This window comes from Pseudomonas sp. BIC9C, from assembly GCF_034541995.1.
Lineage (GTDB): Bacteria > Pseudomonadota > Gammaproteobacteria > Pseudomonadales > Pseudomonadaceae > Aquipseudomonas > Aquipseudomonas fluorescens_CC.
Map to the genome: position 1 here is coordinate 1 of NZ_JAWDGM010000001.1, position 115,343 is coordinate 115,343.

Consider the following 115,343-nt stretch of genomic DNA (forward strand, 5'->3'; position numbering starts at 1 on the left):
CTTAACAACTTCAACCACTTGCGCTTTCGATCTCTCGTCAGCGGGAGGCGAATTCTACAGCGTTACACGCTGCTGTCAACACCTCTTTTTCAACTTCCTTTCGACTTCGATGACCTGAAGCAACCTGCTGCCGAAACCTGCATAACTCTTTGTTTTCCAAGGAGTTTTCCGTTTCGACTGCGCCGGAAGTGGGGCGAATTATAGAGATCTGAAATCTGCCGTCAAGCACTGATTCCGGTTTTCTATCAATCACTTGCAGAAAGCACCGGCCCCTCCCTGTTTGAGCTTGATAGAGGAGCCAAAACGCTCCTTCTATATAGAAGGACCTCCTCATCGACTGCCATTGCCCATGACATAGGCAAAAAAACGAGAGCATCACGGGAAGATGATTGACTGGCCGCCAAAAATCAAAAAAGCACCCAAGGTGCTTTTTTGATATCGCCATCAACTGAATAAAGCCGCCACGCTGGCCCGCGCCGCGTGCAATTTCTTGTAGCTGTCGATCAGGCGCAGGTGCCTGTCGAGCCCTTCCAGTTTCATGCTCGTCGGCGTCAGACCGTAGAAACGCACACTGCCATCCACGGACCCTATCGCCGCGTCCATCCGCTCGTTACCGAACATCCGGCGGAAGTTGGCTTCGTAATCACTCAGTTCCAGATCATCGTCCAGCTGCATTTCCAGCACGACGTTCACAGCTTGATAAAACAAGCCGCGCTCGACGGTGTTGTCGTTGTATTGCAAAAAGGCTTCCACCAGATCCTTCGCCTGATCAAACTTCTGCAAGGCGAGATAAATCAGCAGGCGCAGCTCCAGGATCGTCAACTTGCCCCAAGGCGTGTTGTCGTCGAACTCGATGCCGATCAAGGTGGTGATGTCGGTGTAATCATCCAGCTCGCTGTTTTCCAGCCCCTTGGCCAGCGTTCTCAGGCCGACTTTGCTCAGGCTGTGCAGGTTGAGGATGTCGGCGCGGAACTGCAGCGCTTTGTTGGTGTTATCCCAGATCAAATCTTCTACCGGATAAATTTCCGAGTAATCCGGCACCAGAATGCGACAGGCCTTGGCGCCGATGTGCTCATAGACCGCCATGTACACTTCTTTGCCCATGTCTTCGAGAATGCCGAACAACGTCGCGGCCTCTTCAACATTGGAGTTTTCGCCCTGACCGGAGAAATCCCACTCAACGAATTCGAAATCCGGTTTGGCACTGAAGAAACGCCACGAGACCACACCGCTGGAATCGATAAAGTGCTCCACGAAGTTGTTAGGCTCAGTCACCGCCTGACCTTCGAAGGTCGGTTGAGGCAGATCGTTCAAGCCTTCAAAACTGCGGCCTTGCAGCAGTTCCGTCAGGCTGCGCTCCAGCGCCACTTCCAGGCTTGGGTGCGCGCCGAACGAGGCAAATACGCCACCGGTACGCGGGTTCATCAAGGTGACACACATCACCGGGAACTCCCCGCCCAGCGACGCATCCTTGACCAGCACCGGGAAGCCCTGCTCTTCCAGGGCCTGGATACCCGCCAGGATGCCCGGGTACTTGGCCAGCACTTCCTGCGGCACATCCGGCAGGGCCATTTCGCCTTCCAGGATTTCGCGCTTCACCGCGCGCTCGAAGATTTCCGACAGGCACTGCACCTGCGCTTCGGCCAGCGTGTTGCCGGCGCTCATGCCATTACTCAGGAACAGGTTTTCGATCAGGTTGGACGGGAAGTACACCACCTCATTGTCCGACTGGCGCACAAAGGGTAGCGAGCAAATACCGCGCTGGGTGTTGCCGGAGTTGGTGTCGTACAGATGCGAGCCACGCAACTCGCCGTCCCGGTCGTAAATCTTCAGGCAGTACTCGTCGAGGATTTCAGTCGGCAGTTCGTCCTTCGGGCCAGGCTTGAACCAGCGCTCGTCCGGGTAATGTACAAACGCCGCGTTGGCGATGTCCTCGCCCCAGAATTGATCGTTGTAGAAGAAGTTGCAGTTGAGCCGCTCGATAAACTCGCCCAGTGCCGATGCCAGCGCGCCTTCTTTGGTCGCGCCTTTGCCGTTGGTAAAACACATCGGCGAGTGCGCATCGCGAATATGCAGTGACCACACATTGGGAACGATATTGCGCCACGAAGCGATTTCAATCTTCATGCCCAGGTCGGCCAGGATGCCCGACATGTTGGCGATGGTTTGCTCCAGTGGCAGGTCCTTGCCCACAATGTAGGTGCCCGCCTCGCCAGTCGAGTGCGGCATCAGCAACGCCTGGGCATCGGCGTCGAGATTTTCGACCTCTTCAATCACAAACTCAGGCCCGGTTTGCACCACCTTCTTTACCGTACAACGGTCGATGGAGCGCAAAATCCCCTGACGGTCCTTGGCGGAGATGTCCGCCGGCAATTCGACCTGAATCTTGAAAATCTGGTTGTAGCGGTTTTCCGGGTCAACAATGTTGTTCTGCGACAGGCGGATATTTTCGGTGGGAATATTGCGGGTTTCGCAATACAACTTCACGAAGTACGCCGCACACAACGCCGACGAAGCCAGGAAGTAATCGAACGGTCCCGGTGCCGAGCCATCGCCCTTGTAGCGAATGGGTTGATCGGCAATCACCGTGAAGTCGTCGAACTTGGCCTCAAGTCGAAGGTTGTCGAGAAAGTTGACCTTGATTTCCATGCGTGCTTACCAGAATAACGAGCTATACGATTTGGCCGCCATTATCCGGTTTTTCAGCACGGACCGTTAACTTTCCACTATTTTTCGACCAACACCACCCCGCGCTCCTCAAGCAAGCGCACAAACATCGTCAGACTCTGCGACACCGTCCCCCTGCGCCACACCAGCCAGGTGCGTAAATAGCGGAACGACTCCGACAACGGCCAGACGCTGACCGTCGTGCATCCAGGCATGCTTTCGAGCATGCTGCGAGGCATCAGCGCCAGGCCGGCACCGGCGCTGACGCAGGCCAGCATGCCGTGATAGGACTCCATTTCGAAAATCTTGCCGGGCACCGCCGCGCCATTGGCGAACCAGCTTTCGAAATGATGGCGATAGGAACAGTTGGAGCGGAATGCATAGATGTTTTCGCCATTCACATCCTTCGCCCGAAGAATCGGGTCATGATTGAGAGGCGCGATCAAGACCATTTCCTCCTCGAATGCAGGTACCCCCTCCAGCGCCGGATGCAACACCGGACCATCGACAAATGCAGCGGCCAACCGTCCTGACAGCACCCCATCGATCATCGTCCCGGAGGGGCCGGTGGACAGATCCAGTTCGACCTTGGCGTGCTTCTGGTTATAGGCGGCCAATAGCTCAGGAATACGTACCGCTGCGGTACTTTCCAGCGACCCCAGGGCGAATGCTCCTTGTGGCTCTTCACCCGCGACTGTGGCGCGAGCCTCCTGAACCAGGTCGAGAATGCGTCGAGCGTAATCCAGAAAGCTCCAGCCGGCCGGGGACAGGCGCAGGCGACTCTTCTCGCGGATAAACAGGTCCACCCCCAAGTCCAGCTCAAGCTGCTTGATTCTGGTCGTGAGATTCGATGGCACCCGATGGATATGCTGGGCGGCCACGCTAATGCTGCCGTGCTCGGCGACAGCCTTGAAAATTTCCAGCTGAACCAGATCCAAGTCATTCTCCAATCGTGAACGTTATGCTCAGTATTATTCAGTTTCCATAAAACATATACCCCCATAACCTGAGCACATCCCCACCTTGCAGGACGGTGCCATGACCAACGTTTCCAGCCTTACCCATGCCATTTCGATCAACCCGACTACCGGCGAACAGATCGGCCAGTACCCTTTCGAATCCGATTCAGCATTGCAGGCCACGCTGACGCGGGCGGCTACCGGGTTTCGTGGCTGGCGCAGCAAACCGGTTGAACAACGCGCACGGCTTTTGATCAACCTTGGCCAGGCCTTGCACAACAATGCAGAGGGCATGGCGAACATGATCACCCGGGAAATGGGTAAACCGATCACTCAGGCCCGCGGTGAAATTGAAAAATGCGCGCAACTCTGCGAGTGGTACGCCGAACACGGCCCCGCCATGCTGAGCCCGGAGCCGACCCTGGTTGAAGGCGGCAAGGCACGCATTGAGTATCGCCCGCTCGGCCCGATTCTCGCCGTCATGCCGTGGAACTTCCCCATCTGGCAAGTCCTGCGCGGTGCGGTCCCCACCCTGCTCGCCGGCAATACCTACGTGCTCAAGCACGCGCCAAACGTCATGGGCAGCGCCTATTTGCTGCTGGAAGCCGTCAAGCAAGCGGACTTTCCTGAAGGTGTTTTCGAGGTCATCAATGTCACGCCGGAGGGTGTATCCAGGGCGATCGCCGATCCACGTATCGCGGCTGTCACCCTCACCGGTAGCGTCCGTGCGGGCATGGCCATCGGTGCTCAGGCTGGAGCAGCACTGAAGAAATGTGTATTGGAACTGGGGGGCTCCGATCCATTTATCGTGCTCGACGACGCGGACCTCGATGAGGCGGTAAAAGCCGCCGTGATCGGGCGCTATCAGAACACCGGTCAAGTCTGCGCCGCCGCCAAACGCCTGATTGTCGAGCAAGGCATTGCCCGGGAATTTACCCGCAAGTTCGTCGAGGCCACCCAACAACTGGTCGTCGGTGATCCACTAGCCAGCAACACCTACATCGGCCCGATGGCTCGCTTCGATCTGCGCGCCGAACTGGATCAACAGGTACGCGACACACTGGAAGAAGGCGCGACATTGCTGATGGGTGGGAAGAAGGCTGAAGGCCCCGGCAATTACTATGAGCCCACTGTACTCGGCGACGTGACCGATCAGATGACATCATTCAAACAGGAATTGTTTGGTCCTGTGGCTTCAATCATCACGGCCCGAGACGCAGCCCATGCGCTGGAACTGGCCAATGACAGTGAATTCGGCCTCACCGCCACCCTCTTCACGCGCAATGTCGAACTTGCCCGGCAGATGGCCGGCGAACTTGAAACCGGCGGTGTGTTCATCAACGGCTACAGCGCCAGCGATCCGCGTGTCAGCTTTGGTGGAGTGAAGAAGAGTGGCTTCGGCCGGGAGCTCTCGCATTTCGGGGTGCGCGAATTCTGTAATGCACAAACGGTTTGGCTGGATCGGCACTAAGGGTTCTGTAGGAGCGAGCTGGCTCGCGATGGACGTGAGGGCGCCGTGTTTATCCAGGCAGCCATCATTATCGTTAACGACCATCGCGAGCCAGCTCGCTCCTACAGAAACAGCACTAGCTCAATGAGCAGGAGGGATCAGGGCGGAAATCATCCGCCCTGAAAGAGACGATAAAAGTATCAATCGTCTCTGTCGTCGCGGTCGCGATACTGACGGTGGTAGCGATCATAGTCGCGACGATCATATCGACGATTATAACCTTGATCATCGTCATTCCCTTGGTCGTATCCACGACGATAATCATGATCATAATCTCGGCCGTACCGCCCTCCGTCTTCCCAGTGAGGGCCGCAGCCTCCCAGCAAGAGCGAACCTGAAATGGCCAAGATCATCATTACTGCGCGCTTCATTTGAACGTCCTGAATGGTCAGAGCTACAGAGGCGGTTGTCACTCTCCGAGAATTTCATCCGGGCAGTATTCAACCGTAATTATGACCACTCGGTAACTCAATGATTCATTTTTGAAGTACAGCAATCCAAAAGCTGTCGCCTCAAGGCACGCAGCCCCTACCAGGAGCGGTCGGTGCAACAGGGCCGCTACTGTCTCCATAAATGGGGCATTACACCCACCCCACCGAGCGTTTACCACCTGATTTGAGGAATATTCCCCACTCAACCTTTCTCTGGCTCGAAACGCCCAGAAGCAGTTTATTAATTAAGTTGAACTTTTTTCGCCCCGTTGAAATGGCTCATTAGTTGCACTGCCCCTCGTACCCGCAATAGCTGTCGTCCCGGCCACCAAGGTGACGACGGGGTTTGCCAGATTCGGCATGACGGGAGGGGTGAAACATGAAACACGCAACGCCACCATGCGGCTCCGTCGCCTTGCTGCTCAGGTCAAGCCTGCGCTGTCCAATGCACCTTACCCTGACCACCGCCAATGCCATGCCGCTGGATGCCTTGCGGACCTTGTTGGACGTTTGTGTTCACCCTGGTGCTGATGCTCCTCGGTTACATCGGCCTGGTACTGTTCATCCTGCCGGTGATCCTGACGTACACCTTCTGCAGCTATTACGTGTTCCCCAGAAAAGTGAGGATTGGTGATGGCCTCAACTAATAAATCAATTGCTCGAATCACGAATAGGCCGATACCCCGTTATAAGCAGGTCGCTCAGTTGAGCCTAATGTTTATCGCGTTGCTGATTGCGCTGGCGTTGTCCACTGCACTGGCGATGGAATTGACCCTCGGGGCGCTCTGACGAGTCTGGTAGAAAATCAAATCATCCTATTGGTATTGTCGAAACCTGTAGTTGATAGTTATTTGCATTACTATTTCAACACATATATGAAAATCACAATACCTGTAGAAGGACAACTTTGGTAATTGGCTATTGTTAATTTCGGAGGCGAACGCCTCGAGCAGCCGGGAACGTGGCCGAGTTGGCGCGCAATCCCGGAGACCTAACGAGCAATACTCGGTGATTGTTTTGTCCAGAGGAGGTTTATGGCATCTGTTTCAAGCGTCAGGCTGTTACCGACCCTGAGCCAGAACAGTATGTCGTTAGGCGTTGACACACTGAAAAAGATCCAGTGCCCCGACCCATCGGCCTTTTCCTCTACCTCTGCAACGTACAACGCAACCTCGCTTTCGCTAAGTTCCAGGGCATCGGAGATTTCTCGCTCTGTCGGTTTTCTTACGCTGCTCATAGGGAAATCCATTTCTTGAACAAAGTGCTGAAAGCATAGCTGAACACCAAAACCTGGAATCTCCACCTGTCGCCTCCGGACACGGAGGGCGATGCCTGATTGCTGAGACAGGTGCCAGGCGAGCGGCACGATTTCGAGCAATGGCAGGAGGCGGTGTCGAGTTCTCAGCGAAAACCTGCCAACTGGGACCGCGTACTTCCATTGCTGCTTTCGCAACCTGGCGCCCATAACTCGACACCTGGCAACAACGGAAAAATACTATTTTTAAACTACCATTACGCCTTAAAAAAATATCAGCCAACCTCTTTAATACATAACCCGGCATAAAACCATCGAAGTCGATCAACACTCAAACGCCATAGCGCCGCAAGTTATTTCTCACGACAAACACACCCATTACCTATCGTCATATTACACTTCATTGGACAGTCATTATTGGGCGCACTCTAACACTCAAACTTTCCACGAGTGACATAACACCTTGATAACACTCAGATCGCCCCCATAAACATCGCTGACTTATTATAACAATCGTTGACACTAATATTCAGACACCCTAAATTAGTGGCACTCTGCCAACATCCAGACAACGCATCAACTTTTGAAGTTAATGAAATGCTGAGTTTCTGAGCTATTTCATTCCTGGTACAACGCATGAAATATGTAGACGATATTGCGAAACTCTTTACACGTTTTGGCGCCAATGCGGAGAGCTACCAGGAAATACAACCGAACTACAAAGATTTCAAAGACGACCCGGTTACACCAGCGCTGGCCGAGCCAGAACCGTCGGTGGTCTTGCCTCCCCAAACACTAACATCCCCTGTGTTTCTACTGGACGCGCCACAGCCTTCTTTGTTGATTGGCGCGCCGGTCGAGCCTGTGAAGAATGCTGCCCTTTCGCAACCTTCGCCCAAATCCCCTCCCCTGACCAAGCCATCTGCGAGCTCTGCTACGGGTGACCGTCAACGACTGAGTGACCTGTTGCGCGAACTCAACCAGGTTCGTCGAGACGGTCTGCCAGAAATGACTCGCAAGCGGACCAGGGCGAAGGTCATTGCTATCGTTTCGGCGAATGGTGGGGTGGGTAAAAGCACCGTCGCCGCGGGCCTCGCAAAAAAACTTCGGCGCCCTGGCGGGCGAACCATCGCGATTGATCTGGACCCTCAGAACGCACTGTCCAGCCACTTGGGTATCACCCGGCAGGTTCCCGGGCTGATCCAGCTCAAAGAGCAGGACGCCGACTGGGGCGCTCATCGCCTGTCGGGCTTTGGCGACAGCGAATGCCTGCCCTTCGGCACTGGCGAGGTGAACGATCGCCGATTGCTCAAGCAGTTGATGCTTGAGGATTCTGACTGGTTGAATCAGCACCTGGCGTCAATGAACCTCAGCGAAAACGATACCGTGATCCTGGACACGCCTTCGGGTGCGACCGTCTATTCGCAACAGGCACTCGATGCCGCCGATCTGGTACTGGTGATGACGGTGGCCGACGCGGCCTCCTACCTGGCACTGGACACCATGACCCAGTGGCTGGAAACCAGCCGACGGCGCGCGCAGCGGCAGCGCTATGTGCTCAACCAGCGGGATGACTCGCGTTCGTTCTGCAGGGACATGGGCGTGCTGTTTCGGCGGCGGCTCGGCGCCAACCTGATCGGGACGATTCGCCTCGATCACCAGTTCAACGAGTCACTGGCCTATGGTCGGGACCTGCTGCAGTACGCACCTGAGAGCATTGGCAGCCAGGACATTCTCTCGCTGTCAGGCGCGGTCCATGCACTGCTTTGCGCGGATGATTCCAGCCAGCAGGGCACGCCATGACCGCCCGGCTGAATCAGGCACCCGCGAAGGCGTGGTGGCTGGAGAAGCTATTGGATACTTTCCAGGCTCGCGTCAGTCGATGGCCCCTGCTTTGGCGCCAAGGCCTGAAGCTCTCGGCCGGGCTGATCGCCGCATTGTTGGTGCTGGGTATCCTCATTGCGCCGCTGAACCTGTATTCCCAGGCCGCGTTTGCCGCCGTCTGTTTCGCCACCAGCCTGATCATCCGCAAGCAAGCCGGGCGTCTGGCGATCCTGACCCTGATCACCCTCTCGCTGATCGCTTCGCTGCGCTACATGTACTGGCGCCTGACCGACACCCTGGGCTTCGACAACTGGCAGGATGCCGTATTTGGCTACGGGCTGGTGCTGGCCGAGCTGTATGCCTTGCTCGTCCTCGTCTTCGGCTACGTACAGACCGCCTGGCCGCTGCACCGCAAACCGCAGTTTCTGCAACAACCGCCCGCTGAATGGCCGACGGTGGATGTCTTCATTCCCACCTATAACGAAGCGTTGGGCATCGTCAAACTGGTGGTACTCGCCGCTCAGGCCATCGACTGGCCCGAGGGCAAACTGCGGGTGCACATGCTTGATGACGGACGCCGGGAGGAATTCAAGGCTTTCTGTCAGCAGATTGGTGTCAACTACATCACCCGCGACAACAATCAACATGCCAAGGCCGGCAACCTCAACGAGGCACTCAAGGTCACCGATGGCGAGTTCATCGCCATATTCGACGCCGACCACGTGCCCACCCGCTCCTTCCTGCAGATCACCATGGGCTGGTTTTTAAAGGACCCGAACCTGGCGTTGCTGCAAACGCCGCACTTCTTCTATTCACCCGATCCGTTCGAAAAGAACCTCGATACCTTTCGCTCGGTACCCAATGAAGGTGAGCTGTTCTACGGCCTGGTGCAGGACGGCAACGACCTGTGGAACGCGGCATTCTTCTGTGGCTCCTGCGCGGTCATCCGGCGGACTCACTTGCAGGAAGTCGGCGGCATCGCCACCGAAACCGTGACGGAGGATGCGCACACGGCACTCAAGCTCAATCGCCGAGGTTTCAATACCGCTTACCTCGCCATTCCACAAGCGGCGGGCCTGGCCACCGAAAGCCTTTCCCGACACATCAGCCAGCGCATACGTTGGGCGCGGGGCATGGCGCAGATTTTTCGGACCGACAATCCGTTGTTTGGCAAAGGACTGAACCTGGGGCAGCGCATCTGCTACCTCAACGCCATGATGCACTTTTTCTACAGCCTGCCCCGCCTGGTGTTCTTGACCGCACCCTTGGCCTACCTGTTTTTCGACGCGCAGATTTTCCATGCCTCGGCGTTGATGGTCACGGTCTATGTACTGCCGCATATTTTGCATTCCAACCTGACCAACTCCGCCATCCAGGGGCGTTTCCGCCATTCCTTCTGGAACGAAGTGTATGAGTCGGTGTTGGCCTGGTACATCATGCGGCCGGTACTGTTGGCCCTGATCAGCCCTTCGCTGGGCAAGTTCAACGTGACTGACAAGGGCGGCACCATCGAAAAGGACTATTTCGACTGGAAGCTCGCACGGCCTTACATCGTGCTGCTGACCTTGAACATGATCGGTCTGGTGATTGGCGTGGTGAAGCTGATCGGGAGTGATTCGGCGGAGGTCACGACCCTGCTGATCAACCTGGCCTGGACCCTGTACAACATCATCATCGTCAGCACCGCCATAGCGGTGGCCACTGAATCCTCTCAGGTGCGCAACGAACCCAGGGTGCCCGCTGACCTGCCCATGCGGGTCTACCGCGAAGACGGTACCTGGTTCGATTGCAAAACCCAGGACTTCTCACAAAACGGCGTGGGTCTGGCACTGCCACCGCAGGTTCAGCTCAGCGTCGATGAGAAGCTGCGGCTGTGCATTCTGCGCACGCCGCCTTCAAGCCTCTTTCCCGCAACAACGATCTTCAGCAACGACGGCGTTGCGGGCGTGCAATTCGAGGGTTTGACCCTGCGCCAGCAAAGTGAATTGGTGCGACTGACCTTTTCACGGGCCGACACCTGGGCCAATACCTGGGGTAACGGCCGCCTCGACGCACCCATGTCGGCGTTGCGCGAGGTCAGCAGCATTGGCTTGCGCGCCATCCTGCGCCTGTTCATTGCAACCCTGAAGGACGGCCAGGCGCTGCTGCGCAAGCGCCCGGACGCGCCATCACCTATCGACTCCACCGCGGACACGCAACGATCTTGAAGCCTTCCACTCGCCGGACCTTTCCTCCTCGTCGCTCACTCATGCTGATTGCCTGCTCGCTAATGGGCTGGAGCGGCTGGGCGTTGAGTGCTGCCACCCAAATCAGCGCCACAGAGCCGGTGGTGATGCTGGTCGAAACGTTGCCAGGGACCAATGCCCCGGGCAACAGCTATACCCGCACCCTCAAGGAACTGGGCAAAAACTATTCGATGACCCTTAAAGGCGTGGAGGCTACCGACAGTGTGAATTTCGATGTGCGCGCCGATGAAGTCGTCACGGCTGCCCAGGTCACACTGCAGTACAGCTACTCACCGGCGCTGCTGGCCGATCTTTCGCAAATCAACGTGCTGATCAACGATCAAGTGGCCGCCAGCCTGCCCCTCCCGAAGGAAGAGGCCGGTAAATTGCAGATCCGGACCGTGCAGATTCCGCCGCAGACCATCACCGAATTCAATCGGCTCAGCCTGCAGTTCATCGGTCACTACACGATGCAATGTGAAGACCCTTTGCACTCCAGCCTGTGGGCCAGGATCGGCAACGAGAGCCAGTTGAGCCTCCAGGTGTCCTCGATTAAACAACCCAACGACCTGTCCGCTCTGCCGCTGCCCCTGTTCGATCGTCGAGACGCCTCGCCCCTGACGCTGCCCTTCGTGTTCGCCGCGCGCCCGGGCAGCCCTGAGCTTGAAGCCGCCGGTATCCTGTCGTCCTGGTTTGGCGCCCTGGCCAGCTACCGCGGCGCAACCTTCCCTGCCAGCCTCACCAGCCTGCCGGCCAAAGGCAATGCGGTGGTGTTCGTCAGCGGCAGCGAATCAACGGCCTTGAGCGGCTTGCCGATCAAAGAGGCCACGGGGCCGACATTGACCCTGGTGAGCAACCCGAATGATGCTCAGGGCAAACTGTTGATCGTCTCCGGGCGCGATGGTGCCGATCTCAAGGCCGCCGCGACAGCGCTGGCCCTCGGCGGCTCGGCCTTTTCCGGGCAGAGCGTGGTGATCGACCGGATCGACTCGCTCAAGCCACGCCAACCGTACGACGCGCCAAACTGGCTGCCCTCCGATCGCCCGGTTCGCCTGGGTGAACTGGCGAAGCCTGCGGAACTCAATGTGTCGGGATATAACCCGGGACAAATGACGGTTGCCCTACGCCTGCCACCCGACCTGTTCAACTGGCGTGAGCCCGGTGCGCAACTGGACCTGAAATACCGCTATACGCCGCAACCGGTCTCCACCAACTCTTCGTTGTTGGTCAGTTTCAACGACACCTTCATCAAGTCGATCGACCTGCCTTCGATCGAGAAACTCGGCAACAGCGACAGCCTGCTGTCGATGCTCAAGACCGACGACGGCCTGGCCCGCACCTCGCGCATGCTGTTGCCGCTCAATTCAGTCGCACTGCAATCGCGCCTGCAATTTCGCTTCATGTATGACTACATCAAACAGGGCGAATGCCGCGACATCATCATCGACAACATGCGCGGTGTGATCGACCCGGACTCGACCCTGGACCTCAGCCAGTACGAACATTTCATGGCCATGCCCAACCTCGGAGTGTTCAAGGACAGTGGCTTCCCGTTCACCCGCATGGCCGACCTGTCTGAAACATCGGTGATCCTGCCCAACGAGCCAGGCCCGGCCGATCTGAGCGCCTATCTGACGCTGCTGGGCCGCTTCGGCGACTCCACCGGGTATCCGGCCACCGGGGTGAAGGTGGTCCACGCCGACCAGGTGGCCGAGCAAAGCGACCGGGATTTGCTGGTGCTCGCCTCGGGCAACAATCAGCCACTGCTGGAGCAATGGCAAAGCCTTCTGCCGGCCAAGGACGAAGGTGCTGCGCAGTACTTTGAACTGTCTGACCTGCCCTTGCGCCTGCGCAACTGGATCAGCCCGGATACGAAGACCAATCTGCGAGAAGCGCGCAGCAGCTTCAGGTTCAGCGCCGAGGACGGCAGTGCTTATCTGACCGGATTCGAATCGCCGCTCAAGAGTGGGCGCAGCGTGGTGTTTATCGCCGGCACAAGGCCCGGCGGCCTGGCCGACGTGACCAACGCCCTGCTCAGCAGCGAAGAAAACGCCCGGGATTTGCAAGGCAGCCTGGTGGTGGTCAGGGGCAAGCATGTCGAATCGCTGGTCGCCGAACAGGATTACTACGTCGGGCGCCTGGGTCCGTTGCGCTACCTGCAGTGGTACCTCTCGCAGAACGTAATGGCGCTCATGCTGTTCACCCTCCTCGGGGTCCTGCTGCTGGCTTCGATGGCCTACCTAGCCCTGCGCCTACGGGCCAAACGTCGTCTTGGCCAATGAGCCGCGCAGGCCTGTGTCGTCCATGAGCAGCCGGGGTACTTCACTTCGCCAGGGCCTGCGCGGTAACGCGCGCAGGTTGAGCGCTGTGCTTGCGCTTGCCCTGCTGGCGCCGGCGATAGCGGTCGCAAACTCCTGCGAGTCGCCAGCCTGGCCTCTTTGGCAAACCTACGCAACGCGCTTTGTCCAGGACGACGGCCGGGTTCTCGAATCGAGCCTTGCGAACAATCACAGCACCTCTGAAGGGCAGTCCTACGGCATGCTCTTCGCACTGATCGGCAACGATCAGCCACGCTTCGACACGCTCTGGCGCTGGACCTCGGCCAACCTCGCCGGCGCCGACATCGCCACACGCCTGCCAGGCTGGCTATGGGGGCAAGGCACGGACGGTCAGTGGCGCCTGCAAGACGCCAATTCGGCCGCCGACGCCGACCTGTGGATCGCCTACGCCCTGCTCGAAGCCGCACGCCTGTGGCATCGACCGGACTATCACCGAGACGCCCTGCACCTGTTGGCGACGATTGAAGCGCAGTTGGTCGTCAACCTGCCCGGGCTGGGCCCGATGGTATTGCCTGGACCACAGGGCTTCGTCCAGCCGGACGCACTCTGGCGCCTGAACCCCAGCTACCTGCCACTGCCGTTGTTACGGCGGCTGGCCAAGGAAGCACCGTCCGGGCCCTGGCAAGCGATTGCCCACAACACCGCGACGATGATTGCCCAATCCAGCCGCCACGGCTTCGTCGCTGACTGGGTCGGTTATCAAGGCACTTCAGCGCAATCGGGTGTCTTCGTCAGCGATCCGATCAACGGCGACACGGGCAGCTACGACGCCATTCGCGTGTACCTCTGGCTGGGCATGAGTGATACCTCCGAACCACTGGCAGCGCTGCTGCTCAAGCGGCTGGACGGCATGGCCCGCAGCACTGTCGCGACGGGTTCCCCCCCGGAAACAGTCCAGGTTCTCCACGGCAGTGTTCAGGGTCAGAGCCCGTTCGGATTCCGGGCTGCACTGATTCCCTACCTTCAGGCCAAGGGGCAACCCAAGTTGGCCGATCAGCAACGAAGTCGCGTGGAACTTGCCTTGCGCGAAGCGCTGGCCAGGCCTGATGCCGACGCCGGTGCACCGCGTTACTACGACTTGATGCTCAGCCTGTTCGCGCTCGGCTGGGCCGATAAACAATATCGATTCCGGGAAGACGGAACGCTGAAACTCTCCTGGGAGACCGCATGCACCCGCACCACCGCACGCTAGCCATCGCCGTCATGAGCGCATGGACGGCCGCTGCTGCCCACGCTCAAAGTCCGACGCCACAGACATTACTCGTCGAGCAAGGTCAGTACTGGCAGTTGCACAACAACCCTCAACGCGCTGCGGAAGTCTGGCTGAAAGTCCTGCTGCTGGACCCGGTCCAGGTTGACGCACTGTATGGCCTGGGCTTGATCGGCGTGCAACAGGGCAAGCCACAGCAGGCGCAGCAATACCTCGCCCGCTTGCAGGCCATCCAGCCAGCGCCTCGGCAGGCATTGCAACTGGCGCAGGACATCGCCCTGGCACAACCGCAGAACCAGCAGCGTCTGGAAGAGGCTCGGCGCCTCGTCGATGCCGGTGAGCGTGACAAGGCGACCGTTGTGTTTCGCGCGCTGTTCGATGGCCGTCCACCTCAAGGTACGATCGGCCGCGAGTATTACAACAACCTTGCCTTCAATCAGGCTGACTGGGCGCAAGCACGCAGCGGATTTCAGCGCCTGCAACGTGAGATGCCCAACGACTCGATCGTCGCGCTGTTTTACGCCAAGCATCTGGTGCGCCATGAAGACAGTCGTGCCGAGGGCATCCGCGCCCTGGCCGCGCTGACCCAGCGTACCGACATTGCCGGTGATGCCGACGAAAGCTGGCGCCTGGCGCTGACCTGGATCGGCCCACCCAATCCGGCACAAGTGCCGTTGTTCGAGGCGTACCTCAAGACGCATCCGGATGACGTGGAAATCCGCGCGCAGATGAACAAGGGCAAGCAACAGGTGGCAACGACGGCCAGCAAGGCATGGCAACCGCCGGCCGAAGTCGCGCGCGGCCTGAAGGCGCTCAAAGAAGGTGATCAGGCCACCGCTGAGCAGGCTTTTCAAGCGCGCCTGAAAACCCGGCCCGACGATGCCGACGCGCTGGGTGGCCTTGGGGTTGTTCGCCAGCAGCAACACCGATTGGCCGAAGCGGAAAAACTCCTGGGTCAGGCTACTAGACAACCTGGCGGCAACCAGTGGCAAGTCGCGTTGAACGAAGTGCGCTACTGGTCTGCGTTGCAGCAGGCTCGGGACGCCCAGGCCAAAGGCCAGACCGCCCAGGCACAGGCCCTGGTAAACCAGGCGCTGCGTCTGACCCCGAACGGGGTCGACGCTCGCCTCGCCCTGGCGGACATTCAGGCCAGCGCGGGCCAGTTCGATGACGCTCAGGGCAACTATCGCCAGGTGCTGAGCCTGCGCCGCGACGACCCGCAAGCACAGGAAGGGCTCGTCAACGTGCTGCTCAAGAGCGGCAAGAACGATGAAGCCCAGCAACTGATCAACAGTCTGCCAGCCACTGGGCAGACCAAGATCGGCCAGTCCGCACGCCTGCAAGCCTTGCGCGCGACGCAACTGGCCGCCCTCGCCGAACAGCGTAACGATCTGCCCGCTGCGCGCAACGCCTTGCAAGACGCGCTGCGCTACGAACCGGACAACATCTGGACACGTTTCGCGCTGGCCCGCCTGAACCTGGCGATGGGCGAACCGCAAAAGGCTCGGGACCTGATCAACGCCATGCTCCAGGCCCACCCCGACAATGCCGATGCGCTTTACGTCAGCGCCTTGCTGTCGGTCCAGATGGGTGAGTGGAAAGCCGCCCAGACCACCTTGGGACGCTTGCGCCCCGACCAGCGCACCCCGGACATGCAAGCGCTGGCCGCAGATATCAGTCTTAACCTGCAACTCAGCCAGGCCATCGACCTGGGCAAGCGCGGACAGCGCCAGGAAGCCCTGACCTTGCTCGAGCGTATCCAGCCGATGGCCAACAACAGTCCAGACCGCACGGCGAACCTGGCCACGGCCTATGTCGCGGTCGGCGAGCCAACCCGTGCACTGGCCCTCATGCGTGACCAGTTGCAACACACTGCTGCACCCTCGGCGGACTTCATCCTGCAATACGCCACTGTCCTGCTTGAATCCGGAGAAGACGCACAGGTCAACGAGATTCTGCGCGACCTTCAGAACAGACCCTTGAACGCGCCGGCTCGCAAGCGTTTCGACGACCTGCTGTATCGCTATCGCATCCGCCAGGCTGACCAGCTGCGTGAACGCGGCGAACTGGCCAGCGCCTATGACACGCTGGCGCCCGCACTGGCGCAACGTCCCGGTGACAGCGCTGCCGTCGCGGCCCTGGCGCGGATGTACTCGGCCAACGGCGACACGGCAAAAGCCCTCGAACTCTACAAACCGCTGTTGCAGCGCCAGCCAAGCGATCCGCAACTGCTGCTGGGTGCTGCCGACGCGGCGGTGCTGGCCCATGACACGGCATTTGCCGAACAGGCGCTGCAACAGCTGCTCAAGACCGAATCCGGTAACCCTCAAACGCTGACCGAGGCCGCACGTCTCTACCAGAACATGGGCAAGACCGGCATGGCGGCCGATCTGCTGCGCAAGGCAGTGGCCATCGAACAGAGCGAAAAACGCAGAAACCAGAGCGGCCAACTGGCAGGTTCGACAGTGGCACCCAACCCTTTTGCCGGGGTGTCGGGTTCACGTAACGAAGTCAGTCGCGACACCTTGCTGGCAGCCATCCCGCCACCGGTTCAAGAGATGCCGGGCCGCATGACGTCACGCCCCCCTTTTGCCGTCGACGCCCCGCCAAAGCCGCAGCAGGCGAGCAATCCATTCGAGTCGCAGCTGCCGCGCGCAGCACTGGTGAGCGAGGACATCAGCCCCGCGCAACTGGCGCTGAATAAAATCCTTCAGGAGCGCAGTGCCTACGTCACCCAGGGCGTGAGCATTCGCAGCAACAACAGTGAGTCGGGGTTGAGCAAACTGACCGACGTTGAAACACCGCTGGAAATCAGTATTCCGCTGGATGAAAGCCGCGTCGCCCTGCGCGTGACACCGGTCTCGCTGAACGCCGGCGGTGCCAGCAGCGAGGCGCTGTCGCGTTTCGGTAACGGTGCGCAGAGCGGCAGCGTCGGCTCGCAAAAAGCCGAGGGGGTTGGCCTTTCCGTCGCCATGCAACGGCCCGCGGATGGACTCAAAGCCGATCTCGGCACCACCCCGCTCGGCTTCAAATACACCACCGCCACCGGCGGCATCAGCGTTGATCGCCCCATAAGCGACGCCTCTAATGTCCGCTACGGGGTGAGCGTTTCCCGGCGTCCGGTGACTGACAGCCTCACCTCGTTTGCCGGCGCCACGGACAAACGCAGCGGGCAGTCCTGGGGCGGTGTGACCGCCAACGGCGGGCGTGGCCAGTTGAGCTATGACGACAACGAAGTCGGCGCCTATGGCTACGCCTCCTGGCACCAGCTATTGGGCAACCATGTCGAATCCAACAGCCGCAGTGAACTGGGCAGCGGTGTGTACTGGTACCTGCAAAATGCAACGGACAGCAAGCTGACCGTCGGCCTGAGCATGACCGGCATCAGCTACGCCAACAATCAGGACTTTTTCACCTACGGCCACGGCGGCTATTTCAGCCCGCAGACGTTCTTCGCCCTGGGTGTGCCGGTGACCTGGGCACAACGCACCGGGCGCTTGACGTATCAAGTCAAGGGCTCGGTCGGCGTGCAGCATTTCGAGCAGGACAGCGTCGACTATTTCCCGACCGACAAAGCCCTGCAGGCGGCCTCGGGCCTGCGCTACGCCGGGCAAAACAAAACCGGGATCGGCTACAGCATCGCCGCAGCGGCTGAATACAAGGTCGCTTCGAAGTTCCTGCTGGGCGCAAACCTGGGCCTGGACAACGCCCGCGACTACCAACAACTCAGCGGTGCCCTGTCCTTGCGCTACCAGTTCGAAGAGATCGGCGGCCCCATGAGCCTGCCGGTCAGCCCGTACACCTCGCCTTATTCCAACTGATCACTCTGGAGCTTTCGATGCCCACTTCTGCCCTTGCCGGTCTGACTCTCCTTGTCCTTGGGGAGAGCCATATGAGCCTCGCGGACCATTTGCTGGAGCCGCTGCACGACAACCTGACTCGCCAAGGCGCCCAGGTCCATTCCATCGGTGCCTGCGGCGCCAGCGCCGGTGACTGGCTGATCAGCAAAAAGGTCGACTGCGGTGCCGAGCGCAAAGGCAACGACAAGCTCGTGATCAAAGGGCGCGAGGCAACCACCACACCGATCCAGGACCTGATCGCCGCCGACAAGCCCGACCTGGTGGTACTGGTCATCGGCGACACCATGGCGTCCTATGACAAGCCGGTGTTCCCGAAGGCCTGGGCATGGCAAAGCGTCACCGGCCTGGCCAAGGCCATCGCGGCCACCGGGACCCGTTGCGCCTGGGTGGGCCCGGCCTGGGGCAAAGCCGGTGGCATGTACAAGAAGAATGATGCCCGCACTCAATTGATGTCGCAGTTTTTGGCCGCGAACGTGGCGCCTTGTACCTACATCGATTCGCTGACGCTCTCCAAACCCGGGCAGTGGATCACCACCGACGGGCAGCACTTCACCGTCGCCGGTTATCAATCCTGGGGCAATGCGATCGGTGATGCCCTGGCCAAACTGCCCGCCGAGCGCGTCAGCAGCACAGGAGCCGGCAAATGACCCGATCCGCATTCAGCTGGGCGCTGTTCGCGCCCTTGATGCTCAGCCTGCACGCCGAGGCTGCCGACATTGCCCTGTACCCGACGGGCCCGGATCAGGACTCGGCCTTCCTGCGTTTTATCAACGCCGCCGATCGCCCCCTGCAGCTGCTGGCCGAAGGCTCGCGGGCCAGCCTCAAACTCGAAGGCAGCAATGTCGTGTCCGACTACCTGCCCGTGCCCGCCAACCAGCCGATCAAAGGCACCCTGGAACGCAACGGCAAAAGCCAGCCGCTGGACATCCAGGTGGCGGCAGGCGAATTCGCCAGCGTGATCGCCTTGCCAGACAGCGCACAGGGTATCCGCCAGGTCGTCATCCGTGAGCAACCCGACGACTTCAATAGCCTGAGAGCCTCGCTGGCGTTTATCAGCGCCGATCCAGCGTGCACCCGGGCCGGTTTGCGCGCTGCAGGGAAGAACGCCGAGCTGTTCAAGGAGGTGGCCGACGGCAGCGTGCAACGTCGCGCGATCAACCCGGTCAACCTTTCGGTTCAATTGGTCTGCGCCCAGACCAATGTCGGTGCCCCGCTTGACCTGGGCCAGCTCAAGGCCGGCGAGCGCTACAGCGTTGTGCTGCTGCCTGGCGCAAATGGCCCTTACCTGTTGCTCGCGACTGACGTCCTGGCCCACTGATCGGATCGCGCCACCACCATGGTTTTTGCTTCTCTCGAGTTTCTGACGTTGTTCCTGCCGCTGTTCCTGTGTGCCTATGCACTGTGCCCGGCCGCCTGGCGCAACGTCACGCTACTGATCGGCAGCTGGCTGTTCTATGCCTGGTTGAGCCCACGGTTCCTCGCTGTGCATGTGGCGCTGACGATCACGGCATGGGGCGGCGGCTTGCTGATTGACGCCTTGCGGGAAGAAGGCAAGGGCCGCGTGCGGCTGCTCGCGACGCTGATCGTGTGCAACACGGCGGTGCTGTGCTGGTACAAGTACGCCAACATCGTCGCCGGCACGTTGATCGATGCCGCCACCTGGTACGGCGCCATGCCCCTGGACTGGCAGCGGGTCATCATGCCGGCCGGGCTGTCGTTTATCGTCTTGCAGGCGATTTCCTATCTGGTGGATGTGCATCGCCATACCGTGCCGGTTGAACGCAGCTTCATCAACTACGCCACCTATATTTCGATGTTCGGCCATTCGGTCGCCGGCCCCATCATTCGCTATGACTGGGTTCGGCGTGAGCTGAATCAACGTTACTTCAACCTGCAGAATTTCTCCCTGGGCGCACGCCGGTTCATGGTCGGGATGTGCATGAAGGTCCTGGTGGCCGACACCCTGTCGCCCGTGGTCGATGTGGCGTTCAGTTTGCCGAACCCCAGCTTCTTCGACGCCTGGGTTGGCTGCCTTGCCTATTCCTTGCAACTGTTCTTCGACTTCGCCGGCTACAGCGCCATGGCCATTGGGCTGGGATTGATGCTGGGCTTTCACTTTCCCGAGAACTTCGACCGTCCGTATCTGGCCAACAGCATCCAGGACTTCTGGCGCCGCTGGCACCTGTCGCTGTCCAGCTGGTTACGCGACTACCTGTATATTCCGCTGGGCGGCAATCGCAATGGCACCTGGAAAACCTACCGCAACCTGTTCCTGATCATGGCCATCGCCGGTCTCTGGCACGGTGGCGACAGCTGGAACTATCTGCTGTGGGGCTGCGCCCATGGCCTCGCGTTATGCGTTGATCGTGCCTGGAGCCGTTCCACCCTGCCCTCTGTACCGCCGGTGCTGTCCCATGGGCTGACACTGCTGTTCGTGTGCCTGGCCTGGACACTGTTCCGCGCCCCCGACTTTCATGGCGCGCTGAGCCTGTACGCCGGACAGTTCGGCCTGCAGGGCATCGCCCTCGGTGACGAACTGTCCGCGACCCTGCGCCCGGTACACGGCCTTGCGGGGTTGCTGGGTGTGTTCGGTATCGTCGCACCGCTGCTGCGCCCGTACTGTGAGAAACGACCGGGCGGCCTTGTGCTCTTCGCCGCCGCCCTTTGGCCCATCGCCGGTTTCATGCTGTCGTTCGCCCTGATCGCCAGTCGCGAAACCGTACCCTTCCTGTACTTCCAATTCTGATGACAATCCCAAGGCACACCCCGCCCCCCACTCAGCCAGATGATCTGGCGACACGCAGCAGTCGGTTGGCAGGCGTGGCGCTGCTGATATTCCTGTTCGTCGGACTGCTGTCCTCTGGCCGTCTGATCGTTTCAGGGCAGATCTCGCTGCTGGCCGATAAAGTGCTGGCTCCGCCGTTTTTTGACGGCGATATCACGCATCGGATCGCCAAGGAACTGTCGAACGCTCAACTCCCCACGACCTTCGCCGAGCTGGAGCGCGGTGTCAGTTGGCTGCTCCTCAGTGACACCGGGCCGAGGGTTCGCTCGGGTTGCCCTGGCTGGTTGTTCCTGGCCGATGAGCTCAAGGTCAATCATCAAGCGCAGCGTAATGCCGATGCCAAAGCCCAGGCAGTGATTGATCTGCAGCTGCAGCTCTCCCAACGTGGTATCAACCTGCTGGTGGTCATCGTTCCAGACAAGAGCCGCATCGCTGCTGAGCAGCGTTGCGCGCTGCACCGCCCAGCCGCTCTCGAAGGGCGCATCCAGGCCTGGACCTCGAAGCTGGATGTGGCTGGCGTGTCGAATCTGGACCTCACCGCTACGCTGACGCCACTGGGCGCCAGTGCCTGGTTGCGCACCGATACGCACTGGAGCGAATCCGGCGCGAAGGCGGCGGCCGATGCAGTCGCACAGCGCCTGAAGACCCTGGGCATCAGCGCAACGCCACGCCGGTCGTTCAACGAAAGTCATGCCCCGCTCGCGGTGCGACCTGGCGATCTGGTCCATCTGGCGGGCATCGACTGGCTGCCGCTCAAATGGCAACCCGCCCCCGAAATGGTCGCCCAGACCAGCACCCACGAACTGCCCGTTGCGTCAGCCACCAGCCCTGACACAGAGGCAGACCTCTTTGGCGATGCCGACCTCCCCAATACCGTGCTCATCGGCACGTCATTCTCACGCAACTCCAACTTCGCAGGGTTTCTGCAGCAGGCACTGGGCGCCCCCGCAGGTAACTTCGCCAAAGACGGCGGAGCGTTCTCTGGCGCTGCAAACAGCTACCTCAACAACCCGGCCTCCAAGGAAACGCCGCCAAGGCAAATCATCTGGGAAATCCCGGAACGGGACCTGCAGTCGCCTTACGTCGACCCCATTACCTATCGCTCGCTGCGGTAGCCAATTGCATCCGGCCGAACCGACTCCTGGCACTGGGCTTTTCGTATCTGCCCTGTCACACCTTCGTCACACCTGCCAGGCACAATGCAGTCAGCCAAAGGGATTTGGCCCATCTACAAAAAGCCCGGCCAGTGCCGGGCTTTTTCGTACTCCTCCATTAGTCGGGCAACAGGCGTCCCCCGTCCTTAGGTCGTTGACGACCCCGTCCCGCTGACGTTGAATTTTCTTGCAGCTCATGCAGGGAGGTTACCAAATGGCAAAAATAAATATTCTGGCCGGGGATTTCCTTGATGGAAGTGCAGTATTTGAACCTGGCTTCATAACAATACAAACGGCTGTTTATCCATGGCCGGGCCTGAAGATTGCCACCTCCGAAATACTCGACACCACGGTGGTCAGTGAAACTTCGTACCGGGACGTATCGAGTGCTGTCGGTTTGGGGTTGGCTGGTGCATTGGCTCTCGGTCCGATTGGCGCCGTCGCCGGTGTGATGTTGGCAGACGATGAGGTCGAGCTGACCTTTTCGATGCAACTGAGGGATGGAAGGTCGCTTCTCTGCGCCGCGGAGAAACGCACTTACCGAGACATCGAGGCCGCAATAGGCAAGCAGGCGATAACAAAACACTTCAAATAGCATTGAATGCGCAGTCCGCATCATTCTTGAGCCCGGCCCGGCGCCGGGCTTTTTCGTTTCTGGCCCATGCCCCCCATACCGGACGGGTGATTCAATTCAACCCGGTCTGATGTTGCCCGGCGAATTGCCTCTGGAACCAGTCCGAGAGCATGGCCTTCTCGGAGTAGAGTCTGTCACTTCTGTTGGCGCGCCCCGGACGCTGGAGGTAGAGCTGATCCATGACCCTGGCGTCGGCCTGGCTCACGATCTGGCCGTTTTGTTTGAGCACGTAATGCAGATCGATGCTCGGCCAGGTAATGTCACGCATGAAGCGCACCTGATAGGCATTTGGCCTCCAGGGTTCATAACGACCGGCCAGATCGATGTTACGTATTTCAATTTGCAACTGCTGGCCGGCTGGCAGGTACCGCTCGCCAAGCTTCTGGATGTAGCTGCGCAGCTCTTTCATGACATAAGCATCGGCACCACGTTCATAACCCGGACTATCCAGGCTGGCATCGCTGAATTTTTCGGGGTTCTTGAAGTCGACTTCGACCGAAGACGCTGCGCTGGCAAGTGGCACCATAAACAGCGCAACCAGTGCGATCGAGGTGCAACCGGGTATTGAGCGCATGGCTCTCCTCCAGGTGCAGCGCTTTTCAATGCATGCTGCACCGCGTTTAGTTTACGCCTGAGCTGCATGCCTGGGCACTGACATGATCCATGGTCCTTCTCCCTGGTGGCGACCTCGACTGACGGATCAGCACTAAATCGTAGACAAGCGGCCCCTCAGCAGGCTTTTTCATTCCAGCGACATGCTTTTCACGAAACGCTCACAGAATGGAGCGCAGATTAAACGGACAAAAGGATTTGACCCCAAACAAAAAGCCCGCCACTGCGCGGGCTTTTTGCTGCCTGCTAAGCTTTTCCTCACTTAAGGAGGATCAAGCCATGCCAACCAACGACCTCGTCCCTTCCCTGATCTACAAACTCAACGAAAACCAACTCGCCATAGCGGCGGCTGTGGAAGATCTGTCCGTTTGGATTGAACAGCTGCATGGGCCTGCTGAAGACGGAACCAGAATCCGCAACTCACTGACCAAGCTGGATGAAAACCTGGAATTCATCACCCGCGGGGTCGCCGAGTTGTTGAATGATCGATAGCTCTATTGGGGCCTTCCCTCCTCGGTATGCTTCCCCCTATTAACCGGAGGACCCGCCATGTCATCCTATGGCTGAGTCTGGGCCTCTCGCGCAGCCTCACCTGCGCGAAACACTTTCGGCCATGCGTTCCAGAGTGATCAGTTGCCCCCGGATCGTCATTCCCGGATTCAATCAAAAAATCCGGGACGGCAGATTCGTCAATGAAATAATGACCGGGTTCATGCTCGCGGCGGTCGATGACTTGATCGGTGAAATCAATCTTCTGACATAGCCGTTCGCACCTTGCAGTCACTCCAAACCCCACGCATCAGCTCCTTCAACATCAACGCCTCCGCCCAGCGATCCGTGATGTCACGCCCATCAGCCCCCGTGATCGCATAAGGCGGCGGGCCGAGTTCACAGGTGAAGGACAGGCTGGCGGGTGTGTTCGGGCGGGCCAGCCAATCCTCGATCCCGTAGCGCCACCAGCCCAGGAATCGCTCAAGCCAGGGTCGATGCCGGGCGAAGCTCAAGGGCACCTGGACCTGTTCGCCATTGGCGACCCGACCGTGAAAGCCCCAACTGTGGCGCAGGATCGTGTGGATCTGTTCGTCGTCTTCGGCAGTGGCCGACTCAGGAAATTCCCGGCCCACAACGTAGTGAGACAAGTCGGCCAACAGTTTGAGGTCGGGCATTTGCGCGAGGATGTCGAGGGTGAACAACAGGTCGCTAGTGAGGCGATAGCGGTGGGTTTCCAGCAGGATCGGAAAGTCCACCTGCTCGGCCAGACGCTGCCAGCCTTCGATCAGTTCAATGGCTTGCGCCAGCGTTCGCGGCCGGACGTCTGCCTGTAGCGTGAGGTGGTGGCAGCCGTAGCGGGAGACGACATCGAGCGCGGCCGCCAGATCATCGACGGTTCGGGGGAACAGTTGACCTTCGATTTGCAGGCCTTGCGCCTTGGCGGCGGCGCTCAGGCGTGCAGCCTGTGGTGCGACCCAGAAATGGTCGGTGATCCCGTCGAAACCGGCGGCGGCGATTTTCTCCAGTTGCGCTTCAATGGAAAGGTCGCATTGGCCACGGTGATCTTGCATGGCCCACAAGGACTGAAACACCAGAAATTCGCGCATGTCAGTTCCTCAACAATTGTTTGAGCGATACATCGGCATCGGCTAAAGCGACCACCGAGAGGGGGTTATGGTGGGTGATCAGCCGTTCGCACAACTTGATGTCCCTGGCGACGCTATTGCCCTGACCCCAGCCGCAAGCCCCTAGCAGACGTTGTTCGACATCGAGGTAGAACAACAGGAAACCACCACCGGGGGTTGTCCGGCTCGCCGTCGGTTCGGTGGTTGCGATGACGCCCACGGTTTGCAGTCCCCAGTCGTACTGATCGGACCAGAAGCCGGGAATGACGTCGAAGGGCTGCTCGCCCCCCAGCAGGTTCAGAGCGGCGTGACGACCCTGGGTTTCGGCGTTGCGCCAGGTTTCCTGACGCTGGAAAACCCCTTGCGGGTGCAGACGAAACTCACAGACGTCGCCTGCCGCAAAGATGTCCGGCGCACTGGTGCGCAGCTGCGAATCGACGCGAATGCCCTGCCCGACTTCCAACCCGGCGGCCATGGCCAACTCGGTATTGGGTTGCATGCCGATGCCCACCACGATCAGATCGCAGGGCAACGACTGGCCGTCGACCAGTTGCACCGCCTCGGCGCGAGTGGTGCCCTGTACCGTTTCGATGGCCACGTTCAGCCGGACATCCACGCCCTGACGGCGATGCAGTTCCAGCAGGACACTGGACAATCGCTCCGGCAGGACACGGCCTGCCAGGCGCGGCCCGGCTTCGAGCAGGGTCACCGTGCAACCCAGGCCACGGGCGGTCGCGGCGACTTCAAGGCCGATAAAACCACCGCCGATGATCACCAATCGGGCACCTGGCCGCAGCGAATCGCGCAGTGCGAGCGCCTCGTCATGGGTTCGCAGATAAAGCACGTTGGGCAGATGCTCGGGAACCGAGGGCAACAGTCGCGCCCTGCCCCCAGTCGCGAGCAACAGTCGGGCGTAATGCAACCAACTGCCGTCGGCCAACTGCAATCGATACTGCTGCGGATCGAGGTTTTTCACCGGGTTGCCGGCCAGGTGCTCGATGTCCAGTTCGTCGAGTTGAGCGCTATCGCACAAACTGCAACCCGTCAGTTCAACCGTGCCCTGTAACAGCCCTTTGGACAGCGGCGGACGTTCGTAGGGCGGGTGGGATTCGTCGCCGATCAGGATCAGACGACCGCGATAACCTTCAGCACGCAGGGTCAGCGCCGCGCGGCCACCCGCGTGCCCGGCGCCGACGATGACCAGTGGAGCATTGATAGAACTCATGGCGCAGACTCCCTGCAATTAAACCGTGATTGCGAGCAGGACACGCCCCGCCTCGACCCGCACCGGATAAGTCTTGAGATTGACGCACACCGGTGCGCCAAGGGCTTTGCCGGAGCGGTAGTCGAAGCGCCCGTTGTGCTTGGGGCACTCGATGACATGCTCCATCACCAGGCCATCGGCGAGGTGGATGGACTCGTGGGTGCACAGGCCCGCGGTGGCGAAGAACTCGTCGTCTGCAGAGCGGTAGACGGCATAGGTGTGCGGGCCATGGTCGAAACGAATGACATCCTCTTCATTTATTTCGCCCACGGCACAGACATCGATCCATTGGTCGGTCATGGCGTTTTCTCTTGTAGTGGTACAGCAGGAAGGTGTCAGGCCGGCGTTGTTTCAGGTTCTGCCTGGGCGGTGGCGGCCGGCGCTGCGCGTTGTGGTAAAGGGCGACGGACGTAATGAGTCGGGTCTTTGCGCTGCTTCCAGATAGTCGGGAGGACTTCGCGCAATGCCTCGAAAAGACTGGTGTAAGGCGACGGGCAGTCGTGGCGGATCTCTTCGTGAAGCTGCGCCAGCGCATGAAACGGCACCATCGGATACATGTGATGCTCGAGGTGATAGTTCATGTTCAGATACAGAAAGCGCAGCAGCGGGTTCATGTAAATGGTCCGGCAGTTGCTACGGTGATCGAGCACATCCTCGGCCAGGCCGACATGCTGCGTCAGACCGAACAGGTAGGACAGCCAGCCGCCGTACAGGGTCGGCAAACCGATAAACATTAGCGGCAACCAACTCTGCAGATACAGCGCAGCCGCCAGAGTCAGCCCATAAATCACCAGCCAGATGCGCGCCGCCGTAAAGACCTTGGGCCACTCGGATTCGGGGATGAAGGTCTGCTCTTCTTCAGCCATTCGCCCGGTCGCATGCCGGCAGACCGACCACATCGTCTTGATTGCATACGGCATCCTGAACAGACTCAGCACCATCATGATCAGGCTCGGCGGGCGCGGTTCGACGATCTCCGGATCACGCCCGACGATGATGGTGTCGGTGTGATGCCGGGCGTGACTCCAGCGCCAGACATGGGGTTCGAACATGAACATGAAGCTCGACAGCTGGTAGACCGCATCATTCATCCAGCGGGTCTTGAATGCCGTGCCGTGACCGGTTTCGTGCCAACGGGCATTGGACGCCGTACCGTAGAGCAGCCCATAGGCGAAGAAGAACGGAATGCAGGCCCAGGAGCCCCAGAACCAATAACCGCCGAACCCGGTGACGACCATCGCCAGCAGCCAGATCGCGGTATCGCGCAAGGCCGGGCCATCGCGGCGCTGCATCAGTTCCTTCATGCGTTTACGGGGAATGGGTGATTGATACCAATTAGCCGAGACCAGGCCTTTTTGCGCTGCTTTAGCGGCTTCGGGCCCCATCAACCGATAATCCCGAGGCACGGGTTTACCGGGTTTTTCAGATGCTGCGTGTTGTTCAGGCATTTTATTGTTCTCCGCAAGCTCGATGGTTTATGGCACTGGCTTCGATGCGGGATCACATCGTTGGAGAAACGATAGAGAGCACAAAGATTACCCTCAAGCCCTTGAATACATTCCCTATCAAGCTATCATCCAGGCCCATTGAAGCTTGATAGTTTTCTATCAAAGCGCCCGGGACTCGCCATGAACAACGCCAAACGCCCAACCATCGCCACTGTCGCCGAGCGTGCTGGATTGAGTGTCGCCACCGTGGACAGGGTGCTCAATGCCAGGGCTCCCGTGAACCCGGCTACCGCCGAGCAGGTGTTCCAGGCCGCCGAGGCGGTAGGTTATTTCGCGGCCAGGCTGATCGGCCAGCGGATCCGCGAGCGGCGCCCCAGCTATCGTTTCGGCATCCTGTTGCTCGGCACCGCCCAGGCGTTCTATGCCAACGTTGCCACCGCCATCACCGAGGCGGCACAGCGTCAGGCCGGTGCCAACCTCAGTTGCCAGTTCGAGTACGTATTCGATCGCTCGCCCAGCGCCATCATTGCCCAGATCGAACAACTGGCGGTGCAGTGCGATGGCCTGGCGGTGGTCAGCTTCGCTCACCCGTTGATCAATGCCGCCATCGCTCAGATCAGGGCCGCGGGCGTGCCAGTGATCGCACTGCTGTCCGATATCCACGAGGCGGCAAATGAGCCTTACGTCGGTCAGGATAATCATCAAGTCGGACGCACCATGGGATGGCTGTTGGCTCATACCTGCGGTGCCAACAAAGGCAGCGTCGGGGTGCTGCTGGGCGGCCACCGGTTTCTCGGCCATCAGGCGCGGGTTGAGGGGTTGCGCAGTTACCTGACGGAACACGCACCGGGGTTGAAGCTTCTCGAAGCGGTGATCAACCTGGATAACTGTGACGTCACCGAAGAGGCCACTCTGGAACTGCTGGCGCGGCATGCCGACTTGCGAGGTTTGTGCGTGGTCGGCGGTGGCGGCGACGGCATCATCAGTGCCCTGTCGCAGCTACCAAAGCAGCCGTCGCTGTGCAGCATTCTTCAGGAATCGACCGAACTGTCGCGCCAAGCCCTGGCTCAGGGATTGATCAGCCTGGTCATCGACTCCCAGCCACGGTTGCTGGCGGCAGCGCTGGTCGACTTGCTGATCGAACTGCAAACCACACCGGACTTCGATCCTGTCCGGCATCGCATTCACATTCCGTTGCAGATCATCACCTCGGAGAACACTCGAGGCTGACGGTGAAACACTGAACCTGTGGCGAGGGAGCTTGCTCCCGCTGGGGCGCGCAGCGGCCCCAACAAGGCTATCGCAGTCTTTCAGTAAGAACTCAATGGACCGGTTTTGGGGCTGCCCCGCAGCCCAGCGGGAGCAAGCTCCCTCGCCACAGGGGAGCTGCCTGTCAGAGGTCTGGGGTGGCACGAAAAGCATCGGCACTCAAGCCAAACCGATTCATCTTGTTGTACAGCCCGCCACGGGAAACGTTCAGTTGTCTGGCGGCCAGGCGGATGTTGCCACGGGTATTCTTGAGGGCCGTGATAATCGCGTTCATTTCATGAGTGCCGAGGTCCAGGGTGGCCCGGGGGTTCAGGCACGTTTCCCGGCGCCGAAGGCCGCAGTCCTTGCTTGATTCCGAGCGGTAGATCTACGGGTTGGATCAACTCGCTCACTGCCAGATTGGTCGCGCGTTCAATGGTGTTTTCCAGCTCTCGAACATTGCCTGGCCAGTGGTAGGCGCAAAAAATATCCAGCGCCTGCGGTGAGATGCCCTGCACCGACTTGCATAGCGAGCGTGCGCAACGACCGAGAAAATGTTGCGCCAGCAAGGGCACATCCTCGCGGCGCATCCTCAGGGGCGGAACCGTCAAATTCAGAACGTTGAGCCGATAGTATGGGGGAGAACAGATCACCTGCCACTGGCTCATCGCTGACATCGATGAACGCGGTCACGCAAAAGCTGAAGTCAGAATACTCAACGCAGAGGGAATCACAGTGCTGGAGGCGACTACGACCGGAGTGCTACCCGGAACTGAAGAGCGTGAATGTCTCAAGCAGATGATTGCTGAGGGAGATCCCGCCAACGGTGCTGCCGGATCCCCCAATTGATAGCCTGGAATCGATGGCAAGCAGTTGATCGGTTTATTTCAATAAGTGATGGGGGTATGGGGAAGCGAGAGCCAGAACAGGCCCTCGCTATTTGCAGTCAAACTCAGCGCTTGAGTTTGCGCTTGTTACGGTATTGGTCGATGACCACCGCGACCACGATGATCAGGCCCTTGATGATGTCCTGGATGTAGGCATCGACCCCGACGAAAGTGAACCCGCTGGCCATCACCCCAAGGATCAGTGCACCGATGACGGTGCCGGTGATGCGCCCTACTCCACCAGCCAGGCTGGTACCGCCGATAACCGCTGCGGCAATCGCATCCAGTTCATAGGACATGCCCATCCCGGCCTGCCCGGTGGCGGCACGGGCCGAAGCCACCACGCCCGCCAGTCCCGCCAGCAACCCGGCGATGCTGTAGACGATTACCAGATGGCGTTTGACGTTGATACCGGACGTACGCGCCGCCTGCATGTTGCCGCCGATGGCGTAGGTGTATTTACCGTACTTGGTGTAGCGCAGCGCGATGTGGAAGATCACCGCTACCACCAGAAAAATGATCACCGGCATCGCGCCGTGGCCGATGGCCGTGTAGGAATCCGATAGCATGCTCACTGGCTGGCCTTCGGTGTAGTAACGCGCCAGGCCACGGGCCGAGACCATCATGCCCAAGGTGGCAATGAACGGTGGAATCCCGGTAATGGCAATGATACTGCCGTTGATTGCCCCCGCCAGCAGCCCGACACCGAGCCCGACAATCACTGGAATCCACACCGGCAAGTCGGTCAGCGACGGGAATACCGCCCGTGCGAAATCAGAGGTCTGCGCCAGGCTGGCAGCAATCATCGCCGATAAGGCCAGCACTGAGCCAGATGAGAGGTCAATGCCAGTGGTGATGATCACCTGGGTCACGCCAATCGCCAGCAGGCCGATGATCGACACTTGCAGGATCATCAAGACCAGCCGTTGGGAGTTCATCAGGAAGCTCTGGTCGCGCACGATCCAGCCGAATACCTCGAACACCAGGCCGATGCCGATCAGCACCAGGAAGATGCTCAGTTCAGTCGGAAAGCGTCGGCGACTCTTGACCGGTACCGTTGCTGGCTTGTTTTCCAGTATCGCATTCATAACTACTCACCCTTTTATCGCGTCGTCGACGCTGGCCGAGCCAGCGCCGGCATCCATTAGTGAACCGCGGACATGCCCGAGGCCAGTTGCATCACTCGCTCCTGAGTCGCTTCGCTGCGGTCGAGGGTGCCCATCAGGTCGCCCTCGTGCATGACCATGACCCGATCGCTCATGCCGAGCACTTCCGGCAGCTCCGAGGAAATCATGATCACCGCCATGCCTTCGCTGGCGAGGTAGGAGATAAGCCGGTAGATCTCGGCCTTGGCACCGACATCGATGCCGCGGGTCGGCTCGTCGAGAATCAGGATTCGTGGATTGGTCATCAGCCAGCGCGCCAGCAAGGCTTTCTGCTGATTACCGCCGGACAGCGTGTCGATGCATTGCTCCAGCGACGGGGTTTTCACCCGCAGCTTCTTGCACATGTCTTCACACAGGGCGCGCAAAGCTTTTTGCTGGATGAAACCGTGGCCGGCGTAGTGCGGCAGCACCGCCATCTCCATGTTCTCCAGCACTGACAGGCACGGGAACAGGCCGCTGAGCTTGCGATCCTCGGTCAACAGGGCGAAACCCTTTTCGATGGCCATGTGCGGATCGGTCATGCGCACCACTTCACCGTCGAGGCGAATCTCGCCACCGTCGCTCGGGGTTATGCCAAAGATCGCCTCGGCGACGTTGGTCCGCCCCGAGCCCATCAACCCGGCAATGCCGAGGATCTCGCCGGCATGCAGATCGAAGGACACGTCCTTGAAAATGCCATCGAGCTTGAGGTCGCGCACCGACAGCAGCAGATCGCCGATCGGCGTCTCGCGCACCGGGAATAACTGGCTCAGTTCACGCCCGACCATCATCGAAATCAGGCTGTCGCCGTCCATGCTGTCGGCTCGTTGCAGGCCGATGTAGGCGCCGTCGCGGAACACTGCCACTTCATCGGCGATGCTGAACACCTCATTCATTTTGTGGGTGATGTAGATGATGCCTTTGCCCTGGGTCTTGAGGTCGGCAATGATCGAAAACAGGTGGGCGACTTCCTTGTCGGTGATGGCCGAGGTCGGTTCGTCCATGATCAGGATGTCGGAATCGTAAGACACCGCCTTGGCGATCTCGACCATCTGCCGTTCGGCGATGCTCAGATTGCCAACCTGTTCCTCCGGATCAAGATTGATGCGCAGACGCTCCAGCAGCTTCGCCGTGCAACGGTGCATTTCCTGGTGGTCGATCATGTGGAAAGTGTTGAGCTGCTCACGGCCAATCCAGATGTTCTCGGCGATGCTCATGTGCGGCATCAGGTTGAGTTCCTGGTGGATCATCGCAATCCCGGCCTGCAGCGCCGCCAGGGGCGACTCGAACACCACCGGCTTGCCCCGCAGGCGCAGTTCGCCGGCGTCCGGCTGGTAGATGCCGGCAATGATTTTCATCAAGGTGGACTTGCCCGCGCCGTTTTCGCCCATCAGGGCCAGCACGGAACCTGGGCGTACCCGAAGCTGTACGTCGGACAAGGCCACCACACCTGGGAAACCCTTGCTGACGTTGACGATCTCCAACAGGTACGGCTCATCGACGGGTATTGCGGTTGGCTGGACACCCATCAACGGGGTGCTCGAAGCAGTCGCTGAAGCGAACATGATCAGGTACTCCATCAGCAAGGTCGCAATTGCCACCTTGCGTGTTTATTGTTGTTATTGAACGGACGGACTATTTGAACTGGTCAACGTTTTGTAGCGTGATCAAGCGATACGGCACCCACACGGCCGGCTCGACCGGCTCGTTTTTGGCCATTTTCACTGCCGTCTCGATCGAACCGTCTGCCTGCCCCTTGGCGTCCTGGAACACAGAGACGACCAGAGACCCCTTCTTCACCGCGTTCAAACCGTCAGGCGTACCGTCGACACCGGCGATCAGAATGCTGCCCTTTTCCACTCCGGCCTGTTGCAGGGCCATCGCGGCGCCGATGGCCATCTCGTCGTTGTTGGAGACGACCGCGTCGAACTTGCGGCCCTGGGTCAGCCAGTCGTTGACCAGGGTCATGCCCTTGTCCCTCAACCAGATGCCGGTTTGCTCTTGCTCGATCTTGATGTTCGGGTATTTGGCCAATACCTCTTTGACGCCCTTGGTACGGTTGGTGGTGGAGTTGTTCGCCAGGTCGCCCAGCAGAATCACGATGTCGCCCTTGCCGCCCATTTTGTCGGCCAGGTATTGCATCTGCATCTGACCCGCCTCTAGGTCGTTGGAGGCGACAGTGACCACGCCTTTGGGCAGATTCAGGTCATCGGGACGGCGGTTGACGTACACCAGCGGAATACCGGCCTTGACCGCCGATTCAGTGATTTTTTTGGTCGCGGCGGTATCCACCGGGTTGACCACAATGGCGTCGACCTTCTGACTGATGAAGCTTTCTACCTGGCTCAACTGCCGGACCACGTCGCTGCGCGCATCTTCGAACTGCAGCTTGACGCCATCGGGATAGGATTTGGCTTTTGTATCCATGGATTCGCGCAGGTAGGTCAGCCAGGTGTCATCGAACTGCGACATGCTGACGCCGATCTTCATGTCAGCGAGTGCAGCGCCGCTGGCGAACATCAGGGACAAGGCGAGTGAGGCGAAACGGATCTTGGTCTTCATGAAAAGTCTTTCTCCACATTCTTGTTGGTTTTATGGATAAGGCGTGACGATTTCAGTAAGCGGACAAGCGGGAAAAGAGTTGGAACCGGGTGCGAGGCAGCTCGCTGGAAATGACTTTATTGGAAAATATTTTCTATATCAACTCATTTTAGAATTTTATTCTGATTTTGTTCAATGACGCTCGAGGGGGCTCAATTGCACCATCTGATGGCGCTCGGCACTCAGCCGCGCAGCGTCTAGCACACGGGTGGTCGCCAGTGCATCACGGGCGTCCACAGGCATTGGACCACCGCTCTGCAATGCGGTTTGTAGCTGTAAATAGAACTGATGCCAGCAACCACGCTCGGAGGAAACTCTTTCGCGCACTTCGCCCTGTTCGAACCAGCCCCAGCGGCGATGCTCTTCCACGCCCCAGCGTTCACCTTTGGATTTTGGTGTGAGCCCGGCGAGCACCGACGCCTCCTGCCCGTCCAGGCCATCGACGCTGTAGCAACCCTGGGTTCCGGTCACGCGAAAGCGCGGGCCGGGCGTGTTTTGCAGGCAACTGCCACCCAGGTGCGAGCTCACGCCATTGACGTGGACCAGGGACATAAAGAAGCCGTTGTCGAAGACCTGGCCTTTTTCGACATAATCCAGTTCAGCGTAAACCCGAGTGACGGGGCCGAAAAGCAGCAGCGCCTGATCCACCAGATGGCTACCCAGATCGCGCAGGAAACCACCGCCACTGCCGTTGTTCACCGACGATGGCGAATAGCGTTCGACTCGCGATTCGAAGCGGGTGACCTGGCCCAGCGCACCGGACTCGATGAGTTTGCGCACGGTGAGAAAGTCCGAGTCCCAACGCCGGTTCTGGTAGACGCTCAGTTGCACACCCTGGCGCTCGGCCATGGTGATCAGGGTTTGCGCCTGTTGCGCGTCGGCGGCGAACGGCTTGTCGCTGACCACCGCCACCCCGTGTTCGATGGCGTCGAGCACCAGCGCCGGGCGACCTTTGAGCGGCGTGGACACCACCAGCACATCGACCCCGATTTCGACCAATTGACCGATGCTGTCGAAGGCCGGCACGCCGGGATGTTCTGCCGCCAGTAACTGGCGCCGCTCCGTTGAACGGGTAACCACACCGACAAAGGTTGCACCCGGCAAACTGCTGATCAGCGGAGCATGGAAAAACCGGCCGCCATGGCCGTAACCGACAAGTCCAATACGCATGAAAACATTCTCCTTATAGTTCGTTACCGGATGTACACGGCCCCCTGTGGGAGCGGGCTTGCTCGCGAAGGCGATGTGTCAGGCGACTTCAATGTTGAATGTGCCGCCGTCTTCGCGAGCAAGCCCGCTCCCACAACTTTTGTGTATGCCGCGGTCATTGGCAGAGTTCGCGGGTCACGCGCTCGAGCATCATCCGGTTGGACTCGTCTGGCCGGTCCTCCCAGGCGAACACCGATACGGTAGCAATGCCGTCGAACTTGATCTCGCGCAAGGTACCGAAGAACGCGTCCCAGTCGACCTCGCCCTGGCCGATGTCCAGGTGCTGGTGCACGGTGGCGGTCACGCCCGGCGGGTTGACGATGTATCGCAGGCCCGACGACGCCTTGTGGTTGTAGGTATCGGCGATGATCAGGTGGCTCAGCCTGGAGCCGGCGTACTTGAGCATCGAGGCGATGTCACCTTTGCCGTCGTCGTAGAAGAAGGTGTGTGGCGCAGCATAAAGGTAGTTGATCCAGTCGCGATCCAGCCCGCGAATGATGTCCACCGACTCGTTGTTGCGTTCGCAGAAATCATAGGGGTGCGCCTGTATATCGAGCTTGATGCCCTCACGCTCAAACTCCGGGATCAACTCGTCCATGGAGCGCATGAACTGGTTCTCGCAGACCAGCGGATTGTCCGATTGCCCGGTGAACTCGGTGTTGACCAGCTCGCAGTCCATCTCCACGGCAATCTGGATCGCGCGCTTCCAGTTGCGCACCGCCGCCACACGCAAACCTTCGTCGGCAGCGGCCCAGTGGTACATCGGTAATAGAGAAGAGAGTTTGACCCCGGTGTCGCGCAGGGCTTTGCGAAACTCCTTGATCCGCGCCTTGTCGACGCGCGGGGCTTTATAGAAAGGCAGGAAATCTTCCCGGGGCGACAGCTCGATGTGTTCGTAACCGAGCTCGGCGACCTTGTCGACCATCTTGCCCAGGGACAGGGTCCGGTACATGTAGGGGTCGAGTGCGATGCGCATGATTGTTCTCCTTGACCAAGGCCTGAGCCTTGCCCCATTGCGGGAGCGAGCCTGCTCGCGATGACGGCTGTACATCCAGCATCCATGTGACTGTCTGATCGCATTCGCGAGCAGGCTCGCTCCCACAGGGGGGGTGTGGTTAGCCGTAGAAGTGTGGACGCTCTGGCAGGCCGACTTTGACAATCAACCCGCTGTTCTGCGCCTCGATGCACGCATCCGCCGCCGCCGCCGCTGCGAAGCCATCCCACGCCGAAGGACCGCCAACCTGCCCGGCGCGCACGCCATCGATGAACGCCTGCAACTCAACGTCATACGCCGCGATGAACCGATCCTTCCAGTCCATCAGAATCGCGTTGGACAGCTTCGCCCCGCTACGCAGTTGAACCTGGGACGGTTCCGGCAGCTTGGCGATGCCGGTCTCCCCTACCACTTCGCACTGGATGTCGTAGCCGTACTGACAATTGACGAAGACTTCCACGTCAATGCGCGTGCCCTTGGCGGTTTCCAGCAACACGATCTGCGGGTCTTTCAAATGGGCGTGAGCCTTGCTGGTCTTGCGCGGGAACACCACCTGTACCGACACGTAGTCGTCATCGAGCAACCAGCGCAGCACATCCAACTCATGGATCAGGGTGTCGGTGATCGCCATGTCGGTCTTGTAGTTCTCGCCCACCGTGGGGTTACGGTGGGCGCAATGCAGCATCAACGGCTCGCCGATCTGGCCGCTGTCGATCACTGATTTCAGCGCCCGATACCCCTCGTCGTACGGACGCATGAAACCGACCTGCACCAGCCGCTTGCCATGAGCTACTTCGGCCTCGACGATCTTGCGGCAGCCTTCGGCGGTGACCGCCAGCGGCTTTTCGCAGAACACTGGTTTGCCGGCGGCAATCGCCGCCAGCACGAACTCTTCGTGGCTCGGCCCCCAAGAGGTGACGAGGATCGCCTCGACTTCCGGCGCCTTGATCAGCGCATGGCCGTCGGGATAAACCTCGGCGGTCAGCTTCAAATCGGAAACGACCTTGGCCGCTTGCTGCAAATTGATGTCGGTAACCGCGACGACCTGGCTGTTGAGCAAGGTCTGGCTGCAACGACGGATGTGGTCCTGGCCGATGGCCCCGGTGCCGATGACGCCAATCTTTAAAGACATGAAAACTCTCCTGTGAAGACTTGTTGTTGGTTTCAGGGGCAATCAGTATTGACGGGCCTTGGCCAGTCGTTCGTTCAGGGTCTTGGCCACCGCATCGGTACGGGCACTGGTGGAAACCTGCGCCACACCGACTCGCCACCACGACAGGTATTTGTGAATCATTGTCTTGGGCAAAACCTTGATATCGATCAGCGTCGAAACGGTCTGCAAGCGCGCATCCGCCAGTGCAGCTTTCAGTTCTTCAACGGTGTTCACTTTGTAAGTCTTGCAGCCATAGGCCGCCGCGCTCATGGCGAAATCCACCGGCACAAAGCCGCCATCGAGTTTTCCGGTTTCCGGATTGCGGAAACGGAACTCGGTGCCGAAGCTGTCCATGCCGTGTTCCATCTGCAGGTTGTTGATGCAGCCGAAGGTCATGTTGTCCAGCAGCACAACGTTGATCTTGCGCCGCTCCTGAATCGAGGTCGCCAGTTCCGAGTGCAGCATCATGTAGGAGCCGTCGCCCACCAGCGCATAGACCTCACGATCCGGCTCGGCGAGTTTCACGCCCAACGCAGCATTGACCTCGTAACCCATGCAGGAATAGCCGTACTCGACGTGGTAGGTGTTCACACCCTTGCTGCGCCAACTGCGCTGCAAGTCGCCAGGCAGGCTGCCGGCGGCGGCGACGATCACTGCGTCGTCCGCCAGGTTTTCATTGAGCACGCCGAGCACGCGGCTCTGGGTCAGGCAGGAACCGGTCAGCTCGATGAATTCGCGCAGGACGGCCGGGTCCATGTGGTCGTTGATTTCCGGTACAAAATCCTTTGCCTGATATTCCACCTGATAGATGCGATCGACCTCTTCATCCAGTTGCGCCTTGGCCTGACGCGGCTGATCGCCCCAACTGGAGCGATAGTCGCCCAGGGCATCGGCCAGGGCGTTCAAGCCGGTTTTGGCGTCCGCCAGCAATTGCACCCCGTCGAGTTTCAGGGCGTCACAGGGGCTGATATTAAGATTGAGGAACTGAACCTCGGGGTGTTTGAACAAGGATTTCGACGCAGTGGTGAAATCACTGTATCGGGTGCCAATGCCAATGATCAGATCAGCGTCCCTGGCCAACAGGTTCGCCGCCAGGCAACCGGTTTCACCGATGCCACCGACGTTCAGCGGATGGCTGGACACCAGCGCGCTCTTGCCGGCCTGGGTTTCAGCGAAAGGAATATCAAAGCGCTCGGCAAAGGCCTGCAACGCCGCGTTGGCCCCCGAATACTTGACCCCGCCACCGCAGATGATCAGCGGTTTGTGCTTGCCTTTGAACAGCGCCAGCGCATCACCCAGCATGGCTTCGGTGGCCGGACGCCGTTCGATACGGTGTACACGTTTTTGCAGGAAGTAATCGGGATAGTCGTACGCCTCGGCTTGCACGTCCTGCGGCAAGGCAAGCGTCACGGCGCCGGTTTCGGCCGGATCGGTGAGCACCCGCATGGCGTGGATCGCCGCCGTCATCAACTGCTCGGGACGGTTGATGCGGTCCCAGCATTTGCTCACAGCCTTGAATGCATCGTTGGTGCTGATACTCAGGTCGTGGAACTGTTCGATCTGTTGCAGCACCGGGTCCGGTTGACGACAGGCGTAGACATCACCGGGCAACAAAAGCAATGGAATGCGGTTGGCTGTCGCAGTGGCGGCAGCTGTCAGCATGTTCGCCGCACCTGGCCCCACGGATGAAGTACAGGCGTAGATCTTGCGCCGCAGGTGTTGTTTTGCGAAACCGATAGCCGCGTGGGCCATGCCTTGCTCATTGCGGCCCTGATGGACGATCAGGTCACCGCTGTCTTGCTCCAGGGCCTGCCCCAGACCCAGCACGTTGCCGTGGCCGAAGATGGTAAAGATCCCGGCGACGAATTTGCTCTGAACCCCATCGACCTCGATGTATTGGTTGTCGAGGAATTTCACCAGGGCCTGGGCCATGGTCAGTCTTGTTGTGGTCATGCTTGCACCTTCCTTTGAAGCTGAATCCGGTGTGTGCTGTGGAATGCCATCAACTGTGGGAGCGGGCTTGCCCGCGATAGCGATCTACCTGACACATCAATCTTGAATGTGCTGCCGTCATCGCGGGCAAGCCCGCTCCCACAGGGATCTCCATTAACCTTGGGATTTCTGCAGGTGATCCATGCTCGCGCCGATCGCCCGTTCGATATCTGTCAGGCCATGCACGCTGTCGGCGAACGGTTCGAACGACAGGTAGCCGCTGTAGCCGCTGCTGAGCAAGGTGTCGATTTGTGCAGCATTGCTGAGAATGTCACCCTCGCCCACCAGCACCCGGTGGCCGTCACGAATGGTCGCCAGCGGCGCCTCGGCATCCTCGACGCCGGAGATGTGTACCAGCCCGGTCAACTCGGGAAAGAATTCATGTTCGCTGGCCAGGTGATGGTGAAAGGTGTCATGCACCAGAAGGAACACATCCAACCCGCCGATGGCCTTGATCGCATCGACTGCCGTGCGTTTGCGGCGCAGCGAACATTCTTCGAAACCCAGCGGTTCGATGAAACCGAAAATGCCGTGATCGCGCAGGATCGGCGCCAGTTCACTCAACGCTGTGCGCAGGCCAGACGCGCGCTCGGCCTCGCTGCGCGGATCGGCACGGTCGTTCAACGGGCACATGACCAAACCCTGCGCGCCACAATCACGGGCATATGCGGCAAGCTTGCGGGCCTGCGCACGGCGCTCGTCGTTCCACACATCAAATGGATACAGCGCGTTGATCGACAGCACGGTGATGCCTTTGGCCGCGCACAACTCGCGCACACGCTCGGGCGCAGTGCCGTCCTCGATCTCGACGCCTTTGAGGTCGTTGCGGATCTCGATGGCGTCCGCCTTCAGAGTCACCGCCAACTCGATGAACGCTGGCAGGGACAAACGTGGGGCGACCATACGGTTCAGGGCGAAACGCAGGGGTTTGCTCATTATTGTTGTTCTCCGTACAGGTAAATTATTTGGCGGTTGGCATGCTGAATTCAGGGCCCTTGGCGATACTGTCGGGCCAGCGCTGCATAATGCTTTTGTAGCGACTGTAGAAGCGGATGCCTTCTTCGCCGTAAGCGTGGTGATCACCGAACAGCGAGCGCTTCCAGCCACCGAATGAGTGCCAGGCCATCGGCACCGGAATTGGCACATTGATGCCAACCATGCCGACCTTGATGCTGCGGGCAAACGAGCGAGCAATGCCGCCATCGCTGGTGAAGCAGGACACGCCGTTGCCGAATTCATGGGCGTTGATCAGGGCCACGGCGCTGGCAAAGTCCGGCACGCGAACGATGCCCAGCACCGGGCCGAAGATTTCCTGCTGATAAATGCTCATCTCGGTCGTGACGTTATCGAACAGCGTAGCGCCGACGAAGAAGCCATTCTCGGCCCCCGGCACCTTGAAGTGGCGGCCGTCGACGATCAGCTGTGCACCCTGGGCCACGCCCTGATCGATGAAGCCTTCAACCTTGGCCTTGTGTTCGGCAGTGACCAGCGGCCCCATGTCGGTGTCACCCTGCAGGCCATTGCCGACTTTCAATTGATCGATACGCGGCAGCAGTTTGGCGATCAACCGGTCGCCGACATCGCCGACCGCGACGGCAATCGAGATCGCCATGCAGCGCTCGCCCGCCGAGCCGTAAGCGGCGCCAATCAAGGCATCCGCCGCTTGATCCAGGTCCGCATCGGGCATGATGATCATGTGGTTCTTCGCCCCACCCAGCGCCTGCACGCGCTTGCCGCACGAGGTCGCCTGCTGATGGATGTACTCGGCAATCGGCGTCGAACCGACAAATGAAATCGCCTCGATGTCCGGGTGTTGCAGCAAGGCGTCGACCGCCACCTTGTCACCCTGGACCACGTTGAACACACCGTCCGGCAAGCCGGCTTCGGTGAGCAGGCGGGCCATCAGCAAACTGGCGGACGGATCGCGCTCGGAGGGTTTGAGGATGAAGCAGTTACCGGTGACCAGCGCCAGCGGAATCATCCACAGCGGCACCATCACGGGGAAGTTGAACGGCGTGACCCCGGCACAAACACCCAGGGGCTGACGCAGGTTCCAGTTGTCGATGCCGCCACCGATGTTGTCGCTGAACTCGGTCTTCAGCAGGCTCGGTGCACCGCAGGCGTATTCGACGATTTCGATGCCGCGGGTGACTTCGCCTTTGGCGTCCGAAAAGACCTTGCCGTGTTCGCGGCTGATGATTTCTGCCAGTTCGTCGTGATGGCGATCAAGTAACTCCTTGAACTTGAACATCACCCGAGAACGCCGCAGGGACGATTGCTCGGACCAGGCCGGAAAGGCTTTCAGGGCCGAGGCGACAGCTTGGTCCACGGTCTTCTGGCTGGCCAACCCGACGCGCGCCTGAACCGCGCCGGTAGCCGGGTTGAAGACGTTGCTGAACCGTTCGTTGCCGCTGTCCTGCACCTGGCCGTCGATGTAATGGCCTACAACCCGGGCGTCGCTCATTGTGCTTGTTCTCCATGCAGAGGTTGAAATTCAGACGTTGGACTTCAAAGATCCAGCAGCCAACTGTGCTGCGGATCGTTATGGAACTGCCAGACGCGTTTCGGGCCGGCCATCACGTTCAGGTAATACGACTCGTAGCCGTACGGCACGCTGACCGGGTGATAGCCCTTGGGCACGACTACAAGGTCACTGTTTTCCACGGCCATGGCCTGATCGATACTGCGATCATCGGTGTAGACCCGTTGGAACACGAAGCCCTGGGGCGGGTTGATCTGGTGGTAATAGGTTTCTTCAAGGAAGCTCTGGTGCGGCAGGTCGTCGGTGTCGTGCTTGTGCGGCGGGTAGCTCGACGAGTGTCCCGAGGGCGTACGCACTTCCACCACCAGCAGCGAATGGGCGGGTTCGGTGTCCGGCAGAATGTCGCAGACGTAACGGGTGTTGGCACCCTTGCCGCGCACACTGCGTTTCATCGTTTCAGGTTTGATCAGGCGTGGACCGAGGGGATTGGTGGTCGAACCGGGAGCGGCGCAAACGGCAAATTGCACATCACTCAACGCCACCACCTGGGCCTGACTGCCGGGTGGCAAGTACGCGGCGAAGGGGGATTTGTCTTCGAAAACCGACTGACGATCCCCAAGGTTGTCCCAGTCGAATGCGCCCTGCCCCGGCGCTTCACCCCTGATGCTGACCCGGCCGCTGAGCAGCACCAGGCACAGCTCCTTATCACCGGCAGAGACCGGCAGGGTTTCGCCGAGGCTCAAGCGGTAAGCGGCGAAACCGACGTATTCAAGCTCACCTTTGCCCAACTCGACCATGGTCCGGCCACGGGCATTGCTTTTGACCAGCAGGCTCATCGTGCAGTCCTCTCGTCGAGCAGCGCGCGCAAGGTGTGGAAGCCTTTTTTGGCATAGGCGTAGCTCGGGGCCACCGCCGGGTCCTGCTCGGCCTCGACCACCAGCCAGCCGTGGTAATCGGCCGCCAGCAGCACGTCCAGCAGTTCAGCAAAGTCGATGTCGCCATCTCCCGGCACGGTGAAGGTGCCGTTGATGATGCAGTCAGGGAAGCTCCACAGATTGTTGCGCGCCAGCTGCACCACCGGTTTGCGCACGTCCTTGAAATGCACATGGCAGATGCGTGAGATGTGTTTGCGCAGCACCTGCAGCGGCTCACCGCCACCCATGTAGCAATGGCCCGAATCGAACAGCAGGCCGACTTCACTGCCGGTCAACGCCATCAGGGTGTCGATGTCCGACGGGGATTCGACGTAGGCGCCCATATGGTGGTGATACGCCAGACGTACGCCCTGGGACAGGGTGAAACGCGCCAGCTCGGTGAGCTTGTCGGCGTATTCCTGCCAGGCCTGTTCGGTGTGAAAACGCGGGCGTTCGACCAGGGGAATGCGTTGGCCCTGGATGGAGTCCGCGACCTCGCCATAGACCAGCACCTTGGCGCCGTTCTTCGCCAGCAGCTCGACATGGCTGCCGATGGCGTCGATTTCTTCGGCCACCGAGCGGCGGGCCAGACGACTGGAATACCAGCCGGACACCAACGCAAGGTCATACGGTCGCAGCACTTCGCCGACGCCCTTGGCGTCCTTGGGAAACTTGCCGTTGAGTTCGAAGCCTTCATAACCGATGTCCTTGCCTTCGCTCAAGGCGGTGCTCAGCGGCGTCTCGCCACCGAGGGACGGCAGGTCGTCGTTGCTCCAGGAGATCGGGTTGATGCCAATTCGGATAGCGGGCATGGCTGCACCTTTTATTGTTTTTACAAAACCAGTAAGAGCGACATAAAACTCTGTGGGAACGGCGGTGCGGCGCGATCCGACTTGCCCGCGATTGCGATCTCGCTGTCACATTGATGCTGAATGTGCCGCCGTCATCGCGGGCAAGCCCGCTCCCACAGGATCGCGCGGTGTTCCATCAAGCGCGGGCAGTACGCCAGGCATCGATCAATTCGACAAAGGTGCCCTGCACCTGTCGAATCAGCGCCTCATCGTCGAGTTCCCCGGCCAACCACGCACGGCTTGGCTCCTGGAAAATCGTCCGCCCCACGGCGAACCCACGGCATGTCCGGCTCTGGCTGGCCTGTTGAAAGCCTTCGGCCAACGCTGATGCCGGGGCATTCAAGCCCAGCAACACCACACCACGGCAGTACGGATCGCGCTCCTGAATCAGTTCGTCGAGTTGCTTCCACTCCTCTGCGCTTTGCGCTTCGATCTTCCACCACGCCGGGTAGATGCCGAGGTTGTAGAGGCGTTTGAGTGCGCGATACAACACGTCCGGGTGCGTCGAGGGGTGATCCTTGGGCGGGATGATTTCCAGCAGCAGCTCATGACCGCTGACTTGCGATGCCTGATACAAACCCTTGATCTGCGCTTCCTGCTCCAGGCGCAGCATTGGCTCGTCGTCCGGGTGGAATTGCACCAGGCACTTGATGATTTGCTCTTGTGGCCAGGCGATCAGGTTGCTGCCGATCGAACGCCCGTGTTCGAAGGCCAACGGGCGGGAGCCTTGTACCTCGACCGGCCGCGCCACCCACCAGCCGCGACCGGTGGCGGCGTTCAGTGAATCCTGGCCGAAACGTTGATCGGCCAGCAGCCCGACATCGGCTTCGATGCCTTGCTTTTGCAGATCGGCGTCGACCCGCTCCACGGCCCGGATAAAAAGTTGCTTGAGTTCGCTAATGGCGTTGAGGTCACGGCCACCCTTTTGGGCCAACTCCACCAATTGCCAGCGATGGTCGAACGCAAAGATGAACAGTTGCTTCCACTGTTTGCGCGGCACGCTGACCTGATGCAGGCGTTGCAACGTTACGTCCTGATCCGGACGTGTAATCGGTACCGGGCTGTTGAACAGGTAATCCAGTTCGGCGCGGGTCGGCATCGCCGGGGCGCAGGCATGGCGCGACACCACCAGGCCGCCGCAGGCATTGGCCAACTGGCAGCAGCGCTCATCGCTGGCGTCCTCCAGCCAACCGCTGAGGAAGCCCGACATGAAGGCATCGCCGGCTCCCAGCACGTTAAGCACCGCAACACGCACGCCAGGGTAAATCGCACCGTCTTCGAGACGGGCCGGGATCTCTCCATGAATCACCGTGCAGCCTTGCGGGCCGAGCTTGACCACCAGGGTCGCGTCGCTCAATCGACGGACATTGCGCAGCGCGGTGAGCAAATCCTCGGAACCACCGGCAATCAGAAACTCTTCTTCGGTGCCGACAATGAGATCGAAACGCGGGAGGATTTTCTGCACATGCTGACTGACGTTCTGGTCGGCGACGAAACGTGTTTCACCGTCCGCCTTGCCGGCAAGCCCCCACAAAACCGGACGGTAATCGATGTCCAGCACCCGTTTGACGTTGTGCTTCTGTGCGTAGTCCAGCGCCTGGATGCTCGCCTTGTAGACGCCGTCGGTGGAGAAATGCGTGCCGGTGATCAGCAAGGCTTTGCTGGAGGCGATAAAGGCTTCACTGATGTCTTCGGCCCGTAGCGCCATGTCGGCGCAGTTTTCGCGGTAGAACACCAAAGGAAAGGTTTCGCGGTCCTTTAGGCCGAGCAACACCATCGCCGTCAGGCGCTCCGGATCAACTTTGATACCACTGATGTCGCAGCCTTCGCGGGCCAGGGACTCGACCAGGAAACGCCCCATGTGGTCGTCCCCTACCCGGCTCAGCATCGCTGACTTCAGCCCCAGACGAGCGGTGCCGAAAGCGATGTTGGCGGACGATCCACCGAGGTATTTGGCGAAGCTGCTCACATCCTCCAACCGCGCCCCGACTTGCTGTGCATAGAGGTCGACGCCAAGGCGCCCCAGGCAAATCAGATCCAATTGACGTCCACTGGCAAAACGAGTCTGGCCCATGCTGGCTCCTGTTATTTTTATCAGCCTGTGTTCAGGACGATGACCGCGCGAACACTCTTGGTGGATGCAGACTAAAACGACAGGGATCGAATAATCAATAATTATTCCAAATATTTTTTACGTGGAATATTTTTTCCAATAAACTTTAGTACAAGCGTTCCAGACGCAGTGCATCGTTTCAGCAAGCCTCTGACTGCTGCAAGCTCAAGATTTTGTTCGGGCCTACCCTGTAGACTGCGCACAGCCAACCTATTGTCCTGGGACGCGGTGAAACATCGTCGCTATAAGAACAAGCCAAGAACAAGCCAGAAGGATTCCCTATGTCCCGCACCGATCAGCCGGATTCGACCGAGAGCACGCCCGAGAGCGATCTTGTCAGCCCCCCGATCAATGCCGAGAGTCTGCTGCAGCTGATTACCCATGAATACGAAAGCCTGCCGCGCCAACTCAAACGCATCGCCAGTTACATGAGCCAGCAAAGCGACCGGATCATGGTCGACCGCATCAGCGACATCGCCCGCGAGTGCGAAGTGCACCCGTCGGCCATCGTGCGGTTTTCCCAACGTTTCGGCTTCAGCGGCTTCAGCGAAATGCAGGCGCTGTTTCGCGAGGCGTATACCCACAAAACCACCCCGGTACAGAACTACCAGCAACGCATTCGCAGCATGATCGCCAACAAGTCGCAGAAAGCCAGCGGTGGCGATCTGGCGCGCGAGTGCATCAACGCGACCCTGTCGGGCATCGAACGACTGGGGCTGGAACTCGATGACCAGGCCTTCGACAAGGCAGTGGACCTGGTGGTCAATGCCGACAACATCTACGTGGTCGGCGTGCGCCGTTCGTTCGCGGTAGCCGATTACCTGGTCTACAACCTGCAACACACCAACAAGCGCATTCACCTGGTGTCGGGGCTCGGCGGCAGCTACCGCGAGCAAATGCGCAGCGTGCGCGCCAATGACCTGGTGATCGCCATCAGCTTCACGCCGTACGGCAAGGAAACCCAACACTGCCTGCGCATCGCCCAGCATCATCAGGCAAAAACCCTGATCATCACCGACAGCAATCTCTCGCCCCTGGCCAAGCGCGCCAACACCCTGCTGCTGGTCAACGAAGGCAGCTCGTTTGCGTTCCGTTCATTGAGCGCGACCCTGTGCCTGTGCCAGGCGCTGTTTATCGCCGTGGCCTATCGACTGGAATTGAAGGTTGATGAGATTCATGAGCAGGTCGGGTTCGAAGACTGACCGAGACACTGGCGTTACGGCTCCCCGCGCAACTCACCGGCAGCGATTCAGCGAGTCGCTGTATATTTTTATTCTAAAAATTGATGTCAGGGAATATTTATTCTATAAATTGGATCTCTGAAAACAAGAATTCAAAGGATCCTGTCATGCGCGAACTCGGAATCGGACTTATCGGCACGGGTTTCATGGGGCGTGCCCATGCCCTGGCCTTTCGCAACGTCAGTGCGGCATTCGAACTGCCCTTCACGCTTCGCCTCGCTGCCCTGGCCGACGCAGATCCCGTTCGTGCGCAAGCATGCTCCATTGCCTGGGGCTTTGAGCAGGCTTATGGCGATTGGCAGCAATTAATCGACGATCCCAAGGTCAACCTGATCGCCATCAGCACACCCAACCACCTGCACTACCCGATGGCCATGGCCGCAATTGCCGCCGGCAAGCCGGTGTACTGCGAAAAACCGCTGGCGGTGAACCTTGAACAGGCCAATGCCATGCACCTGGCGGCCAAGCATGCCGGCGTGGTCACCCGTGTCGGCTACAACTACCAGCACAACCCGATCATCGGCCTGGCGCGCGAGCTGATTCTGAGCGGTGAACTCGGCGAGATCATCAGCTTTCAAGGCGAATTCAGCGAAGACTTCATGGCCGATCCAGCATCCCCCTGGTCGTGGCGCTGCGAGGCCGGACATGCCGGCGGGGCGCTGGCGGATCTGGGCAGTCACTTGCTCGCCATGGCGCGCCATCTGCTGGGTAATGTCGAAGCAGTGTGCGCCGATTCCCAGACCGTGCACCGCCAGCGCCCGGTCATGGCCGGTAGCCAGGAACAGCGCAGCATTGCTGTCGACGATCAGGCCCATGCCCTGCTGCGCTTCACCAGTGGCGCGCGTGGCACCTTCAGCAGCAGTTGGCTCAAGCACGGCTACAAAAATCACCTGAGTTTCGAGATCAGTGGCACCCAAGGGACCCTGTCATTCGATCAGGAGCGTTTGAATGAGTTACGCCTGTGCCGTGTCGGCCAGGACGGTTTCCAGCGCTTACTGGCCGGGCCGAACCTGCCCGGATATGCAGCGTTCAGTCCGGCGCCGGGGCATCAACTGGGCTACAACGAGTTGAAAACGCTGGAAGTGCATGAGTTGATCATGGCCTTGGCCGGCCAAGGACAAGCCGGCACTGATTTCGAGCAAGCCCTGGAAGTGGAGCGACTGGCGATGGCGATTCGATTGGCGGCACGGGAACAGCGTTGGGTCAATATCAGCGAGGTCTGATCGCCGATAAGGCTGCCGCCAATGGCGGTAGCAGGATACGAAAGGTGCGCTCGCAGCGTGTGCCTTTTGGTCTCTACCCTTGCAGGAGTTGTACAGGTCATTGTTGGAAATCAGGACGCAGCTGCCCTCGCAAGCGTAACGCCCGAATGAAGTGTCCAAAATTATTAGGCCAGTTCAAAACCACAATATCGCTATATAGGGACAGGCTCCAAAAGCGACGACGTAATCGAAGACGGGGCAGATGCGCCGTGGTTTGTCGTGGATAGTGGATTGAAGGGGTTAGGGATCGCGTATGTCTGGCGCCCACTGAAAAAACAGCATCTCAATGATACTAATTAGCTGCCACCCTACTAATTTTTCCTCAAGCGAAATGTACGCCCGCTCGCAAGTCACTCCCCGGGCTCTGGCTTGGTCAGCAATTGCAGCTAGGTCAAACGCTCGTTGGTCAGCGCGCTTGAACGCGTCGGCAAGCACAGCGACGGCTGGAGGGTATGCAGATTCAGCAGAGTGAAGTGACCGTCCATCCAGCCGCCAGTGTCGATGTGGTAGACGTTGCCGAGAACGGCTGGCTGGCGCACTGGTGTATGACCAACCACAACAGCCCTGACCCCACCAACAACTTGGGTGCTTTCTTCAAAAATGCGCTTCCTCGACCATTGGGCAATCGCTGCAACGTGAGCTGCTTCCACGGGGCCTCCCTGCTCGATCGCCCACACGAATTCATTCCAGTGGTCATATGGGCAGTCGGCATGGACGATCCCGACAAGTCCCGCTGGCGTCCACACTTCGATCACCAGTGGCAAGTCGGCCAACAGCTCGGAATAAAAAGCTTGCTCAACTGACGAGCGCGCATAGAGCCAAGAACCACCGTTGATGAGGTGCATTCCCTTCATGCGACCCTCAGGGTCTGCACGGTAGGCATCTACTGCCATCTGCTCATGATTTCCGCGCACGGCGTGGAACCATGGCTTGGCCAGCCATGAGTCCACCTGCTCCGACTCCGGCCCACGATCCACTAGATCGCCGACACTGAAAAGCCGGTCAACATCAGGATTGAACCGAACTGCATCCAGGGCGGCTTGCAACCTGGAGAAGCAACCATGGATATCACCAACCGCTAAGTCCCGGCCGATTTCGTTGATTTTGAAGCGATCAATCCGATTCATGCCATCACCTCGCCCAGCAGATCGGTGAACACCACACCGCGCACAGTGAAGTCAGCCACGATGCGGTCCGTGTACTGGATACCCTGGGGGCGATTAAACAACCGGGTCACCAGGAAGCCAACCGGACCGAACAGTGCGCCCCCGCCCATCAAATCGAGCTTCTGCCCGTAGCTCAGATGACGCATGGAGTGATACCAGCCCTCACGAAAGTCGGCATCCTCGTTGAGCAGGATCCATACCCCGAAATGCAGCTTGCAGTAGCGGCGCTCGTCCTCGGTGTCGCCGATCTGTGTCATCTCGGCAACACGCTGGTAAAGGGCAAACCAGAGGGCATTCTGGTCGAGGGTGCGGTCCTTGCCCGGACGCAGAGAGACCACGACGTATTCTTGTCCCGGAACATGGTGTTCAGCTTCGTGAGAGCCTCAGTGAGCTTGGCTGATAACGCTGATTTTACCAGTCATTGCGCCGCCCTCCTCGCTTCCGGTTCACTATAAGCAAACGCAAGCCCAACAACATGCGGGTACGGATCGATCGGTCCTGCCGGGCGCTGCTCAGCACCCACCACGTTGCGCTGGTGAGCATCGATCCCAGCGGTCGCCAGGGCATGATCAACTGGAAGAACGGCAAGAACATAGCGCCCGGACAGCGCATCGCCGACACGATCTGCGACTTTGCCCACCGCTGGACGATCTACCTTGATGTGATGGAGCTGCGCAGGATTGATGTTGGATAGGAGCAGTTGTAGTTTCGCCATCGACTACTGCGCCGTACTCCAAGGCGTGCATTTGCAGATACGATCACGACCCTATGTGCGAAAGCTCTTCGTCAATGAATCGTTCTGCCTTCTTCGCAGCGGTTGTCGCAAACTCGTAACAGACCCAGTAGTCCTGCTCCGTTACGGATGCAGATCCCTGCAAGTTCTCCAGGCAGCGCGTTAATGCATGCTTTATCAAGCCATTATTCAGGACATTGCGGGCTGCCTCTTCACCTTCAACCGCTCGAATGGCAGCTTCGATTTCTTCGATCTGCTCAATCTTTGCCGCCAGCACGACCTTGGCGAACTCATCTCGCTCGATGATTTTGCTCCAAGAGTGATCAACTATCAGCGTTTTCATTAGTAGCCCCCTGTCTTCCGGACTCATGCTGGGTCATCAACCAATCAACCAATAGCCCACAAACTCGAATCACGCCAGTCGGCGAGGATCCTCTATGTCCGCACTCCAGAAGAAACACCAGTTCATCCATGGCCAGCCGAGCATGGGCTTGCCATTCCAGAAAGAACTGGTGGTGGATCTGTTCGCCGGTGGCGGCGGTGGGTGCCCCGGCCATGACAGTACGCTGGTTGTGAATGCCCATGATCTGGTATCGATGGAGTGACCATCGGCCTCACCTTTTGTCGCAAGTCGATTGACTGACAGGGGCCTTGGGAGCTCAGTGATCAGCCGGCTAAACCTGATCAGAAGAGAAACACCATGTCAAAAATTACAGTGATATCCGGTGACTTTCTGGCAGGTGATGCCGAATTTCAATCTGGACGGTTCACTCTAAAATCCGCATTAAAACCTTCTCGCGAGTTAACGATATCCATTTCAAAACTGGAAGCCTTGGAAACAGCAACCGAAGAAGTCGTAAACAAGAAAGGAAGCGTTATTCGATGGAGCCTGGCTGGAGCATTGCTTTTAGGGCCGATTGGGCTAGTTATGGGCTGGTTGCTATGTGATAAAGAAAGGGAAATAACCTTCTACGCAAAATTCAAGGATGGCCGCTCCCTTCTTGCTACAACTGATATCGGCACTTACTCCAAAATCTCTGCCTCTCCCCTCAAGTAACACCACTCCCCCCCCTTCAAATTCAGCCGCTAACGCGGCAAGGACGAAGTCATGTCTGAAGAAACTGATTTGATTCAGTGACAATTATGCGGGCGCCGGGATTGATAGCAGGTCAGCGGCATTTAGGCGATGAGCCGAATCGCAAACGTGCGAACAAGCGGCAAGACCTGCAAAAGCCTCACGAGATGCGGAAGATGACCCATTACTGGCATGAACGACACGAAGTGAGGGGGCTAGGTAATGCGCTGGCTGGTGGGGGTATATGTGGGGGCATTTTTCAGACATGAAAAAGCCCAACCTTTTCAGATTGGGCTAAGTCATTGAAAAATATGGTCGGGACGGAGTGATTCGAACACTCGACCCCTAGCACCCCATGCTAACGATGATTCTAAGTATTTGATTTATAACAGTTTTAATAAAGCGTATTTCACTCAACTTAAGTGAATGAAGCCCATCTATGTCACTGCTCAAGCGAAATACTCCAATCTGCTGCCGCCGTGGCAACTGAGAGCCCGGCGCTCCTGAATTGGGCAGTTAACGGCGATGAAGGCGAAGATACGCACCTCAAGTCAAAATCCAGGCTGAGTCGGGCGCTTTAGCATAATGGATTGCGACCAATCCTTCTGGACTGGCATACCTATTGCCGTAGCCCTTGAAAACCGATATCAGTAAGCTGATGCAACAAGGAGTACAAGGGTAGTTAGCGACTGTGATTGCATTATCAGGCGCCGGTCAAGGTTTTATATTTTTAAACTCATTGAGCAAAGCCAGAAGCTGCTGCATTTTTTCCGCACCAAATTGCTCTTCAATCCTGAGGTAGTTGCCTTCCATGCCGTCACTCATTGAGACAAAGCACTGCTGACCGCGCTCCGTGAGCGCAACGAGTACCCGCCGTTGATCCTCGCTGGACTTGTGCCGACGCACCAGACCATCTCGCTCCAAACGAGTCAAAACACCAGTCATGCTCGGCTTTAGAATGCAGGCTTGATGTGCAAGTTGATGGCTTTCAAGTTCGCCCTGCTGACGCAGTATCCGAATGATCCGCCACTGCTGTTCGGTGAGGTCGTGCTTATTGAGAGCCGGGCGGAAGAAAGCCATTGCGGCTTCGCGAGCCTGCAACAAGGTCAGCGTCAGTGAAGGTCTGGGGTTAGCCATAATCGAACTACTTGAATGGGCGAGTCGGCAGCTTAGTGTCGCCAGCCATCAGGCGCAAGCTGCCGAGCAAGGCTCGGTTATTATCTTGTTAACCATTTTACGACTTTGCTCAACCCGACATTGCCTGGCAGCAATGCGCCTGTGAAAAGTGCAATCGGTTCCCCGTAAAAGCCATTCTGTCGCAGCGCTGCGGTGGTCATGATGATCCGTACAAGATCAACCCGACCAAAGCCAAAAAGCCTATGCCCTGTTCAACGCAAACCCGATTGGCGCTGGCGATACTCCCCCGGTGTCAACTGCACGTGGCGCTGGAAGAATCGACTGAAGTAGGCCGGATCCTTGAACCCGAGCTGATAGCAGATTTCATTGGCAGAGCCCCCGGTAAACAACAACAGTCGTTTCGCTTCTTGAATGAGGCGCTCCATGATCAGGCGCTTGGAAGGCAGGTCGGCAATTCGTCGGCACACATCGTTGAGTCGTGCTTCGGTAACCCCGATGCCTTCAGCGTAACGCGACAAAGGCCAGTGCTGCTGGTAGTGGGCTTCGATCAATTCATTGAAGCGGTGGAAGATTCTCAGGTCTTCGTGCCGTGCTGGCGAAGCTTTCAACGAGTTAGGGCACAGTCGCAGTAGACTGATCATGAGCAATCGCGTCAAGCCGTCGAGGGCAGAACTGCGTCCCGGGCGCTCAGTCACGACCTCCTCACTCAGTTCCTCGAACAGATATTCAAGACGGCGCACCTCAGCGGCGTATTCCGGCCCAAGGCGAGACAGCGCGACACACACCGCCGGAAACTGCGCCCCAGCAGGCGCGAGGCTGGGATCGGCGTCGATCAATTGCCACACCAGTTGCTGACGCACCGTCAACACGTGCCCGTCACTGTCGGCCTCGGTCACGAAGGAATGGGGGATGGTCGGTGGCGTCAGGAAGAACATCGGCCCGGACTCCACGTATTGCTGGTCGTCCAGATACACCCGCACCGTGCCGCTTTTCACATAGTGAACCTGGAAGAACCGGTCATGCCGATGCACCGGCATGTTGCGGCCGAAGAAACCCGCCAGGTTACCCAGCTTGTCGTAATGGACTTCAGCGTCGCTGTAGCGCTGGTCGTACACCTGGCCAATGTTGATGTTCGGGATCGGTTGACGGTCAGTCATTGCTGGCTACTCGTTTTTATTCTGATTCATGCATTGCAGTCGCCTCCATCCTGCACCGAATTGGCTGTGGCAACCACTGCACAACCAGTCTGACACGCTTGACGATAGTTAACATATTAATTATAACTGTTAACACATTAACAAAATCAAGGGCCCTCAGGGCTCTCCCAGGAGAAAAGCATGAGCCGTGCCTTGCATGACGTCGCGACCGGCACCCTTTTTGGTGTCGCGCTGAACTATCAGGGACTGCTGAAGCAGCGCCTCGCCGAATTCGAACAACCGCCTTATCAGAAGCCGCCGGTCAAGCCGGTGCTGTTTATCAAGACGCCGAACACACGCAATCAGCATGACGCCAAGGTTGTGCACCCAGGCAATGGCGAGCGTTTGCAGCCAGGGCCGTCGCTTGCCGTGGTGATCGGCACTACTGCAAGCCGCGTCAGCGCAGCGCAAGCACTCGACTACGTGGCCGGTTACACCATCGTCAATGAGTTCAGCCTGCCGGAAGACAGCTACTACCGCCCCGCCGTCAAAGCCAAATGCCGCGATGGTTTTTGTGCCATCGGACCTGAACTGGTGCCGACCGCTCAGCTTGCCGATCCGCACAGCCTGGCCATCACGCTTTATGTAAACGGTGAAATCCGCCAGCAAAACAACACGGCCAATTTCGTCCGCAACATTCCCCAGCTGATTGCCGAGATCAGCGAATTCATGACGCTGCATGAGGGCGATGTGTTGATCACCGGCACGCCGGAAGGCCGAGTCGATGTTCAACCAGGCGACACCGTCGAAGTCGAAATCAGTGGCCTTGGCCGTCTGGTCAATCACATCGTGGCCGAGTAACAGGAGCCTCCATGAAACACGCACGTATACGCTTTGAAGGCCAAGTCCAGCTCGTCCTTGTCGAAGACAACAACGCCGTACGCCTGGCCGACGGCCGCCTACTGAATGAAGATCAGGTGCAATGGCTGCCGCCCGCCACCGGCAGCATGTTCGCCCTGGGCTTGAACTACGCCGATCACGCCGCAGAATTGGCGTTCAAGCCGCCCACCGAGCCACTGGCATTCATCAAATCGCCTGGCACCTACACCGGCCACAACCAAGTGACCTGGCGTCCGGATAACGTTGCCTACATGCACTACGAGTGCGAGCTCGTTGCCGTCATCGGTAAGCCGGCACGCAACGTCAAACGTGAAAACGCCCTGGAATACCTGGCGGGTTACACGGTGTGCAACGACTACGCGATTCGCGACTACCTGGAAAATTACTACCGGCCCAACTTGCGGGTGAAGAACCGCGATGCCACGACCCCCGTTGGCCCGTGGATGGTCGACGTCGCCGATGTGCCGGACCCAAGCAACCTGAAACTGCGCACCTGGATCAACGGTGAACTGCGCCAGGAAGGCAGCACCAAGGACATGATTTTCGACATCCCTTACCTGATCGAATACCTGTCCAGTTTCATGACGCTGCAGCCCGGCGACATGATTGCAACCGGCACGCCAGAAGGCCTGGCGGATGTGGTGCCAGGCGATGAAGTGATTGTGGAAGTTGAAGGCGTAGGTCGCCTGGTTAATCGAATTGTCAGCGAAGCGGAATTCTTCTCCGCCCGGAAAGAGGCTTGAGCACCATGATCAAACACTGGATCAACGGCCGTGAGGTCGAAAGCAAAGACGTGTTCGTCAACTACAACCCGGCGACCGGCGAAGCAATCGGCGAAGTGGCCAGCGGCGGTACCGAAGAAGTCGCTCAAGCTGTAGCGGCGGCCAAGGAGGCGTTTCCAAAATGGGCTAACACGCCGGCCAAGGAACGTGCCCGACTGATGCGCAAGCTTGGCGAACTGATCGAGCAAAACGTCCCGCACCTGGCCGAGCTGGAAACCCTAGATACCGGTCTGCCGATTCACCAGACCAAAAATGTACTGATTCCGCGCGCTTCGCATAACTTCGATTTCTTTGCCGAAGTCTGCACGCGCATGGACGGGCACAGCTACCCGGTCGATGACCAGATGCTCAACTACACCCTCTATCAACCAGTGGGTGTTTGCGGCCTGGTATCGCCATGGAACGTGCCGTTCATGACGGCGACCTGGAAGACCGCGCCGTGCCTGGCACTGGGCAATACCGCTGTGTTGAAAATGTCTGAACTGTCGCCATTGACCGCCAATGAACTGGGTCGCCTGGCCGTCGAAGCGGGCATTCCCAACGGTGTCCTCAACGTCATTCAGGGTTATGGCGCCACAGCGGGGGATGCGCTGGTTCGGCACCCCGATGTACGTGCGATTTCTTTCACCGGCGGCACCGCTACCGGCAAAAAGATCATGCAGACCGCAGGCTTGAAAAAGTACTCCATGGAGCTGGGCGGCAAGTCGCCGGTGCTGATTTTCGAAGACGCGGACCTGGAACGCGCGCTGGACGCGGCGTTGTTCACCATCTTCTCGCTGAACGGCGAACGCTGCACCGCCGGTAGCCGGATCTTCATCCAGGAAAGCGTTTATCCGCAGTTCGTCGCCGAATTTGCCGCCCGCGCCAAACGCTTGATCGTTGGCGATCCGCAAGATCCGAAAACCCAGGTCGGCTCGATGATCACGCAGGCCCATTACGACAAGGTCACCGGCTACATCAAGATCGGTATCGAAGAGGGCGCCACCCTCCTCGCTGGCGGCCTGGACCGTCCGGCCAACTTGCCAGCGCACCTTGCCAAAGGCCAGTTCATCCAGCCGACGGTGTTCGCCGATGTGAACAACAAGATGCGCATTGCCCAGGAAGAAATCTTTGGCCCGGTGGTCTGCCTGATTCCATTCAAGGACGAAGCCGAAGCCCTGCAACTGGCAAACGACACCGAATATGGTCTGGCGTCCTACATCTGGACCCAGGACATCGGCAAGGCACATCGCCTGGCTTATGGTATCGAGGCCGGCATGGTATTCATCAACAGTCAGAATGTGCGCGACTTGCGTCAGCCGTTCGGCGGTGTGAAGGGTTCCGGTACCGGGCGCGAAGGCGGCCAGTACAGCTTCGAAGTGTTCGCCGAGATCAAGAACATCTGCATTTCGATGGGCAGCCATCACATTCCACGCTGGGGCCTGTAATTGCTGAAGCCAGCGAGGGGCCGCGCATTGGCCTTTCGCGACTTCACTTAACGTCGAGTTGAAACGCATAACAACAATTTCAGGAGAATGATCATGGGCGAAGTCGTCCTGGCTGCGAAGATCTGCCATGTACCTTCAATGTATTTGTCGGAGCTTCCCGGCAAACACCATGGCTGTCGTGAAGCGGCCATTGCCGGGCACAAGGAAATCGGCCGTCGCGCCCGTGAGCTGGGTGCAGACACCGCGGTAGTGTTCGACGTGCACTGGCTGGTCAACAGTGCTTACCACGTCAACGGCGGCGAACACTTCAAAGGTATCTACACCAGCAACGAACTGCCGCACTTCATTAAAAACATGGAGTACGAGTACCCCGGCTGCCCTGAATTGGGCGAGTTGATCGCCGCCGAAGCCAATGCCGCCGACGTGCGCACCCTGGCCCACAACATTCAGAGCCTGGAGCTGGAGTACGGAACCCTGGTGCCGATGCGCTACATGCACATGGGTGTACCGCAAGAGCAGAAATTCAATGTCGTTTCTATTGCCGCCTGGTGCGCCTGGCATCGCCTGCAAGACAGTTTCACGTTTGGGGCCGCTGTGCGCCGGGCGATCGAGAAGAGCGACCGCAAAGTGCTGGTGCTGGCGTCCGGTTCACTGTCGCACCGCTTCTCCGATGACCGTAATGCCGAAGCCAATATCCATAACTGGACGCGTGAATTCGATAAACAAGTCGATCTGCACGTAGTCGAGCTTTGGCGCCAGGGTCGATGGAAAGAGTTCTGCGCCATGCTCCCGGACTATGCCGAGCATTGCTTCGGCGAAGGCAAGATGCATGACACCGCCATGCTTCTGGGTTTGCTTGGCGGGCCTGATTACAGCAAGCCCGCCGAAATCATTACCGAGCCCTTCGGTAGTTCGGGCACGGGTCAGATCAACGCCATTTTCCCCGTTTAAACAGTGTGGCCGCGCGGCATCTCCGCGCGGCCTGCTAGGAGCCATTCATGCCCCACTTCATTGCTGAGTACACCGACAACATCGAGCAGCAAGCCGACTTGCCCGGCCTGTTCGAAAAAGTCCACCAAACACTGGGCGACAGCGGCGTGTTTCCACTGGGCGGCATCCGCAGTCGAGGCGTGCGCCTGGACACCTGGCGCATGGCCGACGGCAAGCATGACTACGCCTTCGTCCACATGACCTTGAAGGTTGGCCATGGCCGCGATCTGGCCACCCGCCAGAAAGTCGCGCAGCAACTCTTCGAGGTCATTACCCGGCACTTCGCCGACCTTCAGGCCCAGCGCCTGCTGGCGTTGTCATTTGAAATGATCGAACTGCACGAGCAGCTCAACTTCAAGGAAAACAACGTGCACGCCTTTCTCAAGGCTCAGGCCCGCTAAAGCAGCCCGCACGCTCGTTCCATCGGCCACTCAGACAAAAAGTATAAAACCATGAGCACAGCCAATACCGCCGACACCCTCGACACCGTTGCACGCGACCGGACTCACAGCACTATTACCTGGCGCCTGATGCCGCTGCTGTTGATCTGCTACCTCTTCGCCCACCTCGACCGGATCAACATTGGCTTTGCCAAAATGCAGATGAGCGCTGACTTGAGTTTCAGCGACACGGTCTATGGTTTCGGCGCCGGGCTATTCTTCGTTGCCTACGCGTTATTTGGGGTTCCGAGCAACATGGCCCTTGATCGCGTCGGCCCGCGACGCTGGATCGCCACGCTGATGGTGGTGTGGGGAGCGTTGTCCACCTGCATGTTCTTGATCGACAGCGCTACGCAATTCTATGTCCTGCGCTTTTTGCTCGGTGTGGCCGAGGCCGGTTTCTTCCCGGGCATTCTGGTGTTCCTGAACCGCTGGTACCCGGCCGGTCGTCGAGCGCAAATCACCGCATTATTTGCAATCGCCGTTCCCATGGCAGGCGTTATCGGTGGTCCTCTCTCAGGCGGCATTCTCGAACACTTCCAAGATCTGGGCGGCCTGCGCGGCTGGCAATGGATGTTCGTCATTGAAGGGTTGCCAGTCATTCTGCTCGGGCTCGTTGTACTCAAATGCTTGCCGGACAGCTTCGAGACGGTCAAATGGCTGACGACGCCGCAGAAGCAGCAACTGCGTGAACAACTGACTAGGGAAGAACACCGGAAATCGATCACATCGTTTTCCGCCATCCTCCGGAACCCGCAAGTATGGCTGCTGGTAGCGGTGTATTTCGCGGTGATGCTGGCAGTCAACGCCCTGGCGTTCTGGATGCCAACACTGATTCACGGCGCCGGAATCGGCAGCGATGGCAAGGTCGGCCTGCTCAGTGCCGTGCCGTACTTGGCCGGTTGTTTTTTCATGATTGGCTGCGGGCGTTCATCCGATCGGCAGCGTGAACGCCGCTGGCACCTCTGCGTGCCTCTGCTGATGGCTGCTGCCGGTATCGCCGTCGCCGGGCTCGCACCCACTGACCCGACCCTCGTGCTGGGAGGCTTGATCGTCGCCGGCATGGGCGCCAGCGCCGCGCTACCGATGTTCTGGCAACTGCCCCCGGCGTTCCTGTCCAACAGCACCCAGGCCGCAGGCATTGCCCTGATCAGTTCCTTTGGCAGCATCGCATCGTTCTTCGCGCCCTATCTGATCGGCTGGATGCGCGACACAACACAGAGTTCCAGCCTGGCGCTGTACGTCCTGGCACTGCTCATCGCTCTCGGTGGTTTTCTGGTGCTGCGCACCCAGGCCGCCATCGTCAATCCTCAGTAAGAGATCATTGTCATGCTTGATCAACAACTCATTCAGCAAGCCGCCGCCCGCCTCGACCAGGCCGAGCGTACACGCGAGCAGGTCCGTCAGTTTTCCCTTGACCATCCAGATATCACCATCGAAGACGCGTACGCCATTCAACGTGCCTGGGTGGCGCAAAAGATCAAGGACGGCCGCAAACTGGTCGGGCACAAAATCGGTCTGACCTCCCGGGCGATGCAAGTGTCCTCGAACATCACCGAGCCGGATTACGGCGCACTGCTCGATGACATGTTCTTCGAAGAAGGCACTGACATTCCGTTCGAGCGTTTTATCGTCCCGCGCGTTGAGGTCGAATTGGCGTTCATTCTCGGCAAGCCCCTGAAAGGCCCGAACGTAACGGTTTTTGATGTGTTGGACGCCACCGAGTGGGTAATACCGGCGCTGGAAATCATTGATGCGCGCATCCAGCAGGTCGATCCGCACAGCAAAGTGACCCGCAAAGTGTTCGATACCATTTCCGACAATGCCGCCAACGCTGGCGTGGTCATGGGTGGCCGTGCCGTGCGTCCCACGGAGATCGACATGCGCAAAGTGCCCGCGGTGCTTTACCGCAACGGCGTGATCGAGGAATCCGGAGTGTCCGCAGCGGTGCTCAACCACCCGGCGAAGGGCGTGGCCTGGCTGGCGAACAAACTGGCGGCCTACGACGTCACCCTGCAGCCAGGGCAGATCATCCTCGGTGGTTCCTTTACCCGCCCTGTGGCGGCCAACCCTGGCGATACCTTCCATGTCGATTACGACATGCTGGGCTCGATTGCCTGTCGTTTCGTTTGATTGGAGGCCTCCACAATGGACATGCCCATCAACACCTTCAAGCTTCGCCTGAAAAGCGGTGAAGCGCAGATCGGCCTTTGGCTTGGTCTGGCAGATGCCTACTGCGCCGAGTTGGCTGCCAACGCCGGATTCGATTGGCTTTTGATCGATGGCGAACATGCGCCCAATGATCTGCGCAGGATGCTCGGCCAGCTTCAGGCCGTGGCGCCCTACCCCAGCCATCCAGTGATTCGCCCGGTCATCGGCGACACGGCACTGATCAAACAAGTGCTCGATATCGGTGTGCAGACGTTGCTGGTACCGATGGTTGAAAACGCGGACCAGGCACGGGAGCTGGTTCGAGCAATCCACTATCCACCCAACGGTGTTCGCGGTGTCGGCAGTGCACTGGCACGCGCGTCGCGCTGGAACAGCATTCCAGGCTACCTCGACAAAGCCGACGAACAAATGTGCCTGCTCGTGCAGATCGAAAATCGCGAGGGCCTGGCCAATCTGGATGCCATTGCGGCAGTAGACGGGGTCGACGGCGTGTTTATCGGGCCGGCGGATTTGAGTGCCTCGATGGGTTACCGCGGCAACCCGGGGCATCCTGAAGTGCAGGCTGCTATCGAGGACGCCATCTTGCGCATCCAGAAGGCCGGCAAAGCGGCCGGCATTCTCAGCGCGGACCAGAAACTGGCCAAGCGCTACATCGAACTGGGTGCGGCGTTTGTTGCAGTGGGCGTTGACACCACCGTCTTGATGCGTGGCCTGCAAACCTTGGCTGCCAAATTCAAGGAGGGTCCTGTGCCTACCAGTTCCGGTGGCGTGTACTGACGGCATCGACCAAACCTGGAATGCCTGTATGACAATCACCAACCACCCCCAGCGCATTGCTGGGGACTGGTCATGATCACTGCTGATTAACGCTTGAGCGCTTTCAACTCGTTGAGCAACGTCAGTAGCGTCTGCAACTTCTCCTCGCCAAACCCCGCCTGCAACCGCTGATAGTTCGCTTCCATGCTCTGGCTCATCGAGTTGAAGCAAGCCTCGCCCTTCTGCGCCAACCTTACCAGCACTCTGCGTTGATCCTGTTGCGCCTTGCGCCGCTCTACCATGCCGGCCGCCTCCATGCGCACCAGCACACCGGTCATGCTCGGCTTGAGGATGCAGGCCAGCTCAGCCAGGCGATTGATCTCCAGTTCATCGTGCTGACTCAGGATCCGAATCACCCGCCACTGCTGCTCGGTCAAGCCGTGTTGATTCAACGAGGGACGGAAAAACCCCATCGCGGCTTCGCGAGCCTGGAGCAATGTGAGTGTCAATGATGGGCGCGACTTGGGCATTGAATGGGTTCGAATTCGATGATTATTAATATGTGAACTATATTCCAGCACTGCGCCGATGTCGATGTATCCGGGCCTTGGCAGCCACGATCAAAACCGGCGGCATAGAGGATCAAGACACCTACCGGTCGGAAGGCAGTTAATACACCTCAACAGGTACAGAGCTTCTTGCAAGCCCTGCAGTTGAGTTTCCCTTCACTTTTCCAGGCTGCGCCATGATCAATATCGAAACGCCTACCTACTACTCGGCAACCAAAAAATACAACCTGAGTTTCCCCACGCTCGAACAGGATGTGGAAGCGGATGTCGTGGTGATTGGCGGCGGCTTTTCCGGCATCAATACCGCGTTGGAACTTGCTGAAAAAGGCATCACCAACATTGTGGTGCTCGAAGCTCGATATCTGGGGTTCGGTGGCACTGGCCGCAATGGCGGACAGATCATGGCCGGTATCGGTCACGACCTGGAGAAGATCAAGACCCAGGTCGGCGAGCAAGGGCTGCGCGAGATCTTTGAAATCAGCGAGCTGGGTGCTGGCATTATCAAGGACCGAATCGCCAAATACTCGATCGATGCGGACTTCTGCAACGGCTACGGCTACATGGGCTTCAACGCCCGCCAGGAAAAAACCCTGCGTGCCTGGGAGAAGGACTTCAAGTCGATCAATACCAAGGACGAAATCCGCTTCATGGCGGGCTCCGAGGTCAAACAGATCATCGGCTCCGACGCCTATACCAGTGCGTTGCTGCACATGGGCGGTGGCCACGTACATTCATTGAATCTGTTGCTGGGCGAAGCCAAGGCGCTGGTCGGGCACGGTGCGCGCATCTACGAACACAGCCCGGCGCTGGAAGTCAGCTATGGCGAGCGCATCACGGTGCGCACCGGCCGGGGTTCGGTGAAGGCCTCGAAGTTGCTCTGGGCCTGTGACAGTTTCCTCAACAAACTGGAGCCCGAGCTGCACAAGACCACGCTGAACACCTACGCCTTCCAATTAATGACCGAACCGCTGTCGGACGAAATGATCAACCGCATCAGCCCGATACGCGGCGCCTACAGCGATATTCGTCCGGTCATCGACTACTACCGTGTCACCAATGAAAACCGCCTGCTGTTCGGTGCCGCGACGCCCTTCGTCGAGCACATCCCTCAGGATCTGAAGGCATGGAACCGCAACCTCATGCTGAAAATTTTCCCGTACCTGAAGGACGTGAGAATCGACCTGGCATGGGGTGGCCCTATGGCAACGGGTGCCAACCTGTTTCCGCAGATCGGCACACTCAGCGGCCGCAAAAACGCATTTTATGTTCAGGGTTACGCCGGCTTCGGCGTCACGCCGAGCCATATCATCTGCAAGATATTGGCTGAGGGCATGAGCGAAGGATCCTCTCGTTATGACCTGATCAGCTCGGTCAAACATGCGCAGATCATGGGCAAGGATCACATCCGGCCCTTGCTGCTGACAGCAGGCAAAAGCCTTCATCAACTTTCGGGCTATTTCAACGGTCGCCGTTGATCCCGACCCTTTCAATCACAGGAAAACTGCCATGCCTATTACCACCCTCAAGAAAGACATCCAACTGTCCGAGCTCGATGCCTGGGGCACTGTCGCTGACCTCGGTTCGGAAATCCTCGAAGGCGAAGTCAAAGCCTTCGGGAAAATGACTTTCGGTGCGCCGACCGACCCGATCAGCAGTGCTTACTTCGGCACGACCCAGGGCAAGTTCCGGATGGTTTATCCATTTGCCGAACAAGCGACCGTGGTCACAGGCGAAGTGGTTCTGACGGACGAATCCACTGGGCAGAGCACCCGCTACGCGGCTGGCGACAGCTGGTTCGTAAACAAAGGCACCCCGGTGCTCTGGGAAGTTGTCAGCGAAAGCTTCGTGAAGCATTATTTCGCTGTCGTCTGATCGATCCCCGCTGCCGGTTTCTGCCGGCAGCTTTTTTTGGCGAGGGTTACTGACCATGAACGCCATCCCTGCTCAGGAAGTCGCCGGCCACTGCCTGCAGGCTTTCACTCAACTCGTTCCGGCCAGTCAGGCCGCGTTCTATTGTGTCGACCGCCAACTGCAAGCCCGTGACTTTCAGTTGCACGGCATGAGTGGCGAAATGCATCGCGATTATCTGGACAACTACCGCCAATACGACCCGCTACAACCACGCAATTGCCTGTCGAGTGGCTTGACGGTGGTGCCTCTGGGTCTGGCCATGGCTCGACAGCCCGCGCGGGACAGCCGTCGCTATCGGGACTTCCTGCAACGCTACGGCGTAGTCGATGTAGTCGAAGTTCTCGCTCATCGTGCAGGCCAGCCTAAGGCCGCGATTTCGTTGCTGCGCACGGCCGCGCAAGGCGCTTTCACCCCCGCTCAATTAGCCCAGCTCAATGCCTTGCAGTCGTTGCTACAAATGGCCGTAGCCAATATGCAACCGCATGAAAACTCGCTGATCGGACTGACACCTAAAGAGCGCCAGATCGCACTGTTGTTGAGTCAGGGTGCCAGCAACAAGCAACTGGCCCAGGAGTTGGAAGTCGGTTTGCCAACCATCAAGACTCACTTGATCAACTTGTTCCGCAAGACCGGGGTAACCAGCCGTACTGAACTGGTGGGAGCGCTATTTTTATAAGCCGGTTCAACCATCTGGTTGATAGGCGAGTCAGTATTCGGGCGGCATGATCCAGGTTGTCGATTACACAACCGGAGCCATGCAATGACTACAAATTCTGACTGGATCACCGTAGGTGCCCTCGCTGACGGATTCGCCCCAGAAGCCTTTATCCTGCCCAACCTCGCCGATCTCAACGGCAAGACCTTCACGTTGCACTTCGCCAACGGCTGGCAGATCGAGCATCGTTTTGAAGCGCAGTTGCTGCACTGGAAAGCCGCCGACGGTCACTCCAGTGGATCCGCTGCGTACAGAGCCACTTCTGTTAGGCCGGGCCTGTATCTCGTCGACTTCATCAAACGCGAAGCCGATCAAGCCTGGTCCGTGAGCCTGGTAGTGGACACCGCTACGTCGTCGTTCACCGCCGTGATCGGACGCATGCCAGCCCAAGCGCAAACCGAGGAAGGGCTTTACAGTCGCGCACTGGCCGGCAAGGCCTTGACGTCGGTGCAAGTAGACTTCCTCCACGGCAGCCTCGACCGCCCATGGCAGGAAGGCCAATGCCCACACGCCCCGACCCGGGAACTGACCGGGTTGCGCAACCTGTATCGCTACAGCCCCAGCGAAGTCTACGAACACATCTACCTCAATGATCAGTTCTACTCCTGGCAGTGCCTCAAGGGCGTCGAGCAAGGCTTGTGTGATACCGATCGCTGCCACTACTACAAGATTGCCGATCAACTGTATCTGTTCGTCTGGCGCGAAAAGATCATTCCAACCCTGGGCCTGGTGTTGATCGACCTGCATCAGCATCGCAGCGACGGCAAAATCTTCGGTTATGCCGGTTCGTCCTTCGATGAGTTGTCGAACTTTCCGGTCAGTTCCTACTGCCAGGTCCTCAACCGCACGGAGTATCCCGATGCCTGAGCCACGCACGGTTGTCATTACCGGTGCAGGAACCGGCATCGGTGCCGCCTGCGCCCGACTGTACGCAGGCGAAGGCGCCAATCTGGTGTTGATCGGTCGGCGCCGCGAACCACTGGAACAGGTCGCCCGGAAAACCGGCGGTCTGATTCTGATCGGCGATGCTGCCTGTGCAGATACCTGGGATGGGTTTATCACGCAGATCCGTGAGCGTTACGGTCGACTTGATGTGCTGCTCGCTTGTGCCGGTGGTCATGGGGTGGGCAGCGCCACGCAGACTAGCCCGCAAATCTGGGAAGCCTCGTTGCGTAGCAATCTGGACAGCGCGTTCTACAGCGCCCGCGCTTGCCTGCCGTTGCTGATCGAAAGTGCCGGCAACATTGTGATGATTGGCTCGATTGCCTCACTGGCCGCCGGCCCCGAAGTGTGTGGATACACCACTGCCAAACATGCACTGCTCGGGCTCAATCGCTCCATGGCCAGGGACTACGGGCCGCGCGGCGTACGCGTCAACGCTGTGTGTCCAGGCTGGGTCACTACCCCGATGGCCGACGAAGAAATGCAGCCGTTGATGAGTCTCTATGGCGACACGCTACAGCAAGCCTATGCCCGGGTTTGCGCTGACGTGCCTTTGCGACGTCCCGCCAGTGCCGAAGAGATCGCCAGGGTTTGCCGCTTCCTCGCCAGCCCCGACGCTTCGATCATTACCGGAGCAACCCTGGTTGCCGACGGTGGTTCGAGCATCGTCGATGTACCGACCCTGGCCTACGCTCACATGGAGAACGCCAATGCCTGAAGACTTCGATTTCAGCGGGAAAACGGTGCTGGTCACCGGTGGCGCACAAGGAATCGGCCGGGCAATCGTCGAAGCTTTCGCATTGCGCGGAGCGCGAGTGATGATCGCTGACCTGCGTCTGCCACAGGCTCGGGCACTCGCGGCGGACTTGACTGCGCGAGCGTGCCGGGTTGAGGCCGCCGAGATTGACCTGGCCGATGCTACGGCTGTGTTCGAACAGGTTCAGCGGTTGGAACGAGACTGGGGTCGCCTGGATATTCTGATCCACAACGCCGGTTACTTTCCGTTGACGCCATTCGCCGAGATCACCCCTGCCATTCTTGAGCGCACGCTGGCAGTCAACCTCTCGGCGCTGTTTTGGTTGACCCAGGCGGCCTTGCCGATGTTTCAGCGTCAGGGTGGCGGTTGCGTATTGGTGACCTCGTCAGTGACCGGGCCACGGGTAGCCTATCCGGGGCTCAGCCACTATGCGGCGTCGAAGGCCGGGGTTAACGGGTTTATTCGAAATGCCGCTTTGGAGCTTGCTGGCAATAAGGTGCGCGTCAATGGGGTCGAGCCAGGCATGATCGCCACGCCTGCCATGGACAATCTTGGCGACGGCCAGGTCAACGACGACATCGCAAGCCGGGTTCCGTTGGGTCGTCTTGGCAAACCGGAAGATATTGCAGGGGCCATGCTCTTTCTGGCGTCTGATCTGGCGGCCTACATCACTGGGCAGACAATCGTTGTGGATGGTGGATCGACCTTGCCCGAGGTGTGATTGCATCGATTCACCAAGCAGCAAAAACCTGACATTCATGTTCAGCCACGGCTTGCACCTTCGAGCATCGACAGTGAATCACTGAAGACTCGCAACAAAGCTGCGAGCCGTTTTACGTATGTCTGCGGCGCTGCATAGATAAGCTCCACATGCAGACTGTCGACGATGCCAAGGTACGCGTCGCAGAACACCTCAAGTTGCTCGGGATGAGCCGCCGGCCATGTGTACCGGTCCCGCGTTGCGCGTTGAAAATACTGGCGAATCTGCGCCAGGTAAGCCTCGAATCCAAGCGTGATGACGGCACGGATATCTGCTGGAGGAAAGTAGGCGGTGCGCAATAGAAATCGCAGGTGCGCCGATGCTTCATAGCGTCCAATCAAACACTCGACGTGCAGTTGACCGGGCACTCCTGCGCGCCCGTCCTCTTCTTCAAAGCAAGCCGCGACATGCTGCTGTTCATGCCCGAGTGCAATCTTGAACACCCTCTCGAACAAGGCATCCTTGCTGCTGAAATGCGCGTAAAGCGATGCCTTTCGCATGCCGGCCATGACGGCGATCTCGTTGAGGGATGAAGCGTCGTAACCATGATCGGCAAAATGTTCGACAGCGACGGCGCAAATGTTGGCGGCCGAAGGGGTGAGTGGCTTCATGTCGCAGGATTCCCTGACATCGACCAGCGCATGAGAGATGACAAACTACGCATTGGATTGGTTACCGCTGGCTGAAGAAATCATGACCTTTCCTGGCGCTCGAAAACTTTATCCTGAACTCAATCGAACGCCAGTCAATTAATGTATTAACATTAATCTCGAGTCGAATGTCGTAGAGACTTCACGACCTACGCCGCCCCTACCGCCTGCTGTAGATGCGTCAAGCGAAAGTCCTTGGGCGACAGCTCAAACTGCTTCTTGAACGACCGGCTGAAGTGGGCTGAATCGGTAAAACCCCACTTGTAGGCAATAGAGGTGATCGACTCGCTTTTTAGAAATGGATTAGTCAAATCATCAGCGCTGCGTTTGAGCCGCGCACGCTGAATGTAACGGCAGACACTGTCGTCCTGCTCTTCAAACAAACGATACAGATGGCGAACGGAAATGTTCAATCGACTGGCCAGACCCACGGGGCTCAGGCCAGGCTGAGTCAGGGACTCATCGATGACTTTCTGAACGTAGCTGCGCAGATTGTTACCCTGCAAGGACGCACTGCTGTCACCCGGCGCGCTGTCCGTTTCGAATGCGGAACCCAGCAACGAAACAAAAGCCGATTGCAGGGCCTCTCCTTCTCCAGAGGAATCCTGGCCGTCCAGCCCCTCCCGGCACAGTTGGTCCATCAACACATGGAGCATCCGCCCACAGGCCTTGCTGGAAGAAATCTTGCCGAAGGTTTTCGACCCGCCTCCCAGCTGCTTGCACACCTCATTGCGTGAAAGAGACAGGGAGGCATGTTCGATCAGCCCCAAAGGGCTTATCTCGATCGAGCCGGTCGAGTCCATGAGCAACATATCGCCCGGAGCCAGCTGGATGACCTGGCCGTTCTGAGCGATCTGACAATAGCCACTACGCTGGCTCACAAGAAAGCAATGCTGGTCATTATCGTGATCGGCGTTAGGCCGTTCGCGCCTGATCAAACCTGCATTGGTGCGCAGGTTTGCCAGGGAGAGACGGTCCTGGGACCGCTTGGAAACCTCGCCGATGAAAAGCGATCGGTTGTAAGCCAATTCAGTATCGAAATGACCGCACGCCGCTCGCAGATCACGCGTCCAGGTTTCCAATCCATATTGCGTAGACTCATTGATGCTCATGGTATCTCCACAATGGCTTATTGTTTTTGTTGTGCGATAGTTAACATGTTATCTATATGTGCGCAACAAGTACAGGGTGCCGATTGCAGAGGCATTAATGATGCCAAATCTCAAATTAGAGCGTGCGTAATGTGCGTTGCAGGCCCATCAGAACATTCAACAGCACATCACGCTGCACGCCGCTCAAGGCGATGTAACGCCGGAATGACGGCATCCGGTTGACCACCTCGCTACCGCCCATATGCTCCAATCGAACGCGCCATTCATGCCCGTCCAGAGTGAGCTGAAGGCGCTTGAAATCCAGCGACATCAGCGATTGATGCAACACTGGGTCTTCTTGCAACCGAGCCTGGAGCCTGGTCAGCAACTCAGGTGCTCCCGTGCGTTGTTTACACACCAGCCCTGTCCGTCGAATTGACCCGCTGTGGTGCAGATCAAAGTGGGCACTGCCCTGCTCCGTGGCAGGCACCCTGACAGAAAACTCAGTCATCACCAGATGCATCAGCAGCTGGGATTCCGTGCGCTCGACAATATCGACCTGAAGGTTGCTCTTTCCGAGAAAAAACACTGCCTCGGCCGGGCCCATGGAAGCAAAACTCGCCACACCCAGATTGCGCCGCAAGTACTCAAGCGTTACTCCGGGCCTGTAGCCGTTCGGGGCACGTCGTGCGCTGAATGATTCAGACAGTTTTTGCAGCATGGTCGAGATAACCGTTGTGATGTTTGCCAGGCTCATGGGAAAACTCCTTGGCCAGCACTTCTTCAACGGTAGCCGGCTTGAATGGATTGACTTTCTGCACCACCAACGTCCAGAAAAGCGCATAGGCAGCCGCAATGCCGAGCATCACCCCGAAAGGCACATAGATATCGGCAGGGTTCATTCCAGGTGGCGTGATGAACCACATGCCCAGCAAGATGCCGACACTGGAAAGAATCTGCGGCAATGGGAAGAAAGGCGAGCGATAGGCCCGTGGCAGATCAGGACGGCGAATCCGCAGGCTGACCACCGACAGCGTTACCAGCAGATAGGCAAAACTCCACGCGCAGACCGCGGCCAATACCAGGTTCATGATGTTGTCGGTATTGCCACCCAACCAAAAGGCGTACAAGCACGGAATCAGCATCGCCACCAGAATGCACAGCAGCGGCGTCTTGAAGCGTGGGTGCAAGTAGGTGAACACCTTGGGCAACGCACCATCCACTGCCATGCCATAGAGAATTCTCGGCACACCTGCCATCAGCGTATTGATGGTCGCTGCGCCCGCAAACAGAAAGCCGATCCCCAGCCACAACGGGCCGACATGCCCCATGACCTGCTCAGCAAATTTCGGGATGGCCATGGGCGTGTCGAGCAGATGCACGCCTGTGGCGGCATCCAGTAGTACGTTCTCGACCTGGCGCTTCATCGCGGCGCCATAGATGAACATGCAGGTGGCAACACTCAACAATCCCAAAATCATCGCCTTGGGCATGACCTTGGCCGAATTGCGCAAGTCCGGCGCCAACGGGGTGACGAACTCGCAACCGACGAACATGAACATCGCCATGCCCACCAGCGACAGAATTGTGATCAGGTCCGTGCCCACCAACGACACCCCGAACCAGCCATCCAGTTGCACTGCCGGCGCGGCGATCAAACCCAGTACCCCGAACACCATCAACGTGGTCCACATGCCGAAGGTCAGAATGATCTCCGCCCTGCCGAAAGCGCTGACGCCGAAGGCATTGAGAATCGCGAACACAACGACAAATCCTACGCCGAGCAACCAGGAACCACCGGCAGACTCCGCCAGTGTATTGAGGTGCTCGAAGTTCACCAGCGCCATGACCCCGGACAGAATGGTTTCAGCGGTGCCCGCAAACACATGCACGATCAGGTACGCCGACAACGTGCCGGTGATTGCGAAGAACCGTCCCAGACCGCAATTGATGTAGTCGTAGACCGAACCGGTGGTCGGAAGGATCGAGGCGGCCTCAGCGAAGGTGGTTGCCTGGGCCAGCATCATGACCACCGCGATCAGCATGGCCACCGCAAAAGCGCTGCCGCCGATTCCAAAACCCATGGTGGCCGTGAGAATGACCGGGCTGGCCATGATCAGGCCAATGGTGCTGGCTAACGCGGTGGGAAAACCAACGCTACCTCGTTTCAGGTGTTCTGTGAGCCTGTCATTGATCGACATGGTGCGGATCCTCAAAAGCGGATTTCTTAGTGGAATTATTAAGCCGTTCAAGGAGCCGGCGTTTACGCCTTCCCCAGCCAGTCCCTGATCAAATCGGCTTCGTGTGCAGAATCACTTTGCGCCCCTCTCGCCCTCATCGTCTTGCCCATGTCTGCCGACGGTTTTGTTGCTGCCTGCCAAGGCGTATTACCTGGCTGACAGGGTCAATTCTGTGGCACGCAGGTGAAAGACTTGGCCCTTTTACGATTGCCCTAATGCGCCCTCGACCATTTGGCTGTCCAACAATACCGGGGAACGTAACAATGGAGCACATGCGCAAAAAACGATCACTGCCCGCCGCTGTCAGCTTGGGTGCTGCACTGCTGATCACACATTCATCAGCCAACGCCTACGAGTTGTACGCCGATAACGACACCAAGGTGACCGGTAATTTTCTGGCTGTATACGGGATGTTCAATAGCCGCAAAAATTATGACGGCACCACCGGCGGTTCCAGTTGGCGCGAAGGCTTCATTAAGTATGGGCTGAGTGTTGATCAAACACTGGGAGGCGCTGGCAGCGTGTATGGCACGGCAAATCTGGTCAGTTCCGGCACCTGGGGCGATGGCGATGCAGCGGGAATAACCGACGGCACCGAACGCACCACGAAATTCGATGAAGCGTTTGCGGGATGGCGTTCAGGCGAACTCTTTCCGGTCCTGGGCAAGGACGGTGTGGACCTGTCTTTTGGCCGCCAGGTTATTACTCTGGGCGACGGTTTCATCATCAACGACGACGGCCTGAATTTTGGCAAGGGACCTGCCGACGGCAAGCTCAATCGCGGAGGCGCCTATTACCTGGCTGCTCGCCATGCATTCGATGAGACTGCCGTTGTGCGCCTGGGAGGCAAGGACGGAGTACACGGCAGCATGATGTGGATCAAGTCCGACAATCGCTCCCAAGCCAACACCGAGATGGCCGCGGGAACCCTGGAATACACGGCAGAACCAGGCACTCTGGGCCTGACCTACATTCACGGTATCGACGTCGACGACCGCTACGCCAGCGACTTCCAGAAACAACGTGACGGCATGAACATCTACAGCCTGCGCGGAGCGGGTAATGCCGGCATCGAACACGCGCATTTTTCTTTCGAATATGCCTGGCAGGATAAAGATGCCGGGCCGGAAAAAGCCTGGTACACCGAAGCCGGCTACACCTTCGCCGACCTGCCCTGGTCGCCCGACGTCACTTACCGCTACAGCCGCTATTCGAAAGACTGGGACTCGATGTTCAATGGGTTCAGTCGAGGCTACGGCACCTGGTTCCAGGGTGAAGTCGCCGCCAACTATTCCGGCCCGTTCAACAGCAATACGTCAGTCCAGCATGTTGCCTTGAAGGTCAAACCCGTCGACGCGGTGACTATCGGTGCGCTGTTCTTCGACTTCAAGACATTGCACAAGAGCGAAGCACTGAACCTCGATGGCCGTGAACTGGATCTGTACGCCGAATGGGCCGTGAACGAACACCTCATCATCACCCCACTGCTTGGCCTGTATAAGCCTGATAAAGATGCAAGCAATGGCGGTAACCAGGTGGGAGGCAACGGCACCAACGTCTATAGCCAACTCACGGTGGCCGTGCCTTTCTGACGCCGTTCAGGAGCTGCCGTGTGCAGCTCCTGAACACCACCTACAAGGCTGGGTACACACGAAAAACGGCGCATTAGGGCGCCGTTAAGTGCATTTCGACAATTATCAACACTGCCTGATCAGGGTCTTCAATACTGCCTTGAAGGTTTCGATCTGCTCGTCGCTGAAATCAGCGAACACCTTGTCCTGCTGCTCCTGCGCAATAGACCAAAGATCGTCTGTCTGTTCGATACCCGCAGTGGTCAGCCGCACTCGACTGTCATCATCGTTAACCAACCCCTTGCGTTTCAGATTGGCCACCGCCTCATCGATCTCCCGTACTGGCATCGCTACTTCCCGCAGCAGCTCGTTCACACTCAAGCCGGCATCACTTTCCAGCACCATCAGCATCCGCGCCTCGCTGGTACGCAGGCCAGTAGACAACTGCCGGGGCTGATAGCTGGACTGATAGGCCCGCACCGCCTGAGTCATCAGGTAATACAGGTTGTGGCTGAGGCGCCCCTGGAAATGACTGGTAGGGCGCGGACTGCCATCTTGTTTGGTCATGCGGGTGTGCGGCAGCACCATCGAATAGGCGCCTTGGTGATAGAGCAACGGTGAGCGACCGAAATCATCGAAGGCCACCACTTTCCCAATCATGATCCAGTGGTCACCACCGTCTACCTGCTGATACTTCTCGCAGTGGAAACGCGCCGAGCAATCGGCGAACACCGGCGAACCACCCTCCCCTGATTCGTACTCGATCTCGGCGAAGCGGTCTTCCTTGGGGCGGGCGAAATTATTGGACAGATCAATCTGGTCCGCCGCCAGTACGTTGACCGCGAAATGATTGGCCTGCTCGAACACCTCGTGACTATTGGAGCGTTTGTCGATACTCCACAACACCAGCGGCGGATCGAGGGATACCGAGTTGAAGCTGTTGGCGGTCACTCCGACTTTGCGCCCGGACGCGGTGGCGGCCGTCACCACGGTCACGCCAGTGGCGAAGTTGCCCAATGCCCGGCGAAATGCCCGTGGGTCGAAAGTGGTTTCAGTGGCTGCGCAAGCGCTGTTATCAGACATGCAAGTCTCCCGGACTGCTTGCGTGAGCAGTCCTGATTGTTGTTATGAGAGGCGGGCTCAGATCATGCTCGGATCAGGTTCCAGGCCCATCAGTTCGCGGCCGAGGATCTGCGCACAGACGTCATAGTCGGTGTAGGCATGCGCACCCGTCATGTGCGAATCGCGGAACAGTCGCTGCATCTCGTTCTGTTCAAACCAGGCGTTACCACCAGCGGCTTCGAACAAACGGTCCACGGCCTGGATGCACATTTTGGTGGCATAGGCCTGATTGGTGCGCCAGAACGCCAGGGTCTCGCGGCTCGGATAACGTTGCTGCTCACTGTGTTCGGCGTGTTCCTGCCAGGTCTTCTCGAGAAAGGCCCGGGCAGCGCCAACCTGATGAGTCGACTCGGCCAGACGCATCAACGCCGGAGTCGCCGCACCGACCGCCGCACCGGTGTAGGCACGCACGCGGGTCTTGGTCTTTTCGCGGAACACCTCAAGCATCCGCTCGGCAACACCCAGGCTCACGGTGGAAAAACCGCTGGCGAAGTAAGGACGATACGGCGAGTAAAAAATCTTGCTGTCAGGGTACAGGCCGAAACCTGCGGATCTGCCTTCCATCATGTCCTTGGCTTTCTGGATGCGGTGTTCCGGCACCCGCACGTTGTCGATGATCAAGGTCTTGGTGCCGCTGCCTTTCATGCCGGCGGCGAACCAGTCGTCACGTATCTGATAATCACTGCGCGGCAGTACCGCGAAGCAGTAGTCCTGAGTGCCTTCAGCATTCTTGCGGCGGAACCCGACGATCGCCCATTCGGCGTGATCGCAACCGCTGCTCCAGCCCATTTCGCCGCTGAACAGTACGCCTCCTTCAATTTCTTCGGTGCGACCGAACGGCGCGATACTGCTGCTGGCCGTAGCGTCCGGGTCATCGCCCCAGACTTCCTGCTGCAGTTCGGCCGAGAACAGTGCCAGTTGATGGCTGTGTGTGCAGAGCAGACTCATGGCCCAGGCGGTGCTGGCGCAAGAGCCCGCGAGCAACGCGATACAATCGGCAAATTGCGGCAGCGATATTTCCATTCCCCCGAACTTCTTCGGCTGAAAGGCCCGATGCATGCCGATGCTTTTGAGCAGTGCAATGTTCTCGTCGGGGACCTTGCGATCCTGTTCGGCCTGGAAGGCGTTGGCAGCGATGGCCGGCAGAATGGACTTGAGGTCTTCAAGGAGCGGGTTTGGCTTTTTCATGGATGGCCCTGCTTATTATTGGATACCCGGCCAACTACCCGAATCGACGAGTAGCGCTGGATGCAGGGCCAGTATGGAGCGAGCCATGCCACCCGAAAATGCACCTTCCAGAGTCAAGATTGTACTTTTCAAAGGCAATACTCCAAGGCTTCGAATTGCTCTGGCAGCCAGAGACATAGGCTGCGGCAGCCACAGTCAAGCCAGCCTGGAGCCCATGGATTAACCTCGGGTTTTTCTTTGTTCGCCACCAGGAAAACCCCATGAGCGAAATCCCGCTGCTGCCTCAAGTTGAAGCCTTCCTGAGTCGAAACCATGCACTGTTCATCGACGGTGGCTACGTTCAGAGTCATTCCAGCCAGACATTGGAGGTGATCAATCCTGCTACCGGCCAGATTATCTCCCGAGTCGCCGACGCAGATCCGGTCGATCTCGATGCGGCCGTAGCGTCGGCCAACCGCGGCTTCAAACAATGGTCCCAAGTGGCACCGGCAATCCGTGGCAACGTGCTGTTGAAACTGGCCGACCTACTGGAGCAGAACCGCGAAGAACTGGCGCAGATAGAAACCTGCCAATCGGGCAAGATCATCCAGATATCCCGGGCCTTCGAAGTCGACCAGGCCGCACACTTTCTGCGGTACTACGCTGGCTGGGCAACCAAGATCAGCGGTCAGACCATCACCCCGTCACTGCCCTCCTTCGCTGGCGAACGCTATACCGCTTTCACCCTTCGCGAACCCGTCGGGGTGGTAGTCGGCATCGTGCCGTGGAACTTCTCTACCATGATCGCCATCTGGAAACTCGCCTCGGCGCTGGTGACCGGCTGCAGCATCATCATCAAACCCAGTGAATTCACTCCTCTGACCATCCTGCGGATTGCCGAGTTGGCCATTGAAGCCGGACTCCCGGCCGGCGCCCTGAACGTATTGACTGGCGGTGGACTGATTGGCAAAGGACTGGTCGAGCACCCGGGAACCGACAAGGTTTCATTTACCGGCTCCGTGCCCACCGGCATTGCCGTCGGCCGCAGTGCCATGGGCGCCGGGTTGACCCGCGCAACGCTGGAACTGGGTGGCAAAAACTCTGCTGGCTTCCTGCGCGATGTCGATCTGGACAAGGCCGCCGATGGCATCATCGAAGCCGGGTTCCTGCACTCCGGGCAAATCTGTGCAGCCGCCGAACGCTTCTTCGTCCATCGTTCACAGATCGATCCGGTCATGGACAAACTGGCCCAACGCTTGAGCACGCTCAACATCGGCTCACCACTGGATGAGCTCACCGAATTCGGCCCAGTCACCAATCGCCAACATCAGCTGAAACTCGGCGAGTACTTCGCCAAGGCCCGCGCCGAAAACAACACCATCATTCACGGTGGCAACCTGATCGACGGCCCAGGCTGCTACGTTGAACCGACGGTGATTCTCGCCAACAGCGTCAACGACACGCTGCTCAACGAAGAAACATTCGGCCCGATTGCGACCTTCTTCCCTTACGACACCGAAGAAGAACTGCTGGAGTTGATGAACAACACGCCTTACGGCTTGAGTGCCAGCCTCTGGACCAACGACCTGAGCAAGGCCCTGCGCATGGTGCCTGCGATCAACGCCGGGACGGTGTGGGTGAACATGCACACAATGCTTGATCCCGCGGTGCCCTTCGGAGGTAACAAATCCTCAGGTGTGGGGCGCGAGTTTGGCAGTGCGTTTATTGATGACTACACCGAGCTCAAGTCAGTGATGATTCGCTACTGATAGCGGTTAATCCGGCAGTAAGTGCGTCCAGGAAGGCCTGGGTCACTCCACACCAGACATGGCCATTTTTTTCAAAACCCATGACAGCCCCGTTTTCGTGGACTGAGCGGTCATGGGGCTGTCTTTCGACAACTCGGAAAATACAGGGATTAGCCTCCCTGACATTTAGCAGAAAATCCCATTAATTTCAGACGCCTACCTGGCTAATGAACTTGGTCGTCAGATAGGCATCCAGACCTTCAGTTCCGCCCTCACTGCCGTGACCGCTGGCCTTGATGCCACCGAATGGCGTTTCCGGCAGGGCCAAACCAAAGTGGTTGATCGAAACCATCCCGGCTTGCAGGCGATTACCCAACTCAGTCGCGGTCTTCAATGACCGGGTGAATGCAAACGCCGCCAGCCCGTACTCCAGACTGTTGGCTTGCGCTATCACGCTGTCCAGATCATTGAAACGCAACAATGGCGCCACCGGACCAAAAGGCTCTTCATTGAGAAGACGCGCCTGCTCCGGCAGGTCGGTCAATAGCGTCGGTTGGAAAAAATGGCCCGTGCTGCCGATCCGGCTTCCGCCTGTCAGCACCTTGGCACCGAGGTCACGGGCATCGGCGATCAACTCTTGAACCATCATCAAGCGTCGAGCATTAGCTAGTGGCCCCATCTGGCTGGTTGGGTCGAAACCGTCGCCCACCTTGAGCTGTCCCGCCAGTTCGGTAAATCGCCGAGAGAAAAGATCAAATACTGCGTCATGCACATAGAAGCGCGAGGGTGAAGCGCATACCTGTCCGGCATTGCGGAATTTGAGGGTGCAGGCCAATGCGGCGGCAGCCTCTACATCGGCATCCTCGCAGACGATAAACGGCGCGTGCCCACCCAATTCCATGGTCGTCAATTTCAAGTGTGTCGCGGCCAGGGCACCGAGTTGTCGACCTACGGCAGTCGAGCCGGTAAAGGACACTTTTCGAATAATCGGTGACCTGATCAGGTAATCGGAGATGTGCGCAGGGTTACCGAACACAAGGTTCAGCACGCCCTTGGGCACACCCGCATCGTGGAAACAGCGCACCAGCTCGATCACTGCTCCCGGAGCCTCCTCTGGCGCCTTGATGATGATGCTGCAGCCAGCAGCCAGAGCCCCTGCTATTTTGCGTACCGCTTGATTGATCGGGAAGTTCCACGGTGTAAAAGCGGCTACCGGACCGACTGGCTCGCGCACCACCAGCTGGCGTACCGCCGCATTGCGTGAAGGCACGATGCGGCCATAGGCGCGTCGCCCTTCTTCGGCATACCACTCAATGTGGTCGGCCGCGCTTTTGGCTTCCATGGTCGACTCCGCCATTGGCTTGCCCTGATCCAGCGTCATGCACTCTGCCATCAGCGCGTGGCGTTCACGTACCAGCAAAGCCGCTCGCCGCAAGATGCCTGAACGGTCGTAGGCAGATGTCGTGGACCAAATCCCAAAGCCGCTCGCTGCCGCTGCCAATGCGGCGTCCAGATCTTCATTCGAAGCTATCGGCAATTGCCCGAGCGTCTCGCCCGTCGAAGGATTGATCACAGCTGCAGTGTTGCCAGCGCTGCCGGCAGTCCATTGGCCGTCGATGTAAAACAACAGGTCGGTGTACATGGATCTTTCCTCGCAAATGGGTATTGAACACAAGCGATTGCAAAGGTATCGGCAACGCATGAGCGGTAACGAAATACGCAGCAACAGGTTGACACTATCAACCATATACTCGTAAATTTAGTTCACCATGTCAACCATGTTCCGTTACCACCTCAGGGGTCCCAATGAGAGACGTCACTCTGTGTGAATGCTTCGCCCGCGACGGTCTGCAGCACGAACCGAACTTTCTGCCCACACCCACAAAACGCCGATTGGTGGAGCGATTCGCCGAAATCGGCTTTCAGAGGGTCGAGGCGACGTCCTACTCCAATCCTGCCGTGATTCCGCAATTTGCCGATGCCAGTTCTCTGTTGGCGACCCTGCAGCGTCGGGCCGGCGTGTTCTACAAAGCGACCTGCGCCAACGTGCGAGCCGTCGAGCGAGCTGTCGGCGACCTCTCTGCCGGGCATGGCGCAAATGAAATCAGTTTACTGGTGTCCGCTTCTGAGTCGCACTCGCTGAAAAACCTTAAGCGCAGCCGTGCAGATCAATGGCTCAATATTCAGCAGATGGCCGAAAAGGCCCTCAATCAATTCCGCTTGATCGGTACTGTATCCGTGGCTTTTGGTTGTCCGTTCGAGGGTCGCGTCAGCGAGGCCAGCGTGTTGGCGGATGTGGAGCAGTTTGCCAAGCGCGGCGTGAAGTTCGTCACCCTTGGCGATACCACCGGTGTCGCGACGCCGCAGAGCGTCAAGCGCCTGTTCAGTGCCGTGCTTGCGACCTTTCCCGAGATCACTCCGATTGCTCATTTCCACGACACTCGCGCGACCGGGCTGGTGAATTACGTCGCCGCGCTCGAAGCTGGGGTCACCTGGTACGACTGCGCCTTCGGTGGTGTCGGCGGCCATCCGGCCAAGGTCAAGTATGGCGGCGGACACACCGGCAACGTCAGTACCGAAGACTGGGTCAACCTGCTGGAATCGATGGGCGTACGCACAGGTATAGACCTGGACCGCCTGCTCGACGTCGCCGCCGAATGCGAAGCCGCGCTTGGCCGTGAACTGCATAGCCGGGTCCTGCGCAGTGGGTTGAATCCACTGTTGCCCACCACTGTTTCCCAAACGACATCATCCAACGAAGAGGTGTAGAAATGCTCAGTCTCAACACTGTTGCGCGGCAAACCCGATTGATCTGTGGGGTGCTTTTGCTTTCAACACCGGTCTTCGCCAGTGATAAGTTGCTGCTGGTTGAACGGGACGATTTGATAAGGGGCCCGGCGAACGAAACCCTGCTCGGCCAGCAGATTTGGGAAATGCACAAAACCGCATCGTCACGTACCACGCTGGTCCAGCTCGACCAACAATCGCCGGTTGTCAGCCATGACATCGGCGAGCGCACGCTGATCGTTTTGCAGGGCACCGTGCTGTTCCATTTCGCTGACCGGAAAGTCACCGCGACAGCAGGCGATTACGTGGCGATTCCTCCCGGCCAGGCCTACCAGATGACCCCGCAAAACCAGGAGAAAGTCCTGCTACTGGGTTTTGATGTGCCCACCATCGACATGGCAAAGGCCACCGCTGCTGATTTCTCGACAAACAGTTCCGGCCCCACTCCCGTCGTCAAGAAACAACAATCAGTGATGACCAGTCCTCCCGGCTGGAATGATCCCAGTGACCGAGGCTGGACGCTGATAAAAACGCCGGAGAAGCGCGTGAATCTTGTAGAAATGTTCTCCGAGTTAAAAAACCATAGCCATCCCGACGCCGATCATTCACTGATCCTTCTCAGCGGCAGTGCACGGGTCGTAACCCCGACCGAGGACCGCATTCTGAAGACCGGCGATTACGTTTCCATCCCGCAGAATGTCCCACACAAGTATTACGTCGAGGGTCAGCAATCGGCGCTGTTCATCAGCTTCGATGCACCGGCGTACGATTCGGCCAAGACCATCTACTTCGAGTGACCTGTCAGCATCCGGACAGAATAAAAAAGCATGGACCTCTGTCCGTGCTTTTTTTGGTCGCTGAATTCATCGCAAAAAGCGGGTAAATCCCAGGCGCCTTAACTGGCAAATGCTTCCTGGAACTGTATCGCGCTACCTGCAATGGCGAGCGGCATACTCGCTGTGTGACTGAGTACAAAATTCACGAACAGATGAAACAACTCGGATTGGCTGGAAATGCCGAGCTTGCAATAGAGGTGTTTGCGGTGGTTTTTCACCGTGCCTTCAGCGATGCCAAGGTGCAGCGAGATCGACAGGCTGGAGTGACCGCGCAGGATCATGCTGACGATCAATTGTTCACGAGGGGTCAGTTGATCAGCGGCAAAACGCGAAAATGCGCTGTTCAGATGCTCTCTCAAAGCCAGCGCACTGTCATCGACGTGAGCGCCAACGCCCTGGTAGTGGCGTTGCAACAACACAGCGACCATTGCCTGGCAGCTTTGCAAAGCTTCAATCTGCGCAGGTGAAAACTTCGCAGAGGCATTCAATCGCATCAATGAATAGGCCAGATGACCAACGCCTGGCAAAGCGCAGATGAATACGATTTCTTCGGACAACGTGCCTGACTGCATCGAGATGCAGGGATGCACATCCGGCGAATTGAAATAATCACCCTCGAAGAAGGCGTCAGGGGCCAGTTCGCTCATGCGGTACAGGCCTGTCGCCTGGCCATGCGCACAGGCCGTGTAGACCGGATCCAGCAAGTAAGTCCCGCTGAGGTAGTTATGCATCGCCCCAGGCTCGGAAATGCCTTGCAGGTTGTCGTGCAGTAACAGTGGCGAGCCACCCGACGGGTAAAACAGCACACAGCTCTGGTCGAAAATCACCAGAGCCTGCAGAGCTTCGTCCAACTGTGGGGTAAAGCCATCACACTGCAATTGTGCAACCAAACCGGGCGTCGCCGCGTGCCATGTGCCAAGAACAGGCGTGGCCTCCATGCCACACCCAGGCTGCGAAACTGAAGTTGCCATGCCATCTCCTTGTTTTTATCCGGTGCGCCGAACCGCATAGGCGCACCCTGAATCCAGCGATAAAAAACAAGCACATTTCCTGCCACGGATGACTCAGACAGCGGAAAAACAGTTGTCCACGAACAGCTGCGTACCACTTACAAATGATGCCTCGTCGCTGGCTAAAAACAGTGCTGCACGGGCCACCTCTTCAGGCTCGCACAGACGGCCCTGTTGCAGGCTGATCGCCTCTTCACTGGCATCCACGCCCATGGCCTGCAAGTCGCGCATTTCCCGCTCGCCGTGAGGGGTGCGGATAAACCCCGGTGCGACCGCATTGCAGCGAATCCCCCGGTCACGAAACTCGACGGCTATGGCGCGTGCGAACATCTGGCAAGCGCCCTTGCTCGCGTTGTACACGACCTCCCCCGGGGTCGCGTATTGCGCGGAAATCGACGAGGTGCAAACGATGCTGCCGGCCCCCTTGGCAAGCATTTGTGGAAGCACCGCTTGGGTCACCAGGTACATGCTTTTGACATTGACCGCCAAAAGCCAGTCCCACTCATGCTCCTGCACGTCCAGAAAGGGTTTTACGATCAACGTGCCGGCGTGGTTGAACAGCACATCCGCCGGGCCAAATTCAGCCAGCCCGCGCGCAACGGCTTCACGCACCTGGACGGCCTGCGAGACATCGGCCCCCACTCCAAACGCTTGACCACCATCGGCAATGATCTGCGTCGCGAGATTGACGGCGGCATCGCCATTCAAGTCGATAATGACCACCTTGGCTCCTTCCGCGGCGAACAGCCGGCTTGCGGCGGCGCCGCATCCACCGGCTCCGCCGGTAATAATGGCCACTTTGCCGGCCAGACGGCCCTTGCCTTGCAATTGCTTGACTTTACTCATTGCGGATTTCCTTCACGGCCACCACTCACGGCGAATGCTTCTTCAGGTGACAACACCAGGCGATGACGACGGTAGAAAGCGAAATAGGCCATCCCGATCAGGTACCAGCAGGCGGCAGCGAGTGCAGCCCATTTGTACAGAGGATCGAGAAACTGATAAATCAGCGTCGCCAATGCAATCACGATCACCGCAATCGCCCCGAATATCCCGTAAGGACTGCGATAAGGCCGGTGCAAACTGGCAAAGGAGCGCTTCAAACGAATATAGGCGACGCTTTGCAAAATGTAGGAAATCATTCCGGCGAACACGATCATGCTCACCAGGATCCCGCCCATCAAAGGGTTGTTATCCTTGCCGAAGGTGAACCAGCACAGCATCAGGATACTCAATGCAGCCGCAGCCCCGGTGGCCAGAGCAATGTTGGGGGTATTGCGGGTCGGGTGGGTCACCGAAAGCCCTGTCGGCAAGTAACCGGCGCGAGACAGCGAGTAGATATTGCGTCCCGCGGCAAAGCTTCCCGCCAGGAACGACGCCGCCAGACCCAGCACTGCCACCGCTGACAACAGCTTGCTCGCGGTGTGCCCGAACAGCTCCCTGAAGCCATCGAGCAACGGCTCTGACGAAGTGCTCATGAAAAAGCTGCCGCCGCCGATCGATGCACTGAAAAACAACACGCCCAGCGCCAGTACCGCAAGAATCACAGTGCCCCAGACCAATGCCAGCGGCAAATGGCGGGTCGGGTTGTGCGACTCCTCGGCAGTCAGCGGCAATTGCTCAATGGCCAGGAACATGTAAACGGCGAACGGCAACGCAAGCATGACGCCTGTAAGGCCGAACGGCAGCCATGGCCCGTTACCGCCCTCCAATTCAATCGGCTTTCCAGCTGCGTCAGTTGCAAGGTTCAAGGCCTTGCCGGCGAAATCCATATGCGGGTAAGCCGCGATAAAGAACACCACCAACACCGATACTGCCGCCAGCGTGATGAGCACGACAGCGCGCATCGACACCCCCAGGCCCCGGTTCGACAACAGCAACATGCAGGCATACCCGACCACCCACCAGACAGGTTGCCACTCGGGTCCGGTACCGAAAATGGCAGTCAGGTAGGCGCCCATGAAAAACATGTTGCCGGCCGGGGCCAGAATGAATTCGATGTTCTCCGCAAGCCCTGTGCTGAATCCGCCCCAAGGCCCCATCGTGGTACGAGCAAAGGAGTAGGCACCACCAGTGTGCGGCAGCGCAGCCGCCATTTCACCGATTGACGAGCAGAGAAACAGGTACATCAAGGCGATGATCAGCAAGGCTAAAGCCATGCCACCGAAGCCTTGTGCCAAGCCCAGGTTCCAACCGGAGTACTGACCCGCCACCACCGCCCCGACGCCAAGAATCAGCAAGGTGAAAAAGCCTGCATGACGTTGCAGGCGACGTTGTTCAAAGTAACCGCTTTCCACACTTTGATAGCTGATCCCTGACGGGGTAACGGCCGCCGTCGGCGCTGATGTTATCGGTCTGTCCACGCGGTGATCCTCCAATATCTCGTTCAGGGCAAATTCCCCGAACGTCATCTTCGGATGCACAACGTCAACTGCCTATGTCTCCAAAGGGACATGTCGACAGGGCATGAACCGCATCAATGCTGCTGACGACGCTCCAGGCTCTTGATGTACTGCATCGCCACCAGTAACAGGATCGACAGGACAATCATCAAGGTCGATACCGCGGCCACGGTCGGATCGATCTGATCGCGGATATTGGCGAACATCCGGCGGGGCAGCGTGGAGCTTTCGCCGCCGACAATGAACAGCGCAATGACCACCTCATCGAATGACGCGATGAAGGCAAACAGCGCGCCGGAACAGATCGATAGTCGCAGCTGCGGCAGCGTCACCGTCAGAAAGGCCCAGGGACGTGAAGCACCCAGGCTGCGTGCGGCCATTTCCTGATTCATGTCGAACCCCTGAAGACCATTGCCCACCGCAATCAGCACAAAAGGTATCGCCAGCACACTATGCGCCAGCACCAGGCCGGTGATGGAATTGTTCAGACCTGTACGCGAATAGACAAAAAACACACCCACCGCCACCAGAATGATTGGCACCAGCATCGGCAGCATCATCAGGCTATTGACCAGCTTCGCCGCGCCACCGCGTACTTGCGACAGGCCATAGGCTGCCAGCGTCCCCAATACCGTAGCGATGCAGGTCGACATCACCGCCACTTTCACCGTGACCCAGGTCGCCATCATCCATTCCGGCGATCCCAGATAAGCCTCGTACCACCGCAGGCTCCACTCCCGTGGCGGAAACTCCAGGTACTGCGAGGCGGAAAACGACATCGGGATCACAATCAGGCATGGAATGATCAAGAACAACAGGATCAACCCGACCAGGACGTATAACCAGAGCCGGTGTGCATGGGTAATCTGCGTCGGCGTCACCGCTTGATTGAGCTTGAACATCAGCCGTTCCTCCCTTGTTCGTTGAGCCCGAACAGTTTACGCATGCCCCAGAGGATCAACACCGTGGCGACCAGCAAGGCCACTCCCAGTGCACTCGCGGCGCCCCAGTTACCGTACAGGGCAATGGTGTCGCTGATCTTCATCGACCACATCGACACCTTGCCACCGCCCAACAATGCCGGTGTCAGGTAAAAGCCCAGGCAAATCACAAAGACCAGCGTGATACCCGAAGCCAGTCCAGGCCGCGACAATCGCAGAAAGACCTGACGAAACGCCTGGGCCGGTGTGGCGCCACAATTGGCCGCTGCCGACATCAACAACGGATCAATGTTTTTCATCTTGTCGTAGAGCGGCAGCACCATGAACGGCAACATGACGTGGACCATGCCGATGACGGTTCCGAAGAAGTTGTTCACCAGCGCCAGTGGCTCATGGATCAGGCCCAGATCGAGCAACCAGTTATTGATGATCCCCTGGCGCTGCAACAACACCAACCAGGCGTAGGTACGAACCAGAATCGAAGTCCAGAACGGCAGCAATACGAAAGCCATGCAGATCTGGCTGGCGCGTTCGGGCAGTTGCGACAGCAGGTACGCCAGTGGATATCCCAGCAGCACGCAAATCAGCGTGACGCAGAACGCCATCTGAAAGGTAATGATGAAGCTGCTCAGGTACACAGGTCTTAGCAAACGCAGGTAGTTGTCCAGGGTCAGCGCACCGCTACTGTCGAAGGCCGACAACCAGAACAGCCACCCCAAGGGCACCGCCAACACCACAAACACCAGAATGAAGCCCGGCAACGTCAGGGAAAGCAGCGCCCAGCGTTCCTTGAGTTCGGCCATCGCCAGGCGATGGACCATCGGGTCTTCGCCTCCGATGGTAGCGCCGCCGGTGCGAGCGGAAAGACTGACTTGTTTCATGGGCGTGACCCTCTGGAGCTTTTGACGAGGGGGAAGATCGGCATTCATGCGCCCTCCGTCACCAGCAAGGTGTCCTCGGCATGCAGCCAAAGCTGAACCGCAGCACCGGGTGTCGGTACCGCGACATCACGAAAGCCCTTTTGATGGCGAGCCGTGAGCTCGCTACCGTCAGGTAACACCAGACCGACGTGATAACTGTCGCCCTGATACACCACGTCGCGTGCGACTGCATCGATCCGGTTCATCGCGCTGGCATCCGCCGGAGCCTGCCATTGCAGGCGCTCAGGTCGCACCATGAGCACTCGGCGTTGTGAATGCCTGAGCGCCGTGCCCAACGGCAGTTTCAGCGCCCGTCCCTGGAACAGGACGGCATCACCACTCTCCCCCACGGGAAAAAAACAACTCTCGCCAATGAAACCCGCAACAAAACGATCAAGCGGACGCTCGTAGAGTGCGTCCGGGGTATCCAGTTGCGCCAGTTTGCCCTTGTTCAACACCGCAATGCGGTGGGACAGCGTCAAGGCTTCCTTCTGATCGTGGGTGACATAAATCGTGGTCATCCCCAATCGGGCATGCAGGCGCTTGAGCTCAAGTTGCATGTGCTCGCGCAGGTTCTTGTCGAGTGCTGAAAGCGGCTCGTCCATCAGCATGATTTTCGGCTCGAACACCATGGCCCTGGCTAGCGCGACACGCTGACGCTGACCGCCCGATAACTGATGAATGCCACGCTCACTGAGATGATCCATCTGCACCATTTCAAGAGACGCTTTGACCCGACGGGTTCGCTCCGCGCCGCTGACCTTGCGCAAGCGCAAGGGATAAGCAACGTTTTCTGCAACGGTCATATGCGGGAACAGCGCATAGTTCTGAAACACCATGCCGATATCCCGTTTATGTGGCGGACAATCCAAAAACTCTACGCCATCGACCTTGATGCTTCCCGAGTCCGGGCGAATGAAGCCGGCCAGCACATTGAGCAAGGTCGTTTTCCCCGACCCTGAAGGGCCGAGAAGGGTAAGAAACTCACCAGGATTGACGTCCAGGGATACATGATCGATCGCAGTAAATGATCCGTAACCTTTATAGACATCCCGAATCGCAATATTGCCTTGCATAACTCCGACCTCCACAAAAAACCAATTACCGTGCGATCAACTCTTTGTAGTCTTCCTGAACATCTGTGACATGGTCGCCCCACCAGCGAGGGTCCATCAGCGCCTGCTTGGCTCTGTTGTCGGGCGACATGTTGGAGCTGTTCAGTGCATCGGCCGGAACACCAGGTTGATCGAAAGCCAGGCTATTGGTCGGGCCGTAGTAGCCCATCATGGTCGGAATTCGGGCCTGAATCGGCGCAGATACGGAATTGGCAATCAGCTTCTGCGCCCCCGGCGCATTCCCGGCGCCCTTGAGGATGGCCATGCAGCCATAACCGAGCAGGCCATCTTCATAGGTATAGGCCACCGGTGCTTTGTCTTTCACCACAGAATCGACACGGCTGCTCCAGATCGCGATCAGATCGACCTCGCCATCCTTGATCAGTTGCGCGGATTGAGCACCGGAGGTCCACCAGACAGCGACGTAAGGTTTGATCTTTTCCAGCGAAGCGAGGCCACGCTTGATATCCAGGGGATAGAGTTGATCGCGCGGCACGCCATCGGCCAGCAAGGCCACTTCAAGCATTTCATCCGGTGCGACGGAAAGCGCACGACGACCTGGAAACTTCTTCACGTCCCAAAACTCTTTCCAGTTCTTCGGGCCGACCTTGAATTTGTCGGTGCGCCAGCCCATGACCACTGAATAGCTGTTGGTAGCGATCCAGTTCTTGTCCCGCGCCAGTTCAGGTATGCCTTTGGCATCGATCACGGAGTAGTCCAAGGGTTCGAGCATCCCCTGCTTGGACAATGCCGCACAGTCATTGGCGCCGATATGAATGGCATCCCAGGCGGGTTTGCCAGATTGCACTTGCAGTCGTACAGCCGGTTGTCCGTCATGCGACTCGGTCCGCAGCTTCAACCCAGCCTTCTCTGCCGCTGGCTTCCACAGCGTTGCAATCAATGCATCCTGCAGACCACCACCATAGCCTGCGACGGTCACTGTAGACGGATCGGCCGCCCAAACCTGCGGAGCGATCAACGCTGCGCCCGCAACCGCCAACACATGTCGCCTTACTGCTGAAAACTTCAGGGTGTCGAACATTTTCCATCTCCTGTTTCTAGCGCCCGCTGAGCGCTGACTTGTTATTAGGCAGAGATAAAGATCAAACCTTAGCGCAGCTTTCCATCAGCTCGACCGTGTCCCCGGTCGTTGCTCATCTTCCGTTTGAAGCACCAGAAGATAGTTGACAACATGAACCACATGATTCACATTGTCAACCATATTGAAGCCGCCCCATCAACAACAATTGCACCCACGACGCAAGTCGCACGACCCGAACGGAGTACCGCCATGTCACGCTCATTACACGCCAGCGACATCGCTTTTCACATCCACAGCCAGACCAACCTGGCCAACCACGAAAAGGTCGGTCCGACCGTGATGGTCCGTGGTGAGGGCATCTACACCTGGGATGACCAAGGCAAGCAGTATCTGGACGCCATGTCGGGCATGTGGAGTGCCGCGCTGGGTTATAGCGAGACGCGCCTGGAAGAAGCCGCGTTGCGGCAAATGAAGCAACTGCCCTATCACCAGAACTTTGCGCACCGCTCGACCGAACCAGCGATCCAGTTGGCAGAACGCTTGATCTCGCTGGCACCGGTGCCAATGTCCAAAGTGTTGTTCGCTTGTTCAGGTTCTGAAGCCAACGACACCGCGATCAAACTGGTCTGGTACTACTGGAGCGCCATTGGCCAGCCACAACGTCGCAAAATCATCAGCCGTAATCGCGCTTATCACGGCACAACCATTGCCAGTGCCAGCCTCACCGGCCTTGCACACTTGCACCAGGACTTCGGCCTGCCGCTGCCCGGTTTCCTGCATGTCACCTGCCCCCACTACTACCGCGAGGGTCTGCCGGGTGAAAGCGAAGAAGCGTTCTCCACCCGCCTGGCAGCAGAGCTGGAAACCCTGATTGAGCGCGAAGGTGCCGATACGATTGGCGCATTTTTCGCCGAACCGCTGATGGGCACCGGAGGCGTGATCACTCCACCCGCTGGCTATTTCGAAAAAATCCAACAGGTGCTCAAGCGCCACGACATCTTGCTGGTCGCCGACGAAGTCATCTGTGGCTTCGGTCGTACCGGCAATTGGTGGGGCTCGCAAACCTTCGGCCTGCAGCCCGACATGATTACCTGCGCCAAGGCACTCTCGGCGTCCTATTTGCCCATTTCCGCATTGCTGATTTCCGAGCCGGTGTATCAGGCGATGAAAAGCCAGAGCGAGAAAATCGGCATCTTCGGTCACGGCTTTACTTATGGCGGCCATCCGGTCCCGGCGGCCGTTGCACTGGAATGTTTGAATATCTATGAAGAGCGCCAACTGCCGGCGCACGCCCAGCAAGTCGGTGCACGCCTGGGTGCTGGCCTGCGCAAACTGGCCGACCATCCGCTGGTGGGCGAAGTACGCGGTGCCGGCCTGATGTGGGGTGTCGAGGTGGTGGCCGACAAGGCCAGCAAGGCCGCATTCCCCAAAGAGTGGAAAGTCGGCTTGAGCGTGTCTCAGCAGACCGAAGCCAATGGGGTGACTGCCCGCTCCCTGAACGACAGCGTGGTGTTCGCACCTCCGTTGATCATCACCGACGCGGAAGTCGACCTGGTGCTTGCAGCCTTCTCCAAAGGGCTGGATGCCAGTCTGGCGTTATTGCGCCAGCAATCACGCTTCAACGGTTGAGCTCAGGTCTGCACTCCCGAACAATGAGAGGCTAATTCCTTTCCCCAGATAGCCTTTGGTGCCTTATGAAAAAAACTACAGCCGCCGCCGCTCGAGAACCTGAAATCACCACGGACATGCGCGACCTGTTCTCTGTTCAGTTGCAACGTCTGGCCGGCCTGTCGAGTCGTATCGCAGCGATGACCATCCCCCAGCATTTCGCCATCACGGTGCTTGAGTGGCGGACCCTGGCGATTCTCGATTACCTCGGCCAGGCGCCGCTGGTTCAAGTCGCCAAGCATGCCAGTGTGTTGAAGAGCCAGATGAGCAGGATCGTCACCAACCTGACAAAAAGAGAGTTGATCGAGCGCCAACCCAACCCTGAGGACGGGCGTAGCGCACTGCTCTGCCTGAGTGCGGAAGGCAAGGAGATGGTCGACCGAATTCTCGATGACTCCAACGAGCGGAACGAACGCATGTTGAGCGGCCTATCGGCTAGCGAGCTCAAGCAACTGCGTGAACTGATGCATCGCGTCTACAACAACAGCCTCGAGTACTACGGCGAACTCAAGAAAAACAATCCGTACAACCTGAGTCCGGAGAATGATGATGAGGAATGAAGCATGTCGATCGACACCCGCCTGACCCGGTTACTCGGCATCCGCTACCCGATCATTCAGGCAGGCATGAGCTGGGCATCCAGTTGCGCAGCCCTGCCCGCCGCCGTGTCCAATGCCGGTGGCCTGGGCGTGATCGCCGCAGGACCGATGCGCCTGGCCGACCTTGCACAGACGCTCCGTCAGGTGCGTGAGCTGACCGACAAACCCTTCGCCGTGAACATCCCGCTGTACCGCAAAGGCGCTGACGAAGTACTGGATTTACTGGTGGCCGAACAGGTACCGGTCATCATTGCCAGCCAAGGTTCGCCGAAAGCTCACTTGCAGCGCTTCAAGGACTACGGTGCGACCTGGCTTCACGTCGTCGCGTTTGTCGAGCACGCACGCAAGGCTGCCGCTGCGGGAGTCGATGGGTTGGTCGTCGTTGGCAGTGAAGCCGGTGGGCATCCGCCGGCCAATGAAGTGAGCACGCTGGTCAACGTGCGGCGCGTATTGCAGGAAGTCGACTGCCCCCTCGTGGCCGGCGGCGGAGTCGCCGACGGATATGGCATTGCCGCGCTGCTCGCCCTGGGTGCGGACGCCGTGCAGTTAGGCACGCGCTTCATGCTGTCGGAGGAAGCATTCCTGCACCCCGCCTACAAGCAAAAAGTACTCGACGCCGACATTGACGACACCGTCCTGGTCGGGCGCGGCGCACTGCCGGTACGCAGCGTGCGCAATGCCTTTACCGAACGCGTTGAACAGGCCGAGCGCGACGGCATGCCACAGGCTGCCCCCGACGCCTATGCCTCATTGCTGGCCTCGGCCAGTTTGAAACAAGCCTCGTATGACGGCGATGTCAGCAATGGAAAAGTGGAAGCAGGACAAAGTGCCGGGCTGATCCATCAACTGCTGCCCGCCGCCGCAATCATGCAATCACTCGTCGAAGAACTCGAACAGGCCCTCGCCCGCCTGCGCGCCATGCAGCCCTGACAGGAGCACTTTATATGACCGAACATCAGGTCGTTTTGCGTGAAACCCGGGATGGCGTACAGACGCTGACACTCAACCGCCCGGATAAACTCAATGCCTTGAACTTCGCACTCACAGAGGGATTGGTCCAGGCCCTGAAGGATGCCGATGCAGACCCGTCGGTTCGGGTGGTGATCGTCACCGGTGCGGGCCGTGGTTTCTGTGCGGGGGCCGACACCCGCGAGTTCAAGGTGCTGACCCCGGACAATCAATCGCTGGTCGAACGTCGCGCCGCGCTGACCACAGAATTGCAAGGTCTGGTCAAACAGATGAGTAAACCGGTGATCGCCGCCGTCAATGGTTACGCCATGGGCGGCGGTAGCGGGCTGGCTTTGTCCTGCGATCTGGCGCTGGCTGGCGAAAGCGCGCGGTTCGGTTACCCGGAGGTCAAGCACGGGATCGTCGCGGCCATCGTGATGGCCGGGCTGGTCGAGCATGTCGGGCGCAAGGCCGCTTTCGATCTGGTCGCCACCGGTCGAACCCTCGATGCTCATGAGGCTCGGCAACTGGGCATGATCAACCGGGTTGTGGCCGACGCCGACTTGCCTGGCGAGGCGCTACTGCTGGCTCAGCAGATCGCCGCCCATCCACTGCAGGCAATGCAGGCCACCAAGAGCATCTTCCACCGGGTCACTGAATTGCCCTTCAGCGAAGGCCTGAAGATCGGTCAGCAATTGAATGCCCAGATGCGTGCCTTTCGCCAAACGGAGTCGCCAGCATGAAACCCCTGGAAGGTGTAACGGTTGTGGAGCTGGCGCGCGTCCTGGCCTGCCCCTTTGCCGGGATGATTCTCGCTGAACTTGGCGCCCGGGTGATCAAGGTCGAACAGCCACTCGACGGTGACGAGACCCGAGGCTATGAACCTTTTGTACGCCAGGCTGGCGACAACGTTGACCACCTGGACGAGGATGCCCAGGCCGAAGCGCTGGGACGTGAACGCAGTGCCTATTTCTATGCCTTCAATCGCAGCAAGGAATCAATCACGGTCAATCTGCGCACAGTCGAAGGCCAGGAAATAGTCCGCAAGCTGGCCGGAGAAGCCGACGTGATCCTGGAGAATTTCCCGGTCGGTACACTCAAGCGATACGGCCTGGACTGGCCAGTGCTCAAGGCGCTCAACCCACGCCTGCTTTACGTCTCCTGCACCGGGTTTGGCCAGACTGGACCCTATGCCAGTCGCAAGGGTTACGACACCGTGTTTCAGGCCATGAGCGGAATCATGAGTCTCACCGGCGAGAAAGATGGCGGCCCGGTGAAACCAGGGATACCGGTTTCAGACCTCAGCTCCGGGTTGTGGATTGCACTGGGCATCGTGTCCATGCTTCAAGGCAGGCAAAAAGAAGGCACGGGCGCCTACCTTGATTTCTCCATGCTGGACGGCCAAATCAGTCTGCTGGCCTTGGCGGCCGCCCGTTACTTTGCGCTGGATGAAGTGCCCGAGCGTCTCGGCACCGAGCACCCTGGCCGTGTCCCGTCGGCCAGTTTCCGATGTGCCGATGGCGGTTATGTACACATTACCGGGGCCGATCAGCACTGGCATCCGCTCTGCGCCCTGCTTGGCCTGGAATCGTTGGGATCTGATCCGCGCCTGCAACACAACAGTGGCCGTGTACTGCACCGCGACGAAGTGATGGCGATCTTGATGGACGCCATCGCCTTGCTGACTCGCGATCAACTCTGCGCTGCCTGTGACGCGGCGGGTGTTCCCGCCGGCCCTCTGAAAACGCTAGACGAGGTAGTGGTCGACCCGCACTTGCGCGCACGCGGCGTGTTTGCCGACTTCGAGCATCCAGAGAGCGGGCTCTTCCCGGCCATTCAGCTGCCGTTTCAGTTCAATGGTTACGACAACCCCACGGCGAACCGCCCGCCCCTGCTGGGCGAACACACTGACAAAGTGCTGCTGGACCTTGGCTACAACTCGCAAGACATCGACGCCTTGCACCGTTGCGGAGCAGTATAAAAATGACTCAGCCCGATCAGACCTCAGTTGCCAGCCTCACAGTGGCGCAAAACATCGCCACCCTGACCCTCAATCGTCCGCAGGCACGCAATGCCCTGAACACGCAACTTTGCCTTGAACTGCACCTGGCTATCCGGGAAGTCAGCAAGCGCACCGATGTTCACGTACTGCTGGTGCGCGCCAATGGTCCAGTGTTCTGTGCCGGTGCCGATCTCAAAGAGCGCAAGGACATGGATGAAGACCAGATCCGCGCTCGACGCATCAAGGCCTTCGCCCTGTATGCCGCCCTCGAAGACCTGACGATACCGGTGATTGCACTAGTCCAGGGCCCGGCGGTGGGCTCCGGCTGTGAAATTGCCAGCGCCTGCGACTTCATCGTCGCCAGCGACCAGGCCAGCTTCCGCTACCCGGAGGCTCGCTGGGGCACCGTCGGCGCCACACAACGGCTGCCACGCATCGTTGGCAGGCGAATCGCAAAAGAACTGATGTTCACCGGGCGCGAGGTCAGTGCCGAGGAAGCCAAATCCATCGGTCTGGTCAATCAGGTGCTGCCTCACGCTGAGTTCGACAAATATGTCGACAGCCTGGCTCGGGAGATCGCCTCGGCCCCCACGCACGCCATCCGCAGCGCCAAACGCACCATCGACAAGGGCGCCGATGACAGTCGCTTTGGCGCCCTGGCCCACGAGATCCTCGCCATCGAGGACAACCTGACTGAAGGCACCTGGCGTGCCGGCATGACATCTTTCGTCTGAGGAACTTCCATGACTGTATCGACTTCCCCGCTGCCCGGCCCCCTTTGGACAGTATTGAATGACATTGCCCGGCACCACCCCGACAACGACGCCTTGGTTGCCGAAGACGGCCGCCTGAGTTATCGCCAGTTACTTGATCAAGTAGACAACGCGGCTCGCGCCATGCTCGGGCTGGGCCTGCAACGAGGCGAACATGTGGGCCTGCTGATGGGTAACTCCGTGCAATGGGCGGTGCTCTGGTACGCAGCTGCTTCGCTCGGCCTGGTATGCGTACCGTTCAACACGCGCTTTCGCAGTGAGGAGCTCAGCTACGGCCTGGATCACGAAGATATTCGGGTACTGTTCTGCGTCGATACTTTCCTCGACAAGATTGACTTCGTCGGCATGCTCGGGGATGTCGAACCGGCGATACACACCACGCTGCCGGGGAACAATCTACCGCTGCTACGGCATTTGGTGGTTTTTGGCCAACGAGTACCACAAGCAGGACTGAGCGAGGCCGCCTTCCTTCAACTCGGTACCGATGTTCAGCCCATTGAATTGACCGCCGCACGCTCACGAGTCGAGCCCGACGATACGTTGTTGATCCAGTTCACCTCGGGAACCACCGCTTTTCCAAAAGGGGTCATGCTCAGCCATGCCTCGATGCTCGGGATTGCCAAGTGTGTGGCCGTTCGCATGGGCGTGCGCTCGGAAGATCGCTATTTCAGTCCACGACCGTTCTATCATGTGGCCGGCAGTACCATGTCATTGCTGGTCGCACTGGTTCATGGCGCCACGCTGGTCACCGCCGCGACATTCGACCCGGTTCAGGCGCTGGCGATCATGGAACGCGAGCGGTGCACCTTGACCTCAGGCAACGACACCATGTTTCTGATGATGCTGGCCGAGCCCGGTTTCAACACCCATCGCTTGTGCCTCCGCGGCGGCTGGGCGGCTGCCAGTCCGCAGATCCTCCATGACGTCGTCGAGAAGATGGGCGCGAAGGACATTTGCAATGCGTACGGACTCTCGGAAGCCTCACCGAACCTGGTCTTCTCCGATTTCCGCGAATCGCTCGATTTGCGGCTCAATGGCTCCATGACCACCCATGCCGGACTGGATATTCAGGTTTGCGATCCCACCAGCGGTCAGCCTCTGCCTGCGGGCCAACCGGGTGAAATCTGCGCTCGCGGCTGGAGCCTGATGAAGGGCTACTACAAGCTTCCCGAACAGACAGCGTCCACCTTGCGCGAAGGCTGGCTGCATACCGGAGACCTCGGAACTCTGTCTGCGGACGGCCGCCTGCAGTTTATCGGTCGACTCAAGGATATGTTCCGCGTCGGTGGCGAGAATGTTTCGCCGCTGGAGGTCGAACAAGTGCTGCTCAAACACCCTGCTATCGAACTGGCCCAAGTGATTGGCGTGCCAGACCCGCGACTAGGAGAGGTCCCTGCGGCCTATGTCACCCTCAAGCAAGGAAGCGTCGCCAGCAGCGAAGACTTGATCGCTTTCTGCAAGGCACGCTGCGCCAATTTCAAGGTGCCGCGTTATCTATCCATTGTTGAAGACTTCGAAAGCATCGGCATGACCGGATCGAGCAAGATCCAGAAAAACCGCTTACGCGACTTTGCCATTCACCAACTTGGGCTCGCGTGAATACTGCGGGCTGAGCGGTAACCTGAAAAGTGTTACCAATCGAACAGCTTCAATGTTAATGGCCTGGCCCACCCGCAAAAGGGAAACCGGGGATCGTGCCAGGCAGTCCACAACCCAAACCGGTCAGGCGTGACAGGCAGAAAACGCCACAGGTTGTGAAAAAAATCGCGGGCACTCTTGAGGACTGCATTGCTACGTAAAATTTGTCGCGTTCATTGATCAGCAGACCAACGCGATTTTCGTCTCGATCCTGACAGTCAAACCTGCTCCTAGACCATATTGTGTGTCCGGGGTCGAGCGGCCAATTTCGAGCGAGGCGTCAAGATGGCCAAGGCAGCCGCCACGATGAAGAGCGCCGGCACGTCACCTGCCAAGTGCCCCATTTGCCCCGACTGGATGACCGCCTGGACTGTTGCTGCTGATGCGAAATTGACCCAATTGCCGACGCAACGCTGACCCAATACCAATGGCAAAAATCCAGCACTGGTAACAGTTCACGAAACATCAGCCTAGGTCAGTGAAATTTCGGCAACTGGGTCAATTTCGCATCAGCAGCAACAGGGTTGCAAACACAACGCCAAGAACACACTCGATAAGAACTACCTTTATCTCGCAGAAAAGCGTGGTGCTCAGGTTTTTGCCGAGACCAAGGTGGTCGACGTACGGCCACTCAACGGCAAGGAGGACGGCAGTGACGGCTACGAAGTCTTCACCGAGTGCTCGACCGTCTGGTTCGACAAACAGCGCCGCAGTTTCCGCTGCCGCGGTGTAGTCTTCGCAGCCTCGTCGCTGGGCACGATGGAATTGTTGTTCCGGCTTAAGCAAAACGGATCGTTGCCGCGCATCAGCGACGACCTTGGAAAACGTGTACGCACTAATGCCGAGTCCCTTATCGGCGTACGCTTCCCCGCATCGGACAAGAGCATGTCGCCAGGACTGGCGGGGGGCGGCAGCATCTATCTCGATGAGCGTACACATATCGGAGTTGTGCGCTACCCGGAAGGCTCGGATGCAATAGGTTTGATGATGACCTTGCTGTGTGGCGGACGCGCCGGGTGGACACGGATTTTTACCTGGCTGTGGACGCTGCTCAAACATCCAATGCAGGCACTGCTCGTGCACAACCCCGTCGGTTTTGCGCGTCAGACCATGTTATTGCTGGTGATGCAGTCAGTAGACGCATCTCTCAACATGCGGCTCAAGCGTCGCTGGTTTTGGCCGTTCACAAAACAGCTCTCCAGTGAGGGCGGCCCCATCCCTACCTTCATTCCAGAGGCCAATGCCTTTGCCGAAAAGGGCGCAAAAGCACTCGGCGGCATACCTACAACCTTTCTATCCGAGATTTTGTTCAACATCCCGACCACAGCGCACTGCATGGGGGGCTGTGCAATGGCCGACTCGCCAGAGCGCGGCGTCATGGACGTCCAAAACCGCGTTTTCGGCTATCAAAACCTACTGGTCTGTGACGGTTCGATGCTCAGTGCCAACCTGGGCGTCAACCCAAGCCTGACGATCACCGCACTGGCCGAACACGCCATGTCATACATCCCGACAAAGGACACCCATTACGACCATGACCTTAAGTCTCAATCGTCGAAGTTCCAGCGGGCCTCGGATCCGCTCTCGCTCAACATCCTTCCATCTTGAAATTGCCCTTTCAGAGAATTCGCCATGACCATCCCATCCTCGCAGGAAGTAAATCTGCTGAACCAGCCTTTGCAACTCCCGAACGGAAGCGCTTTTCGAAACCGCCTGGCCAAGGCGTCCATGAGCGAAGCGCTGGGTACCTACAACAATCACCCGACGTTGAAACTGGTCGAGTTGTACCGACGCTGGTCTGCATCAGGTATTGGTTTGCTCATGACCGGTAATGTAATGATCGACCGACGCGCACTGGGTGAACCGGGCAACGTGGTGATCGAGGATGAGGCAGACCTGCCTGTGTTAAAACAGTGGGCCCGTGCAGCAACCGAGCAGGGAGCGGCGATCTGGGTGCAGCTCAATCACCCCGGAAAGCAGTCGACCAAAGGCTTGAATGACAGCAACCTCGCACCATCGGCTGTCCCGTTCCGCGAAGACATGGCCTCGTTCTTTGAAACACCACGCGAAGCCACGACCGCGGAGATCGAAGACATCATTCGGCGCTTTGGGCACAGTGCAGCCATCTGTAAGAAAGCTGGCTTCAGCGGTGTACAAATCCATGGTGCGCACGGTTATCTGATCAACCAGTTCCTGTCGCCACACCACAATCGACGGACCGATGAATGGGGTGGCAGCCCGGAAAAGCGGCGGCGTTTCGTGCTGGCCGTTTACGCCGAGATTCGTCGTCAGGTCGGTGCCGAATTTCCTGTCGGTATCAAGCTCAACTCGGCCGATTTCCAGCGCGGAGGCTTCACCGAAGAGGAATCAATGGCGACGATTCATGCGCTCGCAGAAGCAGGCATCGACCTGATTGAGATTTCAGGAGGCACCTACGAGGCTCCAGCCATGAGCGGCGGCCTCCAGGAGACCAAAAAAGCTTCCACCGTAGCGCGTGAGGCCTACTTTCTTGAGTTTGCTGAAAAGGTACGCGCCTCAATCAAGGTGCCTTTGATGGTTACTGGCGGTTTTCGCAGTGCCGCGGCCATGAACGCTGCACTGCTTTCCGGAGCGCTCGATGTCATTGGCCTCGCGCGGCTATTGGCCATCGATCCCGATGCACCGGCGGCCCTGCTGCAAGGGCAGGACAGTCCACAGCGCGTGCGGCCGATCACCACAGGCATCAAACAAATTGATCGGATGGGGATCATGGAAATTTTCTGGTACACGCTACAGCTCAAACGAATCACCAATGGCGGTGATCCGCACCCCAACGAAAGCGGACTGTGGGCGCTTTTCAAATCGGTGATGAAGAGCGGTTGGGGCACGTTCCGTACACGGCGCCTGCGGGCATGAGCCCAATACTCGGGAGTGGTCGATCGTCGAGAGTCGACTGGTAACGATCGCTGCTGCGCATCCCGCCCGGGCCAAGGCCTTGACGGCAATAAAATACGATTTATCTATCATGACAATAACCACTTGGAAGACTCCGACATGACCGATACACATCTCTCCGCCCCCACCCGTTTCGTGGAAGTCGATGGTGATAAATTTGCTTTTCGCCGCTGGGGCAATAATACGTCTGGGCAGCCCCCCCTGTTCTTCCTTCAGCATTTTCGCGGCGGTATGGATCATTGGGATCCACTTATGACGGATGGCCTAGCTGCCGGGCGCGAAGTCATCCTCTACAACGGTCGCGGGATCGCCTCTTCTTCCGGAAAGCCGCGCAGCCGGATTGAACATATGGCTGACGACGCTGCTGCGGTAATCCGCTCGCTAGGCCTAACCAAGGTCGATGTTTTAGGATTCTCACTCGGTGGTTTTCAAGCCCAGGACTTGACACGACGCCATCCCGAGCTCGTCCGCAAACTCATGCTGCTCGGAACAGGTCCGCGTGGCGGTAATCCAGACTCAGACCCTGGAGTGCTGGAAGCTGCACCACTGTTGTCGCTGATGCTAAATTGATCCAAATGCCGACACATTGATTACCCAAGCATCTTTGGTAAAAATCCCGCGTTGGCAATGGTTTAGAAAGTAGGAGCTAGGGTCAGTGAAACTTCGGCAACTGGGTTAATTCCGCATCAGCGGCGACACTACCCTAAATTAGAGGACAGGGAGGCACACCTACGCACCCTGTCCAGGGTTCACGTAGGCATCATCAGCACAATGGCGGTTAAAGGAGGATTGATCAGTCAAAACGCCTCTTTGCTCTAGTCTTTCAACTTCTGCGCCGCCTCGTCTTTCGCCGCCTGGGCTTGCGTGATCAATTGGTAGGCAATGTAGTACTTGTAGATATTACTAACGTAGGTAACCGTCTCTGCACCGATCTTCTCGGCGGTAACATACTCAACGTTGTGAAACCAGACGTTCGGATCCAGTCCACGCATGGCGGCTTCTTTGCGTAGTTTGGAAATTTTGCCTGCGCCTGCATTGTAGGAAGCGAAGGCGAACAGGGCTTTGTCCAGGTTGGTCATGGGCTCTTGGCCGTAGTAGTGGTCGATCATCCAACGCATGTACTTGATCCCGGCGTTTATGTTTGGCTCGACTTGCGCAATGTTGCCGACGCCGAGCTCCTTGCCGGTGGCAGGCATAACCTGCATGACTCCAATGGCGCCCGCCTTGCTCCTGGCTGCCTGATTCAGTTGAGATTCCTGGTATCCCTGGGCTGCCATCAATAACCAGTCCACATCGTACTTGTCCCCGTACTGCTTGAAGTACTGAACCAATGCGACAAATTTCTTGCGTTCGGACTCGGAGACAGAGGCCTTCACATATTTTTCGTTTTTGAAGTAACGCGCCAGAATAGTGTTCCCGATGGTGGTCCCTTGGCCGTGGCGAGCAATGAAATCGTTGGCAGCGGCCTGGAGCTGCGGACTACCCTTGCGGATCGCCCAGGCAATTTCGCCGCCGGAGCGTAAGGCGACCTGATCATGCACCGTGATATTCGGGAAGACCTTCTTCCAGAAATCCGCCTTGTGCTTGTCCACGACGATGAGTGGAATCATGCCGGCGCTCAGCATCTCGATCAGATCCTCGTCCTCCAAGGCCTCCGGTGCCTCCTTGAGGATTACCGCAGGTTTTTTTTCGTTGGCGAAGCGCTGGTTGAGGGCCATCAGGCTCTCGTAATAACTGGAGGACTTGCGAACGAAGACCACCTTTCCCGTTAACTCTTCCACGTTGGACACTGCGGGCGAGTCGGGACCGGACACCACTACTTCGCTGACGTTGCGATAGATCGGCGAGGAAAAATCAACCAGCTTCCTGCGCTCCTCCGTCACGGTGAGGTTAGACGCCGCAATATCGCCCTTGCCGGCAGCCAGCGCCGGCAGCAGCTCATCCCGAGCGACAGGAATGAACACCACTCGCACTTTCAGAGCCTTATTCTTCAGCTTGTTATCCTTGGCCAGTTGCTTGTTCAGATCTTCCTCGAATACGCGAAAAAAGTCGTAAGTCGTACCGCGCTGGACCCCTCTGTCGACAAAATAAAAAGTCTTGCTGTAGACCGACAGGACTCGAATGACCCGTCGATCGATCATCCCGTCGAGATCGCCGGTCCATGGCGCGGCCTCGGTCGAGAGGGTGAGTGCTCACGCGGCGGTGCCTGGGGGGACGACTCTGCCTCGACTGCGGCATGGATCGGGCCGGTGAAAAGAGCGAACGCGAGCGCCGCAACGGCGTGGATGATCAGCGCTGAGCGTGTAGGAGTACGGTGTGATACCAGATCGCTCGCTCCCAACATGGTCAGATCTCCACACGTTGCTTTCGTCTAATTTGCCAAGATGGCCAAGACCATGCATCCAGAAGAACACAGCAAAGCCTAGTTCAGTGATGACAGCAGTTCCAGGCCAGGGTGACGGAGGCTCGATCTGGAGGTTGCACAATAGCGGAACGGTTCAGCAGTGCTATCGTTCCAGCTATTGCAAACGATCAGGACGCATAGGGAATGACCGCTTGACGTCAAGATACCAGTCGCTTCGAAGCAGTCGACACCTGTACACGATCGTTGAATCAACCCATCAGACGGATGCTACGGATGATGGATCGACGCCACGGGCAAGCGGATCGAGCGATAGATGACCATGAAAATCACCAGTCTGATTGTCGCGCTGCTCGTACTGATGCAAGGCTGCACCATGACGCCGCCTCGCCTTCCCGCAGTGCCGTCCGCGTTGACGGCGAGAGCGCAGATTCCGGGAATGACCGGAGTGCGTTATGTCGGTGGCGGAGACATGACAGAGCTGACCCGAGTCGCGTTTGAAGCGCTGCAGCGGGAACAGGCTTACTTCGTCAAGCAGGGGCACAAGGGGCCCATGCCGCCAGCGACATATCTGGCAATTTCGGGCGGTGGTGACAATGGCGCGTTCACCGCAGGATTGTTGAATGGCTGGACGGTTACAGGAAAGCGCCCTGAATTCAAACTCGTTACCGGCATCAGCACGGGCGCGCTGATTGCGCCTTTCGCCTTTCTCGGGCCGAAGTACGACGCAACGCTGAAGCGAGTCTATACTACCTTATCGCCCAAAGACGTCATTGCACCGCGCAGCTTTATCTCAGGCGTCTTGAGCGACGCAATGTCGGACAACGCGCCACTGTTGAAGCTGACGCGCCACTCGGTGACCGAGGACATACTCAAGGAGGTCGCCGCCGAGTACACGAAGGGCCGCTTTCTGTTGGTCGCTACCGCAGACCTTGATGCGCGTCGCCCCATTATCTGGGACATGGGAAAAATCGCGACCTATGGTGGTCCTGAGGCACTGGATCTTTTCGTGAAAATCATGATCGCATCCGCCTCGATTCCGGGAGGATTTCCGCCGATGATGATCGACGTGGAAGTCGACGGTAAACCCTATCAGGAAATGCACGTGGACGGCGGCATCATGGCGCAGGTATTCGCTTATCCGACCGGGATCCGTATCAACGAGGAGGCGGCAAAAGCAGGAGTCACCCGCGAGCGTAAACTCTACGTGATACGCAACGCGCGACTCGATCCGGACTGGGCGCAGGTCGAGCGCAGCACCATGAGCATCGCTGGGCGCTCGATCACCTCGTTGATCCACAGCCAGGGCATCGGCGACCTCTACCGGATCTATGCCACCACCCAGCGCGACGGTGTGAACTTCAATCTCGGGTTCATACCGGCGAGCTTCAACTTCCCCCACAAGGAAGAGTTCGACAACGAGTACATGCGCAAGCTCTACGCCACCGGTTATGACATGGCGTTACAGGGCTTCCCGTGGGTCAAAGTGCCGCCCGGGTTTGCTCCTCCGGGTGCAATAGCAATGGGAAAATAAGTTCGATTTCGTTGAGCAAAGGAGTGGAAATGTCTCCTAGCAAAAAAGCCAAAGGTACGACAAAAATAGCGGAAGTCACGGAGGACGCGCCAGTCTTTCATTCGCGCAAAGAACGCCTGAATGCAGGTGAGCTATTACGCGAGAGCGTGCCACACTCGGTTCACTCGGTATGGAAACCGCCACGCAAACACCGCGACCCTATCGACCTGCTTGAAGAGTCCAACCGGTATCGGCTGCCTAATCTGGTGCCTGTCCGCTACGGACGCATGTTGCGTAGTCCATTCACTTTTTTGCGCGGCTCTTCGGGATTGATGGCTCATGACCTGGCCACTGCCCCGAACACAGGCATTCGGGTGCAGGCCTGCGGGGATTGCCACCTATTGAACTTCGGACTGTTTGCGACACCTGAGCGCAATCTGATTTTTGACATCAATGATTTTGACGAAACGCTTCCCGCGCCCTGGGAATGGGATGTCAAACGTCTGGCTATCAGTTTTGTCGTGGCTGCACGTGATAACCGACACAGCGACAAAGAAGCCCGGGCTATTGCCGTCGAATGTGTTCGTGCTTACCGCGAACGCCTGCGCAAACTGTCTAAGCTGAGTCCGCTGGAGATATGGTATGACCGCATGGATGCCGAAACGATCATCGCCATGTCCCCCAATGCCAAAGTCAAAAAAAATCGGGAGCAATTGCTGGCAAAGGCCAAACTACGTGTAGGCGAATATCTGTATCCCACGATAAGCAGCGAAGTCGCGGGACGACGGCGCTTGATCGATCAGCCACCTGTGCTTTTTCACGTTTATGAAAAGGAGTTTGAGCATAGAGTTCAGCTGGCTCTGCAAGTCTATCGATTATCTCTGCCTGATGAACGACGCGTGCTCTTCGATCGTTACCGTCTCGAAGACTTTGCCGTCAAAGCAGTCGGGATCGGCAGCGTCGGCACGCAATGTTTTGTCGGTCTGTTTTTTTCCGCAGAAAACCACCCTCTGCTCCTGCAATTCAAGGAAGCCTGTCCCTCCGTTCTGGCACCTTACGCGGGCAAGAGCGTCTACGAAAATCAAGGTCAGCGCGTTGTCACGGGACAGCGGCTGATGCAGTCTTCCAGTGATATTTTTTTGGGCTGGACCCAAGGTGAAAGAGGCCGACAATTCTTCGTACGTCAGTTACGGGACATGAAAATGTCCGCGCCTATTGAGGGGGCGTCGAGCGCACAAATGAAGATGTACGCCGAGTTGTGCGGTCTCACCTTGGCCCGTGCCCACGCCAAATCCGGGGATGCTGCGCTGATTAGCGGCTATCTGGGCAAATCGGACTCCTTCGACCAGGCCATCGGCAAATTTGCCCTGACCTATGCCGATCAAAATGCAAAGGACCATGCAGCGCTGGTTGCGGCAGAGAAATCAGGGCGTATCAAAGCGCTGAGAGAGGAGGATTAATGCAACCGATCCAAGTGGTTGCCTTTGTCCCGTGCGCCAATTGGCATTACCGACTGCCACAAAACCATGCGTCATGAGGCAAAATCATGGATTACGAGCCTTCAGAGTCGAAGGTCAGGTGCCTGCTAATCCGTATCCCCTTGGTAGCTCTAATTGCCACCGCCTGCCACGTTGCCGGGTGCGGGACGCTGGGGCCAGCCTCGGTGCAGCGCGATCGAACAGACTACGGCACAGTGATTGCCACAACCTGGAAAGAACAGACGCTTCTCAATATCGTCAAATTGCGCTACGGCGACGCGCCGGTGTACCTGGAAGTCTCCTCGGTGATCAGCTCCAGCGCAATGGAGAGTCAGGTCAGCCTCGGAGCAAATTGGTTCTCGGGATTGCCTATCGACGGGAATAGCCAGTCCATAGGTGCATCCGGACGTTATACGGATCGTCCGACTATCAGCTACACGCCGCTCTCCGGGGAGCGATTCTCACGCTACCTGCTGCAACCGCTATCTCCGGCGGCCGTGTTCTCCCTTGTTCAGGCAGGCTATCCCGTCGACCGCGTGCTGCAATTGACCACCCGCGCCATTAACGGGGTCTACAACCGATCCACATCGCCTGCACGTGCTCGTGCTGCGGATCCGCGTTTCTATCAATTGCTTGAGGCATTAAGACGGATACAGCGTTCGGAATCGCTAGGCATGCGAATAAATCAACGCATGAGCGATGAAAGCGTGCTGGTTATAGTCACGCGGGACGTCTCGGAAAAGGTCGAGAACGATCGCCATGCTGTGCGAGAGATCCTTCACCTGCGTCCTGACACAAGTGAACTGAAGCTGACCTTCGGCATGGTGCAAAGGGACGATACCGAGATCGCCTTGCTTACGCGTTCCATGTCGGAAATATTCCTGGAACTCGCAGCGACGATCGAGGCCCCGCCTCTACACATGCAGGAAGGACGTGCGAACCCGGCACCTGCCGCGCCCGATCCTGCAAGTCCATGGGACGCCCCTTTGGTGCGCATCCATTCGAGCGCGGAACGTCCCGCCGATGCATATGCCGCTGTTCACTATCGTGACTATTGGTTCTGGATCGACGACCGTGATATGAAATCCAAATCCGAGTTCCTGTTCATTCTCGTGCTGTTCTCTCTTGCCGAAACAGGCGTGGCGCCGCAGGCCCCTGTGATCACCGTGCCCGCGAACTGAATCGCTCTTGGTTCCATGGATACATCTGATTGACGGCTTCTGGCTGTGGATTCAACGTTGATCAAGGTTCTTAAGCCACGAAAAACCGCGCCTCTTCAGAGAATCAGGCTCAAGGCATCACAAGGAGTAGGTGTCCGGTTTTACGGCAATGGGTTCGAAGGGATAAAGCTGATCATCGAACTGACTCAAGCTTGGGTACTCCATTGGTTCATCAGCATCGATATGCTCCAGGCGCTGGCGATAGTTGAGCAAAAAAACTTGTCGAGCTTCAGCACTGATGTACGACACATGCCAGCCGACAAAAGGCTTCAGCACCTCCAACCCGACATAGGCCAACGTCCCGCGCAAGAGCGGGCGCAACATGTCTTCCAGGGGACCATGGATCGCACCCTCGCCGAACATATGTTCGCGCCCGCCCAACGTAACAGTCACCAGTGCTTTTTTACCGCTCAGACCGCCCTGGTCGTAGAACCGTTTACCGCTATAGCAGATGCCGGACACCAGAACCCGATCAATCCAGCCCTTGAGGATGGCCGGCGTCGAGAACCAGTAGATCGGAAAATTGAGGATCAGCAGGTCCGCCCACAACAGCTTTTCCAACTCTTGCTGGATATCGGCGGCGAGCGTCTGCTCTTTGCTGTTGCGTCGTTGTTCGAGCGCGTAAACCAGATACTCGGGATTCTCTCTGACGCAGAAGTCCTCGGCACTGGCCACCGGGTTCCAGTTCATCGAGTACAGGTCGGATACCCGGACTTGATGTCCTTGCGCCTGCAAGGTCTCAACCGCTTGGTCGCGCAACGCAGCGGTAAAGGATTTTGGTTCGGGATGGGCATGCACGATTAAAACGTTCATGGGGGTTCCTTGAAGTTTGGTTGATTCGTTCGCCATGTCAGAATTGATCGGCATCCAGCATGTATAGGCTTTCGCTACCGGCCTTGACCGAAGCGGCCAAGGAGTGGACCCGAGGCAATAGGCGAGCGAAGAAGAAGCGCGCAGTCCCCAGTTTGGTCCGGTAAAAGATCTCCTGGTCCTGCCTCGCCAGCGCGATACGCGCCATCAGCGCCCACATGTACGCGTAAGCGGTATAGCCGAATACGTGCAGGTATTCGATTGACGCCGCGCCGATTTCATTCGGATTGGATTTCGCCCGATCGAGCAACCACGCGGTCAGTTCGTCGAGGGTCTTCACGGCATCGTTCAGCGGCTTGGTGAACTCGGCCAAGTCAGCGCTGGCCGTTGCAGTGAATTGTCGAATTTCGTCAGCGAACAGGTTGTAGTACGCCCCGCCACTACCGAGCACTTTACGACCCAACAGGTCGAGTGCCTGGATGCCGTTGGTGCCTTCGTAGATCTGGGTGATGCGGCAGTCGCGGATCAGCTGTTCCTGACCCCATTCACGGATAAAACCGTGACCGCCGAAGATCTGCTGTCCGTGCACCGTGGTTTCCAGCCCCATGTCGGTGAGGAACGCCTTGGCCACCGGCGTCAGCAGAACCACCCGTTCTTGCGCGCGTTGGCGGGTGGCGGCGTCTTCGCTGTATTTTGCGCTATCGAGTTGCAGGGCTACGTAGCTGGAGAACGCGCGACCGCCTTCGTTCAACGCTTTCATGGTCAGCAACATGCGGCGCACGTCCGGGTGCACGATGATCGGATCGGCGACCTTGTCCGGATCGGCCGGGCCGGTTGGCGCACGGCTCTGGATTCGGTCGCGGGCGTATTCGATGGCGTTCTGATAGGAGCGTTCACCGAGGGACAGGCCCTGGATCCCGACGCCCAGCCGTTCGTAGTTCATCATGGTGAACATCGCCGCCAGGCCTTTGTTCGGTGCATCGATGATGTAACCGGTGGCGCCGTCGAAATTCATCACGCAGGTGGCCGAGGCCCTGATGCCCATCTTGTGCTCGATCGAGCCGCAGGACAGGCTGTTGCGTTCGCCCAACGAGCCGTTGGCATCGACCATGAATTTCGGCACCAGGAACAGCGAAATGCCTTTGGGCCCTGGCGGAGCATCCGGCAGTCTGGCCAACACCAGGTGAATGATGTTTTCGGTGAGGTCGTGCTCACCGCCGGTGATGAAGATCTTGGTGCCGCTGACCTTGTAGCTGCCGTCGGCTTGCGGCTCGGCCTTGGTGCGGATGATGCCCAGGTCGGTACCGGCGTGTGGCTCGGTCAGGCACATGGAACCAGCCCAGACACCGGCATACATGTTCGGAAGGTAGGTCGCTTTCAGCGTTTCGCTGCCATGGGCGTTGATCGACAGGCAGGCGCCGGCGGTCAGCATTGGATACAGGCCGAATGACAGGTTAGCCGAGTTGAGCATTTCTTCGACCTGGGCGGAAATCACCTTGGGCATGCCCATGCCACCGAACCGGGCGTCACCACTGACACTGGTCCAGCCGCCTGCAGCGTAGTTCCGGTAGGCCTCGGCGAAGCCGGTCGGGGTCTGCACCGCGCCGTTGGTCCAGGAGCAGCCTTCTTCGTCGCCGCTGCGGTTCAGCGGGGCAATGGTACCGGCGATGACATTGCCGGCTTCTTCAAGGATGACGCCGGCGGTGTCTTCATCCACCACCTCGGCCAAGGCGGGTAGTTCGGCCCACAGTCTGGAAACTTCGAACACTTCATTGAGAACGAAGCGCATATCGCGCAGGGGTGCTTTGTAGTCAGCCATGATGAAATCGCTCGCTTGGAAATTGGACAGTGCACATTCAGGATTTGCTATTGCCGACAGAGTAGTGAGGCTTGAGGGCTACGACTTGACCTTGCGGGACAACCGTTTCCTTGCCGCGCCGATCGCTGTTCAGAAGGAAATACGACAGCGCCGGAATCAGGATCAGCGCCCCGAGCATGTTCCACAGGAACATGAAGGTCAGCAGGATGCCCATGTCGGCCTGGAACTTGATCGGCGACCACACCCAGCAAATGACCCCGGCAGCCAACGTGATACCCACCAGTCCCACGACCCGGCCGGTGAAGGCCACGGCATTGCGGTAGGCATCCGACAGCGACAGGCCCTGGCGTTGGTACTGCAGTTGCACGCTGAGCAGGTACAACGCGTAGTCCACACCGATCCCCACGCCCAAGGCGATGACCGGCAAGGTCGCGACTTTCACGCCAATGCCCATGGCCACCATCAAGGCCTCGCAGAGGATCGAGGTCAGCACCAGCGGCAACAGCGCCACCAGAGTGGCGCGCCAGCTGCGGAAGGTGATCAGGCAGAACAGCGTCACCGCCAGGTAGACGTACAGCAACATGGTGCGATTGGCCTCGCGCACCACGATGTTGGTCGCCGCCTCGATCCCGGCGTTGCCGGCGGCGAGCAGGAACTGGCGATCGTCGCTGCTGTTTTCCTTGGCGAACTGGTCGGCGATGGCCACCACCGCGTCCAGGGTTTCGGCCTTGTGATCCTTGAGGTAGGCGATCACCGGCATCAGCGAGCAGTCGGTGTTGAACAGCTCCGGGGCATTGACCGAGGCCTGTTGCGCGGCGTAGTTCAACACGTTCTGGTTGCGCTGGATGTTGTTCAGCTTGGGGTTGCCTTCGTAGGTACCGGCGGTGATCTGGCGTACTGCATTGACCAGTGACACGGTAGTCTGCACCCCCGGATGCTGTTGCAGCTTCCAGGCCAGGCGGTCGGCCAGCACCAGAGTCTTGTAGTCCAGGCAGCCTTCCGGCGCGGTCTTGATCATCACTGCGAACTGATCGCTGGACAGCGCGTAATGGCTGGTGATGTAGGCGTTGTCGCGGTTATAGCGCGAGTCAGCGCGCAGTTCCGGGGCGCCGCTGTCGAGGTCGCCGATTTTCAGTTGCAGGCTGACCACGAACCCGCCGATGCCCAGCAACACGGCCACCAGCACGGCACCGGTGGCCCACTTGGCGGTGGTAAAGCGATCGAGCGCGTCCCACAACCGGCCGAAGCCTTTGTGCTTTTCGGCACGGGTGTCGATTTTCAGCGCGCGCTCGGCGGCCTTGGCGCCGACGCCGACATAGGACAGCGCCACCGGCATCAGCAACAGCGAGGTGAAGATCAGCACGGCGACGCCGATGCTGGCGGTGATCGCCAGGTCCTGGATCACCGGAATGTCGATCAGCATCAGCACCGCAAAGCCCACGGCATCGGCCAGCAACGCGGTGACGCCGGCAATGAACAGACGGCGGAAGGTGTAGCGCGCGGCGATCAGTTTGTGGGTGCCACGGGCGATGTCCTGCATGATGCCGTTCATCTTCTGTGCCGCGTGGGATACGCCGATGGCGAAGATCAAAAACGGCACCAGTACCGAGTACGGATCGATGGCGTAACCGAGCCAGGCGACGATGCCCAGTTGCCAGACCACCGCGATCAGCGAGCAGCCGACCACCAGCAGGGTGCTGCGCACGCAACGGGTGTAGGCGTAGATGATGATCAGCGACGTGACGACGGCCAGGCCGAAGAACATCATCACCTGGATCAGGCCGTCGATCAGGTCGCCCATCAGTTTGGCGAAACCGATGATCCGAACCTTGTACTTGCCCGTGCCCTCTTCCACAGCCTTATGCAGGGTGCCGCTGGCGAACTCGATCTTGTCGCGCAAGCGCTCTTCGAGCAGCCGGGAAAATTCGTGGTAGTTGATGCTCTGGCCAGTGGCAGACGTCTTGTCCAGCAGTGGCACGATGAGCATGCTCGACTTGAAATCACTGGCTACCAGACTGCCGACGATACCGGCACGGTTGATGTTCTGGCGCAGTTGCTCAATGTCCGATGCAGAACCCTGATAACTGTCAGGCATCACCGGGCCGCCCTGGAAGCCTTGTTCGGTGACTTCGGTCCAGCGCACAGCCGAACTCCACAACGATTTCATCCAGGCACGATCGACGCCCTGCATGAGAAACAGTTCGTCATTGACCTGTTTGAGGAGCGTCTGGTAGTGCGGATCGAAGATGTCGCCCTGGGTGTTTTCCACCACCACCCGCACCGAGTTGCCCAAACCGCGCAGCGACTGGCGGTTTTCCAGGAAGTTCTGGATGTAGGGCTGGCTCTGCGGAATCATCTTTTCGAAGCTGGGGCGCAGCTCCAGGCGCGTCACGGCCATGTAACCCAGCACCACCGTGGCCAGCGCCATGAGCAGCATGAACAGCGGGCGATGATTGAACACCAGCCGTTCCAACAGATTGCCGGAGCACCGGTCGAAGTCCCGCAGTTCGCGGATCACCGGCATGGTGTCTTGTTTCAAATTGCCCATGTCTGGGTACTCACTCTGATTCTTTTAATTATTCGACGGGCAGCGTACGCGCACCCCGGCCACCGACCAGCACCAGCGCACCATTGGCGGCCAATGCGGCACCGGCTACCGCTGTCTGTTGGGCCTGCGGTATCAATTGCAGCGGGGCATTGCCCCCTCGGCTCAAGAGCATGTGCCCGGCCTGGGTGAACAACCGGAAATGGCCGTCGGCGTCCAGCGTGGCAGCGGTGATGCTGACCTGAAGGCCGCTGTCGAGCCGGGTCCAGGTGAGCCCGCCATCGGCGCTGCGAAACACATGACCGCGCAGGCCATAGGCGAGTACTTCGCCAGGCTGGCCGACCACACCGAAAAAGCTGCCTTGATAAGGTGTCTGCAGTGCCATGAAACGCTGGCGGGCGTCATCCCATTTGAGCAGCAGGCCTTGTTCGCCGGCGATGTAGAGCGCATCGCCTGTGGAGGTGATGGCGTTGAGGTGAAAACCCTGCGGGTTGTCAGTGCGGTCCTGAAACGGGGTCCAGTGCTGACCACCGTCCTCGGTGCGCAGGATCAGGTTGAAAACACCCACCGCGTAACCGAGTTTTTCATTGGCGAACCAGACGTCGAGCAGCGGTTTGTCGGCGCCCTCTTCGATCAGCCGCTGGCTGTCGGCGGCCAGAACAGCCCATTGCTCGTTCTGCGGCTCGGCATTGGCCAAGGCGCTGTAGTGCTTGAGCATCAGCTCGCCGATCTGGAGGCCATCGAGTTGCTTGCTCCAGGTGACGCCGGCATCGCTGCTGTGCAACACCACACCGTCATTGCCGACCGCCCAGCCTTGGGTTGCCGAAGGAAAACTCACCGCCGTGAGATCGGAGCTGACCGGTACAGCGGCCTGCATCCAGTGCTGGCCGGCGTCATCGGAATAAAGAATGTGCCCACGCTGACCCACTGTGACCAGACGCTGTCCCGCCTGGGCAACGCCCAGCAAGGGGCTGCGCTCCGCCAGTGCACTGGATTGGGCCGGCAGATCCAGCACGTCAACGTAGGTCGATGCCTGCGCGCCGCCCTGCAGCAACGCCAGCAGCATCCCCAGCACCAGTGGCGCGATCTTCTTGTTACAGGAGCCCATATGGCGCCCTCTTGGCAAAAAGGCGCCGGGTGGTACCTGAGTACGACCCGGCGCAAGAACTGCACGATCGGAAATCGGCAGTAGCGACGAAGTTGCTATCGGATACCGGCACCCGCCAACGATTCCGGTGACCACTGGGTCTTGCTCAGCGCCTCGCTGTACTTGATGCCGCCGTAGGGGCCTGGAAAGCCGACGGCGCTGTAGGTGCCACCGATCAGGTCATAGCTCAGATAAGGCGAGGCATCCGGCACCTGTTGGTCGTAGCTTTGGCTGAGGAAGGTGTAGACGCCGCGGTAGAGCTGGCCGTTCGCATCGTATTGGTCGGATGCCAGTGCGACCCAACTGTCCTCATCCAGATAGAAGCGGCGCTTGGCGTAAATGTGCCGAGCGCCCGGCTTGAGGGTCGCCTCGACCACCCACACCCGATGTTTTTCCCAGCGAACGAACTCGGGAGCCAAATGGTTGGGGGTCATCATCGGCCTCAAATCGTTCTGATAAGTCACACGGTAAGTGTTGTACGGAACGATCATTTCCTGCTTGCCCACCAGCTTCCAGTCAAAGCGATCCAGCGCACCGTTGAAGACGAAGGAATCGTCCCACGTCGAGGCGCCTGCGCTGCCCGGGTTAGGCGTATCGTAGGCCAAGCTCGGCGCCAGCTTCACGCGGCGCTGCCCCGGCAGGTATTGCCAGCCACGGCGAGGTTGCTCCAGCGGGTTGACTGCATCGCGCACCAGCACAGCTTCACCGGCACGACGGGCGGGACCGGTGAAGGCCAGCTTGATCTGGTAATAGGTGTCCGCGGCGGCGAGAGGTTTGGACAGGTCGTCATAGGCGGCATAGTTGATCTGTGCGATGCCGGTCGTGGCCAGGCTGGCGACACCGGCGGAATCGACGTTCCAGTTGTCGTACTTGCTCTGGATATTGACGCCCTGATAGCGCAGCAAGTGGTTCCAGATCGCCTCGGCACCTGTCTTGGGGATCGGAAACGGAATGCCTGGCAGCGCATTTTCGATGGAATTGCCGCCTTCGGTGGAGCGCGTCGCGGTGGCGTTTTTCACCGTGTTGTCCAGCACGCCTTTAGGCAATGCGGCTGTGCGGTGGGTCGGGAAAACCTCGATTCGAAAGCTCGGGTAACGCTTGGCCAACTCGGCAGTCACCGCGGTCAGCTGGCCCTTGTATTGATCAACGTTCTTGCTGTCGATCACCAGCAGTGGCTTTTCAGAAGCGAACGGATCGGGGCGCAATTTGTCACCCGCCTTGAAGCTGGCCGGCGGGGTGGTCAAGCCCCCCTGGTACGCAGGGATGGTACCGTCGGCATTACCGGCTTTCTCGGCGCCGACCTGGGTCAACTGGTTCCCCAGTTTCGCCGCTTCGGAGGCATCGACGGCGGCGTGGGAAGGCCCGGCAAGGGCCACTGCCAGGGAGGCGGCCATCAGGGTATAGGCGAATTTCATCTTATTGTTCTCCTGCTTTCGCGAGGCTGGGTGGATCAGAAGGTGGTTTTCAGGGTCAGGTAAACGGCACCCCGATCCTCGGTGGCACCGGAGCCGGAGGCGGAAGCAAGACCGCCCGCAAAACAGGTGTAACGCTGCGTGCCATCAAGGGCGTTAGGGGTCGATCCATCGGTTGCGCCGTCGTCGCAGTTGCTGGTTTTGCCGAAGGCGTCAACGTACTTGAGGTCTACGTAATACTTGTTGTAGATGGCAGCGCTCACCCCGACTGCGTAGTTGCCGGCATCTTCCGCACCGCCCGCTATCACAGGTGAAACGCCGTCGATACCGACGTTGACCGACAACGGAGCGCTCAGGTCCACACCGGGAAACACCTGGTACCAGGTCGGCGTGAAGTTGACGGCAATGCCCCAGTTGTCCCGGGTAGGTTTGTCGACGCCGCGATAAGTGTCTTCGCCCTTGTAGAGCGCCTTGTTTTTGCTATCGAGGCTCAACAGATTGCTGTAATACAGCTCGCCCAGCAGGGTGGCCGAATCGAACAGCGGCGTGTCAGCGATAGCGACCAGGCCATTGATGGTCCAGTGCAGCGTGTCGCCAGTGGCGGCCAGGCTGTCACCGTTGCGTGGCACATCGGTGATCACGCCGGTACCCGGATTACGCGCCGGCAGCAAGCCAAGCCCGGCCTGCAACCCGCTTGGCCCCGCGGCGCTGATAATTGCCGGAATGCTGGCCAGCGGCATGTTGTGGCGAATGTTCAAATCACTGCCGATGCTGACGCCGCCCACTTCCTTGGACAGGCTCAGGCCGTAGATGTCGATGTCATCGCCATAAGCGAATTCATAGGTGGCGGTGCTGATCGAGTTACGCAGTCCCGCCACTCCCCCGACACTGGTCAAGCCTCGGGTGTCGAGAACAGCTTGCGGGAGGATGTCCGAAGTCTTGCGATAGTAGGCACCCAGGGTTCCGTCCAGCCACTCGGGCGACCATTTGAGCATCAGGCCCCAGTCCCCGCGGTTGTCCGGGGTGTAGTCATGGCCGCGTCGAACGGTGGTCAGCGTGCCGTTCGGCCCCGCCAGTCCCGCACCGCCGGTATGCCCCAGGAGGAATGACTGAGCGCCGAAGCCCACCACGTCGGACCCACTGTAGAAGGTCCCTGCCTCAGGCAAGCGCGCGCCTTCCCAATCGAGGAAATACTGGGCGCCGAAGGTCAGTTCGGGGTTGAGGGTAAAGGTCGTGGAAATCTGGTTGCGGGGAACGAACAGCTCCTTGGCTTCGGTACCGGGCGATGCGGCCGCCTTTGCCAGGTCGAGGGACGCCTGGCCATAGCTCAGCGAATGCACCGGACTGAGTACCGTCTCGCCCCAGAACACGTTGTGCTGGCCAGCTTTGATACTGAGCTGGGAATCGTCGCCCACCTGGGTGTTGTAGAACACGAAGGCATCGAGCACTTCACCGGACAGCCCGTTGTAGTAGCGCTGGGCATAGTTGCTCAGGTGCGGGCTGCCAAATACGGCCGGCGCGCCTGGACGCCCGCCAAACCCCGCGATCGAAGAATAATCGTCGTTGCCATTGGGGAACGGGTTGGCGTTCGAACCGGTATTTTCATACGCCTTGTCGTACCAGCTCGCCGTGCTGACACGAAAACCGGTCTTGTTCTGGTAGACCACATCCAGCTCGGTCAGCAGGTCGACACGGTTGGTGATGTTGGTGCCGGACTTGCGGAAGTTGTAATCACCGTCGTTACTGTTGGGCGTACCCAGGATGCGCGTGTCGGCACTTTCCGTCCGCACGCCATAGTTGTACTTGACGGTGTTGTCGAAACGGACCGACCAGTCCTCGCTACCGGTATCCAGCTCGAAAGCATGGGCAGCCGGCAGGCTCGAGGCCAGGATAGCCGTGGCGAGCAGTTGGCGTCGCGCAGACAGGAGGTTACGACTCTTCATCGGGTGATACACCTTTATTGTTTTTGTTGTGGCTTGACGTCAGACCTGGCGGCTAACGACGGGTAATGGGGGCTCATGCTACGGGTGGTCAAGCGCTAGTCCCGGAACTCACTCTAAGAGCAGCGCTTCGATCCGGATTGACTTTTCGGGGCATCGATTTGACATTTCGGGACGTCCGACAGACCGTCGTACCGGCCGTCCAAACTGGCCGTCCCGAATCACTCAGATGTAAGTACCGCCACCGGCGTTGATGATCGAACCGACCAGGTAGCACTCATCGGACGCCAGGTGGGAGACCAGCGCCGCGTATTCCTCACCCTTGCCCAACCGTCCCAGCGGCATGACCTGTTTGAATACGCTGAGCTGCTCGGGCGATTGCTGTTCGAGGTAGCGCTCGAAGGCCGGGGTCTGTACGCCACCCGGACAGATCGCATTGACCTGCACATTGGCGCCCGCTACCTCGTAGGCCACCGCGCGGGTGAAAGCAATCACTGCGCCTTTGGCTGCCGAGTAGTGCGGGCTATGCGCCCCCATGGCGGAAATACCGGCAATGCTGGCGATGTTGATGATCTTGCCGTAGCCCTGGGGCTCCATGCGCTGCAAGGCGGCGCGAGTGCAATAGAACACGCCGTCGACGTTCACCGCCCAGAAGCGCTTCCATTCTGTGTCGTCCATGTTGCGGGTGATCTCCAGCGACTGACGGGGTAGCGGCTGGGTCACCAGGGCGTAATGGCGCTTGCGTCGCTCGTCATCATGGGGTTTATCCGGCACCAGAGCGGCGTTGTTGACCAGGATATGCAGGGTGCCGAAACGCGCGTCGATCCGGTCGAACATGGCGTTCACTTCAGCGCTCGAGGAGACGTCACAACGTAGCGCCAGGCACTGCGCGCCCAACTCCTCGATCATGCCGCGTGTGGTTTCGAGCGCCGTCTCGTTGATATCGCAAATGACCACACTGGCGCCTTCGCTGGCCATGCGCAGGGCGATGGCTTGGCCCAACCCACCTGCGCCACCGGTAATCAAGGCAACTCGACCATTCAATTTCATGGGAACACTCCGTCTGATGGAAGACGCAGTGTCGCTCAGCGTTGGGCATTCGCCTTGACTTGGCGGGACATCGAGCGGTCAGGTGGAGGAATCGATGGCGAGCTGTTTGTTGCGCTTGCGCCATTCCCGTGGCGCACAGCCGAATTCGGCGCAGAACCAGCGCGTGAATGAGGTGGGAACCGTATAACCGAGCATCATGCCCACACGCTGCACTGAATAGTTGCGATTTTCCATGTAGCGCAGCGCCAGTTCGCGACGTACCGCGTTGAGCAACGCGGAAAATGTCAGGCCTTCTTCGTCGAGTTCCCGTTGCAGGGTTCGCACACTGACCGCCTGGGCGTAAGCCACCTGATGGATAGTGGCGCGTCCGACCGGCATCAACAGATAGATCGCCTTGCGCACGTCGAAAATCACCGAGCGTTCATTGGCGCCTTCCATCGAGTCCATGAACTGACGCGCATAACCGACCATCGCCAGGTCGGCCTGTGGATTGAGTTGATCAATGTCCTCTTTATTGCAGACGATGCCATCGAACTCGGCGTCGAACACCACCCGGCAACGAAAGAACCGCGTGTGTTCATGCTGGCTTG

100 protein-coding genes and 5 pseudogenes (1 of these 105 running past the window's edge) are annotated in these 115,343 nt (G+C 58.6%); 52 read left to right on the top strand and 53 right to left on the bottom strand.

Going from position 1 to position 115,343, the window contains the following annotated elements; genetic code table 11:
- Positions 1-444 precede the first annotated feature (444 nt).
- Together RS887_RS00005 and ptrR are read right to left on the bottom strand one after the other, a co-directional pair.
- Positions 445-2,649, bottom strand: a complete 2,205-nt coding sequence (locus tag RS887_RS00005) for an OsmC domain/YcaO domain-containing protein (RefSeq protein ID WP_322613920.1) — start codon at positions 2,647-2,649, stop codon at positions 445-447.
- A gap of 77 nt (positions 2,650-2,726) precedes the next feature.
- Complete coding sequence (gene ptrR / locus RS887_RS00010) at positions 2,727-3,605, bottom strand: putrescine utilization regulator PtrR (RefSeq protein WP_322613921.1); 879 nt, start codon at positions 3,603-3,605, stop codon at positions 2,727-2,729.
- 100 nt (positions 3,606-3,705) lie between these two features.
- On the opposite strand from ptrR, the gene RS887_RS00015 reads away from it, so the two are divergent.
- A complete protein-coding gene (locus tag RS887_RS00015; protein ID WP_322613922.1) occupies positions 3,706-5,097 on the top strand; it encodes an aldehyde dehydrogenase family protein in 1,392 nt (463 codons plus the stop codon).
- A 179-nt stretch (positions 5,098-5,276) separates the two neighbouring features.
- On the opposite strand, the gene RS887_RS00020 is transcribed toward RS887_RS00015, so the two are convergent.
- Positions 5,277-5,507, bottom strand: coding sequence for a hypothetical protein (locus RS887_RS00020; protein ID WP_322613923.1), 231 nt, complete (start codon positions 5,505-5,507; stop codon positions 5,277-5,279).
- A 563-nt stretch (positions 5,508-6,070) separates the two neighbouring features.
- On the opposite strand from RS887_RS00020, the pseudogene RS887_RS00025 reads away from it, so the two are divergent.
- Positions 6,071-6,214 (top strand): annotated as a pseudogene (locus tag RS887_RS00025) (ubiquinol oxidase subunit II); the annotation flags it as partial.
- A gap of 344 nt (positions 6,215-6,558) precedes the next feature.
- On the opposite strand, the gene RS887_RS00030 reads toward RS887_RS00025, so the two are convergent.
- A complete protein-coding gene (locus RS887_RS00030) occupies positions 6,559-6,870 on the bottom strand; it encodes a hypothetical protein (protein ID WP_322613924.1) in 312 nt (103 codons plus the stop codon).
- Between the two features lie 588 nt (positions 6,871-7,458).
- Here RS887_RS00030 and bcsQ point away from each other — a divergent pair.
- The 10 genes from bcsQ to RS887_RS00080 all read left to right on the top strand — a co-directional run bounded on the left by bcsQ (position 7,459) and on the right by RS887_RS00080 (position 22,814).
- Positions 7,459-8,625 (top strand): cellulose biosynthesis protein BcsQ, encoded by a 1,167-nt coding sequence (bcsQ, locus tag RS887_RS00035; RefSeq protein WP_322613925.1) that lies wholly within the window; start codon positions 7,459-7,461, stop codon positions 8,623-8,625.
- Entirely contained in the window at positions 8,622-10,853 is a 2,232-nt protein-coding gene (gene bcsA, locus RS887_RS00040; protein ID WP_322613926.1) for a UDP-forming cellulose synthase catalytic subunit, read from the top strand. Before bcsQ ends, bcsA begins: the two co-directional genes overlap by 4 nt.
- Entirely contained in the window at positions 10,850-13,153 is a 2,304-nt protein-coding gene (bcsB, locus tag RS887_RS00045) for a cellulose biosynthesis cyclic di-GMP-binding regulatory protein BcsB (protein WP_322613927.1), read from the top strand. The genes bcsA and bcsB overlap by 4 nt, the downstream gene beginning before the upstream one ends.
- Before the next feature lie 22 nt (positions 13,154-13,175).
- Entirely contained in the window at positions 13,176-14,402 is a 1,227-nt protein-coding gene (bcsZ, locus tag RS887_RS00050) for a cellulose synthase complex periplasmic endoglucanase BcsZ (protein ID WP_322613928.1), read from the top strand.
- Positions 14,378-18,241 carry a cellulose synthase subunit BcsC-related outer membrane protein gene (locus RS887_RS00055; protein ID WP_322613929.1) on the top strand — a complete coding sequence of 1,288 codons (3,864 nt, stop codon included), beginning with the start codon at positions 14,378-14,380 and terminating at the stop codon, positions 18,239-18,241. The genes bcsZ and RS887_RS00055 overlap by 25 nt, the downstream gene beginning before the upstream one ends.
- A 17-nt stretch (positions 18,242-18,258) precedes the next feature.
- Positions 18,259-18,927 (top strand): SGNH/GDSL hydrolase family protein, encoded by a 669-nt coding sequence (locus RS887_RS00060; RefSeq protein WP_322613930.1) that lies wholly within the window; start codon positions 18,259-18,261, stop codon positions 18,925-18,927.
- Complete coding sequence (locus tag RS887_RS00065; protein WP_322613931.1) at positions 18,924-19,598, top strand: alginate O-acetyltransferase AlgF; 675 nt, start codon at positions 18,924-18,926, stop codon at positions 19,596-19,598. The genes RS887_RS00060 and RS887_RS00065 overlap by 4 nt, the downstream gene beginning before the upstream one ends.
- Before the next feature lie 18 nt (positions 19,599-19,616).
- Positions 19,617-21,026, top strand: a complete 1,410-nt coding sequence (locus RS887_RS00070; protein WP_322613932.1) for an MBOAT family O-acyltransferase — start codon at positions 19,617-19,619, stop codon at positions 21,024-21,026.
- Complete coding sequence (locus tag RS887_RS00075) at positions 21,026-22,180, top strand: alginate O-acetyltransferase AlgX-related protein (RefSeq protein ID WP_322613933.1); 1,155 nt, start codon at positions 21,026-21,028, stop codon at positions 22,178-22,180. The genes RS887_RS00070 and RS887_RS00075 overlap by 1 nt, the downstream gene beginning before the upstream one ends.
- A gap of 253 nt (positions 22,181-22,433) precedes the next feature.
- On the top strand, positions 22,434-22,814 hold the full coding sequence (locus tag RS887_RS00080; RefSeq protein WP_322613934.1) for a hypothetical protein: 381 nt from the start codon (positions 22,434-22,436) through the stop codon (positions 22,812-22,814).
- Positions 22,815-22,905: 91 nt separating this feature from the next.
- Here the strand turns inward: RS887_RS00080 and RS887_RS00085 are convergent, their stop codons facing one another.
- On the bottom strand, positions 22,906-23,427 hold the full coding sequence (locus RS887_RS00085; RefSeq protein ID WP_322613935.1) for a DUF3016 domain-containing protein: 522 nt from the start codon (positions 23,425-23,427) through the stop codon (positions 22,906-22,908).
- Positions 23,428-23,744: 317 nt separating this feature from the next.
- On the opposite strand from RS887_RS00085, the gene RS887_RS00090 reads away from it, so the two are divergent.
- Positions 23,745-23,957 (top strand): hypothetical protein, encoded by a 213-nt coding sequence (locus RS887_RS00090; RefSeq protein ID WP_057396413.1) that lies wholly within the window; start codon positions 23,745-23,747, stop codon positions 23,955-23,957.
- Between the two features lie 254 nt (positions 23,958-24,211).
- On the opposite strand, the gene RS887_RS00095 is transcribed toward RS887_RS00090, so the two are convergent.
- From RS887_RS00095 to RS887_RS00110, 4 genes are read right to left on the bottom strand one after another with little or no spacing between them, the layout of a single operon-like run.
- The gene (locus RS887_RS00095; RefSeq protein WP_322613936.1) at positions 24,212-25,063 is read right to left on the bottom strand and encodes a sugar phosphate isomerase/epimerase; all 852 of its coding nucleotides are present in this window, start codon (positions 25,061-25,063) and stop codon (positions 24,212-24,214) included.
- A 1-nt stretch (position 25,064) separates the two neighbouring features.
- A complete protein-coding gene (locus RS887_RS00100; protein ID WP_322613937.1) occupies positions 25,065-26,306 on the bottom strand; it encodes an NAD(P)/FAD-dependent oxidoreductase in 1,242 nt (413 codons plus the stop codon).
- Between the two features lie 18 nt (positions 26,307-26,324).
- Positions 26,325-26,645 (bottom strand): MocE family 2Fe-2S type ferredoxin, encoded by a 321-nt coding sequence (locus RS887_RS00105; RefSeq protein ID WP_007994296.1) that lies wholly within the window; start codon positions 26,643-26,645, stop codon positions 26,325-26,327.
- A 35-nt stretch (positions 26,646-26,680) separates the two neighbouring features.
- Positions 26,681-27,793 (bottom strand): fatty acid desaturase family protein, encoded by a 1,113-nt coding sequence (locus RS887_RS00110; protein WP_322613938.1) that lies wholly within the window; start codon positions 27,791-27,793, stop codon positions 26,681-26,683.
- Between the two features lie 180 nt (positions 27,794-27,973).
- Here RS887_RS00110 and RS887_RS00115 point away from each other — a divergent pair, with 180 nt between their 5' ends.
- Positions 27,974-29,023, top strand: a complete 1,050-nt coding sequence (locus RS887_RS00115) for a LacI family DNA-binding transcriptional regulator (protein WP_322613939.1) — start codon at positions 27,974-27,976, stop codon at positions 29,021-29,023.
- A gap of 163 nt (positions 29,024-29,186) precedes the next feature.
- Here RS887_RS00115 and RS887_RS00120 read toward each other — a convergent pair.
- Positions 29,187-29,676: pseudogene (locus RS887_RS00120) on the bottom strand (helix-turn-helix domain-containing protein); the annotation flags it as partial.
- On the opposite strand from RS887_RS00120, the pseudogene RS887_RS00125 reads away from it, so the two are divergent.
- Positions 29,675-29,890 (top strand): annotated as a pseudogene (locus tag RS887_RS00125) (acyl dehydratase); the annotation flags it as partial. The pseudogenes RS887_RS00120 and RS887_RS00125 overlap by 2 nt on opposite strands.
- 103 nt (positions 29,891-29,993) lie before the next feature.
- On the opposite strand, the gene RS887_RS00130 reads toward RS887_RS00125, so the two are convergent.
- The 3 genes from RS887_RS00130 to RS887_RS00140 form a co-directional block, all read right to left on the bottom strand.
- Positions 29,994-31,016, bottom strand: a complete 1,023-nt coding sequence (locus RS887_RS00130; RefSeq protein WP_008063531.1) for an ABC transporter permease — start codon at positions 31,014-31,016, stop codon at positions 29,994-29,996.
- Between the two features lie 56 nt (positions 31,017-31,072).
- On the bottom strand, positions 31,073-32,638 hold the full coding sequence (locus RS887_RS00135) for a sugar ABC transporter ATP-binding protein (protein ID WP_322613940.1): 1,566 nt from the start codon (positions 32,636-32,638) through the stop codon (positions 31,073-31,075).
- Between the two features lie 70 nt (positions 32,639-32,708).
- Positions 32,709-33,635 (bottom strand): sugar ABC transporter substrate-binding protein, encoded by a 927-nt coding sequence (locus RS887_RS00140; RefSeq protein ID WP_007994285.1) that lies wholly within the window; start codon positions 33,633-33,635, stop codon positions 32,709-32,711.
- A 43-nt stretch (positions 33,636-33,678) separates the two neighbouring features.
- Between RS887_RS00140 and RS887_RS00145 the strand changes: the two genes are divergently transcribed.
- Positions 33,679-33,813, top strand: coding sequence for a hypothetical protein (locus RS887_RS00145; RefSeq protein ID WP_322613941.1), 135 nt, complete (start codon positions 33,679-33,681; stop codon positions 33,811-33,813).
- Here RS887_RS00145 and RS887_RS00150 read toward each other — a convergent pair.
- From RS887_RS00150 to RS887_RS00190, 9 genes are all read right to left on the bottom strand, one after another.
- Positions 33,807-34,844 (bottom strand): Gfo/Idh/MocA family protein, encoded by a 1,038-nt coding sequence (locus RS887_RS00150; protein ID WP_322613942.1) that lies wholly within the window; start codon positions 34,842-34,844, stop codon positions 33,807-33,809. The two genes, RS887_RS00145 and RS887_RS00150, sit on opposite strands and share 7 nt — an antisense overlap.
- 154 nt (positions 34,845-34,998) lie before the next feature.
- Positions 34,999-35,859 (bottom strand): sugar phosphate isomerase/epimerase, encoded by an 861-nt coding sequence (locus RS887_RS00155; RefSeq protein ID WP_322613943.1) that lies wholly within the window; start codon positions 35,857-35,859, stop codon positions 34,999-35,001.
- Positions 35,860-35,998: 139 nt separating this feature from the next.
- Positions 35,999-37,009, bottom strand: a complete 1,011-nt coding sequence (locus RS887_RS00160; protein ID WP_322613944.1) for a Gfo/Idh/MocA family oxidoreductase — start codon at positions 37,007-37,009, stop codon at positions 35,999-36,001.
- A gap of 42 nt (positions 37,010-37,051) precedes the next feature.
- Positions 37,052-38,983 (bottom strand): 3D-(3,5/4)-trihydroxycyclohexane-1,2-dione acylhydrolase (decyclizing), encoded by a 1,932-nt coding sequence (gene iolD / locus RS887_RS00165; RefSeq protein WP_322613945.1) that lies wholly within the window; start codon positions 38,981-38,983, stop codon positions 37,052-37,054.
- Positions 38,984-39,136: 153 nt separating this feature from the next.
- On the bottom strand, positions 39,137-39,958 hold the full coding sequence (locus RS887_RS00170) for a TIM barrel protein (RefSeq protein WP_322613946.1): 822 nt from the start codon (positions 39,956-39,958) through the stop codon (positions 39,137-39,139).
- 25 nt (positions 39,959-39,983) lie between these two features.
- On the bottom strand, positions 39,984-41,486 hold the full coding sequence (locus RS887_RS00175; protein WP_322613947.1) for a CoA-acylating methylmalonate-semialdehyde dehydrogenase: 1,503 nt from the start codon (positions 41,484-41,486) through the stop codon (positions 39,984-39,986).
- 44 nt (positions 41,487-41,530) lie between these two features.
- Complete coding sequence (iolB, locus tag RS887_RS00180; protein ID WP_322613948.1) at positions 41,531-42,340, bottom strand: 5-deoxy-glucuronate isomerase; 810 nt, start codon at positions 42,338-42,340, stop codon at positions 41,531-41,533.
- Positions 42,337-43,230, bottom strand: coding sequence for a myo-inosose-2 dehydratase (gene iolE, locus RS887_RS00185; RefSeq protein WP_322613949.1), 894 nt, complete (start codon positions 43,228-43,230; stop codon positions 42,337-42,339). The genes iolB and iolE overlap by 4 nt, the downstream gene beginning before the upstream one ends.
- Positions 43,231-43,405: 175 nt before the next feature.
- A complete protein-coding gene (locus RS887_RS00190; RefSeq protein ID WP_322613950.1) occupies positions 43,406-45,343 on the bottom strand; it encodes a bifunctional 5-dehydro-2-deoxygluconokinase/5-dehydro-2-deoxyphosphogluconate aldolase in 1,938 nt (645 codons plus the stop codon).
- A gap of 320 nt (positions 45,344-45,663) precedes the next feature.
- On the opposite strand from RS887_RS00190, the gene RS887_RS00195 reads away from it, so the two are divergent.
- Together RS887_RS00195 and RS887_RS00200 are read left to right on the top strand one after the other, a co-directional pair.
- Complete coding sequence (locus tag RS887_RS00195; RefSeq protein WP_322613951.1) at positions 45,664-46,584, top strand: MurR/RpiR family transcriptional regulator; 921 nt, start codon at positions 45,664-45,666, stop codon at positions 46,582-46,584.
- 146 nt (positions 46,585-46,730) lie between these two features.
- Positions 46,731-47,846 carry a Gfo/Idh/MocA family oxidoreductase gene (locus RS887_RS00200; protein ID WP_322613952.1) on the top strand — a complete coding sequence of 372 codons (1,116 nt, stop codon included), beginning with the start codon at positions 46,731-46,733 and terminating at the stop codon, positions 47,844-47,846.
- Positions 47,847-48,125: 279 nt separating this feature from the next.
- On the opposite strand, the gene RS887_RS00205 is transcribed toward RS887_RS00200, so the two are convergent.
- The 3 genes and pseudogenes from RS887_RS00205 to RS887_RS00215 form a co-directional block, all read right to left on the bottom strand.
- Positions 48,126-48,320: a DUF2514 family protein gene (locus tag RS887_RS00205; protein WP_416339928.1), complete on the bottom strand. Its 195-nt coding sequence runs from the start codon at positions 48,318-48,320 to the stop codon at positions 48,126-48,128.
- Positions 48,272-49,012 carry a metallophosphoesterase gene (locus RS887_RS00210; RefSeq protein ID WP_322613953.1) on the bottom strand — a complete coding sequence of 247 codons (741 nt, stop codon included), beginning with the start codon at positions 49,010-49,012 and terminating at the stop codon, positions 48,272-48,274. Before RS887_RS00210 ends, RS887_RS00205 begins: the two co-directional genes overlap by 49 nt.
- Positions 49,009-49,469, bottom strand: a pseudogene (locus RS887_RS00215) (hypothetical protein). Before RS887_RS00215 ends, RS887_RS00210 begins: the two are co-directional and overlap by 4 nt.
- 33 nt (positions 49,470-49,502) lie before the next feature.
- On the opposite strand from RS887_RS00215, the pseudogene RS887_RS00220 reads away from it, so the two are divergent.
- A pseudogene (locus tag RS887_RS00220) lies at positions 49,503-49,718 on the top strand (hypothetical protein); the annotation flags it as partial.
- 91 nt (positions 49,719-49,809) lie between these two features.
- Here the strand turns inward: RS887_RS00220 and RS887_RS00225 are convergent.
- Positions 49,810-50,127: a hypothetical protein gene (locus RS887_RS00225; protein WP_322613954.1), complete on the bottom strand. Its 318-nt coding sequence runs from the start codon at positions 50,125-50,127 to the stop codon at positions 49,810-49,812.
- A gap of 94 nt (positions 50,128-50,221) precedes the next feature.
- Here RS887_RS00225 and RS887_RS00230 point away from each other — a divergent pair, with 94 nt between their 5' ends.
- Positions 50,222-50,389, top strand: coding sequence for a hypothetical protein (locus RS887_RS00230; protein ID WP_322613955.1), 168 nt, complete (start codon positions 50,222-50,224; stop codon positions 50,387-50,389).
- 95 nt (positions 50,390-50,484) lie between these two features.
- On the top strand, positions 50,485-50,841 hold the full coding sequence (locus tag RS887_RS00235; RefSeq protein WP_322613956.1) for a hypothetical protein: 357 nt from the start codon (positions 50,485-50,487) through the stop codon (positions 50,839-50,841).
- Between the two features lie 732 nt (positions 50,842-51,573).
- Here RS887_RS00235 and hpaR (RS887_RS00240) read toward each other — a convergent pair.
- Both hpaR (RS887_RS00240) and hpaA read right to left on the bottom strand, forming a co-directional pair.
- Complete coding sequence (hpaR, locus tag RS887_RS00240; RefSeq protein WP_154910166.1) at positions 51,574-51,996, bottom strand: homoprotocatechuate degradation operon regulator HpaR; 423 nt, start codon at positions 51,994-51,996, stop codon at positions 51,574-51,576.
- A gap of 251 nt (positions 51,997-52,247) precedes the next feature.
- Positions 52,248-53,153, bottom strand: a complete 906-nt coding sequence (gene hpaA / locus RS887_RS00245) for a 4-hydroxyphenylacetate catabolism regulatory protein HpaA (protein WP_223593058.1) — start codon at positions 53,151-53,153, stop codon at positions 52,248-52,250.
- A 180-nt stretch (positions 53,154-53,333) separates the two neighbouring features.
- On the opposite strand from hpaA, the gene RS887_RS00250 reads away from it, so the two are divergent.
- From RS887_RS00250 to hpaI, 8 genes are all read left to right on the top strand, one after another.
- Entirely contained in the window at positions 53,334-53,993 is a 660-nt protein-coding gene (locus tag RS887_RS00250; protein WP_322613957.1) for a fumarylacetoacetate hydrolase family protein, read from the top strand.
- Positions 53,994-54,004: 11 nt separating this feature from the next.
- A complete protein-coding gene (locus RS887_RS00255; RefSeq protein ID WP_322613958.1) occupies positions 54,005-54,775 on the top strand; it encodes a fumarylacetoacetate hydrolase family protein in 771 nt (256 codons plus the stop codon).
- A 5-nt stretch (positions 54,776-54,780) separates the two neighbouring features.
- On the top strand, positions 54,781-56,241 hold the full coding sequence (gene hpaE, locus RS887_RS00260) for a 5-carboxymethyl-2-hydroxymuconate semialdehyde dehydrogenase (protein WP_322615234.1): 1,461 nt from the start codon (positions 54,781-54,783) through the stop codon (positions 56,239-56,241).
- 93 nt (positions 56,242-56,334) lie between these two features.
- Positions 56,335-57,192, top strand: a complete 858-nt coding sequence (gene hpaD, locus RS887_RS00265) for a 3,4-dihydroxyphenylacetate 2,3-dioxygenase (protein WP_322613959.1) — start codon at positions 56,335-56,337, stop codon at positions 57,190-57,192.
- 47 nt (positions 57,193-57,239) lie between these two features.
- Positions 57,240-57,632, top strand: a complete 393-nt coding sequence (locus tag RS887_RS00270) for a 5-carboxymethyl-2-hydroxymuconate isomerase (protein WP_322613960.1) — start codon at positions 57,240-57,242, stop codon at positions 57,630-57,632.
- Between the two features lie 51 nt (positions 57,633-57,683).
- Positions 57,684-58,988 carry an MFS transporter gene (locus tag RS887_RS00275; protein ID WP_322613961.1) on the top strand — a complete coding sequence of 435 codons (1,305 nt, stop codon included), beginning with the start codon at positions 57,684-57,686 and terminating at the stop codon, positions 58,986-58,988.
- Positions 58,989-59,000: 12 nt separating this feature from the next.
- Positions 59,001-59,804, top strand: a complete 804-nt coding sequence (hpaH, locus tag RS887_RS00280; protein WP_322613962.1) for a 2-oxo-hept-4-ene-1,7-dioate hydratase — start codon at positions 59,001-59,003, stop codon at positions 59,802-59,804.
- A 15-nt stretch (positions 59,805-59,819) separates the two neighbouring features.
- On the top strand, positions 59,820-60,620 hold the full coding sequence (hpaI, locus tag RS887_RS00285) for a 4-hydroxy-2-oxoheptanedioate aldolase (protein WP_322613963.1): 801 nt from the start codon (positions 59,820-59,822) through the stop codon (positions 60,618-60,620).
- A gap of 86 nt (positions 60,621-60,706) precedes the next feature.
- Here hpaI and hpaR (RS887_RS00290) read toward each other — a convergent pair whose 3' ends face one another.
- Positions 60,707-61,129 carry a homoprotocatechuate degradation operon regulator HpaR gene (hpaR, locus tag RS887_RS00290; protein ID WP_154910156.1) on the bottom strand — a complete coding sequence of 141 codons (423 nt, stop codon included), beginning with the start codon at positions 61,127-61,129 and terminating at the stop codon, positions 60,707-60,709.
- 215 nt (positions 61,130-61,344) lie between these two features.
- On the opposite strand from hpaR (RS887_RS00290), the gene RS887_RS00295 reads away from it, so the two are divergent.
- The 6 genes from RS887_RS00295 to RS887_RS00320 all read left to right on the top strand — a co-directional run bounded on the left by RS887_RS00295 (position 61,345) and on the right by RS887_RS00320 (position 66,214).
- A complete protein-coding gene (locus tag RS887_RS00295; protein WP_322613964.1) occupies positions 61,345-62,643 on the top strand; it encodes an FAD-binding oxidoreductase in 1,299 nt (432 codons plus the stop codon).
- 31 nt (positions 62,644-62,674) lie between these two features.
- Positions 62,675-63,040, top strand: coding sequence for a cupin domain-containing protein (locus RS887_RS00300; RefSeq protein WP_223593038.1), 366 nt, complete (start codon positions 62,675-62,677; stop codon positions 63,038-63,040).
- A 55-nt stretch (positions 63,041-63,095) separates the two neighbouring features.
- On the top strand, positions 63,096-63,755 hold the full coding sequence (locus RS887_RS00305; RefSeq protein ID WP_154910153.1) for a helix-turn-helix transcriptional regulator: 660 nt from the start codon (positions 63,096-63,098) through the stop codon (positions 63,753-63,755).
- Positions 63,756-63,839: 84 nt separating this feature from the next.
- The gene (locus tag RS887_RS00310; protein ID WP_322613965.1) at positions 63,840-64,661 is read left to right on the top strand and encodes a molybdenum cofactor biosynthesis F family protein; all 822 of its coding nucleotides are present in this window, start codon (positions 63,840-63,842) and stop codon (positions 64,659-64,661) included.
- Positions 64,654-65,454, top strand: coding sequence for an SDR family oxidoreductase (locus RS887_RS00315; RefSeq protein ID WP_322613966.1), 801 nt, complete (start codon positions 64,654-64,656; stop codon positions 65,452-65,454). Before RS887_RS00310 ends, RS887_RS00315 begins: the two co-directional genes overlap by 8 nt.
- Entirely contained in the window at positions 65,447-66,214 is a 768-nt protein-coding gene (locus RS887_RS00320; protein ID WP_154910150.1) for an SDR family oxidoreductase, read from the top strand. The genes RS887_RS00315 and RS887_RS00320 overlap by 8 nt, the downstream gene beginning before the upstream one ends.
- Positions 66,215-66,255: 41 nt before the next feature.
- On the opposite strand, the gene RS887_RS00325 is transcribed toward RS887_RS00320, so the two are convergent.
- The 4 genes from RS887_RS00325 to RS887_RS00340 form a co-directional block, all read right to left on the bottom strand.
- Positions 66,256-66,864: a helix-turn-helix domain-containing protein gene (locus RS887_RS00325; protein ID WP_322613967.1), complete on the bottom strand. Its 609-nt coding sequence runs from the start codon at positions 66,862-66,864 to the stop codon at positions 66,256-66,258.
- Between the two features lie 188 nt (positions 66,865-67,052).
- The gene (feaR, locus tag RS887_RS00330) at positions 67,053-68,015 is read right to left on the bottom strand and encodes a transcriptional regulator FeaR (protein WP_322613968.1); all 963 of its coding nucleotides are present in this window, start codon (positions 68,013-68,015) and stop codon (positions 67,053-67,055) included.
- A gap of 115 nt (positions 68,016-68,130) precedes the next feature.
- Entirely contained in the window at positions 68,131-68,751 is a 621-nt protein-coding gene (locus RS887_RS00335) for a DUF3156 family protein (protein ID WP_322613969.1), read from the bottom strand.
- A complete protein-coding gene (locus RS887_RS00340; RefSeq protein WP_223593034.1) occupies positions 68,696-70,195 on the bottom strand; it encodes an APC family permease in 1,500 nt (499 codons plus the stop codon). The genes RS887_RS00335 and RS887_RS00340 overlap by 56 nt, the downstream gene beginning before the upstream one ends.
- 302 nt (positions 70,196-70,497) lie before the next feature.
- Here RS887_RS00340 and RS887_RS00345 point away from each other — a divergent pair, with 302 nt between their 5' ends.
- On the top strand, positions 70,498-71,826 hold the full coding sequence (locus tag RS887_RS00345; protein ID WP_322613970.1) for a hypothetical protein: 1,329 nt from the start codon (positions 70,498-70,500) through the stop codon (positions 71,824-71,826).
- 105 nt (positions 71,827-71,931) lie between these two features.
- On the opposite strand, the gene RS887_RS00350 is transcribed toward RS887_RS00345, so the two are convergent.
- Entirely contained in the window at positions 71,932-72,888 is a 957-nt protein-coding gene (locus RS887_RS00350; protein WP_322613971.1) for a p-hydroxyphenylacetate 3-hydroxylase reductase component, read from the bottom strand.
- A 57-nt stretch (positions 72,889-72,945) separates the two neighbouring features.
- Positions 72,946-74,115, bottom strand: a complete 1,170-nt coding sequence (locus RS887_RS00355; RefSeq protein ID WP_322613972.1) for a p-hydroxyphenylacetate 3-hydroxylase oxygenase component — start codon at positions 74,113-74,115, stop codon at positions 72,946-72,948.
- Positions 74,116-74,375: 260 nt separating this feature from the next.
- On the opposite strand from RS887_RS00355, the gene RS887_RS00360 reads away from it, so the two are divergent.
- Positions 74,376-75,863, top strand: coding sequence for an aldehyde dehydrogenase family protein (locus RS887_RS00360; RefSeq protein ID WP_322613973.1), 1,488 nt, complete (start codon positions 74,376-74,378; stop codon positions 75,861-75,863).
- 187 nt (positions 75,864-76,050) lie between these two features.
- Here RS887_RS00360 and RS887_RS00365 read toward each other — a convergent pair whose 3' ends face one another.
- Positions 76,051-77,484: an NAD-dependent succinate-semialdehyde dehydrogenase gene (locus RS887_RS00365; RefSeq protein ID WP_154910141.1), complete on the bottom strand. Its 1,434-nt coding sequence runs from the start codon at positions 77,482-77,484 to the stop codon at positions 76,051-76,053.
- Between the two features lie 164 nt (positions 77,485-77,648).
- Here RS887_RS00365 and RS887_RS00370 point away from each other — a divergent pair, with 164 nt between their 5' ends.
- Positions 77,649-78,611, top strand: a complete 963-nt coding sequence (locus RS887_RS00370) for a hydroxymethylglutaryl-CoA lyase (protein ID WP_154910140.1) — start codon at positions 77,649-77,651, stop codon at positions 78,609-78,611.
- Positions 78,612-78,613: 2 nt separating this feature from the next.
- Positions 78,614-79,426 carry a cupin domain-containing protein gene (locus tag RS887_RS00375; protein WP_322613974.1) on the top strand — a complete coding sequence of 271 codons (813 nt, stop codon included), beginning with the start codon at positions 78,614-78,616 and terminating at the stop codon, positions 79,424-79,426.
- A 98-nt stretch (positions 79,427-79,524) separates the two neighbouring features.
- Here the strand turns inward: RS887_RS00375 and RS887_RS00380 are convergent, their stop codons facing one another.
- The 7 genes from RS887_RS00380 to RS887_RS00410 all read right to left on the bottom strand — a co-directional run bounded on the left by RS887_RS00380 (position 79,525) and on the right by RS887_RS00410 (position 86,895).
- Positions 79,525-80,436 carry a helix-turn-helix transcriptional regulator gene (locus RS887_RS00380; protein ID WP_322613975.1) on the bottom strand — a complete coding sequence of 304 codons (912 nt, stop codon included), beginning with the start codon at positions 80,434-80,436 and terminating at the stop codon, positions 79,525-79,527.
- Positions 80,437-80,529: 93 nt separating this feature from the next.
- Positions 80,530-81,321 (bottom strand): glucose 1-dehydrogenase, encoded by a 792-nt coding sequence (locus RS887_RS00385; protein WP_322613976.1) that lies wholly within the window; start codon positions 81,319-81,321, stop codon positions 80,530-80,532.
- Positions 81,318-82,838 (bottom strand): amino acid permease, encoded by a 1,521-nt coding sequence (locus RS887_RS00390; RefSeq protein WP_322613977.1) that lies wholly within the window; start codon positions 82,836-82,838, stop codon positions 81,318-81,320. The genes RS887_RS00385 and RS887_RS00390 overlap by 4 nt, the downstream gene beginning before the upstream one ends.
- Positions 82,839-82,951: 113 nt before the next feature.
- Positions 82,952-83,779, bottom strand: coding sequence for an ABC transporter permease (locus tag RS887_RS00395; RefSeq protein ID WP_154910135.1), 828 nt, complete (start codon positions 83,777-83,779; stop codon positions 82,952-82,954).
- A complete protein-coding gene (locus tag RS887_RS00400) occupies positions 83,779-84,699 on the bottom strand; it encodes an ABC transporter permease (protein ID WP_322613978.1) in 921 nt (306 codons plus the stop codon). Before RS887_RS00400 ends, RS887_RS00395 begins: the two co-directional genes overlap by 1 nt.
- A gap of 44 nt (positions 84,700-84,743) precedes the next feature.
- Positions 84,744-85,814, bottom strand: coding sequence for an ABC transporter ATP-binding protein (locus RS887_RS00405; protein WP_322613979.1), 1,071 nt, complete (start codon positions 85,812-85,814; stop codon positions 84,744-84,746).
- Between the two features lie 25 nt (positions 85,815-85,839).
- A complete protein-coding gene (locus RS887_RS00410) occupies positions 85,840-86,895 on the bottom strand; it encodes an ABC transporter substrate-binding protein (RefSeq protein WP_154910133.1) in 1,056 nt (351 codons plus the stop codon).
- Positions 86,896-87,144: 249 nt separating this feature from the next.
- On the opposite strand from RS887_RS00410, the gene RS887_RS00415 reads away from it, so the two are divergent.
- The 7 genes from RS887_RS00415 to RS887_RS00445 all read left to right on the top strand — a co-directional run bounded on the left by RS887_RS00415 (position 87,145) and on the right by RS887_RS00445 (position 94,484).
- Positions 87,145-88,524 carry an aspartate aminotransferase family protein gene (locus tag RS887_RS00415; RefSeq protein WP_322613980.1) on the top strand — a complete coding sequence of 460 codons (1,380 nt, stop codon included), beginning with the start codon at positions 87,145-87,147 and terminating at the stop codon, positions 88,522-88,524.
- Between the two features lie 65 nt (positions 88,525-88,589).
- The gene (locus RS887_RS00420; protein ID WP_322613981.1) at positions 88,590-89,123 is read left to right on the top strand and encodes a MarR family winged helix-turn-helix transcriptional regulator; all 534 of its coding nucleotides are present in this window, start codon (positions 88,590-88,592) and stop codon (positions 89,121-89,123) included.
- A gap of 3 nt (positions 89,124-89,126) precedes the next feature.
- A complete protein-coding gene (locus RS887_RS00425; RefSeq protein ID WP_322613982.1) occupies positions 89,127-90,092 on the top strand; it encodes an NAD(P)H-dependent flavin oxidoreductase in 966 nt (321 codons plus the stop codon).
- A 14-nt stretch (positions 90,093-90,106) separates the two neighbouring features.
- On the top strand, positions 90,107-90,853 hold the full coding sequence (locus tag RS887_RS00430) for an enoyl-CoA hydratase/isomerase family protein (protein ID WP_322613983.1): 747 nt from the start codon (positions 90,107-90,109) through the stop codon (positions 90,851-90,853).
- Positions 90,850-92,091 carry a CaiB/BaiF CoA-transferase family protein gene (locus RS887_RS00435; protein ID WP_322613984.1) on the top strand — a complete coding sequence of 414 codons (1,242 nt, stop codon included), beginning with the start codon at positions 90,850-90,852 and terminating at the stop codon, positions 92,089-92,091. The genes RS887_RS00430 and RS887_RS00435 overlap by 4 nt, the downstream gene beginning before the upstream one ends.
- A gap of 2 nt (positions 92,092-92,093) precedes the next feature.
- Positions 92,094-92,846: an enoyl-CoA hydratase/isomerase family protein gene (locus RS887_RS00440; protein WP_322613985.1), complete on the top strand. Its 753-nt coding sequence runs from the start codon at positions 92,094-92,096 to the stop codon at positions 92,844-92,846.
- A 9-nt stretch (positions 92,847-92,855) separates the two neighbouring features.
- Entirely contained in the window at positions 92,856-94,484 is a 1,629-nt protein-coding gene (locus RS887_RS00445; RefSeq protein ID WP_322613986.1) for an AMP-binding protein, read from the top strand.
- Between the two features lie 269 nt (positions 94,485-94,753).
- On the opposite strand, the gene RS887_RS30460 is transcribed toward RS887_RS00445, so the two are convergent.
- Positions 94,754-94,951 carry a DUF6632 domain-containing protein gene (locus tag RS887_RS30460; protein WP_322615235.1) on the bottom strand — a complete coding sequence of 66 codons (198 nt, stop codon included), beginning with the start codon at positions 94,949-94,951 and terminating at the stop codon, positions 94,754-94,756.
- A 184-nt stretch (positions 94,952-95,135) separates the two neighbouring features.
- On the opposite strand from RS887_RS30460, the gene RS887_RS00455 reads away from it, so the two are divergent.
- The 3 genes from RS887_RS00455 (at position 95,136) to RS887_RS00465 (ending at position 98,027) form a co-directional block, all read left to right on the top strand.
- Positions 95,136-96,131 carry a GMC family oxidoreductase gene (locus RS887_RS00455; RefSeq protein ID WP_322613987.1) on the top strand — a complete coding sequence of 332 codons (996 nt, stop codon included), beginning with the start codon at positions 95,136-95,138 and terminating at the stop codon, positions 96,129-96,131.
- Positions 96,132-96,155: 24 nt separating this feature from the next.
- Positions 96,156-97,418, top strand: coding sequence for an NADH:flavin oxidoreductase/NADH oxidase family protein (locus RS887_RS00460; RefSeq protein ID WP_322613988.1), 1,263 nt, complete (start codon positions 96,156-96,158; stop codon positions 97,416-97,418).
- A 138-nt stretch (positions 97,419-97,556) separates the two neighbouring features.
- Positions 97,557-98,027 carry an alpha/beta hydrolase gene (locus tag RS887_RS00465; protein WP_322613989.1) on the top strand — a complete coding sequence of 157 codons (471 nt, stop codon included), beginning with the start codon at positions 97,557-97,559 and terminating at the stop codon, positions 98,025-98,027.
- Positions 98,028-98,272: 245 nt separating this feature from the next.
- On the opposite strand, the gene RS887_RS00470 is transcribed toward RS887_RS00465, so the two are convergent.
- Positions 98,273-99,598, bottom strand: coding sequence for a lytic transglycosylase F (locus RS887_RS00470; RefSeq protein ID WP_322613990.1), 1,326 nt, complete (start codon positions 99,596-99,598; stop codon positions 98,273-98,275).
- 537 nt (positions 99,599-100,135) lie between these two features.
- On the opposite strand from RS887_RS00470, the gene RS887_RS00475 reads away from it, so the two are divergent.
- The 3 genes from RS887_RS00475 (at position 100,136) to RS887_RS00485 (ending at position 103,991) form a co-directional block, all read left to right on the top strand.
- Positions 100,136-101,353, top strand: coding sequence for a patatin-like phospholipase family protein (locus RS887_RS00475; RefSeq protein ID WP_322613991.1), 1,218 nt, complete (start codon positions 100,136-100,138; stop codon positions 101,351-101,353).
- A 266-nt stretch (positions 101,354-101,619) separates the two neighbouring features.
- Positions 101,620-102,792 (top strand): DUF2252 domain-containing protein, encoded by a 1,173-nt coding sequence (locus RS887_RS00480; RefSeq protein WP_416339944.1) that lies wholly within the window; start codon positions 101,620-101,622, stop codon positions 102,790-102,792.
- An 86-nt stretch (positions 102,793-102,878) separates the two neighbouring features.
- Entirely contained in the window at positions 102,879-103,991 is a 1,113-nt protein-coding gene (locus RS887_RS00485; protein ID WP_322613993.1) for a hypothetical protein, read from the top strand.
- 117 nt (positions 103,992-104,108) lie between these two features.
- On the opposite strand, the gene RS887_RS00490 is transcribed toward RS887_RS00485, so the two are convergent.
- The 8 genes from RS887_RS00490 to RS887_RS00525 all read right to left on the bottom strand — a co-directional run.
- Positions 104,109-104,843, bottom strand: a complete 735-nt coding sequence (locus RS887_RS00490) for an NAD(P)H-dependent oxidoreductase (RefSeq protein WP_322615236.1) — start codon at positions 104,841-104,843, stop codon at positions 104,109-104,111.
- A gap of 37 nt (positions 104,844-104,880) precedes the next feature.
- Positions 104,881-106,659, bottom strand: coding sequence for an acyl-CoA dehydrogenase C-terminal domain-containing protein (locus RS887_RS00495; protein ID WP_322613994.1), 1,779 nt, complete (start codon positions 106,657-106,659; stop codon positions 104,881-104,883).
- 37 nt (positions 106,660-106,696) lie between these two features.
- Complete coding sequence (locus RS887_RS00500) at positions 106,697-109,207, bottom strand: efflux RND transporter permease subunit (RefSeq protein WP_322613995.1); 2,511 nt, start codon at positions 109,205-109,207, stop codon at positions 106,697-106,699.
- A 28-nt stretch (positions 109,208-109,235) separates the two neighbouring features.
- A complete protein-coding gene (locus RS887_RS00505; RefSeq protein ID WP_322613996.1) occupies positions 109,236-110,312 on the bottom strand; it encodes a WD40/YVTN/BNR-like repeat-containing protein in 1,077 nt (358 codons plus the stop codon).
- Positions 110,313-110,407: 95 nt separating this feature from the next.
- The gene (locus RS887_RS00510) at positions 110,408-111,766 is read right to left on the bottom strand and encodes a DUF1329 domain-containing protein (protein ID WP_322613997.1); all 1,359 of its coding nucleotides are present in this window, start codon (positions 111,764-111,766) and stop codon (positions 110,408-110,410) included.
- A gap of 35 nt (positions 111,767-111,801) precedes the next feature.
- A complete protein-coding gene (locus RS887_RS00515) occupies positions 111,802-113,706 on the bottom strand; it encodes a DUF1302 domain-containing protein (protein WP_322613998.1) in 1,905 nt (634 codons plus the stop codon).
- A gap of 222 nt (positions 113,707-113,928) precedes the next feature.
- Positions 113,929-114,753 carry an SDR family NAD(P)-dependent oxidoreductase gene (locus RS887_RS00520; protein WP_322613999.1) on the bottom strand — a complete coding sequence of 275 codons (825 nt, stop codon included), beginning with the start codon at positions 114,751-114,753 and terminating at the stop codon, positions 113,929-113,931.
- A 78-nt stretch (positions 114,754-114,831) separates the two neighbouring features.
- A protein-coding gene (locus RS887_RS00525) for an AraC family transcriptional regulator (RefSeq protein WP_322614000.1) crosses the window boundary here: on the bottom strand, positions 114,832-115,343 show its 3' portion. It continues 511 nt past the right edge of the window; the window shows 512 of its 1,023 coding nt (coding positions 512-1,023); the start codon falls outside the window, past its right edge; its stop codon occupies positions 114,832-114,834.

Excerpts from the sequence above, each read along its gene's own strand:
- RS887_RS00480 (WP_416339944.1), top strand. The coding sequence starts at position 101,620 with ATGTTGCGTAGTCCATTCACTTTTTTGCGCGGCTCTTCGGGATTGATG.
- feaR (WP_322613968.1), bottom strand. The coding sequence starts at position 68,015 with ATGAGCATCAATGAGTCTACGCAATATGGATTGGAAACCTGGACGCGT.
- RS887_RS00315 (WP_322613966.1), top strand. The coding sequence starts at position 64,654 with ATGCCTGAGCCACGCACGGTTGTCATTACCGGTGCAGGAACCGGCATC.
- RS887_RS00325 (WP_322613967.1), bottom strand. The coding sequence starts at position 66,864 with ATGAAGCCACTCACCCCTTCGGCCGCCAACATTTGCGCCGTCGCTGTC.
- RS887_RS00150 (WP_322613942.1), bottom strand. The coding sequence starts at position 34,844 with ATGCGTATTGGACTTGTCGGTTACGGCCATGGCGGCCGGTTTTTCCAT.
- iolE (WP_322613949.1), bottom strand. The coding sequence starts at position 43,230 with ATGCCCGCTATCCGAATTGGCATCAACCCGATCTCCTGGAGCAACGAC.
- RS887_RS00335 (WP_322613969.1), bottom strand. The coding sequence starts at position 68,751 with ATGAGCCTGGCAAACATCACAACGGTTATCTCGACCATGCTGCAAAAA.
- hpaD (WP_322613959.1), top strand. The coding sequence starts at position 56,335 with ATGGGCGAAGTCGTCCTGGCTGCGAAGATCTGCCATGTACCTTCAATG.
- RS887_RS00190 (WP_322613950.1), bottom strand. The coding sequence starts at position 45,343 with ATGGGCCAGACTCGTTTTGCCAGTGGACGTCAATTGGATCTGATTTGC.
- RS887_RS00135 (WP_322613940.1), bottom strand. The coding sequence starts at position 32,638 with ATGTTCGCTTCAGCGACTGCTTCGAGCACCCCGTTGATGGGTGTCCAG.
- RS887_RS00505 (WP_322613996.1), bottom strand. The coding sequence starts at position 110,312 with ATGGGCTCCTGTAACAAGAAGATCGCGCCACTGGTGCTGGGGATGCTG.
- RS887_RS00140 (WP_007994285.1), bottom strand. The coding sequence starts at position 33,635 with ATGAAGACCAAGATCCGTTTCGCCTCACTCGCCTTGTCCCTGATGTTC.
- RS887_RS00320 (WP_154910150.1), top strand. The coding sequence starts at position 65,447 with ATGCCTGAAGACTTCGATTTCAGCGGGAAAACGGTGCTGGTCACCGGT.
- RS887_RS00360 (WP_322613973.1), top strand. The coding sequence starts at position 74,376 with ATGAGCGAAATCCCGCTGCTGCCTCAAGTTGAAGCCTTCCTGAGTCGA.
- RS887_RS00070 (WP_322613932.1), top strand. The coding sequence starts at position 19,617 with ATGGTTTTTGCTTCTCTCGAGTTTCTGACGTTGTTCCTGCCGCTGTTC.
- RS887_RS00110 (WP_322613938.1), bottom strand. The coding sequence starts at position 27,793 with ATGCCTGAACAACACGCAGCATCTGAAAAACCCGGTAAACCCGTGCCT.
- bcsZ (WP_322613928.1), top strand. The coding sequence starts at position 13,176 with ATGAGCAGCCGGGGTACTTCACTTCGCCAGGGCCTGCGCGGTAACGCG.
- RS887_RS00490 (WP_322615236.1), bottom strand. The coding sequence starts at position 104,843 with ATGAACGTTTTAATCGTGCATGCCCATCCCGAACCAAAATCCTTTACC.
- RS887_RS00470 (WP_322613990.1), bottom strand. The coding sequence starts at position 99,598 with ATGATCGATCGACGGGTCATTCGAGTCCTGTCGGTCTACAGCAAGACT.
- RS887_RS00085 (WP_322613935.1), bottom strand. The coding sequence starts at position 23,427 with ATGCGCTCAATACCCGGTTGCACCTCGATCGCACTGGTTGCGCTGTTT.
- RS887_RS00020 (WP_322613923.1), bottom strand. The coding sequence starts at position 5,507 with ATGAAGCGCGCAGTAATGATGATCTTGGCCATTTCAGGTTCGCTCTTG.
- RS887_RS00080 (WP_322613934.1), top strand. The coding sequence starts at position 22,434 with ATGGCAAAAATAAATATTCTGGCCGGGGATTTCCTTGATGGAAGTGCA.
- RS887_RS00255 (WP_322613958.1), top strand. The coding sequence starts at position 54,005 with ATGAAACACGCACGTATACGCTTTGAAGGCCAAGTCCAGCTCGTCCTT.
- hpaI (WP_322613963.1), top strand. The coding sequence starts at position 59,820 with ATGGACATGCCCATCAACACCTTCAAGCTTCGCCTGAAAAGCGGTGAA.
- RS887_RS00340 (WP_223593034.1), bottom strand. The coding sequence starts at position 70,195 with ATGTCGATCAATGACAGGCTCACAGAACACCTGAAACGAGGTAGCGTT.
- RS887_RS00090 (WP_057396413.1), top strand. The coding sequence starts at position 23,745 with ATGCCAACCAACGACCTCGTCCCTTCCCTGATCTACAAACTCAACGAA.
- RS887_RS00270 (WP_322613960.1), top strand. The coding sequence starts at position 57,240 with ATGCCCCACTTCATTGCTGAGTACACCGACAACATCGAGCAGCAAGCC.
- RS887_RS00345 (WP_322613970.1), top strand. The coding sequence starts at position 70,498 with ATGGAGCACATGCGCAAAAAACGATCACTGCCCGCCGCTGTCAGCTTG.
- RS887_RS00065 (WP_322613931.1), top strand. The coding sequence starts at position 18,924 with ATGACCCGATCCGCATTCAGCTGGGCGCTGTTCGCGCCCTTGATGCTC.
- RS887_RS00230 (WP_322613955.1), top strand. The coding sequence starts at position 50,222 with ATGTCCGCACTCCAGAAGAAACACCAGTTCATCCATGGCCAGCCGAGC.
- RS887_RS00365 (WP_154910141.1), bottom strand. The coding sequence starts at position 77,484 with ATGTACACCGACCTGTTGTTTTACATCGACGGCCAATGGACTGCCGGC.
- RS887_RS00415 (WP_322613980.1), top strand. The coding sequence starts at position 87,145 with ATGTCACGCTCATTACACGCCAGCGACATCGCTTTTCACATCCACAGC.
- RS887_RS00485 (WP_322613993.1), top strand. The coding sequence starts at position 102,879 with ATGGATTACGAGCCTTCAGAGTCGAAGGTCAGGTGCCTGCTAATCCGT.
- hpaR (WP_154910166.1), bottom strand. The coding sequence starts at position 51,996 with ATGGCTAACCCCAGACCTTCACTGACGCTGACCTTGTTGCAGGCTCGC.
- RS887_RS00405 (WP_322613979.1), bottom strand. The coding sequence starts at position 85,814 with ATGCAAGGCAATATTGCGATTCGGGATGTCTATAAAGGTTACGGATCA.
- RS887_RS00160 (WP_322613944.1), bottom strand. The coding sequence starts at position 37,009 with ATGTCTTTAAAGATTGGCGTCATCGGCACCGGGGCCATCGGCCAGGAC.
- RS887_RS00130 (WP_008063531.1), bottom strand. The coding sequence starts at position 31,016 with ATGAATGCGATACTGGAAAACAAGCCAGCAACGGTACCGGTCAAGAGT.
- RS887_RS00460 (WP_322613988.1), top strand. The coding sequence starts at position 96,156 with ATGACCATCCCATCCTCGCAGGAAGTAAATCTGCTGAACCAGCCTTTG.
- hpaH (WP_322613962.1), top strand. The coding sequence starts at position 59,001 with ATGCTTGATCAACAACTCATTCAGCAAGCCGCCGCCCGCCTCGACCAG.
- RS887_RS00015 (WP_322613922.1), top strand. The coding sequence starts at position 3,706 with ATGACCAACGTTTCCAGCCTTACCCATGCCATTTCGATCAACCCGACT.
- RS887_RS00100 (WP_322613937.1), bottom strand. The coding sequence starts at position 26,306 with ATGAGTTCTATCAATGCTCCACTGGTCATCGTCGGCGCCGGGCACGCG.
- RS887_RS00515 (WP_322613998.1), bottom strand. The coding sequence starts at position 113,706 with ATGAAGAGTCGTAACCTCCTGTCTGCGCGACGCCAACTGCTCGCCACG.
- RS887_RS00420 (WP_322613981.1), top strand. The coding sequence starts at position 88,590 with ATGAAAAAAACTACAGCCGCCGCCGCTCGAGAACCTGAAATCACCACG.
- RS887_RS00445 (WP_322613986.1), top strand. The coding sequence starts at position 92,856 with ATGACTGTATCGACTTCCCCGCTGCCCGGCCCCCTTTGGACAGTATTG.
- RS887_RS00275 (WP_322613961.1), top strand. The coding sequence starts at position 57,684 with ATGAGCACAGCCAATACCGCCGACACCCTCGACACCGTTGCACGCGAC.
- RS887_RS00380 (WP_322613975.1), bottom strand. The coding sequence starts at position 80,436 with ATGGCAACTTCAGTTTCGCAGCCTGGGTGTGGCATGGAGGCCACGCCT.
- RS887_RS00520 (WP_322613999.1), bottom strand. The coding sequence starts at position 114,753 with ATGAAATTGAATGGTCGAGTTGCCTTGATTACCGGTGGCGCAGGTGGG.
- RS887_RS00375 (WP_322613974.1), top strand. The coding sequence starts at position 78,614 with ATGCTCAGTCTCAACACTGTTGCGCGGCAAACCCGATTGATCTGTGGG.
- RS887_RS00155 (WP_322613943.1), bottom strand. The coding sequence starts at position 35,859 with ATGCGCATCGCACTCGACCCCTACATGTACCGGACCCTGTCCCTGGGC.
- RS887_RS00115 (WP_322613939.1), top strand. The coding sequence starts at position 27,974 with ATGAACAACGCCAAACGCCCAACCATCGCCACTGTCGCCGAGCGTGCT.
- RS887_RS00170 (WP_322613946.1), bottom strand. The coding sequence starts at position 39,958 with ATGAGCAAACCCCTGCGTTTCGCCCTGAACCGTATGGTCGCCCCACGT.
- RS887_RS00465 (WP_322613989.1), top strand. The coding sequence starts at position 97,557 with ATGACCGATACACATCTCTCCGCCCCCACCCGTTTCGTGGAAGTCGAT.
- RS887_RS00095 (WP_322613936.1), bottom strand. The coding sequence starts at position 25,063 with ATGCGCGAATTTCTGGTGTTTCAGTCCTTGTGGGCCATGCAAGATCAC.
- RS887_RS00475 (WP_322613991.1), top strand. The coding sequence starts at position 100,136 with ATGACCATGAAAATCACCAGTCTGATTGTCGCGCTGCTCGTACTGATG.
- RS887_RS00395 (WP_154910135.1), bottom strand. The coding sequence starts at position 83,779 with ATGTTCAAGCTCAATCAAGCGGTGACGCCGACGCAGATTACCCATGCA.
- RS887_RS00075 (WP_322613933.1), top strand. The coding sequence starts at position 21,026 with ATGACAATCCCAAGGCACACCCCGCCCCCCACTCAGCCAGATGATCTG.
- RS887_RS00385 (WP_322613976.1), bottom strand. The coding sequence starts at position 81,321 with ATGAGTAAAGTCAAGCAATTGCAAGGCAAGGGCCGTCTGGCCGGCAAA.
- RS887_RS00305 (WP_154910153.1), top strand. The coding sequence starts at position 63,096 with ATGAACGCCATCCCTGCTCAGGAAGTCGCCGGCCACTGCCTGCAGGCT.
- RS887_RS00500 (WP_322613995.1), bottom strand. The coding sequence starts at position 109,207 with ATGGGCAATTTGAAACAAGACACCATGCCGGTGATCCGCGAACTGCGG.
- RS887_RS00055 (WP_322613929.1), top strand. The coding sequence starts at position 14,378 with ATGCACCCGCACCACCGCACGCTAGCCATCGCCGTCATGAGCGCATGG.
- RS887_RS00105 (WP_007994296.1), bottom strand. The coding sequence starts at position 26,645 with ATGACCGACCAATGGATCGATGTCTGTGCCGTGGGCGAAATAAATGAA.
- RS887_RS00410 (WP_154910133.1), bottom strand. The coding sequence starts at position 86,895 with ATGTTCGACACCCTGAAGTTTTCAGCAGTAAGGCGACATGTGTTGGCG.
- iolD (WP_322613945.1), bottom strand. The coding sequence starts at position 38,983 with ATGACCACAACAAGACTGACCATGGCCCAGGCCCTGGTGAAATTCCTC.
- bcsA (WP_322613926.1), top strand. The coding sequence starts at position 8,622 with ATGACCGCCCGGCTGAATCAGGCACCCGCGAAGGCGTGGTGGCTGGAG.
- RS887_RS00425 (WP_322613982.1), top strand. The coding sequence starts at position 89,127 with ATGTCGATCGACACCCGCCTGACCCGGTTACTCGGCATCCGCTACCCG.
- RS887_RS00210 (WP_322613953.1), bottom strand. The coding sequence starts at position 49,012 with ATGAATCGGATTGATCGCTTCAAAATCAACGAAATCGGCCGGGACTTA.
- RS887_RS00510 (WP_322613997.1), bottom strand. The coding sequence starts at position 111,766 with ATGAAATTCGCCTATACCCTGATGGCCGCCTCCCTGGCAGTGGCCCTT.
- RS887_RS00440 (WP_322613985.1), top strand. The coding sequence starts at position 92,094 with ATGACTCAGCCCGATCAGACCTCAGTTGCCAGCCTCACAGTGGCGCAA.
- RS887_RS00495 (WP_322613994.1), bottom strand. The coding sequence starts at position 106,659 with ATGGCTGACTACAAAGCACCCCTGCGCGATATGCGCTTCGTTCTCAAT.
- RS887_RS00300 (WP_223593038.1), top strand. The coding sequence starts at position 62,675 with ATGCCTATTACCACCCTCAAGAAAGACATCCAACTGTCCGAGCTCGAT.
- hpaE (WP_322615234.1), top strand. The coding sequence starts at position 54,781 with ATGATCAAACACTGGATCAACGGCCGTGAGGTCGAAAGCAAAGACGTG.
- RS887_RS00195 (WP_322613951.1), top strand. The coding sequence starts at position 45,664 with ATGTCCCGCACCGATCAGCCGGATTCGACCGAGAGCACGCCCGAGAGC.
- RS887_RS00355 (WP_322613972.1), bottom strand. The coding sequence starts at position 74,115 with ATGAAAAAGCCAAACCCGCTCCTTGAAGACCTCAAGTCCATTCTGCCG.
- RS887_RS00310 (WP_322613965.1), top strand. The coding sequence starts at position 63,840 with ATGACTACAAATTCTGACTGGATCACCGTAGGTGCCCTCGCTGACGGA.
- RS887_RS00350 (WP_322613971.1), bottom strand. The coding sequence starts at position 72,888 with ATGTCTGATAACAGCGCTTGCGCAGCCACTGAAACCACTTTCGACCCA.
- RS887_RS00175 (WP_322613947.1), bottom strand. The coding sequence starts at position 41,486 with ATGAGCGACGCCCGGGTTGTAGGCCATTACATCGACGGCCAGGTGCAG.
- RS887_RS00295 (WP_322613964.1), top strand. The coding sequence starts at position 61,345 with ATGATCAATATCGAAACGCCTACCTACTACTCGGCAACCAAAAAATAC.
- RS887_RS00430 (WP_322613983.1), top strand. The coding sequence starts at position 90,107 with ATGACCGAACATCAGGTCGTTTTGCGTGAAACCCGGGATGGCGTACAG.
- RS887_RS00235 (WP_322613956.1), top strand. The coding sequence starts at position 50,485 with ATGTCAAAAATTACAGTGATATCCGGTGACTTTCTGGCAGGTGATGCC.
- bcsQ (WP_322613925.1), top strand. The coding sequence starts at position 7,459 with ATGAAATATGTAGACGATATTGCGAAACTCTTTACACGTTTTGGCGCC.
- hpaA (WP_223593058.1), bottom strand. The coding sequence starts at position 53,153 with ATGACTGACCGTCAACCGATCCCGAACATCAACATTGGCCAGGTGTAC.
- RS887_RS00060 (WP_322613930.1), top strand. The coding sequence starts at position 18,259 with ATGCCCACTTCTGCCCTTGCCGGTCTGACTCTCCTTGTCCTTGGGGAG.
- hpaR (WP_154910156.1), bottom strand. The coding sequence starts at position 61,129 with ATGCCCAAGTCGCGCCCATCATTGACACTCACATTGCTCCAGGCTCGC.
- RS887_RS00250 (WP_322613957.1), top strand. The coding sequence starts at position 53,334 with ATGAGCCGTGCCTTGCATGACGTCGCGACCGGCACCCTTTTTGGTGTC.
- iolB (WP_322613948.1), bottom strand. The coding sequence starts at position 42,340 with ATGAGCCTGCTGGTCAAAAGCAATGCCCGTGGCCGGACCATGGTCGAG.
- RS887_RS00400 (WP_322613978.1), bottom strand. The coding sequence starts at position 84,699 with ATGAAACAAGTCAGTCTTTCCGCTCGCACCGGCGGCGCTACCATCGGA.
- RS887_RS00005 (WP_322613920.1), bottom strand. The coding sequence starts at position 2,649 with ATGGAAATCAAGGTCAACTTTCTCGACAACCTTCGACTTGAGGCCAAG.
- RS887_RS00435 (WP_322613984.1), top strand. The coding sequence starts at position 90,850 with ATGAAACCCCTGGAAGGTGTAACGGTTGTGGAGCTGGCGCGCGTCCTG.
- RS887_RS00200 (WP_322613952.1), top strand. The coding sequence starts at position 46,731 with ATGCGCGAACTCGGAATCGGACTTATCGGCACGGGTTTCATGGGGCGT.
- RS887_RS00225 (WP_322613954.1), bottom strand. The coding sequence starts at position 50,127 with ATGAAAACGCTGATAGTTGATCACTCTTGGAGCAAAATCATCGAGCGA.
- RS887_RS00370 (WP_154910140.1), top strand. The coding sequence starts at position 77,649 with ATGAGAGACGTCACTCTGTGTGAATGCTTCGCCCGCGACGGTCTGCAG.